This window comes from Streptomyces sp. NPDC042638 (assembly GCF_040647235.1).
In the GTDB taxonomy this organism is placed as follows: Bacteria; Actinomycetota; Actinomycetes; order Streptomycetales; family Streptomycetaceae; genus Streptomyces; species Streptomyces rameus.
Genome location: NZ_JBEZBT010000028.1, coordinates 1 through 97,880 on the forward strand (window position 1 = coordinate 1; position 97,880 = coordinate 97,880).

Sequence of the window (97,880 nt, forward strand, 5' to 3'; positions counted from 1 at the left end):
CGCACATCCAACCGTCATGACCGCCAACCCGGCGAACCTATGTGGTCAGAGCACTAGTGGACGCCCAGCCAGGCCTCGATGGGATGAAGGGCGAAGTAGATGAGGAAGACGACCGTCAGTCCCCACATGAAGGCGCCGATCTCGCGGGCCCTGCCCTGGCCCACCTTGATGGCGACGTAGGAGATGACGCCCGCGGCGACACCGGTGGTGATGGTGTACGTGAACGGCATCAGGACGACGGTCAGGAACACCGGGATGGCGGTCGCGCGGTCGGCCCAGTCCACGTGCCGGGCGTTCATCAGCATCATGGCGCCGATGACGACCAGGGCCGCGGAGGCGACCTCCTGCGGGACGATCGCGGTGACCGGGGTGAAGAACAGACAGGCCGCGAAGAACAGGCCGGTGACCACGGAGGCGAGGCCGGTGCGGGCTCCCTCGCCGACGCCGGTGGCCGACTCGATGAACACGGTCTGGCCGGAGCCGCCCGCCACACCGCCGATCGCCCCGCCGGCGCCGTCGATGAACAGCGCCTTGGACAGGCCCGGCATCCGGCCCTTGTCGTCGGCCAGGTTGGCCTCGGTGCCGACGCCGATGATGGTGGCCATCGCGTCGAAGAAGCCGGCGAGCACGAGCGTGAAGACGATCATGCCGATCGTCATCGCGCCGACCTTCTCCCAGCCGCCGAACTCGACGTTGCCGAAGAGCGAGAAGTCGGGCATCGAGACGGCGCTGCCGTGCAGTTCGGGGGCGCCGTTCGCCCACTGCGCGGGGTCGATGACGCCGAGGCCGTTGAGGACCGCGGCGACGACGGTGCCGGAGATGATGCCGATGAGGATGGCGCCGGGCACGTTCCGGGCCTGCAGCATGAAGATCAGCAGCAGGGTGCCGGCGAAGAGCAGGACGGGCCAGCCGGCGAGTTCACCGGCGGGGCCGAGGGCGAGCGGTGTGGCCTTGCCCTGGTGCACGAAGCCGGACTTGTAGAAACCGATGAGGGCGATGAACAGGCCGATGCCCATCGTGATGCCGTGCTTGAGCGCGAGCGGGATCGCGTTCATGATCATCTCGCGTAGGCCGGTGACGACCAGCAGCATGATGACCACGCCGTACATCACGCACATGCCCATGGCCTGCGGCCAGGTCATCTCCGGGGCGACCTGAGAGGACAGGACGCCGGAGACGGAGAGGCCGGCGGCGAGGGCGAGCGGAACCTTGCCGACGAAACCCATCAGCAGCGTGGTGAAGGCCGCCGCGAACGCCGTCGCGGTGATCAGCGCCTTCTGGCCGAGCGTGTCCCCCGCGTGGTCCTTGCCGGACAGGATGAGGGGGTTGAGCAGGAGGATGTAGGCCATCGCCATGAAGGTGGTGATGCCGCCGCGGACCTCTCGCGAGACCGTGGATCCTCTTCTGGATATGTGGAAGTACCGATCGAGCCAGGACCGCCCGGCCGGGACGCGACTGCCATCGCCCGCGTCGTCGGCTGCGGTCCTGGGCTCCACTGACTGCTGGGTCATGGTGCCATCTCCCAAGGTTCACAGGGGCACCCGTGCAACCGCCTCTGCGGTCACGGGATTTGGGAATGGACGACCCGGGGGACGGCCCGAGACGAACTGGATTCCGGGTACTTCAAGGACCGCGAGCGGTGCGGAACTCAAAGAGGTTCCTCCGGGCGGCGCGGCGGAGTGTGTGACGTTCCCTGCGCCGCCCGGAGAGCTTGAGGTGTTACGCGGTGCCCGTCAGGTGCTCGGGACGCACCGGGGTGCGGTTGAGCTCCAGCCCGGTCGCGTTCCGGATCGCCGCGAGGACGGCCGGGGTGGACGACAGGGTCGGGGCCTCGCCGATGCCACGGAGCCCGTACGGGGCGTGGTCGTCGGCGAGTTCGAGCACGTCGACCGGGATGGTCGGCGTGTCGAGGATGGTGGGGATCAGGTAGTCCGTGAAGGAGGGGTTCCTGACCTTCGCCGTCTTCGGGTCGACGATGATCTCCTCCATCACGGCCACGCCCAGGCCCTGCGTCGTACCGCCCTGGATCTGGCCGATGACGGAGAGCGGGTTGAGCGCCTTGCCGACGTCCTGGGCGCAGGCCAGTTCGATGACCTTGACCAGGCCGAGTTCGGTGTCGACCTCGACGACCGCGCGGTGCGCCGCGAAGGAGTACTGGACGTGTCCGTTGCCCTGGCCGGTGCGCAGGTCGAAGGCCTCGGTCGGCCGGTGCCGCCACTCCGCCTCGATCTCGACGCTCTCGCCCTCCAGGACGTCGGCCAGGTCGCCGAGGACCTCGCCGCCGTCGGTGACGACCTTGCCGCCCTCCAGCAGGAGTTCGGCCGTCGCCCAGGCCGGGTGGTAGGTGCCGAACTTGCGGCGGCCGATCTCCAGGACCTTCTCGCGGACCAGCTCGCAGGTGTGCTTCACGGCGCCGCCGGTGACGTACGTCTGCCGGGAGGCCGAGGTGGAGCCGGCCGAGCCCACCTGGGTGTCGGCCGGGTGGATGGTGACCTGGGCGACGCCGAGTTCGGTGCGGGCGATCTGCGCGTGGACGGTGACACCGCCCTGGCCGACCTCCGCCATCGCGGTGTGCACGGTCGCGACCGGCTCGCCGCCCACGACCTCCATGCGCACCTTGGCGGTGGAGTAGTCGTCGAAGCCCTCGGAGAAGCCGACGTTCTTGATGCCGACCGCGATGCCCACACCGCGTACGACGCCCTCGCCGTGCGTGGTGTTGGACAGACCGCCGGGCAGCTGCCGTACGTCGGCGCCCTCGCTGGACTCCCACTGGCGCTCGGGCGGCATCGGCATCGCCTTGACCCGCCGCAGCAGTTCGGCGACCGGGGCCGGGGAGTCGACCGGCTGTCCCGTCGGCATGATGGTCCCCTGCTCCATCGCGTTCAGCTGCCGGAACTCCACCGGGTCCATGCCCAGCCTCTTCGCCAGCTTGTCCATCTGCGCCTCGTAGGCGAAGCACGCCTGGACCGCGCCGAAGCCGCGCATGGCGCCGCAGGGCGGGTTGTTGGTGTAGAGGGCGATGGCCTCGATGTCGACGTCGTCCACGACGTACGGGCCGACGGAGAGCGAGGAGGCGTTGCCGACGACCGCCGGGGAGGCGGAGGCGTAGGCGCCGCCGTCCAGGACGATCCGGCACTTCATGTGCGTGAGCTTGCCGTCCTTGGTGGCGCCGTGCTCGTAGTAGAGCTTCGCCGGGTGCCGGTGGACGTGCCCGAAGAAGGACTCGAACCGGTTGTAGACGATCTTGACGGGCTTGCCGGTGCGCAGCGCCAGCAGGCAGGCGTGGATCTGCATCGACAGGTCCTCGCGGCCGCCGAACGCGCCGCCGACGCCGGACAGCGTCATGCGCACCTTCTCCTCGGGCAGGCCGAGGACGGGCGCGATCTGGCGCAGGTCGGAGTGGAGCCACTGGGTGGCGATGTAGAGGTGGACGCCGCCGTCCTCCTCCGGCACGGCGAGGCCGGACTCGGGGCCGAGGAAGGCCTGGTCCTGCATGCCGAAGGTGTACTCGCCCTCGACGATCACGTCGGCCCGCCGGCGGGCCTCCTCCACGTTGCCGCGGACGATCGGCTGGCGGTGCACGATGTTCGGGTGCGGCACATGGCCGGCGTGGTGGTCGTCGCGGCCCTCGTGGACGAGGATCGCGTCCGGCGCGGTGGCGGAGGCCTCGTCGGTGATGACGGGCAGCTCCTTGTACTCCACCTTGATCTTGGCGGCGGCGCGTCGGGCCGTCTCCGGGTGGTCGGCGGCGACGATCGCGACCGGCTCGCCGTGGTGGCGTACCTTGCCGTGGGCGAGGACCGGGGTGTCCTGGATCTCCAGGCCGTAGTTCTTCACCTCGGTGGGCAGGTCGTCGTAGGTCAGGACCGCGTAGACACCGGGCGTGGCGAGGGCCTCGCCGGTGTCGATCGAGACGATCTCGGCGTGCGCGACGGGGGAGCGCAGGATCTGGCCCCACAGCATGTCCTCGTGCCACATGTCGGACGAGTACGCGAACTCGCCGGTGACCTTGAGGGTGCCGTCGGGGCGCAGCGTGGACTCGCCGATGCCGCCCTTGGTCTGCGAGCCCTGCGTGATCTTCGTAGGAGCGCCGTTGGCCGGCATGTCAGACCCCCTCGGACTGGCGGGCGGCCGCCAGGCGGACCGCGTCCATGATCTTCTCGTAGCCCGTGCAGCGGCACAGGTTGCCCGACAGCGCCTCGCGGATGTCCGCGTCGGTCGGGTTCGGGTTGTTCTCCAGCATCTCGTCGGCGGCGACGAGCAGACCCGGGGTGCAGAAGCCGCACTGGACGGCGCCGGCGTCGATGAACGCCTGCTGGACCGGGGAGAGTTCGGTGCCCTCGCCGGTCTGCGAGTCGGTGCCCTTGGCCTGCCAGCCCTTGGCCTCGTCGAGCGACGTTCCCCTGGTACCGCAGGCGCCGGTGGCGCAGCCGCCCTCGGCGCGCTGCCTGGCGAAGTCGGCGAGGCCCTCGACGGTCACGACCTCGCGGCCCTCGACCTGGCCGGCCGCGACCAGGCAGGAGCAGACGGGCACGCCGTCGAGCCGCACGGTGCAGGAACCGCACTCGCCCTGCTCACAGGCGTTCTTGGAGCCAGGAAGACCGAGGCGCTCACGCAGCACGTACAGCAGGGACTCGCCCTCCCAGACGTCGTCGGCCTCCTGCGGACGTCCGTTCACGGTGAAGTTGACGCGCATTACGCAGCTCCCTCAGATGCGCGGCGGGTACCGCGGTACGACTCCCAGGTCCAGGTGAGCGTCCTGCGGGCCATGACGCCGACCGCGTGGCGGCGGTAGCTGGCGGTGCCCCGGACGTCGTCGATCGGGTTGCAGGCGCCGGAGCACAGGTCCGCGAACTGCTTGGCGACCGACGGGGTGATGATCTTTCCGTTGTCCCAGAAGCCGCCCTCCTCCAGGGCCGCGTTGAGGAAGTCCTCGGCGGCCTTGGCGCGTACGGGCGTCGGGGCCGCGGAACCGATACCGGTCCGGACGGTGCGGGTCTCGGGGTGCAGGGCGAGACCGAAGGCGCACACGGCGATGACCATGGCGTTGCGGGTGCCGACCTTCGAGTACTGCTGCGGTCCGTCCGCCTTCTTGACGTGCACGGCACGGATCAGCTCGTCGGGCTGGAGCGCGTTGCGCTTGACGCCCGTGTAGAACTCGTCGATCGGGATGAGCCGGGTGCCGCGGGCCGCGGACTCCGCCTCGACCTGCGCGCCGGCGGCGAGGAGGGCGGGGTGGGCGTCACCGGCGGGCGAGGCCGTGCCGAGGTTGCCGCCGACGCCGCCGCGGTTGCGGATCTGCGGGGAGGCGACCGTGTGCGAGGCGAGCGCGAGGCCCGGCAGCTCGGCACGGAGACTGTCCATGATCTTGGTGTACGGGACGGAGGCACCCAGCCGTACGGTGTCCTCGCCGACCTCCCACTCGGTGAGGTCGCCGATGCGGTTGAGGTCGAGGAGGTACTCGGGCCGGCGGTGGTCGAAGTTGATCTCGACCATCACATCGGTGCCACCCGCAATCGGCACAGCTGTGGGGTGCTCGGCCTTAGCGGCGAGCGCCTCCTCCCAGCTGGCGGGGCGAAGGAAGTCCATGACCGGCTCTCTTCTTCTTCGTCTCGTGGGTCGTGCAGATTGAGCCAATCCGTGTGCGGCGGGCCCGGCTCGTTCATGTCCTGTTAACGCGGATTGGACTCAGTACACCGCCCGGTACTCCGGCGGGGTCAGTCACCGAAACCATGAAGGAGTTGGCTGGCCAGGTCAGGCATCTTGTAGATTCGTATGAACGGGGCTCATCGGTAACCTCTCCGATTTCCTGGGGAAACGCGGGAAACAGCACGGAGACCGCGGTTCGCGCACCCGGGCGTCCGGTTCCGGGTGGCTGCCACCCACCCCTCCAAGATCCATCGTAGGTTTCGAGACAAAAGAACGGCGGCGACGAGATGCGGCTGCGCGCACTGCTGGACACCGATGCGCTGGGCCTGCGGCTGCTCGGCGGCGAGGACGAGCTGGACCGCTCGGTACGCGGGGTCATGACCACCGACCTGCGCGACCCGAGCCGCTACCTCTCCGGCGGTGAGCTGGTGCTGACGGGCCTGGCCTGGCGCCGGGACGCCGACGACTCCGAGCCCTTCGTCCGGACCCTGGTGCAGGCGGGCGTGGCGGCCCTCGCGGCGGGCGAGGCCGAGCTGGGCGATGTGCCGGAGGACCTGGTCCTGGCCTGCGTCCGGCACCGGCTGCCGCTGTTCGCGGTGCACGAGTCGGTGGCGTTCGCGACGATCACCGAGCACGTCGTACGGCAGGTCTCCGGCGAGCGCGCCGGCGACCTGGCCGCGGTCGTGGACCGGCACCGGCGGATGATGACCTCCGGTCCGGCGGGCGGCGGCCCGGACGTGGTGCTGGACCTGCTCGGCTCCGACCTGGACCTGCGCGCCTGGGTGCTCTCCCCCACCGGCCGGCTGATCGCCGGCTCCAAGGTGGCGGGCCCGGTACTGCCCGCCGAGACCTGCGCCCGGCTGGCCGCCGAGCACCTTGCGGCCACCCGCACCGGCCGCCGCGGCCCGCACCGGGTCCTGCTGAACGGCTCCACGTACTCCCTGTTCCCGGTCCGCTCCTCCGGCCGGTCCCCGCAGGCCGCCCGCGACGTGCGCGAGACGGTGCTGTCGGACTGGCTGCTGGCGGTGGAGGCGGACGCGGGTGACTGGCCCGGGGAGCGCCTGGACCTGCTCCAGGGCGTCACCCAGCTGATCGCCGTCGAGCGGGACCGCCGGGACGCCGCCCGCACGGTCCGGCGCCGGCTCGCCCAGGAGGTGCTGGAGCTGGTGCAGACGGGCGCCGCGCCCGCCGAGATCGCCGCCCGCCTGCGGGTGGCGGCGCCGGTGCTGCTGCCCGGGCTCGGGGCGGCCCCGCACTGGCAGGTCGTGGTGGCCCGCGTGGAGTGGGAGGGCGAGCCGGTCGAGGGCGGCCCGGTGGCCCAGTCCCTGCTGGAGGAGGTGCTGGTCGACCCGCTGGCGACCGGTCCCGAGCCCTCCGACCGGATAGCCGTGGCGCACACCGGCGACGAGGCCATCGCCCTGGTCCCGCTGCCCGCGGTCTCCTCCGAGCACGACGGCTCGGAGACGGGCCTGCTGGCCGAGTCCCTGCTGCGGTCGGTGCGCGAGCCGCTGTCGGCCGGCCTGGACGACGACGGCCGGCTCACCCTCGGCGTCAGCGCCGCCGTGCACTCGGCGGAGGGCCTGCGCGGCGCCCTGGAGGAGGCCCGGCACGCCCGCCGGGTCGCCGCCGCCCGCACCGGCCGGGTGTGCGCCGCCGGGCACCAGGAGCTGGCCTCGCACGTCCTGCTGCTGCCGTTCGTGCCCGACGACGTCCGGCGGGCCTTCACGGCCCGGCTGCTGGACCCGCTGACGGACTACGACCGCCGGCACCGGGCCGAGCTGATCCCGACCCTGGAGGCGTTCCTCGACTGCGACGGCTCCTGGACCCGCTGCGCCACCCGTCTCCACCTGCACGTCAACACGCTGCGCTACCGGGTCGGCAGGATCGAGCAGTTGACGGGACGGGACCTGTCCCGCCTGGAGGACAAGCTGGACTTCTTCCTGGCCCTGCGCATGAGCTGAGGTCAGCGGGGGCGCGCGGCGGCCGAACCAGGTCACGCCCGCGCCCCACTACTTTGTGAAATCTTTCACCCACCCTCTTGGCCCGGCGCCGCGATTGGTGCTGGAATGCGGCCACCACTCAACAGCTCGATGGCGCGCATGGGGAGGGCAACGTGGCGTATACCGCCATGTCTGGTAACGGAACGACCGGTGACGATCCACTCCAGACCGCGGTATGGCGGTTGCGCAGCCGGGCCTGCTGGTCCGACGCGGCGGCCCTGCTGCCGCCCGACCGCCCCGCCCCGGCGTTGCAGCGGGCCGCCCTGCTGGTCGAACGGTGCCTGTACACCGAGCGGGGCTGGCAGGAGGCGGAGGACGCGCTGCGGACGGCGGAGGCGGTGGCGCACAGCGACGACGAGCGGGGGGCCGCCGCCTGTGAGCGGGGCCAACTGGCCTACACCGCCACGCTGCACGGCGTCCGGGACCGTGCCGACGAGGCGCGGTCCGCGCTCGGCCGGGCGGCGGCGCTGATCGCCCCGGGGGCGCCGGGCAGGGCCCTGCTGGACTTCCGCCGGGGCCTGGTCGCGGAGAACCTGACCCGCTCCCCGCAGGCGGCCCGCGCCGCGTACCGCCGCGCCCACGCGGGCGCCGCCGCGCAGGCCGACCCCCTCCTGCTGTCCTTCACCTGGCGCCATCTCGCCGGACTCTCACTGCGCGACGGCGAGGTGGCCGCCGCACGGCACGGCTTCGCCGAATCCCTGCGGATCCGGGAGGAGTTGGGCTATCTGGTGGGTACGGCCCCGGCGCTGGCGTCGCTGGCCGACACCGAGGAGGAACCGGAGGCGTCCCGGCTCCGGGAGGAGGCGCGGCGGCTGTTCCGGCTGCTGGGGGGCGTACCGACCTGGCTGGCCCGGCAGTTGGCACCGCCCGCGCCGGGGGCGGCGACGGCGTAGGGGCGGCGACGCGCACTCCCCATGCCCCTGAAGGGCGTTGGGCTGACGCGCCCATCAGGGGCGCGGGGAACTGCGCGAGCAACCACGGCGGACCCGCACCCGGAAGACGGCCCGCGCCCCCAACGGCGCGTGCCTCCGGAGCCCAGCCCGCACCCCGCCCGGAACGCACCACCGAAACCCGAGCCACACCCCGACGACACACACTGCCGAAACCCGAGCCGCGCCCCGACGACACGCACCGCCGACACCCGAGCCGCGCCCCGGCGACGCGCACCGGCGGAACTCAGGCCGCGCCCGCGAAGTGGCATTCCACCAGCCCGCGCACCGCGTCCACGTCGCCCGCGGCCAGCGCGTCCAGCAGAGCCAGGTGTTCCGCCGCGTCGGCGACGAGGCCGGGCCGCCCGTGCCGGACCGGGGGCCACTGGGACCGGCGGTGGAGGTCCTCGGCGATCCGGACCAGTTGCCCGTTGCCCGCCAGGGCGAGCAGCGCCCGGTGGAAGGCGCGGTCGGACTCCGCGTACGTCGCCGGGCAGCCGGTGGCCGCCGCGCGTACCGTCTCCTCGGCGAGGGGCCGCAGTGCGGCCCACCGCTCGGCCGGCACCGTGCACGCGAGCCGCAGCAGCACCGGCACCTCGATGAGCGCGCGCACCTCCGCCAGTTCGGCCAGCTCCCGCGCCCCCCGCTCGATCACCCGGAAGCCGCGGTTGGGCACGACCTCGACGGCGCCCTCCAGCGCGAGCTGCTGCATGGCCTCCCGCACGGGTGTGGCCGAGACACCGAACCGTTCGCCGAGCACCGGCGCCGAGTAGACCTCGCCCGGTTTCAGCTCACCGCTGACCAGCGCCGTGCGCAGGGCGTCCAGGATCTGCCCGCGCACCGAGGAGCGCTGCACCGCGACCCGTGGCCCCGCGATCGGGCGCTCGGAGTGCGTGTGCTCGCCGCGCGCCGCGCAGGGCACCGCGGCGTCCCGCTCGCGGCCCGGGGCGGAGTCGGCCGCCGGACGCTGCTGCGCCGGAACACGGGCGGCGACCGGTGTGCCCGGGGGGCCCTGCACGCCCTGCTTCACGGGTCCTCCTGGCGGCTTGTCGGCACTTGGGGTCATTGACGACGGGTTGTCGGTTGTCCGTCAAGCACCTTAGGCGCACCGGGCGGCAGTTCAAACTCCTGCACGAATAGGTAAGGTAAGGCTTGCCTGTGCACCCCAGTCCGCGATCGCGGACGCGTCCGAGGACCGGTGGTTCCGCCATGCCCGCTGCGGCCTCGCCGCTCACCGCCGCCTACGACCGCCTCGGCGCGGCCTTTCCCGCGCTGACCGTGACCGAGCTGGGCCCGGACGACCCGGCACCCCGTGGGGAGGGCTGGACCGGCGCCGCCGGGCTCGCCGCGGGCGGCGCGGAGCTGGACGCCTTTCTGGCCTGGGACGACGCCCAGGTGGTGCGCGACTACGGCCGCCCGGCCCGCCCGGACGTCGTCGCGAGCTTCGGACTGCACCGCTACGCCTGGCCCGCCTGCCTGCTGATCACCGTCCCGTGGTTCCTCTGCCGCCGGGTGCCCCGGCTGCCCGTGACACACGTCTCCTACGACCGCACGGCCGGCCGCATGGCCCTGCGCCGCCCGGTGTCCGTCGCCTGCCTGCCGGGCGACCCGGCCGCCGCGCTGCCCGGCACCGTCGTCGTACCGGACGAGGAGGCGCTGCGGACCGAGGTGCGGGCGGCCGTGGCCGAGCACCTGGAGCCGGTGCTCGCGGCCTTCGGGCCCCGGATGCGGCGGCGCGGGCGCGCGCTGTGGGGCATGGCGACCGACGAGCTGGTGGAGGGGCTGTGGTACGTCGCCCGGCTGCTGGGCGAGCGGGAGGCGGCGCGGGCGGTGCGGGAGCTGGAGCTGCTGCTGCCGGGGGCGACCCGGCCGTACGCCGGCTCCGCCGGGTTCCGGGTGCTGACGGGACCGGACGGCGCGGCGCTGCCCACCCGGGACCGGGCGAGCTGCTGCATGTTCTACACCGTTCGTCCGGCGGACACCTGTGCGACGTGTCCGCGCACCTGCGACAGCGACCGGATCGCCAAGCTCACCGCCACGGCGGCCGTGTGAGGGACCGTCAGGGACGGAGCACGGCCGTCCGTCCGCTAGGATCACCGCCACCGGACCGGCCGTCCGCGGACCGGCTCCCGAACAGGTGATTCACAGCTCCCTCACGCGTCCCGGGAACTTTCCGCGGAACCACTCGTACGGGTAGTCTTATTCGAACTCAACTCCCGCCCCTCACGCGGCAGTTCGAGCAGAACGCCGTCCTCGGGCATCCCCTTGCACCTTCTTGGCGGCCTCTTGCCCCGAAACCCCCTGAGGGCCCTCGGGAGTGGGCCACTATGGCGGGCGTTACGCCCTATCCCAATGCAAGGGACCCCTGATGAGACTGACCGACATATCGCTGAACTGGCTGCTTCCCGGCGCCGTACTGCTCCTGGGCCTGCTGGCGGCGGTGGCGGTGCTCGCGCGCGGAAAGCGCTCCTCCGGGGAGAACGCGAGTGCGGACGACTCGTGGGAGCGCAGCGAGGAGCGCCGCAGGCGCAAGGAGGCCGTCTACGGCACCGCCTCCTACGTCCTGCTGTTCTGCTGCGCGGCGGTGGCGGCAGCCCTGTCCTTCCACGGCCTGGTCGGCTTCGGCGAACAGAACCTCGGGCTGACCGGCGGCTGGCAGTACCTCGTGCCGTTCGGTCTGGACGGTGCCGCGATGTTCTGCTCCGTACTCGCGGTCCGTGAGGCCAGCCACGGAGACGCGGCCCTCGGCTCCCGGATACTGGTTTGGCTGTTCGCCGCGGCGGCGGCCTGGTTCAACTGGGTGCACGCGCCCCGCGGCGTGGGTCACGCCGGTGCCCCGCAGTTCTTCTCCGGCATGTCGCTGTCGGCGGCCGTGCTGTTCGACCGGGCGCTGAAGCAGACCCGCCGGGCCGCGCTGCGCGAGCAGGGCCTGGTGCCGCGCCCGCTGCCGCAGATCCGGATCGTGCGCTGGGTGCGGGCGCCCCGCGAGACCTACCGTGCCTGGTCACTGATGCTCCTGGAGGGTGTGCGCAGCCTCGACGAGGCGGTCGAGGAGGTCCGCGAGGACAAGCGGCAGAAGGAGGAGACCCGCCAGCGGCGGCGCGACCAGCAGCGCGTGGAGCGGGCCCAGCTGAAGGCGATCAGCCGGGGCCACCGCGGCTTCGTCGGCCGGGGCTCCGGGCGCCAGGTCGAGGTGCAGGCGGTGGAGCGCGCGCCCGCCCCCGCGACCGCGGAGCCTGCCATATCCACCGCGGAACAGCTGCCCGTCCGCTCTCGGCCCTCCCTTCAGCCGGTCCGCAAAGCAACTGAACCGGTGACCGTCGACCTCACCGCGGAGGACGACACCATGGCCCTGCCGCGCCTGGACTCCCTGGAGCGCAAGCTCAAGGACCTGGAGCAGCAGTTCGGCTGACCGTCGGCCCACACCGCGGCACGAACGGGGCGGGGCGTGACCACACCGGTCACGCCCCGCCCCGTTCTCCGCTCACGCCGCCTCGGCACCGAGTTCGAACCACACCGACTTGCCCACCCCGTGCGATCGCACGCCCCAGGTGTCGGCGAGGGACTGCACCAGCAGCAGGCCCCGGCCGTGGGTGTCGTCGTCCGTGACCGGGGCGTACGGCTCGGGCCTGCGGGCCACGAAGTCCCGTACTTCCACGCGCAGTCCGCCGGGTTCCACCACGGCCGTGAGCACGGCGTCGTCATCGGTGTGGAGGAGTGCGTTGGTGACGAGCTCGCTGGTGAGCAGTTCGGCGATCTCCGAACGCCCCGGTTTGCCCCAGTGCAGCAGCAGTTCGCGCAGCGCCTGGCGAGCCTCCGGGACCGCCCTGAGATCCGCCCGGCCCAGCCTGCGCCGGAGCCGCCGCGCCTGTTCCGTGATGGTGTCGGCCTCTTCCCCCGTTGTCGCCGAGAAGGCCCCTGCGGTCAAGGGACCGCCTCCTCGCGCCTGCCTCTTCATGACCCCCGCCCGCACGCCGCCGGTCCCTGCCCCTCCTGGTCGAACACGTTCACGGGGGGATGCTTGCCCAGCAGGATCCCGGGCAGTCCTGACCTGTGCCCGATGCCCGGTGGTTCGGCCATATCCGCACCCTGTGCCGGCCGGCCACCGCACGGCGCCCGTGCCGCGCCCCGGGCACCCCGGACGCCGCTGGGCGCCCCGGAGGCCCCGCGACGGCGGCCCGGCCCCCTCCGGCACCGGCGGTCGGCACGCCGTCACGTCCCGTGAAACTGGCCGAAATCCACTCCCCCGACTCCGTCAGGGCCGCGGCACATGGCGCAGGTTGGAACGGGCCATCTGGAGCATCCGGCCGACCCCGCCGTCCAGCACGATCTTCGAGGCGGACAGGGCGAACCCGGTGACCATCTCCGCGCTGATCTTCGGCGGGATGGAGAGGGCGTTGGGGTCGGTGACGATGTCCACCAGGGCCGGTCCCTTGTGCCGGAAGGCGTCCTTGAGCGCCCCGGCGAGCTGTTTGGGCTTCTCCACGCGCATGCCGTAGGCACCGCAGGCGCGGGCGACGGCGGCGAAGTCGGGGTTGGTGTTGGCGGTGCCGTACGACGGCAGACCCGCGACCAGCATCTCCAGCTCCACCATGCTGAGGGAGGAGTTGTTGAACAGCACCACCTTGACGGGCAGGTCGTACTGCACGAGCGTCAGGAAGTCGCCCATGAGCATGCTGAACCCGCCGTCCCCGGACATGGAGACCACCTGCCGGCGCCGGTCGGTGAACTGGGCGCCGATCGCCATCGGCAGCGCGTTCGCCATCGACCCGTGCGAGAAGGAACCGATGATCCGGCGGCGGCCGTTGGGCGAGACGTAGCGGGCGGCCCACACGTTGCACATGCCGGTGTCGACCGTGAAGACGGCGTCGTCGTCGGCGACCTCGTCCAGGACGGCGGCGACGTACTCGGGATGGATCGGGACGTGCTTGTCGACCTTGCGCGTGTACGCCTTGACCGCGCCCTCCAGCGCGTCGGCGTGCTTCTTCAGCATGCGGTCGAGGAAGCGCCGGTCGGTCTTCTCCCGGACGCGCGGGAGAAGGCACCGCAGCGTCTCGCGCACATCCCCCCACACCGCGAGGTCGAGCCGGGAGCGGCGGCCGAGCACCTCGGGCCGTACGTCGACCTGGGCGATCTGCACGTCGTCCGGCAGGAAGGCGTTGTACGGGAAGTCGGTGCCGAGCAGGATCAGCAAGTCGCACTCGTGGGTGGCCTCGTAGGCGGCGCCGTACCCGAGCAGCCCGCTCATCCCCACGTCGTACGGATTGTCGTACTGGATGAACTCCTTGCCGCGCAGCGCGTGCCCCACCGGGGACTTGATCCTCCCGGCGAACTCCATCACCTCGGCGTGCGCGCCGGCCGTGCCGCTGCCGCAGAACAGGGTGACCTTGCCGGCCGCGTCGATCATCTCCACGAGCCTGTCGATCTCGGCGTCGCCGGGCCGCACGGTGGGCCGGGAGGTGACGAGCGCGCTCTGCGGGGCCTTCTCCGGGGCGGGCTCGGCGGCGATGTCCCCGGGCAGCGACACCACGCTCACCCCGCGCTGCCCGACCGCGTGCTGGATGGCGGTCTGCAGCAGCCGGGGCATCTGCTTCGGGCTGGAGATCAGCTCGCTGTAGTGACTGCACTCCTGGAACAGCCGGTCCGGGTGGGTCTCCTGGAAGTAGCCGAGGCCGATCTCACTGGACGGGATCTGCGAGGCGAGCGCGAGCACCGGGGCCATGGAGCGGTGGGCGTCGTAGAGACCGTTGATCAGGTGCAGGTTGCCGGGGCCGCAGGAGCCGGCGCAGGCGGCCAGTTTCCCGGTGACCTGTGCCTCCGCGCCGGCCGCGAAGGCGGCGGTCTCCTCGTGGCGCACGTGGATCCAGTCGATGGCGGATTTGCGCCGCACGGCGTCCACCACCGGGTTGAGGCTGTCGCCGACGACACCGTAGAGGCGGCGCACCCCGGCGCGGACGAGGATGTCGACGAACTGCTCGGCTACGTTCTGTTTGGCCATACACCCATGGAGTCACAGGCGCCCGGGTTACGCCTCCCACACAGCCGCCGCCGTGCGGTCGTCGGCGTAGCCCTTCACCCGTACCTGGGCGTCGGCGAGGAACGCGGCGAGCCCGGGCGGGGTACGGCCGGACCAGCGGCGGGCCAGGTAGGCGCAGAGGGCGGGCTCGCCGCGCAGCGGGTCGGCGAGGCCCGCCGTGCACATCACCAGCGCGTCACCCGGCCGGGCTACCGAGGCGCGGAACCGGAACGGTTCACGGGGCGGTTCCGGCGGTGGTTCCGGGGCCGGCTCGAACGGGCTCGGCGGGGCCGGGATGCCGAGGTCCATCGTCAGCCGGTCGCCCTCCGGCGTCCGCTCGGGCGGAGAGGCGAAGCCGACGGCGTCGGGGCCGGCGGAGCCGTCCGCCGACGGACGCGGCTCGATGTCCTGCCAGGCGCCGTCCCGCAGCCGGAACAGCCCGCCGTCGCCGACGCCGAAGAAGACGCGCGTACGGCAGTCCGGGTCGGCGGGCAGCAGCAGACAGCGCAGGCTCGCCGCGTACTCCTCGGCGGCGACGCCCTGTTCGGCGGCGCTCGCCCGGAGCTTGCCGAGGCTGCGGTCGGTGAGCCGCTGCAGACCCGACTTCAGGTCGCCGCGCCTGGCCGTCCGGATGTCCGCCACGAGCCGCTGATGGCTGCGGCCCACCGCCCGGGCGATCCACCGGCACGCCTCGGCCGCCGCCAGGTGCGCGCCCGGGGTGCCGCGCACGCCGGTCGCCATGGCGACGAGGACCAGCGCCTGCTCCCCCGTCCCGAACCGCGCGGTGAGCAGCGAGTCCCGGCGCGGCTCACCCCGGTAGCGGGCCGAGTCCCCGCGCAGCGACACGGCCCGCAGCGTGCACGCCCCGTACCGGGCGCCGTCCAGCGCGGTGTCGGCGACCAGCTCACCGAGTCCGTCCGGATCGGCGAGCGGGAGGGCGGTGGGCTCGGGATCGTAGGTGGGAGGACCGGAGCCCACGTAGTCGACGGAGGCGGGCGCGGGGGCGCAGGGCCCGGCGATGACGGCGTCCGCTCGTGAAGCGGGCTCGCGGGGGGCGGGGGGCTCGGCACTCCCGGTGGACGCCACGGGAGCGGGGGATGCCGGGTCCGCCGTGGCCTCCGGGGACCGGGCGGGCGGAAGGGAATCGCCGGGCGACGGGGACTCCGCCAGCGACGCGGGCTGCACGGGTACTGCGGGCTCCGTGGCGGGCCACCCGGGCGGGGAGGCCTCGGTGAGCGACGCGGGCTCAGTGAGCGAGGGGGGCTCCGTGGCGGGCGCTGCGGGCCGCCCGGGCGAAGGTGCGTCGATGAACGACTCAGGCTCAGCGGGCGACGGGGACTCCGTCAGCGACGCCGACTCGGCGGGCGACGCGGGCCGCCCCGGCGGAGGAGCGCCGGTGTACGGCGCAGGCTCAGCGGGCGACGGGGACTCCGTCAGCGACGCCGACTCGGCGGGCGACTCGGGCCGCCCCGGCGGAGGAGCGTCGATGAACGACTCAGGCTCAGCGGGCGAGAGGGGCTCAGCGGGCCACGCGGACTCGGCGGGCGACGCAGGCTCCGCGGCGGGCCATGACGCGGGCTCAGTGAGCGACGCGGGCTCGGCGGGCGACGCAGGCTCGGCTGGCGACTCGGGCCGCCCGGGCGGAGATGCCTCGGTGAGCGACTCGGGCTCAGTGAGCGACTCGGGCTCAGCGGGCGACTCGGGCTCAGCGGGCGACGCAGGCTCGGCTGGCGACTCGGGCCGCCCGGGCGGAGAGGCCTCGGTGAGCGACGCGGGCTCAGTGAGCGAATCGGGCTCAGCGGGCGACGGGGGCTCGGTGGGCGACGCGGGCTCGGCTGGCGACTCGGGCCGCCCGGGCGGAGATGCCTCGGTGAGCGACGCGGGTTCCGTGGGCGGCGCGGGCTCGGCGGGTGGAGTCGGCTGTGGCGGAGGGGCTTGCGCGGGCGGTGGAACCTCGGCGGTGCGTTGCGTCGGTACCGTCGCTCCCGCGGGTGCCGGATCCGGGGGCGGCCGTCGGGCGGACGGCCGTTGCGGGGACGGATCCGCGGCCGCCCTCCGCGTGGACGGACCCTTCGCCGCCCCCTCCGGCGGTGCCGGTTCCGCGGACGGCCGCTCCAGGGCCCCCGTCGGCCGTCCCGCCACCGCGTTCCGCGCCGAGGCGAACCGGTCGTCCAGGGAATCGGGCGCCGCCGTGGGACCCGTGTCCTGGGTGGAGTCGTCGTACAACTGCCCCCACCAGTCGTCCTCATGACGGGCGGTGCTTCCCCCCTGCTGGCTCATGCCCCTGATTGTCCACCGCACGGGCCGGATGAAAACGGGGCATCGGGAAATCCGGCCCGTCGACGGCGCCGAACGGGGCGTATCGAGTGAGCGGCCGAACAGCCGTACGGGAAACGGTGGCTGCCGCCGGGCGGCCCCACCCCCCACGGGAGGACCGCCCGGCGACGTTCGAAGTGGCCCGGCCCCGGATCCCCTTCGTGCGCTCACGCACGCCCGGGCCCGGGCCACGGCATTCGGCGACCGTGCCACACCCGGGCGGCACCGGTCGGACGGCCGGATCACGACCGTGTTCCGGCGGGACTCGGCTGTGAATCGTGTAAACGGCCGTGCGTCCCGCGGTGCTGCCACCTTGGCAGACACGCCACCGGTACGGCGATGATGTTCGGCGGCGGGTTTGCGCCGTGGCCGTTTTCCGCCACGCCGTACCGCTTCCGTCGGCTTGTTCGCGAGGAGGGACGCACGGCGATGCTGGCAGCGCTAGGGCTGGACGAGACGCACGAGGCGGCGTACCGGGCGCTGGTGTCCGTGGGCGCGGCCGACGTGGCCGATCTGGCACGGCGCCTGACGCTGGCCGAGCGGGACACCGAGCGGGCCCTGCGCCGGCTGGAGCGGCAGGGGCTGGCGGCCCAGTCCTCGGCCCGCCCGGGGCGGTGGGTGGCGGCGCCGCCCGGGGTGGCGCTGGGCGCCCTGCTCACCCAGCAGCGGCACGAGCTGGAGAAGGCGGAACTGGCGGCGGCGCTGCTCGCGGAGGAGTACCGGGCGGTCGCGGCCGAACCGGCGGTGCACGACCTGGTGGAGGTGGTGACCGGTGCTACGGCGGTCGCCCAGCGCTTCCTCCAGCTCCAGCTGGGCGCGGCCGAGGAGGTGTGCGCGCTGGTGACCGGCAACCCGGTGGTCGTGTCGGGCATGGAGAACGAGGCGGAGGAGCAGGCGGCGGTGCGCGGGGTCCGCTACCGGGTGGTGGTGGAGCGCGCGGTGCTGGACCTCCCGCACGGGCTGACCGAGCTGACGGCGGCCCTCGGCCGTGACGAGCAGGTCAGGGTGGTGGACCGTGTGCCGACGAAGCTGGTGGTGGCCGACCGCTCGCTCGCGATGGTGCCGCTGACGTCGAGGACGGCGGAACCGGCCGCGCTGGTGGTGCACGCCAGCGGGCTGCTGGAGCTGCTCGCCGGCCTGTTCGAGTCGGTGTGGCGGGAGGCCCTCCCGCTGCGGCTGGGGGCCTCGGGGGTGACCGAGGAGCAGCCGGACGGCCCCGACGCCACCGATCTGGAGGTGCTCTCCCTGCTGCTGGCGGGGCTGACCGACGCGAGCGTGGCCAAACAGCTCGACGTGGGCCTGCGGACCGTGCAGCGCAGGGTACGGCGGCTGATGGAACTGGCCGGGGTGAGCACCCGGATGCAGCTGGGCTGGCACGCCTGGGAGCGTGGCTGGGTCACCCGGGAAGACCACCGCTGACCCACGGGGGCGACCGGCACGGTCAGTGTCGTGAGGCGGCTCGCACGGTGATGTGGGACCGGACCGGCGGGGCGGTGCCGGCCGGCCCGCCGGTCAGGGCGCGGTGGACGGTGTCGGCGACGGCGGCCATGCCGGTGTCGTTGAAGTGCAGGTGGTCGCCGGGGTCGTAGGCGGGCAGGAGGCGCGCCGGGTCGGCCGGGTCACGGACGGCGGCGTCCGCGTCGGCGACGGCGTCGAAGGCGCCGCCGCCGCGGATGAAGGCGTTCACCCGCAGCCGGACCGCCTCGCGGGCGGCGCTCCAGGCGGGGTGGCCGCCCCACGGGGTGAGGGTGACGCCGACGACCCGGATGCCGCGGGCGTGGGCGCGGGCCACCAGGGTGCGGTAGGCGTCCGCGTAGGCGGCGGGGTCGCTCGCCTCCGGGCTGCCCTTGATGTCGTTGATGCCCTCGAAGACGACCAGGGCCCGCACCCCCGCCCGGTCCAGTGCGTCGGCGTCCAGGCGGGCGAGGGCACTCGGTCCGGTGCCGTCGCGCAGCAGGCGGTTGCCGGAGACGCCGGCGTTGAGGACGCCGGTCTGGTGGCCGCCGAGCCGCTGGGCGAGCCGGTCGGGCCAGCGGCGGTTGGTGTCGGGGGTGGAGCCGTTGCCGTCGGTGAGCGAGTCCCCGAACGCGACGACACTGCCGGCGGCGGACCCGCGGACGTCCACGCCGGTGACGTAGTACCAGCGGCCGGTGGTCACCGTGTACGCGCCGCCGTCCTCGTCGGCGGCCCGGCCGGCGCCGGCCCGGGCCAGGTAGCTGGTCTGCTGGGCGTCGCGGTGGTAGGTGGCGGGCCCGGAGTCGCCGGGGGTGTAGACGGTGACGAGCAGGTCGGCGGCGGACGGTACGGACAGCGGCACCGGGTCGGTGACCGCGTCCGTACCGGGTGGGACGGTCGTCCCGGGGGCGCCGCGGAAGGTGGCGGTGCGCAGGGTGCCGGGTACGGCGTCGGGGCCGTCCGCCCGGCGCAGCGCGACGGTGACCGCGCCGAGGCGCAGGGGCCTGGTGCCGAGCCGGTTGCTGAGCCGGACGCGGACGGCGACGCCGCCGACGCTGAGGTGGACGACGTTGCGGACGGCGGCGCCGGGCAGTGCGGCTGCGGTGCCGGAGGGCGCGGTCTCCCAGCTGCCGGTCCAGGGCAGCGGCACCGGCTGGGCGACGGCCGGCGCCGCCAGGCCCGGCAGCAGTGCCGCGAGGAGGACCGGGAGACCCCGTACGGCCTTGGTCATGTGTGCCCGCCCTTCCGCGTGGCCGTCGGAGGCGACGGTGCCACACCGTCGGGCCGCATCGCGGCAACGCCGACGGCGGTCCACCCGCTCGGAGCAACGCCGGCGCCGGCGCGGCGGCGCCCGGGCTCCGGTGGGCGGCAGGTTCCCGGCGCCCCGGGCAGGCGGTGCGGCGGGCGGTGCTCAGGGCAGTGCGCCCTCCAGGGTGAGCAGCCGGATCTTGCGCTCGAGTCCTCCCGCGTATCCGGTCATCGTCCCGTTCGCGCCGATCACCCGGTGACAAGGGCGCACGATGAGCAGGGGGTTGGCGCCGATCGCCCCGCCGACGGCGCGCACGGCCGCGCGGGGCGCGCCGATCCGGGCCGCGACCTCCCCGTAGGTGGCGGTGGCGCCGTAGGGCACCTCGTCCAGCGCGGCCCACACCCGCTGCCGGAACTCGGTGCCGCTCGCGCGCAGCGGCAGCCGGAACTCCTTGAGTTCGGCGGCGAAGTAGGCGGCGAGCTGGTCGGCGGCGGCCCGGAACGGCCCCGGGTCGTGCCGCCAGCCGTCCTGGACGGTCCGCCCGCCCTTCTGTCCGGGGACGGACAGCGAGGTGAGCGCGCCGTCCTCGTCCGCGGTGAGCAGCAGCCGTCCGACGGGGGTGTCCAGGTGGGTGCAGTACACGGTGGTCATCGGACCGGCTCCCCCGCCACGCACAGATGCCGGACGGCGTACGACCGCCAGGGGCGCCAGCTGTCGGGGAGGTCGGCGCCGGGCGGGGCGACGTCCGGATCGCCGAGTGCGCGGACGCGGACGGCGGCGACAGCGGCCGGGTCCATGCCGGGCAGGGCGAGCAGCGCCTGTTCGGCGTCGTGCCGGTCGGCGCCGGGGTCCAGCCGGACGGTGCCGTCGGCGAGGGCGGCGGCCAGCGCGCCCAGCGGGCCGCCGGGCTCGGCCTCGGCGAGCACCGCGGGCTCGGGGAAGAGGTGGGTGAGGCCGCCGTGGGGCGCGTCGAGCACCTTGCCGTACCGGTGCACCAGCCGCTCGGCCCCGTCCCGTCCCGCCAGGGCGTGCACGGCGGGCTCCAGCGGGTCTACGGCGCCGGGCGAGCGCAGTCCGGGCCGGGCGGCGACCAGCGGGGCGAGCCGGGGGTCGGCGCCGAGCCGCTCGTCGACGGCGTACGGGTCGGCGTCGAGGTCGAACAGCCGGCGCAGCCGCTGCACGGCGGTGGTGAGGTCCCTGGGGTCGGTCAGGTGCAGCCGGGCGTCGAGCCAGCCGCCCATGTGGGTGCCGGTGCCCGCCCGCGGGGTGCGGGTGCGTTCCTGGACGGCGGCGATTGCGGTGCCGTACGGCAGCCGCAGGGTGCGCCGGTAGGTGCGGGCGCCGGGGGCGCCGGTGACCTCTTCGACGCCGGGTACGGCCTCCCGGGCGAGCTGGTCGAAGACGGCGCCGGCCTGGTAGGGGCCACGGTGGGCGAGCCGCAGTGGGATGGCGGCGCCGGGCGCCGCCCGGCGGGCGGCCCGGTCCCGGGGGGCGGCGGCCCGCACCTCGGTGGGGGTCGCCGCGTACACCTCCCGGACGGTGTCGTTGAACTGCCGCACGCTGGCGAACCCGGACGCGAACGCGATCTCGGTGACCGGCAGCTCCGTCGTCTGGAGCAGCACGCGGGCGGTGTGTGCCCGCTGGGCCCGGGCGAGTGCCACGGGCCCGGCGCCGAGTTCGGCGGTGAGCTGCCGCTGCACCTGCCGGGAGCTGTAGCCGAGCCGAGAGGCGAGTCCGGCGACGCCTTCGCGGTCCACGACGCCGTCGGCGATCAGGCGCATGGCCCGGCCGACGACGTCCGCGCGGACGTTCCACTCCGCCGAGCCCGGCACGGCGTCCGGCCGGCACCGCCGGCAGGCCCGGAAGCCGGAGCCCTGCGCGGCGGCGGCCGTGACGAAGAACCGCACGTTGTGCCGTTTCGGTGTCACGGCCGGGCAGCTCGGGCGGCAGTAGATGCCGGTGGTCTCGACGGCGAAGAAGAACACGCCGTCGAACCGCGCGTCCCGGCTGCGCACCGCCTCGTACCTGCTGTCTTCGTCCTTCACCCGTCCAGTGTGGGACGCCGGGGGGAGGGCGGGCCAGCGGAATTCGGACGTGGACCTGGTCCGTCCCGCCGCGGGGGCGGCGGGACGGAGAGCCGTTACGGCCGGCGCCCCCGCTTCGCCTCCAGGGCGGCCCTGCCCTCCGCACCCTTCCGCTTCCAGTCCTTCTTGATCTCGGACCGGAGCCGGGCGTCGGCCTTGGCCACGATCCACTGGTTCTCCCGCAGGAGCTTGCGGTAGCTCTCCAGCCGCCGGGCCGGCAGCTCGCCGTCGTCGACGGCGGAGCGCACCGCGCAGCCCGGCTCCGCCCGGTGGGCGCAGTCGTGGAACCGGCACCGCTCGGCCAGTTCCTCGATCTCGGAGAACACCTGCCCGACCCCGCTCTCCGCGTCGAAGAGGCCGACGCCCCGCAGCCCGGGGGTGTCGATGAGCACCCCGCCGGAGGGCAGGGCGAGCAGGTTGCGCGTGGTCGTGGTGTGCCGGCCCTTGCCGTCGACGTCCCGGGCGGCCCGTACGTCCATGACGTCCGCGCCGACGAGGGTGTTGGCGAGGGTGGACTTGCCGGCGCCGGACTGGCCGAGCAGCACGCTCGTGCCGGAGCCGACGAGCGCCAGGAGCACGTCGAGTCCGTCGCCGTGCAGGGCGCTGACGGTGAGCACGGGCACGCCGGGCGCGCTGGTCTCCACGTCCTGCACGAGGTGGGCCAGGGTGACCGGGTCCGGCACGAGGTCGGCCTTGGTGAGGACGACGACGGGCTGGGCGCCGGACTCCCAGGCGAGGGCGAGGAAGCGTTCGACGCGGCCGAGGTCGAGTTCCGACGCGAGGGACACGGCGACGACGGCGTGGTCCACGTTGGCGGCGAGGATCTGCGCCTCGGAGCGCTTGGAGGAGGTGGAGCGGACGAACGCGGTGCGGCGCGGCAGGTACGCGCGTACGTACCGCGGGTCGCCGTCGGGGTCGACGGCCACCCAGTCCCCCGTGCACACGACCTTCATCGGGTCGCGGGGCACGACGAACTCGGTGTCGGCACGGACGGTCCCGCCCGCGGTGACGATGTCGCACTGGCCGCGGTCGACCCGGATCACCCGGCCGGGCAGCAGGCCGTCGGCCGCGTACGGGGCGAACGCGTCGGTCCAGGCCTCGTCCCAGCCGTAGGGAGCCAGCGCGGAGAACACAGCAGAGGTGGAAGTCAAGGGAGACCCTTCACAGGGGTGGCCCCGGGCGGGCGCGCACGGTGCGCGGTCGGTTCAGCCGGTGGCCACGGAGGTGGACTTGAGGAGTTCCTGGATGAGGGCAGCGCCCAGCACAGTGACAGCCATCGGTCGACACCTCCTCGTCCTCGCTCGCGCGTCCGCACACCACCTCGGCGTGCCCGCCAACTGTAGCCCGCGGGCATGACCGTGCGTCAAAGCATTTTCCGCGCACCCGTCCTGGCGTCCCGCCCGCTCCGGACGCACTCCTCTCCCGGGCCTCAGCCCGGGGCGCAGGCCGTGCCGTTGAGCGTGAACCCGTACGGCGTGCGGTTCCGGCCCTGCCAGGTGCCGAGGAAGCCGAAGGAGAGGGTGCCGTGCGCGGCGACCGTCCTGTTGTAGTCGGCGGCGGTGGCGGTGACGCGGGGGCCGCTCTGCCGGACCGTGGCGTCCCACATCTGGCCGGCCCGCTGGCCGTCGCGGAAGGTCCAGGCGACCTGCCAGCCGGTGAGGGCCAGGTCGGTGGTGACGGTGACGGTGGCCTGGAAGCCGCCCGGCCACTGGGCGGTGAGGTCGTAGGCGACCCGGCAGCCGGCCTGCGGTGTGGTGGCGGGGGCGCTGGTGGGCGTGGCCCGGTGGGTGGCGGAGGAGGTGCCCTGGGGTTCGGGGGCGGGGGCGTCCCGGCGGGGCGTTCGAGGCGGGCGGCTCGTGGCGGGCCGGGCGGAGGGTGAGCCGGTGGCGGTGGGGCGGGCCGTGGGCCGCGGGAGGTCGGGGCCGGTGACCGGCCGCCGGTCGGCCTGGGTGGCGGCCATGTCCTCGCCGGAGCCGCCGAAGGGCATCATCGACACGCCGAGTGCCAGCGCCGACAGCAGGACCGCGACGCCGGCCAGTCCGCCGCGCAGCGCCCGGCTGCGGCCGGTGCCCTCCTCGGGATCGGCCGTGGCGGGGCCGGGGAGGCCCGCGCCGAAGCGGACCTCGGCGGCGCGGCGGCGCCGCTCCGGATAGGCGAGGCCGCCCCAGCCGATCACGCCGCCGGCCAGTGCGGCCGGCAGTCCGCCGCCGTGCAGGCGCAGGCAGGCGGCGGCCTCGGCGCACTGCGCGCAGGTGGCCAGGTGCCGGGAGAGGTCGCCGGGGGTCTCGGCGGCGGGTGAGCGGGTGACCGCGTCCAGCAGACGGGCGTAGCTGCGGCACTCCGCGTCCATCGGGGAGTCGAGGTGGGCGCGGTGGCAGCGGTTCCGGAACAGCGTGCGGACCTGGTCGAGTTCGTCGGCGACGGTGGCCTGGTCGAGGCCGAACCGGCGGGCCACGGTGGACAGCGGGAGTGCCTCCACCTCGGCCAGCCACAGCAGCGCCGCGTCGGCCTCCCGCATGTCCCTCAGGCCGCGCAGCGCGAGCGGGCGCCGCGTCGGCGGTCCCGCGAACCTGGCGGCGCCGTCGGAGTTGAGCCACAGCCTCAGGTCGGGGTCGAGCCGGTGCCCCTGGCCGCGGGCCTCCCAGCCGGCGGCGGTGTCGCGTACGGCGGTGAGCAGGGCCGGGATCGCCGGCAGCCGTGCGGCGCGCGGGGTCCCCCCTCGGGTGGGCGCGGCGGCCCGGATCCCGCGCATGCCGAGTGTGAACGCCTCCGTGGCCAGCTGATGGGCGGCCAGGGAGCCCGAGGTGCACAGGTCCGCGTACGAGAGCACCGCGTCCCAGCACTCCGAGAACAGCTCGGCCTCGGTGGCGTCCTGGGGGGTCGGCAGGTCGGGCATGGCACTCCTGCATCCACGAGCGAGGTCAACTCACCACAGGCATAAGGGGAGTTACGAGGAACCTCGCGGCAGAGCACAGAGCCTTTCACGTTCTTGACACAACTGACAAGCGCCCTGTTCACATCCGGTTACCGACGGTGGCGACCCGGGCGTGCGTCGCGCCGGGACGCGCTTCGGCGCACGGCCGGGCCGGACCCCGGGGGCGGATCACACCCCCGCCGACGCCTCCGCGGGGAGGCTGTCCATGAACGAGCTGACGGAGAACACCGCCCGGCCGGGTCCGGGCGGGCCGTAGCCGGGCGGGGAGGACAGGCCGAAGTCCTCCATCGTCTGCCGGTAGGCCTGGAGCAGCCGGATGTGGTACTCCAGCGGCGCGCCGTGCGGATTGGCCTTGCCGAGCGGGGTGGTGGGCTCCGGGCACCAGGTGGTGAAGCGGGGCGTGATGCCGTGCGACATGAAGAAGCGCAGGCCCTCGGTGGTGGAGGCGATGGCCTCGTCGACGGTGGTGAAGCCGAACGGCTCGGCCATCTCCACACCGGCCACGAAGTTCGGGATCACGTTGCGCGCGCCGAACACCTCGGCGGAGTCCAGGATCCGGCGGTGCCACTCGTCCCGGCCGACGTACCGCTCCTTGCCGGGGCAGTACAGCTCGAACAGCCGGCGGTCCCACACCTCGAAGTTGGGGTGGTAGATCTGCACGCCGTAGTCCTTGAACCGCTGCACGTCCGCCCTGGGCAGCGCCTGCGCCACGACCTTGCCGATCCAGCGGCCCGGGAAACGCTCCTCGATGGCCTTGGCGTAGTGCCCGTAGAAGTCGGCCTCGTCCCGCCCCGCCACCGTCTTGGTGATGGCGCCGCCGGTGAGGGTGTAGGCGGTGGACGACTTCTGGGTGTCGTACCGGTCGATGATCTCCAGGGCCTCGAGGACCTCCTCGACGTCCTTCACGCCGGTGTAGGGCCGCCCGGCCGCCTTGTGCTGGCGCCAGTTGTGGTTGATGTCGCAGTACTGGCACTCCTCCTTGGCGCCGAAGTACTGGCAGACCCGGAAGACGGTCAGATAGATCAGGTAGCCCCACTGGATGGTGGGGGCGACCTCCATCACGGACTTCCCGTTGGAGAGGGTGTGCCGGTAGTACTCCGGCATGGGCGGCACACCGACGTCGGCGATGCGCTTGCCGTCGAGGTACAGCCCGAGCAGGCCCTCCTCGTCGGCGGCGACGCGGTAGGGCGAGGCGGGGTTCACCCGTACGGAGACGACCGTACGCCTCAGGTCGTACGGTCCGCCGGTCAGGATGATCTCCTCCGGGGGCCGGCGCAGCGCGGCCTCGCCCAGCTCGGGCAGGGTGCCGTGGTCGAAGGAGAAGATGAAGTACGACTTCGGCTTGACCTCGCCGCTCTCGTTGTCGCTGAGGGCGGAGGGGTCGAAGGCGACGCCGCCCCGGAGCAGGTCCTCTTTGAAGACGGCCTCCCGCGGCACATGCGGAAACCGCTCCATCAGATCCTCGACCAGCGCGGTTCGACTGCCCATCCGTCTGTCTCCTCCCGGCTCAGGCGTACGCCTCTCACCGTATGCCCCCCGTACCGGACGAACCGTGCCGGGTCCCCGCGGACCCCCCTGCTGCCTTCAGACGGCCCGGCGGCCCCGGCCCCTCGGTTCGGCGGACAGCGCTTGCGAGAAGGGAACTCAGGCCGTCCGTTCCAGCGCGTCGTGGTCGACCGTGTGCAGCAGGGCGCCCCCGGACGACAGCCGTTCGGCCTCCTCCACCACCACGCGGCCGAGGCGGGCCACCTCGTTGCCCAGCGAGCCGGCCAGATGCGGGGTGACGAAGGCGTTCGGCAGGTCGTACAGCGGGGAGTCGGCGGGCAGCGGCTCCGGGTCGGTCACGTCCAGCACGGCGCTCATGCGCCCGGTGCGCAGTTCCGCGACCAGCGCCTCGTGGTCGACCAGGGCGCCGCGCGCGGTGTTGATCAGCACCGATCCGGCGGGCATCAGGGCGAGTTCGCGGGCCCCGACGAGGTGGTGGGTCTCGTCCGTCTGCGGGGCGTGCAGGCTGACGATGCCGCAGGTGCGCAGCAGTTCGTCCAGCGGCAGCAGCGGTACGCCGAGCCGGGCGGCCTCCGGGGGGTCCACGTAGGGGTCGGCGAGCGTGACCGCGAGGTCGTGGGGGCGGAGCAGTTCGATCAGGCGGCGGCCGATGCGGGAGGCGCCGACGATGCCGACGCGGCGGCCGTAGTTGCCGGTACCGGGGAGGATGCCGTCGTAGGGGAAGGCGCGCCGGTCGCGCAGCCGGTCGCGCAGGGCGAAGACGTCCTTGCCGGCCAGCAGGATCATGGCCAGCGTGTACTCGGCGACGGGCAGGGCGTTCGCGGCGGCGGCCGAGGAGACGGCGATGCCCCGCCGCCACACCTCGGGCGTGGTGAACCCCTTGACCGAGCCGGCCGCGTGCAGCACGGCGCGCAGTGCCGGGGCCGCGTCCAGGGCGGCCGGGTCCAGGCGGGGACAGCCCCAGCCGGTGATGAGGATCTCGGTGCGGGCCAGGGCTTCCCGGATCCCGGGCTCGGAGAAGTCCTGTGCCACCACGGTGGAGTCGATCTCCACACACGCGCGCAGCCGGGCCAGCAGCTCCGGCGGGAAGGCGAGCGGCACGTTCTGCGGGGTCATGGCGAACAACGCCCGGGGACGCTCGGTCAAGGAAGTGCCCCTCCGGCTCGGTGACGCGCGTACGGCAACCGCTCTCCACCGTAGATCGCGCCGGATGAGAGGGTCAACGCACACGCAACCCTCCGGGAAGGACGCACGGATGACCGAGGCCGCGGGCGAGGAGTCCAGGGACAGCGCGGGCGCGTTCACCAACTGGGCGGGGACCGTCACGTACACGGCGCGGGAGTTCCGCCGTCCGCGCACGCCGGAGGAACTGGCGGCGCTGGTGGCGGGCAGCGCGCGGGTACGGGTGCTGGGCAGCGGGCACTCCTTCAACCGGATCGCCGACCCCGGTCCGGACGGCGTCCTGCTGTCCACCGCCGGTCTGCCGCGGCCGATCGAGGTCGACACGGCGGCGCGCACGGTCCGGGTGGGGGGCGGCGTCCGGTACGCCGAGCTGGCCCGCGCCGTCCACGCGCACGGCCTCGCCCTGCCCAACATGGCGTCCCTGCCGCACATTTCGGTGGCCGGTTCGGTGGCGACCGGCACGCACGGCTCGGGGGTCGGCAACGGTTCGCTGGCGTCGTCGGTGCGGGAGGTGGAGCTGATCACCGCGGACGGTACGGCGGTGACGGTCGGCCGGGACGACGCGCGGTTCGCCGGTGCCGTGACCTCGCTCGGCGCGCTGGGAGTGGTCACCGCGCTCACGCTCGACCTGGAGCCGGCGTACGAGGTGGAGCAGCGGGTGTACACCGCGCTGCCGCTGCGTGGACTGGACTTCGACGCCGTCGCGGCCTCCGGGTACAGCGTGAGCCTGTTCACCGACTGGCGGGAGCCGGCCTTCGGGCAGGTCTGGGTGAAGCGGCGCACGGACCGGCCGGCGGTGGACTTCCCGTGGGCGCCGCCGGCGGACCGGCAGCTGCACCCGGTGCCGGGCATGCCCGCGCGGAACTGCACCGGGCAGCTGGGCGTGCCGGGGCCGTGGCACGAGCGGCTGCCGCACTTCCGGGCGCGGTTCACACCGAGCAGCGGCGAGGAGATCCAGTCGGAGTATCTGCTGCCCCGGGCGGCGGCCCTCGACGCGCTGGCCGCGGTCGACGGCGTGCGGGAGACGGTCGCCGGTGTGCTGCAGGTCTGCGAGGTGCGCACGGTCGCCGCCGACGCGCAGTGGCTCAGCCCGGCCCACGGGCGGGATTCGGTCGCGCTGCACTTCACGTGGGTGCGGGACGAGGAGGCGGTGCTGCCGGTGGTGCGGCGGCTGGAGGAGGTGCTCACGCCGTTCGGCCCGCGTCCGCACTGGGGGAAGGTGTACGGCGTCCCGTCGGCGGTACTGCGTGGCCGGTATCCGCGGTTCGCCGACTTCCGGGCCCTGGTGCGCTCCCTGGACCCCACGGGCACGTTCTCCAACGCCTTCGTGCGTGACCTGCTCGACGGCTGAGGGGCCACGGGGCGGCCGGAGGCTGAAGGGCCGTGGGCGGTGGGACCTGGGCCGTGGGCCGTGGACAGCGGCGGACTTTCTCCAGCCCTTTTCACAACCCCTTGCCGGAAGTCCCGCCCAGCCCCTAGCCTGGCGCCCGCGCCGGTGGCGATGCCGCCCCGGCCCGGCCCGGACCGCAGGCCTGTAGGGGGCAGCCGCGTGAAGCGCACATCACGTGACATCCGCACCGCGAACCGCTACGAGGTGCTGCGGCAGATCATCGCCGAGTCTCCCACCTCCCGTCAGGAGCTGGCGGCGGCCACCGGACTGAGCCTGGCCACGGTGGCCACGCTCGTCGGCGAACTGCTGGACCTGCGCATGATCACCGAGGTCGGGTTCGAGGACTCGGCCGGAGGCCGCCCCCGGGGGCTGGTCGCCGTCAACGCGTCGGGAGGCGCGCTGGTCGGGGTGGACATCGCGGAGACGTACATCCATGTCGAGCTGTTCGACCTGGCGCTGAACGTACTGGCCCGGGCCGAGCAGGACGTGCGGCCCGGGGAGAGCCGGCCCGAGCAGGTGGTCGCGCATGTCGCCGCGGGGGTCGGCTCGGTGATCGCCCGGGCCGGTGTCGAGGCGGCCCGGGTGCTCGGCGTCGGGGTGAGCGTGCCGGGCCAGGTGGACCGGGACACCGGTGTCGCCGCGTACGCGCCCAACTGGGACTGGCACGACGTACCGCTGCTCGACCTGCTCGCCGAACACATCGGCCATCCCCTGTACCTGGACAACCCGCTGCGCGCCTGCACGGTGGCGGAGCTGTGGTTCGGGGCGGCGCGGGGCCGCGGGGACGCCGTGGTCGTCAACCTCGGCACCGGGGTCGGCGCCGGTCTGGCGCTCGGCGGCGGCCTGCACCGGGGGGCGAGCAACAGCGCCGGAGAGTGGGGGCACACCACGCTCGTGCTGGACGGCCGGCTGTGCCACTGCGGCAACCACGGCTGCGTGGAGACGTACGTCGGGGCACCCGGCATCATGCAGAACCTGCGCGAGCTCAGCCCGCGGTCCGCCCTGCTGCATTCCGGGGACCAGACCGCCACTGTCGACGCGCTGGCCCGGGCGGTCGCCGAGGACGATCCGGTGGCCCTCAAGGTCGTGCAGGAAACGGCCCGTTACCTCGGCGCCGGCATTGCCGACCTGATCAACCTGCTCAACCCGGAAGTGGTCGTGCTCAGCAGCTGGGTCGCCGCCCGGCTGGGCGAGCCGCTGCTCGGGGAGGTCCGGCGGGCGGTCGCCCGGCACGCGCTGCGGCGGCCGCTGACCGCCACCGAGATCGTCCTCTCCCCGATCCCCACCGACCCGGTGTCCCTGGGCGCGGCCACGTTCGCCCTGGAAGGGGCCCTGCGGTCCGCCGGACAGCGCACGGCGAGACGCACCACCACCGCAAGGAGCCGTGCCGCACAGCCTTCATGACGACGGAAGGGATGCACGTGACCGGTCCGCGCACCGGAAGACCGCTCCTGCTGACCGCCTCGGCCGCACCCGCCGTCACGGGAGCCCCGCCCGGCTCCCCGCCCGGACGGCGGACCGACCCCTCCCCTTCGCGCACGCCGAACTAGGAGACCCATGTCGCTCCGGACCACCACCGAGTACATCGAGGACGTCTCTCCGGGCTCCGGGGCGCTGCCGCCCCGCGCCTGGTACGCCTCCTCCGACGCCGAGTCCTTCTCCCTCAACGGCGACTGGCGCTTCCGGCTGTCGGACACGGCCGACGCGGAGGACGACTCCTTCGCGGCGCCGGGGTACGACGCCGGCGACTGGGCGGAGGTCCCGGTCCCCGGCCACTGGGTGCTCCAGGGTCACGGCTCCCCCGTCTACACCAATCACCTCTATCCCTTCCCGGTGGACCCGCCCCGCGTGCCGACCGAGAACCCGACCGGTGACCACCTGCGCGTGTTCGACCTGCCCGGGGACTGGCCCGCGGACGGTGACGCCGTACTCCGTTTCGACGGCGTGGAGTCCTGTGCCCGCGTCTGGCTGAACGGCACGGAGCTCGGCGAGTTCAAGGGCTCCCGGCTGCCGCACGAATTCGCGGTCGGACAGCTGCTCAGGCCGGCCGGCAACGTCCTGGCCGTCCGGGTGCACCAGTGGTCGGCGGGTTCGTACCTGGAGGACCAGGACCAGTGGTGGCTGCCCGGCATCTTCCGGGACGTCACCGTGCTGCACCGGCCGGCGGGCAGCGTCCTCGACTTCTTCGTGCACGCCTCGTACGACCACACCACCGGTGAGGGCACACTGCGCGTCGACTCCGACGTGGACGGCCGGGTGAGCGTCCCGGACCTCGGCATCGACATCGCGACCGGTGAGCCGGTGACGGTGCCGGTCGAGCCGTGGTCGGCGGAGACGCCGAGGCTGTACGACGGCGTGCTGGCGACCCGGGGCGAACGTGTGCCGCTGCGCGTCGGCTTCCGCACGGTGGCGCTGTCGGACGGTCTGATCAAGGTGAACGGCCGCCCGGTGCTCTTCAAGGGCGTCAACCGGCACGAGTGGCACCCCGAGCGGGGCCGGGCGCTCGACCTCGCGACCATGCGCGAGGACGTGCTGCTGATGAAGCGGCACAACATCAACGCCGTTCGCACCTCCCACTATCCGCCGCACCCGGCCTTCCTCGGTCTGTGCGACGAGCTGGGCCTGTGGGTGATCGACGAGTGCGACCTGGAGACGCACGGCTTCACCGAGCAGGGCTGGCGGGACAACCCCGTCGACGACGACCGCTGGACGCCGGCCCTGCTCGACCGCGCGGCCCGCATGGTCGAACGGGACAAGAACCACCCGTCGGTCGTGATCTGGTCCCTCGGCAACGAGGCCGGCACCGGCCGGGGCCTGACGGCGATGGCCGAGTGGATCCACGGCCGCGACCCCTCGCGGCCGGTGCACTACGAGGGTGACCCGGACTGCCGTGACACGGACGTGTACTCGCGCATGTACGCGGGCCACGCCGAGGTCGAGCGGATCGGCCGCGGCCTGGACGGCGGGCCGCACAGGCGCCGCCGACTCCCCCTCGTCCTGTGCGAGTACGGGCACGCCATGGGCAACGGACCTGGCGGACTGGCCGACTACCAGAAGCTCTTCGACACCCACGACCGGCTCCAGGGCGGCTTCGTCTGGGAGTGGATCGACCACGGCATCGCCCATCCCGGGCTGGGCTACGCCTACGGCGGCGACTTCGGCGAGGAACTGCACGACGGCAACTTCGTCTGCGACGGCCTGCTCTTCCCGGACCGCCGGCCCTCCCCCGGCCTGACCGAGTACAAGAAGGTGATCGAACCGGTCGGGATCACGGGCGACGGCACGGACGGCACGGTCCGCGTCACCAACAAGCACGACTTCGCCGACCTGTCGGCGCTGGCCTTCTCCTGGTCGTACGAGGTCGAGGGCGAGGCGGTGGACTCCGGCACGCTGCCCGTGCCCGCGCTGGCACCCGGCGCGTCCGCCGACGTCAAGCTGCCCGCACCGCCGCCCGCTGCACCGGCCGGCGAGGCCCACTGGACGGTCCGTGCGGTGCTCGCGGCCGGCACCCCGTGGGCGCCGAAGGGCCACCTGGTCGCCTGGGGCCAGCTCCCCGCGGCGGAGCGTCGCACGCCGTACACGGCGGCGACCGCCCGGCCGGTGTCCGGCGACGGGGTGATCAGGCTCGGCCCCGGCGTCTTCGACGCCCGCACGGGAGCCCTGCGGGCCATCGGTGACATCGCCGTCCGTGATCTGCGGCTGGACGTGTGGCGGGCCACCACCGACAACGACGACGGCGCCCCCTGGCAGCCCGACCTCCGCTACGGCCTCCTCTGGCGCAGGCTGGGCCTGCACCGGATGCGGCACCGGCTGGACGCGGTGGAGGCGGGCGAGGACGCGCTGACGGTCCGTACGAGGGTGGCGCCGGCCGCCCGGGACACGGGGCTGTCGACGGTGTACCGCTGGACGTCGGACGGCGACCGGCTGCGGTTGACCGTCGGCACGGTCCCGGAGGGCGACTGGACGGTCCCCCTGCCCCGGCTCGGCATCCGCTTCGGGCTGTCGGCGGTCGACCGCGTGGAGTGGTACGGCGGCGGTCCCGGCGAGGCGTACCCCGACACCAGGACGGCGGCCGTGGTCGGCCGTTGGCGGTCGACCGTGGAGGACCTGCAGACGCCGTACGTCCGCCCGCAGGAGAACGGCGCCCGTATCGACGTCCGCTGGGCGCTGCTGGGCGGCCTGCGCGTCGAGGGCGACCCCGCGTTCCTCCTCACCGCCCGCCGCTGGACCACCGAGCAGCTGGACGCGGCGACCCACCGCAGCGACCTGGTGCCCGGCGAGACGGTCTGGGTCAACCTCGACCACGGCCAGCACGGCATCGGCTCCCAGTCCTGCGGTCCGGGCCCGCTCCCCCGGTACCACCTGCCGGCCGAGCCCGCCGAGTTCTCGTTCGTCTTCTCGGCTGCCGCCGCCCCGACGGCCGGCTGATCCGCGGGGCCCTGACGCCCGGCACCACGTCTTCCTAGATGCACTAGGATTCGTCCTAGACATCCAAGGAGGTGGGCGTGTGGCCCGGGCGGGACTCAGCGTGGAACGGCTGGTGGCAGCCGCCGCCGAGATGGCGGACGAGGTCGGCTTCGACAACGTCAGCGTCTCCGCGCTGGCCCGCCGCTTCGGGGTCAGGGACGCGAGCCTGTACTCACATGTCCGCAATCTCCAGGACCTGCGCACCCGGCTGGCGTTGCACGCGGGCGGCGAGCTGATCGACCGGATCGCGGCGGCCGTGGCCGGGCGGGCCGGCAAGGAGGCGCTGACGGCGTTCGCCGGCGCCTACCGGGAGTACGCCCTGGAGCACCCGGGCCGGTACGCGGCCACCCAGATCCGCGTCGACCAGGCCCTGGTCGCGGACTCACCCGCGCTGCGCCGCACGGCGGAGATCACGTACGGCATGCTGCGCGCGTACGGCCTGGCGGAACCGGACCTCACGGACGCGGTGCGCCTGCTGCGCAGCACGTTCCACGGGTACTGCGTGCTGGAGAGCGCGGGCGGCTTCGGCGCGGACCGGGACGTACGGACCTCCTGGGACAAGGCGGTCGACGCCCTGCACATCACCCTCGAACACTGGCCCCGGGAGCGCGGCGATGACTGAGACACCGCACCACGACGTCACGGGCCGCGGTCCCGTGCTGCTGCTCGTGCCGGGCGGATCCGGGCACCCGATGGGCCTCGGACCGCTGACCGAGCGGCTGGCGACCCGCTTCACCGTGGTGACGTACGACCCGCTGGGCCTCGCGCACGGCCGGCTGGGCGGGCCGGTCGCCGAGCAGCGGGTGGCGGACTGGAGCGAGGGCGCGCGGCGGGTGCTGGACGCGGTGCTGCCGGAGGGCGAGTCGGCGTACGTGTTCGGCACCAGCTCCGGTGGCATCGCCGCGCTGGACCTGCTGGCCCGGCACCCCGGGCGGCTGGCGCACGTGGTCGCGCACGAGCCGCCGTGCGTCACGGTCCTGCCGGACGGGGCGGCGCGGCGCACGGAGCTGATCGCACAGCTGGACGGGCCCGGACGCCCGCCCGCCGAGGGCGGGTCGGCGACCCCGTTCGGCGTCTTCCTGGCCCGCGTCCTGCGCCCGTTCACCGCGTACGCGCCCACCGGCGCCCCGCCCGCGGGCCGGCTCACGATCGGCTTCGGCGGCGACTCGCGCGGCCAGCTCCTGCACCGCACGGCCGAGCTGCTCGCCGAGCGGCTGGCCAGTGCCTGCGTCGCGTTCCCGGGCGGGCATCTCGGCACGCTGGATCACCCGGTGGAGTTCGCCGACCGGCTCGCCGAGACGCTGTGTTCGAGGGCCCGGACGTCGGCGTAGGACGGGGTCGTACCGCCCGGGACGCGTCCGGCCGCGATGTCGGCCACCGCGTCCAGGGCCGCGCCGAGCGCCCGCCGGTACAGCAGCGAGCCCAGGCTGACGCGGCGCACACCGAGGTCGGCGAGGCGGGCGAGCGAGGGTCCGGCGGGCGAGTACAGCACGTTGAGGGGGACACCGGTGTGCCGGACGAGGGCCGCGACGCGTTCCGGGTCGTTCACGCCGGGCACGAAGACCCCGTCGGCACCCGCCTCCTGGTAGGCGTCGAGCCGGCGCAGGGTGTCCTTCTCGTCGCCGTCGCCGGCCCAGTAGGTGTCGGTGCGGGCGTTGACGAACAGGCCGGGTACGGCCGCCTTCACGGCCGCGATCTTCGCCGCGTGCCGGGCGGCCGGCCCCAGGCCGTCCTCCAGGTTGACGCCGACGGCGCCGGCGGCCCACAACTCGCGGGCCAGGGCGGCGACTTCCTCCGGGTCGTCGCTGAAGCCGTCCTCGGCGTCGACCGAGAGGAGGAAGGGCCCGGAGCCGAGGGTCAGGGCGAGACGGACGGTGTGCTCGCGGGTGGCGGCCTCCCCGTCGGGCAGGCCGACGGCCGCCGCCACCGCCAGGCTCGTCGTGGCGATCGCCGGGAAGCCCCGGGCGGCGAGGGCGGCGGCCGAGGCGTGGTCCCAGGCGTTGGGCAGCAGCAGCGGCTCTCCAGGGCGGTGGTGGAGGCCGGCGAAGGAGGCGGGGGCGGACTCTGCGGTCATACCGGCCACGCTAGCCCCGGCTCGGTTCGGCGCCCGCCGAACCGTGCGCGGCGGTCCGCGCCCGCGAGGCCCGGGCCGCCCGTCACCCCCTCCTCCGTCACCCCCTCCTCCGTCAGCCGCTCACCGGGGCGGGCGCCACCGACCACGACGGGCCCGCGGACCGGCCGGCCGACGCCGTGAAGCGGAAGACCTTCTCCGGGCCCGCCGCCCAGCTCACCCGCACCTCGTAGCCCGCCTGGGCGCCTCCGGTCTCCCGCACCGTGACGGTCACCAGTTCCGTCAGGGGCACGGGGTCCCGCTCCCCGGTGAGCCGGGCGAGCGCCACGAAGAGCGTGGACCCCCCCTCCCCGGTCGTCCCGGTCAGCCGCGCCGACAGACCGGCGGCCGGGGCGAGGTCGGCCCGTACGCCGTCCCCGGCCGGCCAGCCCGTCACCCGCACCGGGGTCCCGGCCGCCGCGCCCGCCACCAGATGGGCCCGCACCTCGACGGCGCCCCGGACGGCCACCAGGCTGGTGACGGTGATCCCGGCGCGTACGGTGTGCCGGGAGGCGATCCAGCCCTCGCCCGTGCCGAGCGGCTCGATCTCCGTACGGCCCGGCTCACCCCCGACGACCACACTGTTGTCGTACGACGGCAGGGGCGCTGTGGCGGTCGAGTAGGCGAGCCGGGTGTAGTAGGGGTCGTACCGGACGTCCTCGCTGCCGTGGTTGTGCAGCCGGACCACGCCGTCCGAACGGGTGGACTGCAGCAGCCAGTTGGGAGCGGGCAGCGGGTGTGCCGCATCGGTACGGTCGGCCGGCGCCGGTTCCTCCGGTGCCGTCCACACCTCGTGCCCGGGCGGCAGCAGCAGACCGAGGAAGCCCTTGCTCGCCCAGTACGGCGAGGCGGGGCCCGAGTAGTTCTGCACGAGCGAGGTGTCGGGGCCCAGCCAGCCGAGCGGCAGCAGGCCCCGCTCGTCGACCGCGCCGCCGTCGAGGAAGTACCGCAGGGCTCCGGAGGCCAGGCGCCGCGTCTCACCCGCGGCCAGGGGGGTGTGCCCGGTCAGCGCGCCGAGCCAGAGCGGGGCCGTCGTCGCGAACCGGTAGGTCAGGGAGCGGCCCTGGCGCAGCGGGGCGCCGTCGCCGCCGAAGAGCCGGGCGTGGTCGGCGAGGTGGCGCGACAGCCGTCGGCCGTACACGGCGAGCAGCTCGCCGTCGTCCGCCAGCCAGGCGTGGAGGACGGTGTACAGATGCATGGCCCAGCCGTTGTAGTAGTCGAACTTGCGGCCGTCGCCGTCGGTGTACCAGCCGTCTCCGACGTACCAGCCCTCGACACGCTCCAGCCCGCGGTCGATCGCCTTGCGGGCGGTCTCCTCGCGGTGGCCGATCTCCGCGAGGAACCCGCCGACGGTGACCGGGAACAGCTCCCAGTTGCACGGCCAGGGTTCGGCGGTGAGCGCGTCCGCCAGCCAGGACGCGGTCCGCTGGCGCACCGCGTCGTCCAGGCGGTCCCACAGCAACGGCCGGGTCAGGCGCAGGGCGAGCGCCACCGAGGCGGCCTCGACCAGCGGCTGGCCGCGGTCGGTGATCCGCGGCCAGACACCGCCGGGACCGGCCGCGAGGCCCTCGGCGTACCGGCCGAGCACGGTCTCGTCGCGGCGGAACGCGGCCAGCAGCAGGGTGCGGGCGTACCCTTCCAAGCCGTCGGAGAGACGGCCGGAGTGGCTCACCCGGTCGCCGGGCAGGTGGTACAGGGCACGGTCGGGGGTGGCGTACGGCTCGACGGCGGCGAGCAGGGCGTCGGCCGCGGCCTCCCAGTGGGCTCGGGTGTAGCCGGTGTACGGGCTCGACGCGCGGTCGTCGGCGGGCAGTCGGATCACGGCGGTGGCCGTCCTTCCTCACGGGACCCTGGACGCCCCTGTTCCGGTGGGGGCGCCCCGGGAGTTCATCCCACCCGCACCGTGCCCTCGGGGACCAGAGGCGGGCGGGCGGTTCATCGCGGACCGCTCGACCCGGGCGCGCCCGGGCGGGCCCCTTTTGCGGATCCTCCTGAGCCGGACGCCGTCCGCTTCGACTAGCGTCGTCGCATGACCAGCGACACCTCTCCCCGCCTCGCCGACGCCCTCGCCGCCGGGACGGTGGTGCTCGACGGCGGCATGTCCAACCAGCTGGAGTCGGCCGGGCACGAACTGAGCGACGAGCTGTGGTCGGCGCGGCTGCTCGCCGAGCGGCCGGAGGCGGTCACCGAGGCCCATCGCGCCTATTTCCTCGCGGGCGCGAGCGTGGCGATCACCGCCAGCTACCAGGCCACCTTCGAGGGCTTCGGCAAGCGCGGCATCGGCCGCGCGGAAGCCGCGCGACTGCTCGCCCGCAGCGTGGAGCTGGCCCGCTCGGCGGCCCGGCAGGCGGCTGACCGGGGCGTCGAACGCCCGCTGTGGGTGGCGGCCTCGGTCGGGCCGTACGGGGCGATGCTCGCGGACGGCTCCGAGTACCGGGGCAGGTACGGGCTGAGCGTGGCCGAACTGGAGCGGTTCCACCGGCCCCGGATCGAGGCGCTGGCCGCCGCCGCTCCGGACGTGCTGGCACTGGAGACCGTCCCCGACACGGACGAGGCCGTCGCGCTGCTGCGGGCGGTGCGTGGCCTGGGCGTGCCGGCCTGGCTGTCGTACACGGTCGACGGGCGGCGGACGCGGGCCGGACAGCCCCTGGAGGAGGCGTTCGCCCTCGCCGCCGACGTGGACGAGGTGATAGCCGTCGGCGTGAACTGCTGCGCGCCCGGGGACGTCGAGCCCGCCGTGGAGATCGCGGCGCGGGTCACCGGCCGGCCGGTCGTCGCCTACCCCAACAGCGGCGAGGGCTGGGACGCACAGGCACGTGCCTGGCGGGGTCGTACGACGTTCAGCGCCGCGCAGATCACCGCCTGGCGGCGGGCGGGGGCACGGCTGATCGGGGGATGCTGCCGGGTGGGCCCGGAGGGAATCACGGCGATAGCGGAGCTGGCGGACTAGCGCCGGGCGACAGCGGACCCGGCCGACCGGCGCCGGGACGCCGTGGGCCCCGGCTCCCGCCGCGGCGGTCGCGGCTGCCCCAGGCCCGAGGGAATCACCGCGACAGCGGGGGCGGGCCGACCGGCGCCGGGGCGCCGTAGGCCCCCGGCCCCCGGCCTCCGCTGGGACGGTCGCGGCTGCCATGTGGCGTGGGCGTCCTCGCGCGCCCGTGCCGTTGGCTCAGCGGCGCAGGGCTCCCACCGAGCGGCGCAGCCGGTCGCGGCCTGCTCCGGGCCGGAGGGGGTCGCCGCGGCAGCAGGGGTGGCCGACCGCCGCCGGGCACTGTGGGCCCCGCTGGGGCGGTTGCGGCTGGCGTGGGGCGTCAGCGTGAGCCCGTGCCGTTGGCTCAGCGGCGCAGGGCTCCCACCGAGCGGCGCAGCCGGCGCATCGCGGCGGCGACCTCGGCACCGGGGGCGCGGGGTACGGCGGTGCGCGGGGCTTGCGGGAGGGTGGACGCGGCCGACCACAGGGCCATTTCCGCGTCCCGTGGGCCGTATGCGGTATCCGGCTCACCGTCGTCGAAGATCCGGACCGGGTGGCGGGCGTTCCACGCCGGCCAGCCGGGGTCCCCGTGCGTCACGAACCGCACCCAGGCGGCGTGCATCGCCTCGCCCAGCTCCCGCGGGGCGCCCTCACCGGCCAGCTTCCTCGACTCGGGCGTGTCCCCGGTGCCGAAGACGAACCCCAGTTCCAGGGCGTGGCAGGCGCCGAGGCCGGGCAGGCGGGACGGCCACGCGAACTCGTACAGGTAGGAGCTGCCGGGGCGGGCGTCGGCGAGCCGGTGCAGGGGCGCCCGCAGCAGGTGGTCGGTGACCATCTGGCCGACGATCTCGGCGGTCCCGGCGCCGGGGTGCAGGGCACGGTACCCGCGCGGGACGTCGTGGCTCGCGCGGCAGCGGGCCATGGCCCCGGCCAGGGCGACGGCGCCGAGCCGGTCAATGCGCTCCAGCAGCCCGCCGGGCACCAGCCACAACCGGTACTCGTCCCGGGTCCAGCCCATGAGCAGTTCGACGTCCCGGGCGGCGGTGCCTTCGGTCAGTGCCTTCAGCGGGTCGCAGGGCACGAGGTCGCCGTCGACGACGATGCCGAACGCGGGTCCGCCCAGCACCGGGCTGCTGAGGCGGCCGGCCTCGGCCTGGACGCGCAGCAGCAGGTCACGGTCGACCCCGGCGAACGCCTCGGCGGTGGCGGGGATCCTCAGCCGGGTCGCCATCCGGCGCACCATCCGCCGTACCTTGTCACGGTCGCAGACCTCGGGCGCGCCGCTCTGCAGCACCGCCCGCCGGACCAGGCCCTGCGTGTGGGGCGCGGCGAGCAGGACGCCGGTGCTGATGGCGCCGGCCGACTGGCCGCACAGCGTGATCCGGCCGGGGTCGCCGCCGAAGGCCGTGATGTTCTCGTGCACCCAGCGCAGCGCGGCGAGCTGGTCGCGCAGGCCGGGGTTGGGGGGCGCGTCCGGGAACAGCCCGTAGCCCTCGACCCCGAGCCGGTAGCCGACGGAGACGCAGACGACCCCGTCGCGGGCGAAAGCGCCGCCGTCGTACACCGGCACCGCCGAGGATCCCCTGGTCAGGGCGCCGCCGTGCAGCCATACGAGCACCGGCAGCCGGGCGCCCGGCCCCGGCTCGGGGGTCCATACGTTGAGGTTGAGACAGTCGTCGCCGGGGACGACCGGGTCGGACAGGTACGGGGCGAACGCCTCGGAGTACGGCGGTTTCGGCGCCGTCGGCCCGAAGGCGCCGGCGTCCCGCACCCCGTCCCAGGGCTCGGGCGGCCGGGGCGGCCGGAACCGCAGGGCGCCGAACGGCGGGGCGGCGTACGGGATGCCCCGGAAGACCGCGGTCCCCCGCTCGAAGCGGCCGCGTACGGCTCCGTGCGTCGTGCTCACCACAGGGCCCGTCCGGTCTGCCGTCATCGCCCACCAGCCCTTCGCCACACGCCCGCGGTGTTCATTTCAGAGCACCACATCACCGGAAGGTATTCCGGTGCACAGGCCCCGGCTGTGGGCCGTTCGGTGGACACCGGGGCGCCGATCCCGGTCGGGAAGCCGCGGCCGGGTACGTCGGCCCCGCTTCGGCACCGCCGGGGCGCCGGGCCGGTGGACCGAGCCGTCGGCACGGCCGGTACGACGCGCGGGCGCGGACCCGGCGCCCCCGTCCGGCCCCGTCCCGCCCGCGGCCAACTGCGTGAGGCGGACGGCACGTTCGGGCGGTGGGCGGTGACCACGCGTGCGCAAGATCGTTCGCCGGGCATGAAGCACACCACCCGTACCGCCGCGGCCCTCGCAGCGGCCACAGTCGCCCTGGTCACCGCCTACGGCACGGCGCACGCCGCCTGCCACACCCTCGCTCCCGGACAGCAGCGCGCCACCGTGGCCTCGCCCGCCGACGAGCACGACCCGAAGGAGGACGTCGAGGTCGCCGAGAACGGCCTCCCCGACCTCGACGAGGACTGACCGCGGGAGGCCGTCGGCACGGTGACGGCCGGGCACCACCCGCACGGGGTGCCCGGCCGTCGTCGTCGTGCCCGGTCGTCCCTCAGTCCTCCTCGTCCCGGTGGGCGGCGGACACGAGGGCCTGCACCACGTCCACGGCACTGCCGTCGTGGTCACTGCCGGCGGTGCCGCTGCCGGTCTGCGCGTTGGCCGCGCGGTCGACCTCGAGGAACGAGTCGGTCTCCGAATTGTCCGTGCCCGTACGCGAGTTGTCGATCACGGTGACCAGACCCCCGGAGGCGACCGCGGGGGCGGCGGCGGCGAGGAGCGCGGCGACGACCGCCGTGGCGACGCCCAGCCGGGGTACGGCACCGCTCACACGCCCACACCCTCGGGGGTGAGCCGGTCACGGGCGATGTTGCGCTCCAGCAGGCTGGTGGCCGCCTTGACGCCGATCCCGCTCGCGGGATCCACCTCCGGCAGCCGGCCGTCGGCCGCCTTCAGGCCGGTGAGCGCGGTGTCCATGGCCTCGTGCGCGGCGAACAGACAGGGGGTGCTGTAGATGGCGACGTCCACGCCGAGATCGGACAGTTCACCGAGGGACAGGCGGGGCGACTTGCCGCCGGCGATCTGGTTGAAGAGCAGTGGCTTGTCGCCGACGACCTCCCGGATCCGCTTGATCCACTCGACGCTGCGCACTCCGTCGACCAGCACCACGTCGGCGTCGGTGGCGGCGAGCATCTCGGCGCGGTGCAGGATGTCGTGCTCGTCGGTGGCGTCCGTACGGGCGACGACGACCAGGTCGTTACGGGTCTCCAGGACCTGGTGCAGCTTCTCCAGGTACTCCTCCAGCGGCAGCACCTGCTTGCCGTCGGCGTGGCCGCAGCGGCGGGGCCGCTTCTGGTCCTCCAGGATCACCCCCGAGGCGCCGATGCGCTCCAGTCCCTCGACGACGTGACAGGCGACCTCGGGGTCGACGTATCCGTCGTCGATGTCGACCAGCAGATGGTGGTGCGGGAAGGCGCCCCGCAGTCGCTGGACGAAGGCCACCATGTCCGGCCAGGCGATGAATCCGATGTCCGGCAGCCCGTAGTACGAGGCCGCGAAACCGAAGCCCGATACGAACATCCCGTCGTAGTGGTTGGCCGCGATCGACGCCGAGTACATGTCGTACACGCCGATCAGCGGTGTGGTCCCGGGCCCGGCGATGCGCTCGCGCAGCTTCTTACCGTAAGTCAAGGTCCGGCTCCTCCTGTGGGTGGGTGACGCGGGACGGGGAGGGCCCGTCGCGTCTCGACGCCCTTTGCCAAGACAAGAGCATCTCTAGATACTCACGTGACCTTCCTCCTACGCCAGCTTTACTCACCCCAATGGGGGAACCGGTTCACCGCAGAAACGTCACTTGCCCAGCCGGGACGCCCAGATGAGCCCCCCGTCCAGGTGAGCCAGGAAGGCCGGGTCGCGGTAGGCGGCGGACGCGTGACCGAGTGCGGTGTAGAACACGCGTGCGCCTCCCGGCCCGTGCTCGCGGCACCACGCCAGCGGATGGTCCGCGCCCATCCCGCCGCCGTCGTAGGACGTCTCGTCGGCGCGCAGCAGCACCCGGGTCCGGCCGCCCGGGGCGTGGTCGAAGTCGTACCACTCGTCGGTGAACTCCCACACGGCCGGCAGGTGCCGGGTGGCGGGATGGCCGGGGTCCGCGACGATGGCCCGGCCCGGTTGACAGGCCGGGTGCCGGGTGAAACGGGCGCCGAGGAGTTCGCCGTAGTACGGCCACCCGTACTCGGTGCAGGCCGCCGCGTGCACCCCGGCGAAGCCCCCGCCCGATGCGACGTACCGCTCCAGCCGCTCGCGTCCGGCCGGGGTCAGCACGTCTCCGCTGGTGGAGAGGAAGACCACGGCCGCGAACCCGTCCAGCGGCCGTTCCAGGTCGGCCGGATCCTCGGTGTGCTCGACCGCGAACCGGCCGAGCGCCCCGACGGCGGCGACGGCGTCCGGGATGGAGTCGTGGCGGTAGTCGGCGGTGCGGGTGTAGAGGAGGATGCGGGAGGGCATGCCCCGGCACTCTAGGCGGACGGCCCGGTCGATGGTGGACTGCCCGCTCACCCTCCTGCCAGGCTCGGCCGGGCGCGTCGTGCGGTGCGGGCGTTCCGCGGGAGGGTCCCGATCGCGTAACCTCACGCGCGATGAACGTCATTCCGCCACTGCTGGATCATCTCGTCCTCGCCACACCCGACTTGGGGGCGACGGTCGCCGAGTTCACGCGGCGGACCGGGGTCACGCCGGTGCCGGGCGGGACGCACCCCGGGCTGGGCACGCGGAACCATCTGGTGGGGCTCGGCGGCCGGAGCTATCTGGAGATCGTCGGACCCGATCCGGAGCAGCCCGAGCCCGCCGGGCCGCGGCCGTTCGGCGTCGACCGGCTGACCGGCCCCGCCGTACCGACCTGGGCGATCAGCCCGCCCGACCTGGACGCGGCGATCGCGGCGGCACGGGCGTGGGGCCATGACCCGGGCCCGGTACGGCCGATGAGCCGCCGTACTCCGGACGGCACCCTGCTGCGATGGCGGCTGACCGACGCCGCTTCCGGTCTGGTGCCGTTCCTCATCGACTGGGGCGACTCACGGCACCCGGCCGCCTCGGACCTGCCGGTCACCCCCCTGCTGTCGGTCTCCGCCTCGACACCGGACCCGGAGCAGGTGCACGGCCCGCTGACGGCCCTCGGCACCTCACTGGCCCTCGCCCCGGGGCCGACCGCGCTCTCCTTCACCTTGGACACCCCGAAGGGGCAGGTCCACTTCGGCTGAGCGCGGGCGCGTGGAGCCGCCCGCGGCAGGGCTCGGTGCCTGCCTGGTCCCTACGTTCTCCACCCACAGGCCCAAGCCTCAGGGTGGAGACGGGTAGCCGCCGGCCGAGCACAGCCGTCCTCCGTGCGCCCCGACGGCCGGCCGACCGTCGGTCCCTCAGCCGGTCGGTTCCGCTCGCCCCCGCGGTACTCTCCTCGGCCGAAGGCACCCCGCGCCGCCCGGACCGTCAATGGTCCGGGCGGAACGGGTCCCCGTCGCTCCCCTCGGGGCCGGTGGTCCCGGTGGGACCGGTGGGTCCGCTGTGGCCGGTCCCAGGGGGTCCGCTGTGGCCGGTGGTCCCGCTGCCGCCTCTCCCGCCGTTGGCCTTGTGCGCATGGTGGGGGTTCTTCGCGTGGGTGCGCAGGCGGGCCGTCACGTCCTCCGGCGGCAGGAAGCGGGACCAGCGCTCGGGGAACTCGGAGGGCATGTCGGGGTCGTCGGGATCGGTCTCGCGGGCCGCGGCCGCGGCGCGGGCGACGTACTCGGCGACCTGCGCCTCGCGCACCCTCTCGTTGGCCTCGCGTGCGGCGGCCGTGGCCGCGGCCGGCCAGACCCGGTCGATGGCCGCGTTCACCGCCGCGCCGACGAGCACGGCGAACGCGGACACACCGATCCACAGCAGAACGGCCACGGCGGCGGCGAGGGAGCCGTAGATCGTCGCGCCCTCGATGGTGTTCGTGAGGTAGATGCGGAGCAGGAAGCTGCCCAGGACCCACATGGCGAGGGCGACCAGGGCGCCGGGCACGTCCTCGATCCACGGCGACCGCACCGGCACCGAGACGTGGTACAGCGTCGTCAGGAAGACGATGGACAGGACGATCACGACCGGCCAGTACAGGACCTGCACGACCGTCTCCGACCAGGGCACGATCCGGACCACCGCGTCCGGCCCGGCCACCATCAGCGGCAGCGCCACCGAGCCGATCAGCAGCGCCACGATGAAGAGCAGGAACGCCATGATCCGGGTCTTGACGATGCCCCGGACGCCGTCGAGGCCGTACATGACGGTGATGGTGTCGATGAAGACGTTCACCGCGCGCGAGCCCGACCACAGGGCGAACAGGAAGCCGATGGAGATGACGTCGGGCCGGCCGCCCTGCATCACGTCGTGCAGGATCGGCTCGGCGATCTCCTTGACGCCCTTGTCGGACAGCACCGTGCGGGAGGCCTCCAGGAGGTTGGTCTCCAGGCTGTGGATGGTGTCGGCGCCGGTCCAGTCGTCGACGTACCCGAGCAGTCCGATCAGGCTCAGCAGCAGCGGCGGCACCGACAGCAGCGTGAAGAACGCCGCCTCGGCCGCCAGGCCCAGGATGCGGTACTCCATGCAGGAGTTGACGGTGTCCTTGAGCAACAGCCAGGCGGTCCGGCGCTTGGAGACGTTCCGGTAGAGGGCTCTGGCGCGGTGGAGCCGGCCGGCCGGCCGCTCGGGGGTATCACTTGCTGGCTGCACGACCCAAAGGTATCCGCAGCACGGGACCGCCCTCACCTTCCGGGGCCCGTGGCCTGTCCCGGCGGCCCCGCGAAGCCGGTTCCGGTGCTCTTCGGGGCGGTGCTGTGCCACTCTGGAGGCCATCACCGCCGCCTTCCCGGGTAGGTTCCCCTCATGGCAGGCCCCTCCACCCACACCGTGACGAATCAGCCGCCCCCGTTGATCGGCTACGACGTCTTCACCGCCGACCGGGCCCTCACCGAGGCCGTCGACCGCCACACCGGCCCGGACGTGCTGGACGAGGTGCGCGCGGAACTGTCCGCGCTCGGCCGGGCCGCCGGTTCCGCGCAGCTGCAGGAGTGGGCGGTGCAGGCGAACGAGCACCCGCCCCGGCTGCACACCCACGACCGCTACGGCCACCGCATCGACGAGGTCGAGTTCCATCCGGCCTGGCACCGCCTGCTCGGCAAGGGCGTGTCGGCGGGGCTGACCGGTGCCTGGACACGACCCGCCGGCCATGTGCGCCGGGCGGCCGGGTTCCTGGTCTGGACGCAGGTCGAGGCCGGCACGTGCTGTCCGCTGTCGATGACGCACGCGGCCGTTCCCGCGTTGCGCGCCGACCCGGAGCTGGCCGCCGAGTGGGAGCCCCGGCTGACCTCCACGATCTACGACCGGGAGCTGCGGCCCCCCGGTCAGAAGCCCGGCGCGCTGTTCGGGATGGCCATGACCGAGAAGCAGGGCGGCAGCGACGTCCGCGCCGGCACCACGCGGGCGCTGCCCCTCGCGGAGCCGGGTACGTACCGGCTGACCGGTCACAAGTGGTTCTGTTCGGCGCCCATGTCGGACGCCTTCCTGGTGCTCGCGCAGGCCCCCGGCGGGCTGACCTGCTTCCTGGTCCCGCGGGTCCTGCCCGACGGCGACCGCAACGTCTTCCTCCTGCAGCGGCTGAAGGACAAGCTGGGCAACCGCTCCAACGCCTCCGCCGAGGTCGAGTTCGACGGCACCTGGGCGCGCCGGGTCGGCGAGGAGGGCCGCGGGGTGCGCACGATCATCGGCATGGTCTCCGCGACCCGGCTGGACTGCGCGCTCGGCTCGGCGGGGCTGATGCGGCAGGCGGTGGCCCAGGCGGTGCACCACTGCACCTACCGGGAGGCCTTCGGCGGGAAGCTGGCCGACAAGCCGCTCATGCGCAACGTCCTCGCCGATCTCGCGCTGGAGTCGGAGGCGGCGACCACGCTCGCGCTGCGACTGGCAGCGGCCTGTGACGACGACGGCGAGCAGGAACGCGCCTTCCTGCGACTCGCGGTGCCGGCCGCCAAGTACTGGATCACCAAGCGGTGCGCGCCGGTGGCGGTGGAGGCCGCCGAGTGCCTGGGCGGCAACGGGTACGTCGAGGAGTCCGGCATGCCCCGGCTGGTGCGGGAGTCGCCGCTGAACTCCATCTGGGAGGGCGCCGGGAACGTGCAGGCGCTGGACGTGCTCAGGGCGCTGCAGCGGGAGCCGGGCGCGCTGGACGCCTGTCTCACCGAGATCGGCCGGGCGCACGGCGGCGACCACCGGCTGGACCGGGCGGTGAAGGACCTGTTCACCGAACTCGCCGATCTGGACGGCATCGAGGGGCGGGCGCGGCGGCTGGTGGAGCGGCTCGCGCTGGTGCTTCAGGGCTCGTTGCTGGTGCGGTTCGCGCCGTCGGAGGTCGCCGACGCGTTCTGCGCCTCCCGTCTGGGCGGCGACCACGGCGCGTCCTTCGGCACCCTGCCCACGGGCCTGGACCTGGAGTCGGTGGTGGACCGGGCACGGCCTGCCTGACCTGTCCGGGGGGCGCCGGGCCGCGCTGGTGCCCGGGGGCGCCGGGCCGCGCTGGTGGGCGGGGGTCCGGACCTGCCCGGGGGCGCGAGGCCGCGCTGGTGCGCGGGTCCGGACCTGCCTCGGGGCGGCTGTTCTGCGCGGTGCGCGGATCCGCCGCGCGGGTGCGGCCGGCGTCGTCCGTCACGGACGGACCGCGGGCTTGGGCGCCGCCGGGCCGTGCCCCCGCCGTGAAGTCGGCCGGGGCACCGGACGGTAGGGGGTGGTGCTGCGCCGACACGGCACCACCCCCACAGTCTGGGCCCGTTGAGCCCGCGGACGCGTAACGCGTCACGGGCAAGTCTCAGCCACCTTCCGACCGTTCACCAGGGTTGCAGGGGGTTGCAACTTATGGGGGCACATGCGCGGAGTCTGTGCCTCCGCCATGCCCGGAACGGCACTATGAGAGGGACAGTCGGACCGGAAACCGCCGCCCGGACGGCTTGACAAGTGTGTTCGACACCCTTTCCGGGAGGACCACCGTGGGGAACCCGCCGATGAACGTGGCGCGCCTGGCCACCGTGGACGCGGCGCAGGCGGCGCGGATGCTGAACGAGATGCGCGAGGCCACGCTCGCCGGACAACGTGCGCGGATCGCGCCCCGGCCGGTGATCGAGCAGTCGTGGGGGCGGATGCTGCGCGGCGGCGTCGATCCCGAACGCGACTGCCGGTCGGGGCTTCTGCCCTCCGACGAGGTGCGCCGCCGACGGGAGGAGTCACCGCTGCGGCACGTTCTGCCGGTGCTGCGGGAGGGGCTTCTTTCGGTCGCGGACGTCGCCCAGCACATCATGGTCGTGGCGGACGCCGACGGGCGTGTGCTGTGGCGGGAGGGGGCGCCTCCGGTACTGCGCAGGGCCGACGGTCTTGGCTTCGAACTCGGCGCGGACTGGCGGGAAGACGTCGTCGGCACCAACGGGGTGGGCACCCCGGCGGTGGTGCGGCGGCCCGTGCAGGTGTTCGCCGCGGAGCACTTCGTGCGGTCGCAGACCTCCTGGACCTGTTCGGGCGCCCCGATCACCGATCCGCGGGACGGCCGGCTGCTCGGCGTGGTGGATGTCAGCGGCCCGCTGGAGACCATGCATCCGGCCACACTCGCCTGGGTGGACTCGGTGGCCAAGCTGGCCGAGGCCCGGCTGCGGGAGCTGCACCTGGCCTCCCTGGAGCGGCTACGGGCGGTCGCCGCGCCGGTGCTGGCCCGGCTGTCCGGGCGAGCGGTGGTGGTGGACCGGAACGGCTGGACGGCGGCGATGACCGGGATGCCGTACGTGCGGCGCGTGACGCTGCCCAAGTCGCTCCAGCCGGGCCGCCGGTGGCTGCCCTCGCTCGGCTCGTGCGCGGTGGAGCCGCTGGCCGGGGGCTGGCTGCTGCGGGCCGAGGACGAGCCGCTCGCCGCGCCCGCGCGCCGGATCACGCTGGACCTCTCCCGGCCGGACCGCTGCTCGGTGACGGTCACGGCCTCGACGGGGTCCTGGTCGCGGGAACTGAGCCCGAGACACGCGGAGTTGCTGTTCCTGCTCGCCGAACATCCCGCCGGGCACGGGGCGGCGTGGCTGGCCGAGCACCTGTTCGGCGACCCTTCCCGGACCGTGACCGTGCGCGCGGAGATGTCCAGGATCCGGCGGTATCTCGGGGAACTTCTCCAGCATCGGCCCTATCGTTTCCGGGCCGGCACGGCAGTCGAGGTGGTCCTCCCGGACGAACCCCGCGATCTGCTCCCCCGGTCGACGGCGGTGGCGGTGGCCCGGAAGCGCGACGCCATGCGGGACGGCCCCGTCGGCGCGCCCTGACTGCGGCCGTTCCGCCCCCCGTGTCCCCGGCCGGCCCCGCATCCCCGGCCGGCCCCGCTCGCCCTCCACCCGTTTGCGGCGACCCGCCCCTGTCCGGCCCGTTCCTGCCGTAGCATCCCGTACGGGCCTCCCCACCTGTTCCTCGCGTGAACGTACGGATCGTGAGGCGCAGTTGGCCCGTCGTCTGGAGGAGAGATGAAGCATCGCGGCAGACACCGCCGGCGCAGACGGGGCGCGGCACTGCGCGCCGTGCTGACCGGGACCGCGCTGGCGCTCACCGCCGCCGCCACCCTGATCAGCGCCTCCCAGGCCGAGGTCGCCGAGGATCCCGGCCCGCTCAAGCCGCTGACCTCCCGGGCGGACACCGGCCCGCTGCGGCTGCAGGAGCACCTGGTCCCCGCCCGCACCCTCGACCGGCTCGCCACCGCGATGGGCGTTCCGGTCGGTGTGGACACGGTGCTGCAGAGCGCCGACCGGAACCTGCGCGAGGGTGCCGACTGCTCCGCCGCGGACCGGGCGTCCCTGCCGGTGGACCCGGCCGCCGCCCGCGCCTACTGCTGGGACCCGGCCGACACCGCCGACGGCGCCTGGCGGCCGGCCTCGGTGACCACCTCCGGGGACGCCGCCGACGACGGCGTCTGGGGCACCCACCGGGTCGTCCTGGCCGGCTGGACCCACAGCACCGCCGCCGGCCGCCCCGGCGAGCGGGGTCTCGCCCGGGTCGCCCTCGTCGACGCGGACGACTCCGCGCACCTCAGCTACCGCTGGGTGCTGCTGGTGGTACCGGTCGACGGCGGCCGGGACTACCGGGGCCTGGCCTCCGGAGTCTCCGGCATGGTCTGGTACGACAACAAGCTGCTGGTCACCACGACGGCCGGCAGCGCCGACGCGCTCTACGTCTACGACCTGGACCGCATCCAGCGCACCACGGTCGACGCACCCGCGGTCGGCCGGGTGCCCGGCGGCTGGTCCGCCGACGGCTACGGCTATGTGCTGCCCGCGGTCGGCTCCTACCGCTTCACCGCCGGCCGTTGCGCCCCGTCCGGGCCGCCCTGTCCCGGCGCCCTCGCCCTGGACCGCGGCACGGCACCCGACAGCCTGGTCGCCGCGGAGTGGACCGCGCCGGGCGAGGACCGGCACGCCCGGTTGTGGCGGTACGCGTTCGACACCGATCCGGCGCGCCCCGGGCTGCTCGCCACGGACGCCGCGGGGCGGGCGGACCCGGTGGAGGCGTACCGGACCCGGGCGGACGGGATCCGGGGCGTGCTGTCGTACCGGAGGGCCGGATCGGACCGGCCGTCCTGGTATGTGGGACGGCTGCCCGATGCGCAGGACGGCCACGGCGGGCTGTGGCGGCAGGACACCGCGGGCGCCGGGGCGGCGCGCTGCGGCGCCGACGCCTCGGACCGCTGCTGGGCCCAAGGGGCGGGCTCCCTCTCCTACTGGCAGGAGACGGGCGAGGTGTGGTCCCTGTCGGACCGCATGCTGTTCGCGCTGCCCCTGGCCGCCTTCGACCACGCCCTGGACTGAGACGGGGCGTGACCGGGCCGATCGACAGAGCGGGTGACGGGATGGTTCCCTGGCCCGCATGAGCAGCGTCCCTGTCACCACCTGGTCCCTGGAGCAGACCTCCCCGGCCGACCTCCTGCCCGCCGCCGCCCCCGACGGCGATGTGCGGATCGTCCGCGCCGAGGTGCCCTCCCCCGAGTTCAGCCGGTTCCTGTACACCTCGGTCGGCGGCGACATCCGCTGGACCGACCGGCTGGGCTGGACCTACGCGCGGTGGCGGGAGTATCTGGAAGAGGCCGGGGTGGAGACCTGGGTGGCCTACGTCCGGGGCACCCCGGCCGGCTATGTCGAGCTGGAGCCGCAGGACGAGGGCGTGGTGGAGATCGCCTACTTCGGCCTGGTCCCCGCCTTCCGCGGCCGGCGCATCGGCGGCCACCTGCTGGCGTACGGCACGGCCCGCGCCTGGGACCTGGCCGAGCGCCGGCCCGAGCGGACACCGACCAAGCGGGTGTGGCTGCACACGTGCAGCAAGGACGGCGAGCACGCGATGGCCAACTACCAGCGGCGGGGCTTCAAGCTGTTCGACACCAGGGTGGAGCTGGAGCCCGATGTGACGACGCCGGGACCGTGGCCCGGGGCATACCCCGCCTGACCTGCCGGGACAAGCCTTCCGGCGGCACATGTGAGCGACGACACCCTTGGTCCACATTTCGGGACAAGGGTGTCCGCATGATGGACAAAGCTGGACTGTGTCCAGATCGCCGTGACACGCTTCCGTCATGTCTGGAACTGGAATTGCCTTGGTGAGTCGGCGGCACGTCGACCTCGGCCGCATGTCCAGCGCCATCTGTCCGGCGAGCTGACTGCTTCAGCGCCGCCGCGAACCCCGTACCTCACTCTTCCTGCGCAGGGACGCGCACGCCTGCCCGCGTGCGCGCATCCGTGCAGCTCAGAGCCGACGCCCACCGGTCCCGAAGGACGTAGAACCATGGCCGCCACCCCACCGAACCCCGACGCTTCCGCGCCCCGCCGCAAGGTGAGCCGTCACCGCGGCGAGGGCCAGTGGGCGGTTGGCCACCTCACGCCGCTCAACGGCAACGAGCAGTTCAAGAAGGACGACGACGGTCTCAATGTGCGGACACGCATTGAGACGATCTATTCCAAGCGCGGCTTCGACTCGATCGACCCGAACGACCTGCGCGGCCGGATGCGCTGGTGGGGGCTGTACACCCAGCGCAAGCCCGGGATCGACGGCGGCAAGACCGCGATCCTGGAGCCGGAGGAGCTGGACGACGAGTACTTCATGCTGCGCGTCCGCATCGACGGCGGACGGCTGTCCACGGGCCAGCTGCGGGTGATCGGGGAGATCTCCCAGGAGTTCGCGCGCGGCACCGCGGACATCACCGACCGGCAGAACATCCAGCTGCACTGGATCCGGATCGAGGACGTGCCCGAGATCTGGAACCGCCTGGAGGCCGTCGGCCTGTCCACCACCGAGGCCTGCGGTGACACCCCCCGCGTGATCCTCGGCTCGCCGGTCGCCGGCATCGCGGAGGACGAGATCATCGACGGCACCCCGGCCATCGAGGAGATCCACCGCCGGATCGTGGGCAACAAGGCGTTCTCGAACCTGCCCCGCAAGTTCAAGTCCGCGGTCTCCGGCTCACCGCTGCTGGACGTGGCGCACGAGATCAACGACGTCGCGTTCGTCGGCGTCGACCACCCCGAGCACGGCCCCGGCTTCGATCTGTGGGTCGGCGGCGGCCTCTCCACCAACCCCAAGATCGGTGTGCGGCTCGGCGCCTGGGTCCCCCTGGAGGAGGTCCCGGACGTGCACGAGGGCGTCATCTCGATCTTCCGCGACTACGGCTACCGGCGCCTGCGCACCCGCGCCCGGCTGAAGTTCCTGGTCGCCGACTGGGGTGCGGAGAAGTTCCGGCAGGTCCTGGAGGACGAGTACCTGAAGCGCAAGCTGGTCGACGGGCCCGCGCCCGCTCAGCCGGTGGAGCGCTGGCGCGACCACGTGGGCGTGCACCGGCAGCAGGACGGCCGGTTCTACGTCGGCTTCGCGCCGCGCGTCGGCCGGGTCGACGGCACGCTGCTGGCCAAGATCGCCGATGTCGCCGAGGCGCACGGATCGGGCCGCGTCCGTACCACCGTCGAGCAGAAGATGATCGTGCTCGACGTCGAGGAGGCGCAGGTCGACTCGCTCGTCGCCGGTCTGGAGGCGCTGGACCTCACGGTCAGCCCGTCCCCGTTCCGGCGCGGCACGATGGCCTGCACCGGCATCGAGTTCTGCAAGCTCGCCATCGTCGAGACCAAGGCGCGCGGCATCTCGCTGATCGACGAACTGGAGCGCCGCCTGCCGGACTTCGACGAGCCGATCACCATCAACATCAACGGCTGCCCGAACGCCTGCGCCCGCATCCAGGTCGCGGACATCGGCCTCAAGGGCCAGCTGGTCCTGGACGAGGACGGCAACCAGGTCGAGGGCTTCCAGGTGCACCTGGGCGGCGCACTCGGCCTGGAGGCGGGCTTCGGCCGCAAGGTGCGCGGCCTGAAGGTCACCTCCCAGGAACTGCCCGACTACGTCGAGCGGGTGCTGAAGCGCTTCGAGGCGGAGCGCGAGGACGGCGAGCGGTTCGCCACCTGGGCCGCCCGTGCCTCCGAGGAGGCGCTGTCGTGAGCGAGCGTGCCGCGCCCTTCTACTGCCCCTATTGCGGCGACGAGGACCTGCGTCCGAACGAGCAGGGCCACGGCGCCTGGGAATGCGGGGCGTGCAACCGCGCATTCCAGCTGAAGTTCCTCGGGCTGCTGACCCGGGGGCTGCAGCGAGCCGACCACGGAGGGGACGACCGGATATGACCACGGCTCAGGAACAGCCGCGTACCACCGAGGAGTTGAAGGCACTCGCCGAGCAGGCGGGCCGTGATCTGGAAGACGCCTCCGCGCTGGAGATCCTCCAGTGGGCGGTGGACACCTTCGGCAGCGGGTTCTGCGTCACCTCCTCCATGGAGGACGCCGTGGTCGCCCATCTCGCCTCGCGCGTGCTGAAGGGCGTCGACGTCGTCTTCCTGGACACCGGGTACCACTTCCCGGAGACCATCGGCACCCGGGACGCCGTGGAAGCCGTGATGGACGTCAACGTCATCACCCTCACGCCCAGGCGGACGGTCGCCGAGCAGGACGCCGAGCACGGCCCGAGACTGCACGACCGCGACCCCGACCTGTGCTGCAGGCTGCGCAAGGTGCAGCCGCTGGAAGAGGGTCTGAAGGACTACCGGGCGTGGGCGACGGGCCTGCGCCGCGACGAGTCCCCGACCCGGGCGAACACCCCGGTCGTCGGCTGGGACGAGAAGCGGCAGAAGGTCAAGATCTCGCCGATCGCCCGCTGGACCCAGGACGACGTGGACGCCTACGTCACCGAACACGGCGTGCTGACCAACCCGCTGCTGATGGACGGCTACGCCTCCGTCGGCTGCGCCCCGTGCACCCGCAGGGTCCTGGAGGGCGAGGACGCGCGCGCCGGCCGCTGGGCGGGCCGCGCCAAGACCGAGTGCGGGCTGCACGGATGACGACCGACCAGATTCAGGAGAACCACGTGACGACCGGAGCCACCGTCTGGCTCACGGGTCTGCCGAGCGCCGGCAAGACCACCATCGCGTACGACCTGGCGGCCCGGCTGCGTGCCGAGGGCCACCGCGTCGAGGTGCTCGACGGCGACGAGATCCGCGAGTTCATCTCCGCGGGCCTCGGCTTCTCCCGCGAGGACCGGCACACCAACGTGCAGCGCATCGGCTTCGTCGCCGAGCTGCTGGCCCGCAACGGTGTCAAGGCGCTGGTGCCGGTGATCGCGCCCTACGCGGACAGCCGGGACGCGGTGCGCAAGCGGCACGAGGAGAACGCGACGCCGTACCTGGAGATCCATGTGGCGACCCCGGTCGAGGTGTGCAGCGTGCGTGATGTGAAGGGGCTGTACGCCAGGCAGGCCGCGGGCGAGCTGACCGGGCTCACCGGGGTCGACGACCCGTACGAGGAGCCGGAGACGCCGGATCTGCGCATCGAGTCGCAGCACCAGACGGTCCAGGAGTCCGCGGCGTCGGTGTACGCGCTGCTGAGCGAGAGGGGACTGGCATGACCACGGTCGCCAAGGTCGAGGACGGCACGGAGAGCCCGTACGCCCTGTCGCACCTGGACGCCCTCGAGTCCGAGGCGGTGCACATCTTCCGCGAGGTGGCGGGCGAGTTCGAGAACCCGGTGATCCTGTTCTCCGGGGGCAAGGACTCCATCGTCATGCTGCACCTCGCGCTGAAGGCGTTCGCCCCGGCCGCGATCCCCTTCTCCCTGCTGCATGTGGACACCGGACACAACTTCCCCGAGGTGCTGGAGTACCGGGACCGTGTGGCCGCCGCCCATGGGCTGCGCCTCCATGTGGCGTCCGTCCAGGACTACATCGACCGCGGTGTGCTCAGGGAACGGCCCGACGGCACCCGTAACCCGCTCCAGACCCTCCCGCTGACCGAGAGGATCCAGAGCGAGAAGTTCGACGCGGTCTTCGGCGGCGGGCGCCGGGACGAGGAGAAGGCCCGCGCCAAGGAACGCGTCTTCTCCCTGCGCGACGAGTTCTCCCAGTGGGACCCGCGCCGCCAGCGCCCCGAGCTGTGGAACCTCTACAACGGCCGGCACGCCCCGGGCGAGCACGTCCGCGTCTTCCCGCTGTCCAACTGGACGGAGCTGGACGTCTGGCAGTACATCGCCCGCGAGTCCATCGAGCTGCCCCAGATCTACTACGCGCACGAGCGCGAGGTGTTCCGGCGCAGCGGCATGTGGCTGACCGCCGGAGAGTGGGGCGGCCCGAAGGACGACGAGAGCGTCGAGAAGCGGCAGGTGCGCTACCGCACCGTGGGTGACATGTCCTGCACCGGCGCCGTCGACTCCGACGCCGACACGATCGAGAAGGTCATCGCCGAGATCGCCGCGTCCCGGCTGACCGAGCGCGGCGCCACGCGCGCCGACGACAAGCTCTCCGAGGCCGCGATGGAAGACCGCAAGCGCGAGGGGTACTTCTAAGCATGAGCACGATAACGACCGAGGCGCTCTCGGCCACCACGCTGCTGCGGTTCGCCACCGCCGGCTCCGTCGACGACGGCAAGTCCACGCTCGTCGGACGGCTGCTGCACGACTCCAAGTCGATCCTCACCGACCAGCTGGAGGCCGTGGAGCGGGCCTCCGCGAGCCGCGGCCAGGAGGCTCCGGACCTCGCGCTGCTCACCGACGGTCTGCGCGCCGAGCGCGAGCAGGGCATCACCATCGACGTGGCCTACCGCTACTTCGCCACGCCGCGGCGCCGGTTCATCCTCGCCGACACCCCGGGCCATGTGCAGTACACCCGCAACATGGTCACCGGCGCCTCCACCGCCGAACTGACCGTGATCCTCGTGGACGCGCGCAACGGCGTGGTCGAGCAGACCCGCCGGCACGCGGCCATCGCCGCCCTGCTGCGCGTGCCGCACGTCGTCCTCGCCGTGAACAAGATGGACCTCGTCGAGTACCGGGAACCCGTCTTCGCGGCGATCGCCGAGGAGTTCACGGCGTACGCGACCGACCTGGGCGTCCCCGAGGTCACCGCGATCCCGATCTCGGCGCTGGCCGGCGACAACGTCGTGGAGCCGTCCGGGAACATGGACTGGTACGGCGGTCCGACCGTGCTGGAGCACCTGGAGACCGTGCCGGTCAGCCACGATCTGGCGCACTGCCACGCGCGGCTGCCCGTGCAGTACGTGATCCGGCCGCAGACCGCCGAGCACCCGGACTACCGGGGCTACGCGGGCCAGATCGCGGCCGGCACCTTCCGGGTCGGCGAGGAGGTCACGGTCCTGCCGTCCGGGCGGACCACGAGGATCTCCGGCATCGACCTGCTCGGCGAGCCGGTCGACGTCGCGTGGACCACGCAGTCGGTGACGGTCCTGCTGGAGGACGACATCGACGTCTCGCGCGGCGACCTGATCGTGCCGGCGAAGGACGCCCCCGCCACCACGCAGGACGTGGAGGCGACCGTCTGCCATGTCGCCGACGCCCCGCTCACCGTCGGCCACCGGGTGCTGGTCAAGCACGGCACGCGCACGGTCAAGGGCATCGTGAAGGACATCCCGTCCCGGCTCACGCTGGACGACCTCTCCCTGCACCCGCACCCGGGACAGCTCGTCGCCAACGACATCGGCCGGGTGAAGATCCGTACCGCGGAGCCGCTGCCGGTCGACTCCTACGCCGACTCCCGCCGCACGGGCTCCTTCATCCTGATCGACCCCTCCGACGGCACCACGCTCACCGCGGGCATGGTCGGGGAGTCGTTCGCCTCCCCGGAGCCCGTCGTGGAAACCGCCGACGAAGACGGCTGGGACTTCTGACCATGAACTCCGTCGACGCCTACTCGACGTTCGCGAAGGAGGGCGGCCGCGTCGGCAGCGGCGCCCTCGGCAGCGGGCAGGGCGGGGTCGCGCGATGTGTGCGCTGACGTACGCGCACCGCTTGCGCGCCCTCACCCCCCACCGCTGTAGACGAAGACCTGCCGACCTCCCGGCCACGACCTGAGAGACCGTGACCGCCGGGCCAACGAGAGGAAAGCCTCCCGTGCCTGCCAACACCTCGACGCTCCTCCGCCGCGGGACAGCCGCGATCGCGGTACTCCCCCTGTTCGCCCTCGCCGCGTGCGGTTACGGTTCCACGGCCAAGCACGACGACACCGCCAAGGTCGCCGCCGGCGCCGAGAAGACCGACGGACTCGACTCCGTCAGGATCGGGTACTTCGGAAACCTGACGCACGGCACCGCGCTGGTCGGTGTCCAGAAGGGCTTCTTCCAGAAGGAGCTGGGCGCCACCCGGGTCCGGCCCGCGATCTTCAACGCGGGTCCGTCCGAGATCGAGGCCCTCAACTCCGGTTCCATCGACATCGGCTGGATCGGCCCGTCGCCGGCGATCAACGGCTACACCAAGTCGAACGGCAAGAGCCTGAAGATCATCGGCGGTTCGGCGTCCGGCGGCGTGAAGCTGGTCGTCAACCCCAAGAAGATCACGTCCCTGAAGGACGTCAAGGGCAAGCGGATCGCCACCCCCCAGCTGGGCAACACTCAGGACGTGGCCTTCCTCAACTGGGCCGCCGAGCAGGGCTGGAAGGTCGACCCGCAGAGCGGCAAGGGTGACGTCACGGTCGTCCGCAGCGACAACAAGGTGACGCCGGACGCCTTCAAGGCCGGCTCGGTCGACGGCGCCTGGGTGCCGGAGCCGACCGCGTCCAAGCTGGTCGCCGAGGGCGGCAAGGTGCTGCTGGACGAGTCCACGCTGTGGCCGGACAAGAAGTTCGTGATCACGAACATCATCGTGCGGCAGGCCTTCCTCAAGGAGCACCCGAAGGCCGTCGAGGCGGTGTTGAGGGCCGCGGTGGAGACCAACAAGTGGATCAACGCCGAACCGGACCAGGCGAAGGCGGCGGCGAACAAGCAGCTGGAGACGGACTCCGGCAAGGCGCTGCCCGCGAAGGTCCTGGACCCGGCCTGGAAGTCCATCCAGTTCACCGACGACCCGCTGGCCGCCACCCTCGGCACCGAGGCGGCGCACGCGGTCAAGGCCGGCCTGCTGGACAAGCCGAACCTCAAGGGGATCTACGACCTGACGGTCCTCAACAAGGTCCTCAAGTCGACGGGTGCGAGCCCGGTCGACGCGGCCGGCCTCGGCACCAGCTGAGTCAAGCCCCGACGAGTTCCCAGGAGGTGACGACCATGGCCACGACCCTCACCAAGGCCGCCCCGTCGGTCGAGTACGCAGCACGCCTCGAGCATGTCTCGAAGTCCTATCCGGGCCCGGGCGGGCAGCAGCTCGTGCTGGACGACATCAGCCTCGATGTCGCGCCCGGCGAGTTCGTCACCCTCCTGGGGGCCTCGGGCTGCGGCAAGTCGACACTGCTGAACCTGGTGGCGGGCCTGGACCGGCCCACCGCCGGGTCCATCGACACCGACGGCCGCGCCGCCCTGATGTTCCAGGAACACGCCCTCTTCCCGTGGCTGACCGCGGGCAAGAACATCGAGCTCGCCCTGAAGCTCCGGGGGGTTCCCAAGCCCGAGCGGCGCGGCAGGGCCGAGGAACTGCTCGAACTCGTCCGGCTGAACGGCGCGCACGGCAAGCGCGTCCACGAGCTGTCCGGCGGTATGCGCCAGCGCGTGGCGATGGCCCGCGCGCTGGCCCAGGAGAGCAGCCTGCTGCTGATGGACGAGCCGTTCGCGGCCCTGGACGCCATCACCCGGGACGTGCTGCACGACGAGCTGACCCGTATCTGGGCCGAGACCGGCGTGTCCGTGCTGTTCGTGACGCACAACGTGCGCGAGGCGGTACGGCTGGCACAGCGTGTCGTCCTACTGTCCTCCCGTCCGGGCCGGGTGGCCCGGACGTGGGAGGTCGACATTCCGCAGCCGCGCCGCATCGAGGACGCGCCCGTGGCGGAGTTGTCCCTGGAGATCACCGAAGTACTGCGTGGGGAGATCCGCCGACATGGCCAGCACTGACACGACGACCGCTCCCGCGACGGGGAGCGTGGAGGCGGGCCTGGACGCGCTGGAGACCGCGCAGTCGGGCCGTACGCCGTTCCGCAGGACGTTCGTGGAGAAGATCGTGCCGCCGGTCACGGCGATCGTCGTGGTGCTGGTGGTCTGGCAGGGCCTGATCACCCTGAAGATCGTCGACGATCCGACCAAGCTGCCCTCGCCGGCCGCGGTCTGGGACGCCTTCCGCACCGACTGGCTGCAGGGCAAGCTGCTCGGCTACATCTGGACCAGTGTCTCCCGTGGTCTGCTCGGCTTCTGCTTCGCGCTGGTCATCGGTACCCCGCTGGGTCTGCTGGTGGGGCGGGTGCGGTTCGTGCGCGCGGCCATCGGCCCGATCCTGTCCGGTCTGCAGTCGCTGCCGTCGGTGGCGTGGGTGCCGCCCGCGGTGGTGTGGTTCGGGCTGAACAACTCGATGATGTACACGGTGATCCTGCTCGGCGCCGTGCCGTCCATCGCCAACGGTCTGGTGTCCGGCGTGGACCAGGTGCCTCCGCTGTACCTGCGCGCGGGCCGCACCATGGGTGCGACCGGGCTGAAAGGCACCTGGCACGTCACCCTGCCGGCCGCGCTGCCCGGTTACGTGGCGGGCATGAAGCAGGGCTGGGCCTTCTCCTGGCGTTCGCTGATGGCCGCGGAGATCATCGCCCAGTTCCCCGATCTGGGGGTGGGCCTCGGCCAGTTGCTGGAGAACGGCCGTACCGCCAGCGACATGGCCATGGTGTTCGAGGCCATCCTGCTCATCCTGTTCGTCGGCATCGCCATCGACCTGCTTCTCTTCAGCCCGCTGGAGCGGTGGGTGCTGCGCAGCCGCGGTCTGCTGGTGAAGGGCTGACATGCGCGGCCCGGTGCTCCTCGTCATCGCCCACGGCAGCCGCGATCCGCGGCACGCCCGGTCGGTGCATGCCCTCGTGGAGCGGGTACGGTCGCTGCGGCCGGGCCTGCGGGTGGAGACGGGCTTCCTGGACTTCAACGTTCCGTCGGCGCGCGGGGTCCTGGAGTCGCTGGCGGCGGAGGGCGTGCGGGACGTCGTCGCGCTGCCGCTGCTGCTGACCCGCGCGTTCCACGCCAAGGCGGACGTCCCCGCACTGCTGCGGGACGCCCCGGCGCGGCTGCGGATCCGGCAGGCGGAGGTCCTCGGCCCGTCGCCGCTGCTGCTGGACGCGCTGGAGCAGCGTCTGTACGAGGCGGGGCTGACTCCCGCCGACAAGTCCTCGACCGGGGTCGTGCTGGCCTCGGCGGGGTCCTCCGACCCGGAGGCGATCGCAGTGATCGCAGACATCGCGCGGGAGTGGTGGCGCACCGGTTGGTGCGCCGTGCGGCCTGCGTTCGCCTCCGCATCTCTTCCGCGTACCGAGGACGCGGTGCGCGAACTGCGCCGGCTCGGCTGTGCACGGGTCGCCGTGGCGCCGTATGTACTCGCTCCCGGCTTCCTGCCGGACCGCATCGCGCGCGGCGCGGCCGAGGCGGACGTACTGGCCGAGGTGCTGGGCGCGGCACCGCAGGTCGCGCGGGTACTGCTGGAGCGGTACGACCAGGCGCGGCGGCCGGCGCCGGTAGCGCTGGGCGCGTGACCGGCGGGTGCTCCTCGCCCGCCCGCGACGGGTGCTCCTGGGGCGGGTGCGCCTGGGGCGGCCCCGCCGCAGCGGTCGCCGGCGTGCGCGCGGGGCCAGGCCGGTGCCGCCCAGCGGCTGTCGCCGGCCGCTGCCACGGCTCAGTGGCCGCGGGACTCCGCGGTGGCGGGACTCCGGCCGCTCACAGGCCGAAGGCGGTGGTGAGCTGCCGGGTGTAGGCGAGGCTGCCGGTGCCGGCCGACGCCGCGATGGCGATCGTCTCCAGTGCGGAGCGGATGCGGCCCCGGTTGGGCGGCAGCCCGTCCTCGGCGGACTGCGCCAGCACCCCCTGGATGGTCTCGCCACAGCTCAGGAGTTGCGGGTACTCGGCGCGCAGCGTCTCGGTGAGCCGGTCGGCGACGTCCATGAGCGTTTCCAGGTCCGGGGTGGCGTAGTGGCTCCGCCTGCGGCCGCCGTCGCCGAAGTCGGCGGGGCCGTTGACGTCTCCGAAGGGGTAGGTGCTCATTCCTGTCCTCGCTTCTGGGCCGGCGGCTCGCGTCCGGGCCGGAGGAGCCGTCGGATGGCTGGGGGTCACTGCTCCGGCACGCCGTGCGGACCATCGTCCCGCGGGTGCCGAAGGTGCTGGGAGCGCTGACGTTACCGAGGTTGCGCGGCGGCCTGTCACCGTCCGGTGCGGGCCGGTGGACCTGCCACCGACCACGGACTGCACAGGGCAGACGGCCTCGTCCGCGGAAGCCAGGTGGGCCGAAAATCGCCACCCGTCCGGGTGACTGGTGTCCGTTGACCGCCGGTTCGATTCCGGCGAGGAGGGTGCGGACGGCCGCGCCGACGACGAGGCTCGGTCCTGGCGCGCCGCGTACCGGTCTCCCGTCATCCTCATCCGTCCCCTCCGGCCCTTCCGCACGCTTCACCCTAGGGACGCCGCCGCAGGGTTGTCGCGAGGTTCCGTGAGCCGGCCCAGCCGGGGACGGTTGTGTGGTAACGGCCGCCGCGGTCCGGCGTTCCCCTGTGACGTCGGACCGCGGCGGCTCTCCGTTCTGCGCCGAGGACGGCGCCCATGTCACACATGACGTGAAGTCGGCGCGCGGCAGGGGCGTTTATCGGCCAGTCCCGGCCGGGTCAGTCGAAGCGGAGGGCACCGGTGCGGGTGCGCTTGAGTTCGAAGAAGTCCGGGTGCCGGGCCAACACGCGGAAACTGTCGAAGAGTTCGGCTGCCTCCGCACCCCGGGGAACGGCGCGCAGCACCGGCCCGAACCAGACGGTGCCGTCGATGTGCAGGGTGGGCGTACCGACGTAGCCGCCGGTCTCCGGTTCGGCTCCGGCCGTGTGGCTGCGGTGGACCGCGTCGTCGTACGACGGGTCGTGGGCGGCGGCCGACAGGTCGGCCGGGAGCCCGAGTTCGGCCAGCGACTCGGTGATCACCGTGTCGAAGTCCTTGACGCCCTGTTCGTGGATGCGGGTGCCGAACGCGGTGTACAGGTCGCGCAGCACCTTGTCGCCATGCCGTTCGGCCGCGGCCACGGCGACCCGCACCGGACCGATCGAACGGTCCACCAGGTCCCGGTACCAGTCGGGGAGTTCGTTTCCGGTGTTGTGCAGGTACAGGCTCATCACCCGGAACCGGAGGTCGAGCGGCCGCAGACGCTCGACCTCCAGCAGCCAGCGGGAGGTGATCCAGGCGAACGGGCAGGCCGGGTCGAAGAAGAAGTCCACCCTGGCCGGGCCGGCGGTGCCCACCGGGGCGGTGTCGGTTCTGCTGTGCTCCATGACGACGACGCTAGTGCGCCGTTGGGACGCCGTCACGGCCCAATCCGCGCCTCTTTCCTTGGTCCAATTCACGGTCCCCGCCGGTCAGCGGCCGGTGTCGACCTAGGCCGGTCCGAGTGCCGCACAGAAGGCGGCCGTCCGGGGCCAGGAGGGAGCGTGGGGCCGTCGTGCCCCGTGGGGGCGGGCACGACGGCCGCGCCCGCGCCAGGACGGGCTGCGCGAAACTCTGGCCGATGCCCGGGGCCCGGGGCCCGGAGCAACCTCTTCACATACCTGTGACTTGTTCAACGAAGTTTCCTCATGACAAAGCGGATCTCTGTCGGTCGGAACGGACACCACGCTTCCCCGCCCCGGTCCCCGCCCGCGTCCCCGTCCCTGAGGCGCACCCCCGAGAACCGGCGATAGGTGTAAGGGGCCGCCGTCCTCCCCAGCGGGGAGCCGGGCCGCTCGACTTCACCGGGCAGTACGACGAGATGCCTTTTCCCGGCCCCTACCGTCGAATCCGAGCAAGCGCGGACGTGGCGGCAGGGGGTCGTCACGGCACACGAGGGGGGCAGGCCCGTCATGGGGAACACAGAGGTGCGGGTGCGGGGGCTGGCCGCACGCGCCGGCGGCTGGAGCGCCCGGCACCGCTGGGCGGCTGTCGGCATATGGGTGCTGTTCGTCGTCCTGGCCATGGGGCTGGGCTCCGCGGCGGGCCGGACCGACGTGGCCGAGAGCGACCAGCTCAAGGGTGAGACGCACACCGCCGCGAAGATCATCGACGACGCCGGCATCAAGGAGCCGGCCGGCGAGACCGTCCTGATCCAGTCCGGGGACAGTGCCGTCAAGGCGGCCAGCGGCCCGTTCCGGGCGGCCGTCGCCGACGTGGTGAAGGCCGTCGACGCCACCGGGAAGGTCACCGGCGTGACCTCGCCGTACGACACGCACACCATCTCCCGGGACGGCCGCAGCGCGCTGGTGCAGTTCGATCTGCGCGGCGACGCGGAGACGGCCGCCGACCGGATCCAGCCGGTGCTGGACGCCGTCGCCGCGGTGCAGAAGGACCACGGCGGGCTGCGGATCGAGGAGATCGGCGGCGCCAGCATGCAGAAGCAGTACCAGGACGCCTTCGGGGACGACTTCCAGCAGGCCGAGTACTCGGCGGTGCCGGTGGCCCTCGGCATCCTGCTGATCGCGTTCGGCGCGCTGGTGGCCGCGCTGCTGCCGGTGGCCCTCGCGATCACCGCGATCATGGCGACGATGGGCCTGATGGGCCTGGTCAGCCATCTCCAGCCGATGAGTGACACCGCCAACTCCGTGATGCTGCTGGTCGGTATGGCCGTCGGTGTCGACTACTGCCTGTTCTACCTGCGCCGCGAGCGCGAGGAGCGGATGGCCGGCCGGGACCCGGGCACCGCGCTCAGGATCGCCGCCGCGACCAGCGGACGGGCGGTCATCGTCTCCGGTGTCACGGTGTGCGTGGCGATGGCGGGCATGCTGTTCACCGGCCTCGCCGAGTTCGAGGCGATGGGTCTGGCCTCGCTGATGGTGGTGGCGGTCGCGATGGTCGGATCGGTGACCGTGCTGCCGGCGCTGCTCTCGCTGCTCGGCGAGCGGGTCGAGAAGGGCCGCATCCCGTTCCTGGGCCGCCGGCGCCGCGGAAACGCCCCGGACTCGGGCAGCCGGTTCTGGACGGCCGTGCTGCGGGGCGTGCTGGCCAGGCCGCTGGTCTCGGTCCTCGTCGCGGCCGGCGCGCTGCTGGCGATCGCCGCGCCCGCGCTCGGCATGAAGACCCAGCAGCTCACCCTGGACCAGGAGTTCGGCGACTCGCTGCCCATCGTGCAGACCTACAACCGCCTCAACGACGCCTTCCCCGGCGGCAGCGAGCCGGCGCAGGTCGTCGTCAAGGCCAAGGACATCAACGCTCCCGAGGTCCGCCGGGCGCTGGCCGGCTTCAGGAAGGAGGCGGTCGCCTCGGGTGCCTCGCGCGGCCCGGTCGACATCAAGCTGTACGACGCGCAGAACGTCGCCCTGGTCTCCGTGCCGCTGGTCGGCGGCTCCGATCTGGACCGGGCGACGGAGAGCCTGGGCAAGCTGCGTGACGAGGTACGGCCGGCCACGCTCGGCAGGGTCGAGGGCGTACAGGCGCCGGTCACCGGGCAGGTCGCGGGCAACCACGACTTCAACGACCAGCTGATGGGCTCGGTCCTGCCGGTCCTCGCGTTCGTGGTCGTCTTCGCCTTCCTGCTGATGCTGCTGTCGTTCCGTTCCCTGACGGTCGCCATCACGTCGATCGTGCTCAACCTGCTGTCGGTGGCCGCCGCCTACGGCATCCTCGTCGCCGTCTTCCAGCACGGCTGGGGTGCCTCGCTGGTGGGCGCGGAGGGCGTCGGCGCGATCGTCACCTGGCTGCCGCTGTTCCTCTTCGTGATCCTGTTCGGGCTGTCCATGGACTACCACGTGTTCGTGGTCTCCCGGATCCGGGAGGCCCGGATGCGCGGCCTGACGACGAAGGACGCGGTCCGGCACGGCGTGGTCACCACCGCGGGGGTCGTCACCAGCGCCGCCGTCATCATGGTCGCCGTGTTCGCGATCTTCGGCACGCTGTCCATGCAGTCGATGAAGCAGATGGGTGTGGGCCTGGCCGCGGCGGTCCTGATCGACGCCACGGTCATCCGCGGCGTGCTGCTGCCGGCGGTGATGGCGCTGCTCGGCGAGCGCAACTGGTACCTGCCCAAGTGGCTGCACCGGCTGCCCGACCTCACACACGACGAGGCTCCGCGCGGGCAGGCCGAGCGGCCGGTGCGCGAGGAGGGCGAACGGCTGCCGGCCTGATCCCGCCGTCCCTCCGGGGGCGGCCAGGGACCGCCGGGGGCGGCCAGGGACCGCCAGGGACCGTGTGTGGCTGTGGGGGGCGGCCGGGGACCGTGTGTGGCTGTGGGGGGGCGTGGGGGGCTGGTCGCACAGATCCCCCACGCCCCTTCGGTGCGTGCTCTCCCAGCCGGTGGCGGTGCGCGGCTACCGCCCCGCGCGGCCCGGAAGTTCCGCCTCGATGAGGTCGGCCGCGCGGCGCGTGCCGCCCTCCTGGGCCATCTCCGCCTGGATCTCCTTCAGGCGGCGCGCCACTTCCGGATCGTCCACCAGGGCGAGCGCGGCCGCGCGGAGGCGGTCGGCGGTGGCCTCCTCGGTGGCGAACCGCCGGGCGACACCGAGCGCCTGGAGCATGTCGGCGTTGCCGAACTGGTCGGCGGCCTGCGGCACGGTGATCATCGGCGTCGCGGTGGCGAGCCCCTCCTGGCTGCCGCCGGCGCCCGCGTGTGTGACGAACAGGTCGGCCTGCCGCAGGACCGCCAACTGCGGCACCCAGTCGTGCACCTCGACGTTGTCCGGCACGTCGCCCAGCTCGGCACGGGTCACGTGCCGGCCGACCTGCAGGACGACATGCCAGCCGGGCAGGTCCCCGAAGGCACGCACGCACTCCCGGTAGAACGCGGGCTGCTTGGTGAAGGCCGAGCCGAGCGAGACCAGCACGACCTTGCCGGCACCGGCGGGCCGCTGCCAGTCGCCCTGGTCCGCGCGGTTCCCCTGGCAGGCGCCCACGAAGGTGTGGACGCGTTCGTCCACCCGGTCGGCGTGCGGCTGGAGAGCCTTCGGGATGAGGACCAGGGAACGCGCCGGGCGGCCGGCGAAGGGGTCCGGGTGCTGGGTGATGCCGTTCTCCGTGAGCCATGCCTCGAACCGGGCGTAGTAGGCCCGCCCTCGCTCGGTCTGTTTCGGCTCCCGCCACATCGGCTCGGCGACCTCCTCCTCGTAACCCTCCCAGGCGACGAGGTTCGGGGAGAGGGAGATCGCCGGGACGCCCCAGCGGTGGGCCAGGACGCGGGCCGGGTAGGAGGCGATGTCGTGCAGGACGAGGTCGGGGATGTCGTCGGCGTAGGCCTCGACGAGCTGGGGCAGCGCCTGGACCGCGTCCGCCAGGAACGGCTCCACGTTGTCCAGCAGGGTGGTCCCCCATGCCTCCGGGTCGGCGTCGGGGCCGGGGAGGGTGGAGGTGTAGGGCACGGGCCGGGCCCCGGTGGCGGCCACCTTCTCCGCGAAGACCGGCGGGATGGCGTACGTGACCCGGTGGCCCCGGGCGACGAGTTCACGGATCACCTCCAGGCTGGGGTTCACATGGCCGTGGGCGGCGATGGAGAACATGGCGATATGGGCGGGCGGGGTCACGGGATTCATGCCACCGAGGCTAAGCGAGACGGAACGTCTCGTCTAACGTATTTCCCGTGCCGGTGCTCGCGGGGCCGGGGACCGTTCAGCGCTGGTAGCGGGCCAGGACGAGATTGCCGTCCCGCTCCAGGCGTTCGCGCAGCCCGTCGAGGCCGATCGCGCCGCTGTAGTACGCCTGGTAGGCCGGGGTGGCCACCTTGTCCTTCCATTCCGGGTAGCCGCGCACCGACTGCGCCGGCGCCGGGCGGAGACGGGCGGCGAGGGCGGTGCCGGTGGCCCAGCCGTTCTCGGCGGTGTGCAGGGCGGGGTCCTTCAGCGCCCGTGCTCCGGTGGGCAGCAGCCAGTCGCCGAGGGCGAGGCGGACCATGTTCCGCGGTCGCAAGAGGTAGTCGATGAAGGCGACCGCCTCCTTCTTGTGGGGGCAGTCGGCGGAGACGGACAGCGTCTGCGGACTGACGCCCTGGGTGAGTCCGTCGGCGCCCGCCGGGGCCGGCAGTACCGTCCAGCGGAAGCCCTCGGGGGCCTGCTGCACGATCTGCTGGCGGTAGGAGAAGCCCAGCGGGACCATCGCGTACCGGCCGGCGAAGAAGCCGGGCAGGGTGTCCGAGCCGCCGCTGCCGAGCGTCGAGGCGGGGGCGCTGTGGTCGACGGCGACCTGGTCGTGGACGGTGCGGGGCACGACCGCATCGCCGTCGGTGAAGCGCACGGTGACCTTGCCGTCCGCGCCCCGGTGGAAGAGCTGTCCGCCCGCCGACAGGGACAGGTTGAGCGTGGCGGACACGGGCTCCTTCAGCGGCCAGGCCACGCCGTACTCGCCGGGCCCGCTCAGCCGCTTGGCGACGTCCCGGAACTCCGCCCAGGACCAGGGGTGTCCGGGGGTCGGTATGCGCACCCTCGCCGCACGCAGCCGGTCCGTGTTCGCGATCAGTACCCGGGGTTCCTGAAGGTACGGCACACCGTAGACGCCGGGACCGAAGGTGGCCGTCCGCCAGCTGCTGCGCGGGATGTCGGAGGTGAGCCGGGCGGGCAGCAGGCCGGTCAGGTCGGCGAGGTAGCCGCCGTAGGCGAAGTCGGCGAGGTCGTCGGAGGCGTCGTGGATGACGTCCGGGGCCTCACCGCCCTCGAAGGAGGTGAGCAGCTGGTCGTGCACACTGTCCCAGCTTCCCTGGACGTACTCCACCCTGACGTCCGGGTGGGTGGCGTTCCACTCCCGCACCAGCTCCTTGTTGGCGGCGACGGACTCCTGCTGCCAGGCCAGGGACTGGAACCGCAGGGTGACCGGGCCGCCGTCCCGACGGCCCGGTGAGGAGCAGCCCGCGAGGAGCAGCAGCAGCGCGAGTGCCTTGGCGAGGGTCCGCATCAGCTCTTCACCGCCCCGGCGAGCAGGCCGCCCGTGATCCGCCGTTGGACCAGTGCGAAGACCGCCACGGAAGGCAGGGTGGCGAGGAACGCTGCAGCGGCCAGCGGGCCGAGGTCGGCCACGCCCTCGGCGCCGATGAAGTGGGTGAGGACGACCGGGAGGGTCTGTCTGTCCGGGCTCTTGAGCAGCACCAGCGCGAAGAAGAACTCGTTCCACGCGGTGACGAACGCGAACAGGGCCGTCGCCGCGATGCCGGGGGCGAGCAGCGGCGCCGTCACCGACACGAGGGTTCTCAGGCGTCCGGCCCCGTCCACGGCCGCCGCCTCCTCCAGTTCCGCGGGCACCGCCCTGACGTGCCCGGCGAGCATCCACAGGGCGAACGGCAACGCCCACACGACGTACACCAGCACCAGTCCGGTCAGGGAGTCGATCAGCCGCAGGTTCTTCAGCACCAGGAAGAGCGGGATGATCACCAGTACGAAGGGGAACGCCTGGCTGACCACCACCCAGCCCGTGGCGGCCCGGGCCAGGCGGGTGCGGTGCCGGGCCATGACATAGGCCATCGGGGTGGCGAGCAGCACGGCGGCGACCGCGGTGCCGAGCGCCACCAGCAGGGAGTTGAGGGCGGCCTGCGCCAGGGGCTGCTCGTCGAACGCCTGCCGGACGTTGGCCAGGGTGGGGTGGCGCGGGATCCAGGACGGGTGCAGGCTGCCCAGCTCGCGTGGGGACTTGAGCGCGGTGGACAGCAGCCACAGCAACGGGAAGACCAGGAAGAGGAGATAGGCGAGCAGCGCGGCGTACTGGCCGGCGCGGGCCGTGCGGCGGGTCCTCATGCTCCGTCACCGCCTCTCAGCCGGCCGGCCAGGAAGACCGCGAGCAGGATCGAGACCACCGCGACGAGGACGCAGCCCATCGCCGCCGCGTAGCCGAACTGGCCGTAGCGGAAGGCCTCTTCGTAGGCGAAGAGCATGGGCAGCCGGGTCTTTCCGCCGGGTCCGCCGCTCGTGAGCACGTAGACCAGGGCGAAGGAGTTGAGGTTCCAGATGAGGTTGAGCGCGGTGATGGCGAGGGCCACCGGTCTGAGCGCGGGCCAGGTGACCGTGCGGAAGCGGCGCCAGGCGCCCGCGCCGTCGACCGCCGCCGCCTCGTGGAGTTCGCGCGGGACGTTCTGCAGTCCGGCGAGCAGGGAGATTGTGGTCTGCGGCAGGCCCGCCCAGACGCCGACGACGATCACCGCGGGCAGCGCGGTGGCCAGCCCGCTCAGCCAGTCCCGGCCGTCACCGAGGCCGAGGTCGCGCAGGGTCTCGTTGAGGACGCCCGCGTCCGGGTTGTAGACGAGCCGCCACATGATGCCGACGACGACCTCGGGCATCGCCCACGGCACGATGGCGAGGGCGCGGGCCAGGCCGCGCAGGCGCAGGTCCTGGTTCAGCAGGAGGGCGAGGCCGAGCGCCAGCAGGAACTGGGGGACGCTCACGCCGGCCGCCCAGACCAGTCCGATCCGGAACGACTCCCAGAACAGGGTGTCGTGCAGCAGGTCCTGGAAGTTGAGGGCGCCGGTCCACCGGGTGGCGGCCGTCCGGCCGGACTGGGCGTCGGTGAAGGCCAGGAGGATGCCGTAGAGCAGCGGGCCGACGCTGAGCACGAGGATCGGGACGAGAGCGGGCAGGACGAGGAACCAGGTACCGCGATCGGCCGTCCGGCGGCCGGCCGGGCTCCGTGCGCCGGCCGACGACGACCGCGCTTCGGCCACTGCTGTCACGGAATCAGCCCCTTTGCCTGGTCCGATTGGCGTGTTCATGGTCGTGAAGGCACCGGTGGCCCGTCAAGGGACCGCGCACGGCGCCCACCTGTGGGTGATGCGAGACTGGCCGGACACGGCCCGGGCCCCGCACCGGCGGTGGGCCCACGGACGGCACGGGAAGACGGCACGGAGGCACGACGATGGACGAGGCACGCGCGCGGGACGTACTGACCGCGGCGGGGGTGCTGCCGGGGCCGGCCGGGGACGCGCGGCTGCTGGCGCTCGGCGAGAACGCGGTGTTCGCCGCCGGGGACCTGGTGGTGAAGGTGGGCCGGGACGCCGAGCTGCTGGCGCGGGCCGAACGCGAGCTGGCCGTCGCCGGATGGCTGGCCGAGGCGGACGTGCCGGCGGTCCGGGCGGCCGAGCCGAAGCCGCGGCTGGTGGACGGGCACCCGGTGACGGTGTGGCACCGGCTGCCCGATCCGGTACGGCCGGCCGAGCCGCGGGATCTGGCGCGGTTGCTGCGGACCGTGCACGCGCTTCCCTCTCCTCCCTTCGCGCTGCCGCCCCGCGAGCTGCTGGGCGGGGTGGAGCGCTGGCTGCGGCTCGCGGGGGACGCGATCGACCCGGAGGACGCGGGCTATCTCCGGGAGCGCCGCGACGGCTTCGCCGCCCAGGCCGCCTCGCTGACGCCGCGTCTGACACCGGGCCCGATCCACGGAGACGCGCTGCCCCGCAACGTGCACATCGGTCCGAACGGACCCGTCCTGGTCGATCTGGAGACCTTCTCCGCCGACCTGCGCGAGCACGACCTGGTGGTCATGGCCCTCTCCCGCGACCGGTACGGGCTGCCGGCCGAGGCGTACGCCTCCTTCACCGAGGCGTACGGCTGGGACGTCCGGGAGTGGGAGGGCTGTGCGGTGCTGCGGGGCGCCCGGGAGACGGCCAGCTGCGCGTGGGTGGCCCAGCACGCGCCGAGCAACCCGAAGGCGCTCGCGGAGTTCCGCCGCCGGGTGGCGTCGCTGCGGGACGGGGACGAGACGGTGCGCTGGTATCCGTTCTGAGGCTTCCCGGCGACCTCGGCGCCCCGGGTCCGCCCGGCCGCCCACCGTCACGGCGGCTCGCCTCCGGCGGCTTGCCTCCGGCGGCTTGCCTCCGGCGGCTACGCCGGCTGGCTCTCGGTCAGCTCCCGCAGCGGCCAGGCGCCGTCGACCACCGCCCCCGCGTCTCCCTTGCGCCGCAGGAACGCCTGGAAGTCCGCCGCCCACTCGGCGTACCACCCGATCTGCTGCCGGTGCAGTTCGGCCGGGCCCAGGGAGGCGATCTTCGGGTGGCGGTCGGCTATCGCGGACGCGAGCCGCGCGGCGGCGAGGGCGTCGGCGGTGGCGTTGTGGGCCGCGCCGAGGACTATGCCGTACTCGGCGCAGACCGCTTCCAGGTTCCGCTTGCCGCGGCGGTAGCGGTCGACCCAGCGGTCGATGGTGTACGGGTCGATGACCGGGGCGGGACGGGCGCCGCCCAGCCGGTCGGAGAGGGACGGCAGGCCGTACCGGCGCAGTTCCGCCGCGAGCAGGGTGAGGTCGAAGGCCGCGTTGTAGGCCACGACCGGGACACCCGCCGTCCAGTAGGACACCAGGACGCCGGCGATGGCGTCGGCCACCTGGTCGGCCGGGCGGCCCTCGGCCGCCGCGCGCTCGCTGCTGATGCCGTGCACCGCGACCGCGTCGGCCGGGATCTCCACGCCCGGATCGGCCAGCCATTCCCGGCGCCCCATGGGCTCACCGGCCCTGACCTCGATCACGGCGCCCGTGACGATGCGCGCCTCGCGCGGATCGGTCCCGGTCGTCTCCAGGTCGAAGCCGATCAGCAGCTCCCGGTGCCAGCCCATGGGCGGCCCCCCTTCTTGGTGGTGCTTTCCCCCAGTGGCCTCCACCATCGCATGCGGCACTGACAATCCGAGGAGAGCGTTCCGCTTCCCGGGGCGGACAGGTCAGGACACCGGGCGCGAATCCGCCCAGGCCAGCTCGAACTCCTCACGGTATGTCGGGAAGAGTCCGCCTTCGCCCGTCTCGTCCGATGTGACCAGTCGGCTGCCGTTGCGCAGCACCAGGACCGGCGACTCCATCCCCCGCGCCCCCCGCAGATAGGACTGCACCACGGCGATACCGTCGGCGCCGTCGCCGTCCACCAGATAGGCGGTGAAGCGGGGCGTCTCGTCGTACACCTGGATCTCGAAGGCGCCCGGGTCGCGCAGCCGGGACCGCACCCGGCGCATGTGCAGGATGTTCATCTCGACCGAGCGGCTCAGTTCACCCCGCCGCATCCCGAGTTCGCGCTCACGGCGCTTGACCGAACTGGAGGCCGGGTTGAGGAAGAGCAGCCGTACCCGGCAGCCGGACTCGGCGAGCCGGACCAGGCGGCGCCCGGAGAAGTTCTGCACCAGCAGGTTGAGGCCGATGCCGATGGCGTCGAGCCGGCGCGCGCCGCCGAAGATGTCCTCGGCAGGGAACTGGCGCATGAGGCGCACCCGGTCGGGGTGCACGGCGACGACGTCGGCGTACCGGTCGCCGACCAGGTCCTCGACCGCGTCGACCGGCAGCCGGCGCGCCGAGGGCACGTCACCGCCCGCGCCGAGCATCTCCAGCAGCCGGGCGGAGGCCCGCTCGGCCTGGCTGAGCACCGCCCCGGACAGGGCGCGGTTGCGGGAGACGACGTTGCGGGTGACCTCCAGTTCGTCCAGGGCGAGTTCGAGGTCCCTGCGTTCGTCGAAGTACGGTTCGAAGCAGGGCCAGTGCTGCACCACCAGCTCACGCAGCTGGGGCAGGGTGAGGAAGCTGAGCACGTTGTCGTCGGCCGGGTCGAGCAAGTAGCCCTTGCGGCGGCTGACCTCCCGGACGGCGACCGCGCGCTGCACCCACTCCTGTCCGGCCGGTCCGGCCGCGGCCACCACCCACTCGTCGCCGTGCACGGGTTCGTAGATGGGCCGCAGCACGGCGGCGACGACCGAGCGCAGCCGCTGTTCGACGAGGTTCAGCCAGATGTAGGCCCGGCCGGCCCGCTGGGCGCGGGTGCGCACCTCACGCCAGGCGTCGGCGTCCCAGTCCAGCTCCGGGCCGATGGAACCCGCGTCCATCGGCCGGGCCAGGGACACCGCGCCGGGCGGGACGTCTGTGGAGTTCCCCTCGTGACCCTCGTCACCAGGAGGCAGCTCCAGCCCTCCCGAGCCCACCCGTGCACCGCCTTCCGCCCCCCGGGCCGTTCCCGTCTCAACGATCAAGGAAGGGTACTCCGCAAGCGGTCGGCGGTGCAGCCGGATGGACAGGTCGGTTTCCCGACTGCTTTGCTCAACTACGCCATTCCCAGTGCCCGTTCTGCCATGCCAGATCCTTGGGAGTGAGCGGATTCATAGCCGTGACGTCCCGCGGGGCGATGGAGAAGCCCTGCCAGTGCACGGGCATGGGCTGCTGGTCCTCGTCGCGGGCGATGTGGTGGAAGCCCACGTTCACCCAGACCACGGGGTGGGTGAGGGTCTGTCCGTCGGCCCACTTGTCGACGGAGTCCGGGTGACCGCCTGCGCACGTCGGGTTGTAGCTGGCGAACAGCTCGCACTTGTTGTACTCGGTGACGTACAGGTCGTGCTTGGTGAAACTGCGGCCCGGGTACTTGGTGGTGGGCCCGGGGACCAGCTCGTACGAACGGGCGTGCCCGTCCTTGTTCTTGCCGGCCGCGCTGACCACCCGCCACCAGCGGTAGGTCTTGTAGTCGCCCGCGAACTCCTTGGTGACCTTGGTGCGGGTGGTCTTGGCGGTCGGGCCCTCCTGCCGTCCGGAGGGGGCGCTGACGGTCGAGTCGTACTGCTCGACCCTGGTCCGGGACGAGCCGTCCAGGCCGAAGTCGAGCCGCCAGAAGACGTTGTGACTGTGGCTGGTGGAGTAGTCCTTGGCGCCCTTGCCGATGGGCCAGCCGCGTCCGTCCTGGGCGTTGTAGTCCTCGAAGGAGAGGCTGCCGGTCGCGCCGACGTTCATGTCGACGGTGCCGTCGTCCTGGAAGCGCCACTCGGTGATGTACTCGTACCAGCCGACCTGGTTGACCGTGTAGATCAGCAGGTCCTTGCCCTGCTGCTGGTAGACCTTGTCCGTCGCGAAGTCGTGCATGCGGTAGGCGTGCCCACGCGAACGGGTGGTGGTGCACAGGCCCTTGACGTTCGGGTGGCGCGGGTCGCCGTCCGGCACCCGGACGGTCTTGATGGTGCCGCCGGGGCACTCGCCGGGCGCCAGCTCCTGCAGCTCCTGGGCGAAGTCCTGGCCCGTCAGGTCGTAGTACTCGTGCTGTCCGTCGTCGTACGGGACATGGATCTGGCCGAGTCTGGCGCTGTTGAAGACCTTGATCGGCTTGCTCTCGTCCTTGGGCTGGTAGGAGACGTTCTCCAGGACGAGGCCGGCCTTGCTGTCGTAGCGCCAGCACATCCGCCAGGTGGTGCCGGTGGTGAGCTTCTGTTCGATCCGGTAGGCGGGACTGCAGCCGGGGGCCGGCGCGGCGGCGGTCTGCGGCCGGGCCGCGGCGGGGCCGGCGGCCGTCGTGGCGCCGGCGGCCAGCGCGGCCAGGGACAGTCCGACGGCCGCGCTCTTGCGGACGGCGGCACGGCCCACGGCGCGCGGCCGGGCGCCGCCGGGAAGGTGCTTTTCGGGCATGAAAGGACGACTCCTTGCCGGAGGTTGAGGTGTGAGGGGGGCGGCGGGCGGTCAGCCGCGGTCGAGGGCGGCGGCCTTGCGGGCACTCAGGTCGATCACCAGATCCCGGGTGTCGATCCACGGGCCGTTTCTGACCTTGGAGAACAGCCGCACGCACCGGTGCACGCCGCAGTCGTCGAGCACCGCGGGCTGGGCGCCGGGCGCGGCCTGGTAGATACCGCCGGTCAGCTCCAGCTGGTCCGGCGAGGTGAGTTCCCTGCCGGTGGCGTCCTTGTAGTCCGCCTTGAGGCCCGCGCCCAGCGGGGCGGCGATCAGGATCCGGGCCGCCTCGGCGTTCTCCGCGCGGCTCGGCGGCGGCTGGACGCCGCGCTGGGTGCCCGTCCGCTCGACCTTCCCCGTCTCGAGGTTGACGGTCTTGGTGACGAGTGTGTCGGTCCGGTAGTCGTAGAAGGTGACGTCGGCGCGGCGCGGCGCGCCCGGGTCGTCCGCCTCGGCGGCGTCGGGCTCGGCGAGATCCACGGTCAGCCGCTGTGGTCCGCGGCCTCCGTCGACGTTTTGGCCCGTGGCCGCCAACTGCCCCGCCGCGGCGATCTTCTCGACCCGCTGGAGCTCGTCGCCGGTGAGCGGGTCGCGGCCCGTGCCCTGTTTCCGCTCGGCGGCCGGCTGCTCCACGACGCCGGGCGGTGCGCCGTCCGGCCCCTGTCCGGCCTGCCCCGCGGCCCGTGTCGCGCCGCCGGTCCCGCCGGAGTCGTCCGCGCCCGCCGTGCCCGGCAGGGTGACCGCGACCATGGCCGCGGTCGCCGCCGCCGCCAGGGCCGCACCGGTCAGTACTTTGCCCAGATGGCGGTGGACTGTCTCACGCACATCTTCCCCCTGCTCCCCCTGGTCCCCGGGAGTACGTTCCTGCCCCGCTTGTTCGGCGCATGACGGGTACCAGAACCGTCGTGCGCACTGGTCGGTGGGTAAGAGGGCATGTGAGCGACGGGAGGTTGCGTCACTTTCGGACAAGACTCGGGGCCAACGCGGCCTCAGGCGGACGGCACACCTGGGAGAGTCGTATCCATGCAGGTCTGGCCTGGCGAGGCGTATCCGCTCGGCGCCACCTATGACGGCGCCGGAACCAACTTCGCGGTCTTCACGGAGGCCGCGGACCGAGTAGAGCTGTGTCTGCTGCACGACGACGGCTCGGAGACGGCGGTGGAACTGCGCGAGAGCGACGCTTTCGTGCGGCACGCGTACGTGCCCGGTGTGATGCCCGGACAGCGGTACGGGTTCCGCGTGCACGGCCCGTACGACCCCGGCCGCGGACTGCGCTGCAACTCGGCGAAGCTGCTGCTCGACCCGTACGCGAAGGCGGTCAGCGGGTCGGTCCGGTGGGGCGAGGAGGTGTACGGCTACCACTTCGGCGCGCCCGACGAGCGCAACGACCTGGACTCGGCGCCGCACACCATGACCTCGGTGGTGATCAACCCGTACTTCGACTGGGGCGACGACCGGCCGCCGCGTACCGAGTACCACCACACGGTGATCTACGAGGCCCATGTGAAGGGCCTGACCATGCGTCACCCGGGACTGCCCGACGAGCTGCGCGGCACCTATGCGGGCCTCGCCCACCCGGCCGTCATAGAACACCTGACCAAGCTGGGGGTGACGGCGCTGGAGCTGATGCCCGTGCACCAGTTCGTGAACGACCACCGGCTGGTCGACATGGGCCTGAACAACTACTGGGGCTACAACACCATCGGCTTCTTCGCCCCGCACAACGCGTACGCCTCCTGGGGCGACCGCGGGCAGCAGGTGCTGGAGTTCAAGTCGGCGGTCCGGGCGCTGCACGAGGCGGGGATCGAGGTGATCCTGGACGTGGTCTACAACCACACCGCCGAGGGCAACCACCTGGGCCCGACGCTGTCCTTCAAGGGCATCGACAACCCGTCGTACTACCGGCTCACGGACGACCCCCGCTACTACATGGACACCACGGGCACCGGGAACTCGCTGCTCATGCGGTCCCCGCACGTGCTCCAGCTGATCATGGACTCGTTGCGGTACTGGGTGACCGAGATGCACGTCGACGGCTTCCGCTTCGACCTCGCGGCCACCCTGGCCCGGCAGTTCCACGAGGTGGACCGGCTGTCGTCGTTCTTCGACCTGGTGCAGCAGGACCCGGTGGTCTCCCAGGTGAAGCTGATCGCCGAGCCGTGGGACGTCGGCGAGGGCGGCTACCAGGTGGGCAACTTCCCGCCGCTGTGGACCGAGTGGAACGGCAAGTACCGCGACACGGTACGGGACCTGTGGCGGGGTGAGCCGCGCGCGCTGGCCGAGTTCGGCTCCCGGCTGACCGGCTCCTCCGACCTCTACCAGGACGACGGCAGGCGCCCGCTGGCCTCGATCAACTTCGTCACCTGCCACGACGGTTTCACCCTCCACGACCTGGTGTCGTACAACGACAAGCACAACCAGGCCAACGGCGAGGACAACCGGGACGGCGAGAGCCACAACCGGTCCTGGAACTGCGGTGCGGAGGGCGACACCGACGACCCGGAGGTGCTGCGGCTGCGCGGCCGCCAGATGCGGAACTTCATCGCCACCCTGATGCTGTCCCAGGGCGTACCGATGATCAGCCACGGCGACGAGTTCGCGCGCACCCAGCGCGGCAACAACAATGCCTACTGCCAGGACAACGAACTGTCCTGGATCCAGTGGCCGGAGGAGGGCAGCGACCTCCTGGAGTTCACGCGCGCGATGGTGTGGCTGCGCCGCGACCATCCCGTCCTGCGCCGGCGCCGTTTCTTCCACGGCCGTCTGGTGGAGGGCACCCACGACGAGCTGTCCGACATCGCCTGGTTCACCCCCGAGGGCGGCGAGATGACCCAGCGCGACTGGGACTCCGCGCAGGTGTCCGCGCTGACGGTGTTCCTGAACGGCAACGCCATCTCCGAACCCGGTCCGCGCGGGGAGCGGATCTCCGACGACTCCTTCCTGCTGATGTTCAACGCCTCGCCCGAACCGCTGGACTTCGTGGTGCCGGTCGACCACGGCCGGCAGTGGCAGGTCGTGGTCGACACGGCCCGCCCGGAGGGCGTTCCGCCGGGAACGGGCCCGAAGATCGAGGCCGGTGACCGCGTCACCCTGCCGGACCGCAGCCTGACGGTGCTCCAGCGGCCGGCCTAGGGCCGTGGCAGGCACCGTTCGCCCGGAAGGAGCGGCGTCAGGTGCGTGCTCTCGGCGCGCCGGCCGGAAGTCCTCGTACGGGACGTACTTGGGCTCTCGGCCGGTGCGGCGGGAGTGCGTGCCGGGCGTCGCGACGGGGCGAACGTCGCCTGGTGCGGCACTGGCGAGGCGCGCGGCCCCTGGGGACGCGCGGCCCCCGGGGCCTTTCGTCCGGCCTACTGGGGCTGCGTGTCCCGCTACTGGGGCTGCGTGTCCCGCTGCTGGGGCTGCGTGTCCCGCACGCGCGCGTGGGGGGCGTTCCCGGGGGCCTGGGCGTATGCCGTCGGGCGCACCGCCATGGCGAGGGCGAAGGTCAGTCCGGCCGCCGTGCTCGCCGCCGCGAAGGCCGCCGCGGGGCCGTGGGACTCGGCGAGGCGTCCGGTGACGGCGACCGCCAGGGCCTGGCCGCCGACGAGGGCGCTGGTGGCCACCCCCATCGTCTCCGCCAGCCGGGACGGCGCGACCGCGCGCTCCAGGAGGCCGAAGACGGTGATCAGGTGCGGGGCGTAGGCGATGCCCAGGACGGTGACGACGGCGTACAGGCCGGGCAGCGCGGTCGTGCCGAGCAGCGGCAGGGAGAGCGCGAGGGCGGCGCCGGTCGCCAGCCGCCAGCGCGTCCGGGCACCGATCCGGTCCGGTACGGCGGCCATGGTGAACCCCGCGGCGGCGCTCATCACCCCCATCGCGGCGTACACCAGTCCGGCCTGGTCCTCCTGCCCGAGCCGGGCGGTGAGCGCGGTGATGCCGGCCTGGCAGGCGCCGAACATCGCGCCCTGGAGCGCGAGCGAGGTGAGCAGGGCGGGCACGCACCGGGGCATCGGGGCGCGCGCGGCACGCGCCCGGCCGGAGCGGGGCTCCACGCGCGCGGGGGCGGCGAGACGGGCCGTCGGGTGCAGGGCGAAGGCGCTGCCGCAGACCGCCACCAGCACCGCCGCGCCGCCCATGGCGTAGGCCGGATGGGCGAGTACCGCGGCCACCCCGATGAGCGCCGGGCCGAGGACGAACGACAGTTCGTCCAGGGTGCTCTCGAAGGAGAGCGCGGCGCCGACCGTCCCCTCGGAGGCGCCCGAGCGGCGGGCGAGGGCGACCAGGCGGGTGCGTGCCAGCGGGCCGACGAGCGGCACGGTGGCGCCCGCGGCGGCCCCCAGGAGGGCCAGGACGGGCGCGGGCAGCGCGGCGAGCGCGCCGGTGACGAGAGCGGTCACGGCGAGGGCGTTGGCGAGCGAGAAGGCGAGCACCACCGTGCGCTGGCCGTGCCGGTCGGCGAGCCGCCCCACCAGCGGTCCGCAGGCCACCTGGCCGAGCGCGAGGGCGCCACCGGTCACTCCGGCCGTGCCGAGGGAGCCGCTCGTGCGGGCGACGAGCAGCACGCTGCCGAACTGGATGGTGGCCGTCGGCAGCCGCCCCAGGAACGACACGCACGGCAGCAGCGGCCCGGTCAGCCGGATCACCTGGCGATAGGTGTCGCCCGCGCGGCGCCGTTCCCGCTTTCCGGTTGTTCCCATCGCTCGAACCTAGACACGCGTGCGTGATCCGGGCAAAGGTGGATGACACGAAAGACGGCGAGCGGGGTACGTAGGTTCCCATGACTTCTGCGCGATCCGGACCGGCGATGCCCACGGCCACCTACCGGCTGCAGCTCCAGCCCGCGTTCCCGTTCGCCGCCGCCGAAGCGGCCGTACCCTACCTGGCGTCGCTGGGTGTCTCGCATCTGCACCTGTCCCCGGTCCTGGAGGCCGTGCCGGGCTCCGCGCACGGCTACGACGTGGTGGACCCCTCGCGCGTGCGTGCGGAGCTGGGCGGTGAGGAGGGGCTGCGCGCGCTGTCGCGCACCGCGCGGGACCACGGTCTGGGCCTGGTGGTGGACGTCGTGCCGAACCACATGGCGATGGCCCCCCGGCACAACCCGTTCCTGTGGGAGGTGCTGCGCGAGGGCCCCGGGTCGCCGTACGCGCGCTGGTTCGACATCGACTGGGAGGCGCAGGACGGCCGGATCCTGCTGCCGGTGCTCGGCGGCCCGATCGGTGCCGAGCTGGAGCACCTCAGGGTCGACGGTGAGGTGCTGCGCTACCACGACCACGTCTTCCCGCTCCGCGCCGGCACCGGACACCTGCCGCTGCCCCGGCTGCTGGACGCCCAGTGGTACCGCCCGGTGTGGTGGCGGCTGGCCCGCACCGAGCTGAACTACCGGCGGTTCTTCAGCATCTCCGAGCTGATCGGGGTGCGGGTGGAGGACCCCGAGGTGTTCGACGCCACTCACGGCACGATCCTGCGGCTGCTGGCCGACGGCGTGATCGACGGGCTGCGGATCGACCATCCCGACGGGCTCGCCGACCCCGGCGGCTACCTCGCGCGGCTGCACGAGGCGACCGGCGGACGCTGGACGGTCGTGGAGAAGATCCTGGCCGACGGCGAACGGCTGCCGGCGTCCTGGCCCGTCGCGGGCACCACGGGCTACGACGCCCTGCGGCACGTCGACGGCCTGTTCACAGACCGTACCGGGGCGTACGAACTGCTGGGACGCTACCGGGCCTTCGCGGCGCCGCAGACCGACCGGGGCGGCAACTGGGAGGCCACGGTCCGGCGGGCCGCGTACAAGGTGCTCACCCATGAGCTGGCCACCGAGACCGACCGGCTCACCCGGGTGGCCGCCCGGCTGTGCGCCACCTCGCCCGACCTGGGCCTGCGCGACCGGGCTCCCTGGGCGCTGCGTACGGCCGTGGAGGAGCTGCTGGTGCGGATGCGGGTGTACCGGCCGTACGCGTCCGGCGACGCCGCCGCCGTGATCACCGAGGAGGCGGCCGAGGAGGCCCGGCTGGCCTTCGTGGTGCCGCAGGAGGCCGAGGCCGTCGGCATCGTGCGCCGGCTGCTGGTCGAGCCGGTCGGCGAGGCGTCGGCGCCGGACCACGCCGACCGGGTGGAGTTCCGCACCCGGTTCGCCCAGACCGCCTCGGCGCTGCGCGCCAAGTCGGTGGAGGACACCGCCTTCTACCGCTACGTTCCGCTGCTGTCGGCGGCCGAGGTGGGCGGTGATCCGGGCAGCCCGGGGGTGTTCCCGGAGGACTTCCACGCGTACTGCGCGCGCGTGCAGCACGACTGGCCGCTCACCGGCACGGTCGTCACCACGCACGACACCAAGCGCAGCGCCGATGTGCGGGCCGCGCTGGCCGTGCTCACCGAGTGCCCGGACGGCTGGACGAAGCTGCTCGCCGAGGTGACCCGGGCCGGGGCGGGCGCACCGGACGGACAGCTGGCCTGGGCCGCCTGGCAGACGGTGTTCGGGCTGGGACCGGCGGAGGAGGAACGCGTCCAGGAGGCGCTGCTCAAACATGTGCGCGAGGCGGGCATGTACACCAGCTGGACGGAGCAGGAGCCGCCGTACGAGGAGGCGGTGGCGGCCTTCGTCGCCGCCGGGCCGTGCGGGCCGCCGGGCGAGCGCGTGGCCGCGTTCCGCAAGGCACTGGAGCCGCATGTCCGGGCCAACGTCCTCGGTACCGCGCTGGTCCACCTGACGATGCCGGGGGTGCCGGACGTGTACCAGGGCACGGAGGGCGAGTACCGGGCGCTGGTGGACCCGGACAACCGGCGGCCGGTGGCGTTCCCGCCCGAGGTGCCGGGCGAGAAGGACGCGCTGACGGCGGCGGCGCTGCGGCTGCGCGCCCGGCGCCCGGACGCCTTCGGCGCGGGCGCCTCGTACGATCCGCTGGCCGCCGAGGGTCCGGCGGCCGACCACTGCCTGGCGTTCGCGCGCTCGGGTGAGGTGGTCACGGCGGTGACCCGGCTGTCACTGCGGCTGGCGGAGGCGGGCGGCTGGCGGGAGACGCTGCTGCCGCTGCCGCCCGGGCGGTGGACGGACGTGCTGACCGAGGGGCGGGAGTTCTCCGGGCACGCTCGCGTGGCGGACCTTTTCGGCCGGCTGCCGGTGGCGCTGCTGGAGCGGGTCGCGCAGGACTGAGGGGGCGGGCCCGCCCGCCGGGCGGCCCCCCGCCGGCCGCACGGGGCGGCGGAGCGCGCGGGGTGGTTCCCCGAGGGCTCATGGGACGCCGTGCGCACCAGCAGTGCGCCCCCGGCACACAGTGGCCCCGGCGCCGGCGGCCCTGGCGTCCGGGCGCCCCCGGGAGCCTCCCCGCCCGCTCCTTGACAGTTCACCCGTCCCGTGCGGGACTGGGAGGGCGACGCCGGACGGACAAGTCGGGGGTGAGTCCTCTGCCGGAGCTGCGCTATCCCAGCGTTCCCGAACTGGTCGCCTCCGCACGGGCGTTGGCCGCTCAGGGACCCGGGCTGTGCACGCTGCGCCAGGTGGGCGTCTCGCGCGCGGGAAGACCCCTGCACCTGCTGTCGGTGGGACACGGCCGCCGTGCGGTGCTGGTCGTCGCCGGTGCCCACGCCAACGAACCGACGGGCGGTTCCACGCTGCGGGTGCTCGCCGAACGTGTGCTGGCCGACCGGGAGCTGCGGGCGGGCACTTCCTGGCACTTCCTGCTGTGCGCGGATCCGGACGGCGCGAGTCTGCACGTGACCCCGGCGCCACGCAGCCTGCTGGACTACCACCTCGGTTTCTACCGGCCGACGGGCGCGGAACAACCGGAGTGGTCGCCGTCCGTGCTGCCGCCGGACCGGCTGCCGCCCGAGACCCGGACACTGACCGGGCTGATCGACGAGTTGCGTCCGTACCTCCAGGTGACCTTGCACGGCACCGATCTGGGCGGCAGCTGGGTGCAGTTGACCAAGGACCTGCCGGGCCTCGCCGAGCCGTTCGCCAAGTCGGCGGCGGAGCTGCACATTCCGGTGGAGACGGGGGCCTCGGACGCGGCGGGCTGGCCGGCCTCCGGTCCCGGGGTGCACGTGATGCCCGGCCCGGAGACGGGCGCGGCCTATCCGAGCATGCCGGACGACGCCCGGCACAGCACCTGGTACCACGCGCACCGGTACGGCGGGCTGACGGCCGTGGTGGAGGTGCCGATGTGGGCCAGCGACCTGGTGGACGACCCCGCGCCGCACCCGGCCCCGGCGGCGGCCATGCGGCGCCTGGCCGCGCGGCTGCTGCGGGACGCCCGGGACGTGGAACGGATCCTCGCCGAGGCGCTGCCCCGGCTGGACGGCGTGGACGGGCCGCTGCTGCGGGCCGCCCGGTGGGCGCTGGAGCTGATTCCGGGCCTGGCCGAGGACTGGATCCACACCCCTCCGGCGGGCACCACGATGGCGTACGTCGGCAGCGTGGACGCCTTCGGGCGGCGGCTGCCGCTGCGGGCCGCGGCGATGCTGCTGCGGGTGCTGCGGGAGGCGGACGACCGGGCGGCGCCGCGCCTGGAACAGCTCGTGGCCACCTGGTGCGACGCGTTCGCCCATCGGTTCCGGGCCCGCTGGGTGCCGTTGGAGCACCAGGTGGAGCACCAGTCGCGCACGGTGCTGGTGGCGGCGCAGCAGGCGCGGGCCCGGGCGGCGTGAGCCGGTGCCGGCCCGCGCCGCCCGGGCCGCGGGGCGCCGGTCAGCCGTCCAGGGCGAAGACGTGCCGCGTCCGGGCCTTCATGACGCAGGTGCTGGTGTAGGTCTGCTGGAAGTGCACGGACCGGCCGTTCCAGTGGCCGCGCGCGTAGGTGGTCACCGGGGCGTAGATCATCGGGCAGAAGACGCCCTCGGCCGGGATGCGTCCGATGTCACCGCCCGCGTCGGCCAGTTCGCCGCAGGCCTGGCTGGCGTGCGCGTGTCCCCGGGGCGGGTCGCACAGCAGCAGCGCGCCGTGGGTGTCACCGGACCTGGCCTCGCCCCTGGTGACCGTCAGGTAGAGCCAGTTGCCCTGGTGGATGTCGCGGGAGGCCGCCCGGGCGGGGCCCGCGGTGAGGAGACCGGCGGCGGCCAGCAGGGCACCGGCCGCCGCTGCCGTTCTGGTGATGTAGGTCATGCCCGTTGCATCGGCACACGGGCCCGGCTTCCGCAGGGCGGCTCACCCGATCGGAAGGGCGGGCGGGCGTGGCCGGACGCCCGTCGAAGAGGACCGGACAGGGTGGCGAGCGGCCGGACCGGACCGGACGGGCGCCGTCGCCGTAGCGGCTGGGCTGCGGTGATGCCGCGTGCCGGGGAGAACCGTGGAGAGAGGGCTACTGGGCCGCGGCGAGCCGGAACGCCATGCGGCCGAAGGCCACCTGGTCGCCCTCCCGGACGACGACCGCGCCGATCACCCGGCGGCCGTTGACGGTGGTGCCGTTGGTGGAGCCCAGGTCCCTGAGCACCCACAGGCCACCCTGCCGGCTGAGTTCGGCGTGCACCCGGGAGACGGTCTCGTGGTTCAGGCGCAGCCCGTTCGCCGGGTCGCGGCCGATGCGCAGCGGATGGGTGCGCGCGGGGTGCGGCAGCAGCAGCTTGGGCAGCCGCTCGGCCTGCCAGGCGCGGCGCAGCCGTACCGTGAAGCCGGAGACGGCCTCGACGGTGCCGAGGACCGCGCGGGAGAAGCGGTTCTCCCTGGGCAGGTCGGCGACGAGGGCGGCCAGTTCGTCGGAGCGGCGCGCGGCGAGGGCCAGCTCCATGCGGCGCACGAACGTGTCGTGCGAGAGCCGGCCCATCGCGACGCCGTCGCGCAGCACCTGCAGCGCCTTGTCGCGCTCCGCGTCGGACAGGCGCGCGGGATAGGTGGAGAACTCGAACGACGACGTCACGCTGGTGATTGTCGGGCAGTGAACCCCGGGTGTCCAGAAGACGCGGAACCGGTGCCGGGGTACGGGTACTTCCGCGACACCCGCCCCCAAAGGGCGGATTCGAAAGCGGATCGATCGTCCGGGACGGCACGATGGTGGCGCGGGACATCACGGTGAGCAGACGAAGGGGAACCGTCCGTGCAGTTCGAGGTGTGGGCACCGCAGGCAGACCGAGTGACGCTCCACTGTGAGGGCGCCACGCGCGCGTTGGCGCGTGATCCCGCGCGCGAGGGGTGGTGGACCGGCGAGGCGGAGGCGGGGCACGGCGCACGGTACGGCTTCGCGCTGGACGACGGTCCCGTGCTGCCCGACCCGCGCTCGCGCCGCCAGCCGGACGGCCCGGACGGGCTGAGCGCGGTCGTGGACCACGGGCGCCACGAGTGGCGCGCCCGGTGGACGGGGCGCGGGCTGCCGGGCGCGGTGCTGTACGAGCTGCACGTGGGCACGTACACCCGCGAGGGCACCCTGGACGCCGCGGCGGACCGGCTCGAACACCTGGTGGAACTGGGGGTGACACACGTGGAGTTGATGCCGTTGTGCCCCTTCCCGGGGCGCCACGGCTGGGGTTACGAGGGTGTGTCGCTGTGGGCGGTGCACGAGCCGTACGGCGGCCCCGAGGCCCTCAAGCGCTTCGTCGACCGGGCGCACGGACTGGGGCTGGGGGTCGTCCTGGACGTCGTGCACAACCACTTGGGCCCGTCGGGGAACCATCTGCCCGCGTTCGGCCCGTACTTCACGGACACCCATCAGACCCCGTGGGGCTCGGCGGTGAACCTGGACGCGTCCGGCTCGGACGAGGTGCGCGCGTTCCTCGCCGGCAGCGCGCTGGCCTGGCTGCGGGACTACCGGATCGACGGGCTGCGGCTGGACGCCGTGCACGCGCTGTACGACACGCGTGCGTGCCACTTCCTGGAGGAGCTGTCGGCGGCCGTGGACGGCCTGGCCGGCGAAGTGGACAGGCCGCTGTTCCTGATCGCGGAGTCGGACATGAACAACCCGCGGTTCATCACCGCGCGCGCGGAGCACGGCATCGGACTGCACGCGCAGTGGAACGACGACTTCCACCACGCGCTGCACACCAGCCTGACCGGTGAGTCGCAGGGCTACTACGCCGACTTCGCGCGGGAGCCCTTCGCCGCGCTCGCCAAGACGCTCACCGGCGGCTGGTTCCACGACGGCACGTACTCCAGTTTCCGGGGCCGCCGCCATGGCCGGCCGCTGGACCGGGCGCGCGTGGCCGGGCACCGGCTGGTCGGCTACAGCCAGACCCACGACCAGGTCGGCAACCGCGCCCAGGGCGACCGGCTCGCCGCACACCTCTCCCCCGGCCTGCTGGCCTGCGCGGCCACCCTGACGCTGACGGCGCCGTTCACGCCGATGCTGTTCATGGGCGAGGAGTGGGCGGCGGGCACGCCCTGGCAGTTCTTCACCGACCACACCGATCCCGGGCTGGCCGAGGCGGTACGGCGGGGCAGGCGACGGGAGTTCGCGGCGCACGGCTGGGCCGAGGAGGACGTGCCGGACCCGCAGGACCCGGCGACCCGGGAACGGTCCTGCCTGGACTGGTCGGAGCCGGAGCGTGAGCCGCACGCGCGCGTGCTGGCCTGGTACCGGCAGCTGATCGCGCTGCGCCGGGCACAGCCCGACCTCACCGACCCGGACCTGGCCGACACGAAGGTGGCGTACGACGAGGACGCTCGCTGGCTGGCCTTCCGGCGCGGGGACGTACGGGTGGCGGTGAACCTCGGCAAGGAGCCCGCGAGGATCCCGCTGGGCACCGGCCGTGTGGAGGTCCTCGCGGCCTGGGAGCCGGTGACGGCCCCGGGCCCGGACGGCCTGCTGCAGGTGCCCGGCGAGTCCTGTGTCGTGCTCTTCCAGCCCTGAGCGGCCCTGAGGGCGCGCACGGGGCCTGCGGGGCCCACGGCGGCCCCTCGGCCCGTCACGGCTCCGGATCGTCCTCCTGGAAGTCGGTCACCCGCTCCAGCAGGATCGGCTCCCACACGCGCCGCAGCTGGGCCCGCAGCAGGGGCAGGGGGCCGTCCGCCCGGCCCTCCAGGCGGTCGGTGAGGCGGACGACGGTGTCGCAGCGGGCGAGCCACAGGCCGCGCAGGCAGGGGCGGGCGGAGTAGCCGGCCAGGGTGGCGGCGCGCACGGCGGCCGGGGCGCCGACGGCGACGGCGAGCCCGGCGATGTCCTCGGCGGGGTCGCCGAGGACCGCCGCGGTCCAGTCCAGGACGCCCCGCACCCGGCCGTCGCCGCTGACCACCACGTGCGCGCCGGTCAGCCCGTGGTGGGTGAGGACGGCGGTGCCGGACTGCGCGGCGAGCTGGGCCGCGCCGGGCGGGGTGAGCTGGAGCAGCCGGGCGGCGTCGAACTCGTCGGCGGCGGCGAGCCGTTCGGCCGCGTGCACGGCCATCCGGCGCAGCGCCTCCAGGGAGCGCGGGGCGGTGCGCGGCACGCCGAGCGCCTCGGCCTGGCGGGCGGGAACCGCGCGCAGCCCGCCGAGCAGGCCGGCGAGATCGGCCTCCCCGACGGCGGAGACGTCGTACTCGTCGGCCGTGCCGCCGGGCACCCTGGTGTCGAGGGTGTAGGCGAGGCCGGGCGCCCAGTCGCCGTGCGCGACACTGGTCGGGACGGTGACCGGCACGTGCGGGCGGACCACGTCGCGCAGGCGCAGTTCCCGGCGGCGGCGCACGGACGCCTCGCGGTCGGGCGCGAGGCGCAGCACATGGCCGCTGCCGATCCACCAGGTGTGCGCGCGGTCCTGCGTCACGGGCCGTACATCGGGTCCCCCGGTGCCGTCCGCGCCCTCCTTGAGCAGCGAGCGGACCAGTCTGCGGACGCCGTCCGCGGTGGGTGTCGGTGCCTGGGTCATGGGTCGAGCGTCGCCGTTCGGTGTCGTCTGTCGTCTGTCGTCTGTCGTCTCTCGTCTCTCGTCGAGGACGGGTCTCCCTGGATCTCTCAGTCCACTATGACCATCTCACGGGTGGTGTTGTTGAGTCGGCGGCCACCGTCCTCGGTCACCGAGACGATGTCCTCGATGCGCACCCCGAAGCGGCCCGGCAGATAGACGCCGGGTTCCACGGAGAAGCACATGCCGGGGACGAGCGGCTGCTCCTCGCCCTCGATCATGTACGGCGGCTCGTGCGTGGTGACGCCGATGCCGTGCCCGGTGCGGTGGATGAAGTACTCGCCGTACCCGGCGTCGCTGATCACCGCGCGGGCGGCACGGTCGACCTCCTGGCAGGCCACGCCCGGGCGCACGGCCCGGAAGCCGGCCTCCTGGGCGGCGCGCACGACGTCGTGGACCCGGCGTTCCTCCTCGGTGGGCTCCCCGACGTGGACCGTACGGGTGGTGTCGGAGCCGTAGCCGTCCTTCAGGCCTCCGAAGTCGAGGACGACCATGTCGCCCGGCCGGATGACGCGGTCCCCGACCTCGTGGTGCGGGTTGGCGCCGTTGGGCCCGGAGCCGACGATGGTGAAGTCGACCTGGGAGTGGCCGAAGCGGCGCAGCAGGCCGGCGAGGTCCTGGCCGACGTCGGACTCGCGGCGGCCGGCGAAGGGAACCTGCCGGATCGCCTCGAAGGCCGCGTCGGCGGCCGCGCCCGCGGCCGCCAGGAGTTCCAGCTCGGCGGCGTCCTTGACCGCGCGGAGCATGGGCAGTGCGTCGGTGAGGGCGGCGTAGGAGGTGCCCGGCAGGGCCCGCTGGAGGCCCAGCAGGTGCATCGCCCAGGTGTTGTCGCTGATGCCGAACCGGCCGCGGTCGTCGAGGAGGCCGGCGGTGACCGCATAGGGGTCCTTGCCGTCGGTCCAGTCGCGCAGGGTCAGCGCGGTGGCGCCGGCCGCGTGCTCGGCGTCCGGGGCCTCCAGGGCGGGTACGACGAGCACGGGGTCCCGGCCGGGGGCGAGGACCAGCACGGTCAGCCGTTCGGTCACCGCGGTGGGCGTGTAGCCGGTGAGCCACACCATGTCCGGTCCCGGGGCCACGAGCAGTCCGGCGAGGCCGGCGTCGGCCGCGGAGCGCACGGCGCGCTCCATACGGGCCCTGTAGTCGGCGGCGGTGAAGGGCGCGGGCGTGGTACCGGTCATCGGGCCTCCGGGCGTGGGTCGGCGAACGGGCGATGGCGTCTCGGGCAGCATCCTGCCCGCCTGGCCGCGGCCCTGCGAGCCGGTCCCCGGCACGGGCGCCCCACGGCCCACGGGGCAGGGTCTCGGCACGGGCCCATGATGACCCGTGGTACACGCGGTGACCAGCGGATTTCCCGGCGTGTACGACGTCCCGCGGCGCGCCGGGCCTCGCCGCGCCCCGGCTCAGGTCACCACTCCGGGGGTGGCCGTCAACTGCTGGTAGCCGCCGCCGCTGTGCCGCACGGTGAGGACCACGGCCTTTCCGGGGCGGGCCCGGGTCACGGCCCGTGCGAGGTCGGCGGCGGTGTCGACTCGGGCCGAGCCGAACTGGAGCACGACGTCGCCGCGGATCAGGCCCGCCGCGTAGCCGGAGCCGGGCACGTGCACGCCCACCACGAGCGCGCCGGGCTTCCCGGCGTCGACGACCTCCACGCCGAGGGTGGCGCCGGGCGGGGCGGGAGCGGGGCTGGCGGCGGGCGTGGGAGTGGCCCTGGCCGAGGGGGCGGGCGGCGGGATCCGGTGGTGCAGTTCGGCGAGTCTGCTCATGCCGATCACCGTGGCGCCGACCGTGCCGAGGCCCACGCCCGACAGCACCAGCACGGTGCCGGCGCACAGGCCGAAGAGCAGGGCCCGCAGCCGCCGCCCGCGCCGGCGCGCGGCGTGCGGGCGGCGGGCGGGGCCGGGGCCCTCACCGTCCCCGTCCCGCCGGTCCTGACCTGGCATCGGCTTGGGACGCAACGCAGTCTGTTCCATGGTTCGCTCGCCTCCGGCTGGTGCTCTACCCGGGGCGGCGGGCCGCGACGAGACACGAAAGGGTGAGACTGGCCGGAGCGTGGCGGAGGGTAGCCATGGCTGCGGAGGGTAGCCATGGCTGTCGACACGGCACGGCGGGCGCCGCTGCCTCAGTCGGCGGGCAGCAGTCTCCGCGCGAGGTCCGCCGCCGCTCCCCCGGTGCCGCCGCCGTGGAGGAGTTCCGTGCGGTGGACGAGGCGTGGGGCGGTGAGCGGGACGGCGACCGTGCCGGGGACGCCCGTGGCCGCCGGGCGGGGCAGCAGGGTGAGGCCGTGGCCGGCCGCCGTGAGGGCGGTGACGGTGCGCACGTCGGTGCCCTCGTAACGCAGGGCGGCCCGGAAGGCGCCGCCGCCGGTCGCGGCACGCAGTTGGGCCAGCGGGAGGGCCGCGTCGGGCGCGTCGACCCAGCGGGCGTCGCGCAGGTCACCGAGGCGCAGGCCGGGCCGCCCGGCGAGCGGGTGTCCGGCGGGCAACAGCACGCTCACGGGCTCCTCGGCGATACCGCGCGTGGTCAGCGGTGCCACGTCGGTCAGCCGCAGCGGATCGCTCGGCGCGGCGAGCCCGTCGACGAGACCGAGGTCGGCGGTGCCGGTGGCGACGGCGGCGGGGATCTCCGTGCGGGGCAGGACGCGCAGGGTGACGCCGGCCGGCGGGAGCGCGCCGAGGACGGCGGGGCCGAGCGCGGTGGGGGTGGTGGCGAGGGTCAGGCCGTACCGGGGTGCGGCGGCGATGCGCGCGACGTCGGCACGGGCCGCGTCGAGACGCAGCAGCAGCGGGCCCGTGTGCTCCAGCAGCCGTTCACCGGCCGCGGTGGGGGCGACCGGCCTGCGGGTCAGCAGCGGTGCGCCCAGGTCCTGTTCGAGGGCGGCGATGTGCTGGGAGACCGCGGACTGGGTGTAGCCCAGTTCGCGGGCCGCCTCCGAGAAGGAGGCGAGACGCGCCACGGCGACGTAGGTGCGGAGGAGGTGCGGGTCCATGCCGCACAGCATCCCACTCCATCAGCAGTGCTTATCGACCATGCAGAAACCATCGTTGGACGTGAACGACCGGCCCCGCGGAGGATGGTGGCCATGACGCACACCGCCACGGTCGCCCTGGTCGGCGACCGCTCCCCCCACGTTGTCTCGCACACCCGCATCCCGCTCCTGCTCGACGCCCTGGCCGCCCGTGACCGGCTGGTCCTGGACGCGTACTGGATCTCCTCCGAGGACGCCGAGGCCGAGGGCGCGGTGCGCGGGTTCGACGCCGTGTGGGTGCTGCCGGGCAGCCCGTACCGCAGCGAGGCGGGGGTTCTCGCGGCGGTCCGGACCGCGCGTGAGGAGGGCATCCCCTTCCTGGGCACGTGCGGCGGCTTCCAGCACGCGCTGCTGGAGTACGCCCGCGACGTCTGCGGGCTGACGGGGGCCGCCCACGCCGAGAACGACCCGGACGCCGAGGAGCCGCTCATCGAACCGCTGGCCTGCTCGCTGGTGGGCCACGAAGCCGCCGTGACGGTCGCGCCGGGCTCACTGGCCGCGTCCGTGATCGGCGCGGCGCGCACGGTCGAGCGGTACTTCTGCGCCTACGGCCCCGCCCGCCATCTCGACACGCTGCGCGCCCACGGGCTGCGGTTCTCCGGGCACGACGAGGACGGCCAGGTCCGGATGGCCGAACTGCCCGGCCACCCCTTCTTCCTGGCATCACTGTTCCAGCCGGAGCTGGCCGGCGACGGCTCGCACCCGCACCCGATGGTCCGGGCCCTGGCGCGAGCCGCGGTCGAACACGCGGCGGCCCGGCAGACCCGGCCGGCCTGATCCGGCCCGGTCCCGTACGCGCGGATCCGACCCGTCAGCCGCGCGCCACGGCCGGTACGGCGGGCACCGCAGCCGGCATGACGGGCGGGCGGTCCGGCAGGAAGCCGTGGGCGCGGCGGCCGAGCCACTCGGCCTTGTAGCGATCCACCTCACGGTGCCAGTTGAGGATCCCGGCCAGCCAGTTCTGCAGGTCCAGCACATAGGCGTCCATGATCGCCCGCGCTTCGGCCGACAGCGCGAAGTCGTCGTACAGGACCGGCAGTTCGTGGGCGATCACATGCTCGAACTGCTCCATGCGCTGGGTCATCAGGTCGTGGACGACGCGCAGCGCGGCCGGGTAGTCCACGCCGAAGAAGTTCTGCACGACCAGGACGGCGTTGTGGATCTCGCCCTCGTACTCGATCTCCTTCTGGTAGGAGAAGACGTCGTTGAGGAGGCAGGCGTAGTCGCTGGCGGCGTTCTCCAGGGAGCGCACCGGACCGCTGGCGTACACCTCGGCCGGGATCGCCGGGCCGTGGCCCATCCGGCACAGGCTCAGGGTGAGGTCCGAGCCGAAGGTGGCGCGCCGCATCTCCAGGTAGTCGACCGGGTCGGGGATCCGGTTGTACAGCTGGTTGGCGACTTCCCAGACCCAGCTCTCGGTCATCTCGTCCACAGCCTTCCTGAAGGTGCGGCGCTGGTCGGTCGTCATCCCGTCCGTCGTGCGGGCCCAGAGGTCGATCAGCGCCCGCTCCATGGCGTTGGCGGGGGCCGGAGCCGGCTCGCCCGCCACGGGCATGCACCGGGAGAGCCGGGCGGTGGTCAGCCGGGCGGCGGCCAGGTCCCTGCGGTGGCCGTAGACCAGCGGGTAGTAGTCGTCGCCGTAGGTGCCGAAGGCGAGCCACTGCGCGCTGAGGTCGAGGGCCTCGGCAGTGGCGTCCGGGTCCAGGCCGGCGGAGCACAGCGCGAGGTCGTACGCGGCGAGCTTGTCCTCGTCCCAGATGCCCTCCCGGAGGATGCCCGTCTCGTGGCACCAGTCGACGAGGCGGCGCCGGGCCCGGTCGAGGTGCGGGCTGAGCTGGAGCGCGTACGGCATGTACAGGTCGGGGATGAGGGAGGGCCCGACCTTCTGGTAGGACACGTGGGAGTGGGCGCGCAGCCGGTCCTGGGCGGCCGCGGCGAGGAGCGCGCCGACGTCGGCGGCGGAGGTACCGGGACCGCTCGGGAGCTGCCAGGGCGAGCCGGACCGGGCGCCCTTGTTCATGTAGCGGCTGGAGCGCATGTGCCACTCGTGGCCGCCGGACTGCCAGTCCTGCAGGCCCTTGGTGTAGGCGGCGACCGCGGCCACCTCGTCGGGCCGCAGTCCCTGCTCCAGGGCGACGGCGGGGATCTCGGTGAGCGCGGTGTGCTCGAACTGGTACAGCCGGGAGGTGAGGACGTCGTTGACGGTGTCGGCGGCCTCCTGCGTGGTGCAGCCGAAGAACTTCTCCAGGACCAGCACGCCGTTGCTGTTCTCGCCCTCGTCCTCGACCTCGCGCTGGTAGGAGAACAGGTCGTTGCGCAGGTGGACGGCGTCGGCGAAGGTCTCCATCAGGACGCGCAGCGGCCGGGCGCCGGCGACGGCCGCGGGCACCTCGGCGGTCGCGTACTCCACGAGCCCGGCCGACCAGGGGGCGCCACCCACCTTGCGGCGCATCTCGATGTACTCGACGGGGTTGGCGATCCGCCCCTCGTTGATGTTGGACAGCTCCCACATCGACTCGTTGAGCAGGTGCTCCGTGGCGACGGAGAACCGGCGGCGCCAGTCCACGGACATCGACGGCACCGTGCGCGCCCACAGGTCCTTCAGGCCCGCCTCGACGGGGTTCTCCGGCTCGGGCACCGGGGTGGACAGGTCGAGTGGCATGAACAGCGGCAGGCGGTCCAGGTGCGCCTTTCCGGCGGCGCGGTCCTGGGTGCGCTTGAACATGTCGAGGAAGTGGTCGTCGAAGAAGAACACCCACACGTACCAGTCGGTGATCAGCGAGAGAGCGGGTCCGTCGCAGTCGGGGTGGGTGTAGGCGCACAGGAGCCCGTAGTCGTGCGCCTCCAGGTCGGCCTGCTCCCAGATCCCGGAGCCCTCCAGCATGCCCATCTCGCGGGCCCACCGGTTCGAGTGGGCCCGGGCCTCGTCCAGGTGCGGGTTGAGCCGCGCGGGATACGGCATGTAGAAGTGCGGGAGTTCGAACGGCTGCGTCATGGCCGGGCCCTACCCGTGGCTCCGACCCCCCATCCGCCCGGCGGCACATGATCACACCATCGCGTGAACCGTCCCCGAAACGTGGAACTCCGGTGCGCGGTTGTGGCGTTGGCTCCCTTGCCGGGCCCGCGCGCGCGGGCCACGGTAGACGGCATGACCTCCTTCGTGCTGCCCCATGAGGTGCACGGCGACGGCACCCACAAGGTGTTCGCCGTGCACGGCTGGTTCGCCGACCGGTCCGCCTACGCGGCAGTCCTGCCGTACCTCGACCGCGTCTCCTTCGGCTACGCGCTGGTCGACCTGCGCGGCTACGGCGAGGCCCGGGACGCCGCGGGCCCGTACACCACGGCCGAGGCCGCCGAGGACCTGGTGCGCCTTGCCGACCGGCTCGGCTGGGAGCGGTTCTCGGTGATCGGGCACTCGATGGGCGGCGCGGTGGCCCAGCGGCTGCTCACCGTCGCCCCACACCGGCTGCGCCGGATCGCGGGCGTCTCACCCGTGCCCGCGTCGGGCATGCCGTTCACCGGCGAGCAGGCGGTGCTGTTCGCGGACGCGGCGCACCGGGCGGAGAACCGGCGCGCGATCATCGACGTCACCACCGGAGGCCGCCGGCCCGCCGCCTGGCTGGACCGGATGGTCACCGGCTCGCTGGAGCGCAGCGACGCGAAGGCGTTCCGGGCCTGGCTCGACTCGTGGGCGGGCGAGGACTTCAGCGCCGACGTCGAGGGCAGCGAGGTGCCGGCGCTCGCCGTGGCCGGCGCGCTCGACCCGGCGCTGTCACCGGAGGTCGTGCGGCGGACCTGGATGTCCTGGTATCCGCGCGCACAGCTCGCCGTGCTGCCCGGCGCCGGGCACTACGCGATGGACGAGACACCGCTGGACCTGATCCGTACCGTCGAGGACTTCCTGCGCGCGGACGAGGCGCACGGGGGCGGGCCGGCGTGAGCGTGCACGGGGAACCGCCGGTGCCGGACGTCTTCGATCCGCGCCGGTACGCCACCGGGGTGCCCTACGACGACTACCGCGTGCTGCGTGACCACCATCCGGTGGCCTGGCAGGAGGAGCCGGAGGTGCTGGGCTGGCCGGCCGGACCGGGGTTCTGGGCGGTGACCCGGCACGCGGACGTCGTACGCGTGCTGAAGGACGGGGGGACGTACTCCTCGTACGTCGGCGCGACCCAGATCCGTGACCCCGATCCACAGGACCTGCCGTTCATCCGGCGGATGATGCTCAACCAGGATCCGCCCGGGCACGGACGGCTGCGCCGGCTGGTGAGCCGGGCCTTCACGCCGGGGCGCGTCGAACGGTTCGCGGCCGTCGCCCGCGGGCGGGCGCGCACGCTGCTCGAACGGGCGCTGCGGGAGGCGCGGGAGGGGGACGGGACGGTCGACCTGGTGGCCGCGGTCACCGACGAGTACGCCCTGCTGAACCTGGCGGACCTGCTGGGTGTCCCGCAGCGCGACCGGCGGTTGCTGCTGCACTGGACGCGGCGGGTCATCGGCTACCAGGACCCGGACGAGGCCGGCCCCCCGGTGCTGGACGGCACGGGCAGGCCGGTCGATCCCCGGTCGCCGGCGATGCTGCGGGACATGTTCGCCTACGCCCGGGAGCTGACCGCGTTCAAGCGGCGGTATCCCGCCGACGACATCCTGACGACGCTCGGCCACGACGCGGAACTCGGCGACGGGGAGCTGGAGATGTTCTTCTTCCTGCTCACCGTGGCGGGCAACGACACCGTGCGCGGCGCGGGCCCGGGCGGGCTGCTGGCGCTGGCGGAGCATCCCGGGGCGTACGAGACGCTGCGCGCCGGAAAGGCGGTCCCGGCGTCCGCCGTCGACGAACTGCTGCGCTGGCATCCTCCGGTGCTGACCTTCCGCCGGACGGCCGTGCGGGACACCGAGCTGGCGGGCCGCCGGATCCGGGCGGGCGACAAGGTCGTGGTGTTCCACGCCTCGGCCAACCGGGACGAGCGCGTCTTCGCCGGACCGGACCGGCTCGACCTCACCCGCTCCCCCAACCCGCACGTCTCGTTCGGGGACGGCCCGCACGTCTGTCTGGGCGCGCACTTCGCCCGGCTGCAACTGCGGCTGCTGCACGAGGAGGTGCTGGCGGTGCTGCCCGGGCCGCCGCGCATCGCCGGACCGGCCGGGCGGCTGGTGTCGAACTTCATCAACGGCATCACGTCACTGCGGGTGCGTCTGGCCTGACGGGTCGGTCTGGATCAGCGCGTGCGTGCCGCTGGTCCGCCAGCGCTGCCCCTCGGCCGCCACCAGCGCCGCCTCGGTCGCGGCGGACAGACCGGTGATCACGTCGGACTTGAGGGTGCGCAGCGCGGCGACCGGTCCGGGGAAGTACGCGGTCGCCTCCCGGAACGGCGTGGTGGGCGGCCAGCGCCGGTCGCCCACCAGGCGGCGGTAGTTGAGGTCGCCCTTGACGATGGTCAGGGTGGCCGCCGCGAACTCGGCACGCAGGTCGTCCGGCATGCCGGCGTACGGCAGCGGGGCGCAGGAGAACGGGTGCGCGCGGACGGTGAGCCGGCCGTCGGCCATGGCCGACCAGAGCACGCGCGCGTGATCGGCGGCGGCGCCCCCGGCCGCGCGCAGCCGGCGCAGGGCGTCGGCCATGTCGGCGGTGGTGGCGTCGGAGACGTAGTACGGGTGCGGCTTGACGTGCAGGACCGCCCGTGCGGTGCGGCCCTCGGCGAGGAGGTGGGCGATCAGCAGGAGGTCGGGGACGAGTTCGCGGCCCGCGTTGTCGGCGACGAGCACGAGCGTGCCCGCCCCGTCGGGCGGCAGCAGCGACCACAGGGTGTCGCTGTCGTCGGCGACCAGCGCGGGAGCCGGCTCCTGGGCCTCGGCGCCCGCGGCGGAGAGGCGGAAGCCGAGGTCGGCGCGGTTGCCCCACAGCGAGCCGTGCAGCAGGGCGCGCGCCCGCTCCTGTTCCGGCAGGTCGCGCAGGCCGTCCAGGGCGGCCAGTTCCTCGTCGGTCTCCGGGGCGTCGAGTTCGGCGCGCTTGGCGGGGCGGAAGGGGTCGACGCCCTGCCAGGGGCCCGGCCCGAAGAAGCCGACGGCGTCGAGCAGCCGGCGGTAGAAGTAGCTCTCGGACCACAGCCAGGGCACGTCGTACCAGGACCGCCCGGTGTGGTCGGACAGGCCCCAGTCGAGCCACCGGCCCCGGTCCGGGGCGCCGTCGGGCAGCGGCTCGATCGTCCCCTGGGTGCAGCTCTTCAGCAGCTCGTCCAACGCCCTGTGCTGCCCGGGCCCGTACGGGAAGGCGTCCCGTACCTGCCGGATGATCGCGGGGTGCCGCTCCGCCAGCACGCTGTGCGGGAACGAGCCGGGTTCGTTGCCGAGGATCACGGGTGCGAACGGGGTGTCGGGCATGCCCGTCACCGTATCGCGGGGGTCAGGCCGTTCGGATCTCCCGCTCCAGCTGCGTGGCGAGGGTGACGTAACGGGGTCGCCGGTGCACCGGGACGAGACCGCGGATCACGAGGTGCCACATCTCGGCGACTCTGCGCGGCAGCCGTCCGACCGGTTCGAGCGAGCGGCCGGCGACCCGGGTGCCGATGAAGAAGCAGACAAGGGAGTGGGCGACGACACCGACGTCGACGTCGCCGTGCAGATCGGCTTCCCGGACGGCTCCGGTGAATTTGCGGGTCGCGAAGTCGAGCCACTCGGTGAACGGGTGCCGCAGCGGCGGCCGTACGGCTATGTCCGCGGTGGCGAGGCGGAGCCCGGCGCGCGGCACGGGATCCGCCACGGCGAGCCTGGCGATGCCGAACGTGGTGCGCATCAGGGCCTCCAGCGAGGAGCAGCCCCGGCTCTCGACGTCGGCCACGAGCTGTTGCGCGGCCCTGGCCTGGAGTTCCAGGATGGCGTGCGCCAGATCCTCCTTGGCGGCGAAGTGGAAGTACAGGGCGCCCTTGGTGACCTTCGCGTGTGCCACGATGTCGCTCAGACTGGTGGATTCGTAGCCGCGCCGGTCGAACAGGTCGGCGGCGGCCGTGATGATCGTGGCGCGGGTCTGTTCAGCGCGTAACTGCCTGGCCATCCCGGGACCCCTCCTCCCACCTCAAAAGAACAGGACATGCGGTTTGTTTCTAACCCCCCGCATACGATAACTCACTGAGCGGCTAGGGGAGTCCGGTGCGCCACCCGCATCGGCGCGACACGTGTCAGCGGCAGCCGAGGATCCGCCCGATGCCGGGCGTCACAGGCAACGGGCGAGATCACATCGGCTCCCGCCTCGTCACCGAGCGGAATCCGGCAGCCTCGGGACGACGAGTGCCTCACCCGTGATCGCCACGATACGAGGCGGACGACCGGACTCTCAACGGGGCGTGGGCGGGCGCGAAACAGCTGGACCGGTCGGTGTTTTCGCGCCCCCCGAGGCCGGGTGCGCCGGGGTGCACCGGGGCGCCCCGGTGCCCTGCGCACGGAGCCCCGACGGGCCCGGTCACCAGGGTCCACGTCTGCTCGCCCGGGGTGGCGCCGCCCGGTCGGCCCTCTGCCGGGCCGCGATCGCGGCGAACGGCGCTCCGGTCACCGCCTGAGTCGGTCCTCGCGTGACGGGGGTGGGCGGCCGTGACCGTCAGCTGATTCCGATCATGTGCGTCGGCCACCGCGCACAGGGGCGCGTTCCGGCTGTTCCGGCCGAGCGGAGGGCGGCGCGCACCGGACGGGTGGACGCTGCCGACAGACCAGACGGCTCGTCAGGCGCGTACACGGTATGACGCAACAGCAGTACGCCGGACACGTACTGCTCGTGTTCCGGCGTGGTTCCGGGGTGGCCCCGGGGTCGTCTTTCCCGGAGCACGGCAAGGCCGCCGGCGCGGCGCGGCCCGCGCGGACGGCGAGGTCGTCGGCGAGGAGCCCGGCTCCCGTGCCGGGGCGAGGTGACGGGCGGCCCGAGCGCGCGCCGTCGGCGGGATGGTCAGGCCGCCTGTCCCCCGCACCACGGGAGGCGGTCGGGCACCTGAGCATCC

General features: G+C 73.5%; 79 protein-coding genes. 37 read left to right on the forward strand and 42 right to left on the reverse strand.

Annotated features, from left to right (window positions below):
* Positions 1-53: 53 nt before the first annotated feature.
* The 4 genes from AB0B40_RS22210 to AB0B40_RS22225 all read right to left on the reverse strand — a co-directional run bounded on the left by AB0B40_RS22210 (position 54) and on the right by AB0B40_RS22225 (position 5,589).
* On the reverse strand, positions 54-1,511 hold the full coding sequence (locus tag AB0B40_RS22210; RefSeq protein WP_345052512.1) for an NCS2 family permease: 1,458 nt from the start codon (positions 1,509-1,511) through the stop codon (positions 54-56).
* 208 nt (positions 1,512-1,719) lie between these two features.
* Positions 1,720-4,104: a molybdopterin cofactor-binding domain-containing protein gene (locus AB0B40_RS22215; RefSeq protein ID WP_345052509.1), complete on the reverse strand. Its 2,385-nt coding sequence runs from the start codon at positions 4,102-4,104 to the stop codon at positions 1,720-1,722.
* Between the two features lies 1 nt (position 4,105).
* Entirely contained in the window at positions 4,106-4,696 is a 591-nt protein-coding gene (locus tag AB0B40_RS22220; RefSeq protein WP_345052507.1) for a (2Fe-2S)-binding protein, read from the reverse strand.
* Complete coding sequence (locus tag AB0B40_RS22225) at positions 4,696-5,589, reverse strand: xanthine dehydrogenase family protein subunit M (protein WP_345052505.1); 894 nt, start codon at positions 5,587-5,589, stop codon at positions 4,696-4,698. The genes AB0B40_RS22220 and AB0B40_RS22225 overlap by 1 nt, the downstream gene beginning before the upstream one ends.
* A 347-nt stretch (positions 5,590-5,936) precedes the next feature.
* Between AB0B40_RS22225 and AB0B40_RS22230 the strand changes: the two genes are divergently transcribed.
* Both AB0B40_RS22230 and AB0B40_RS22235 read left to right on the forward strand, forming a co-directional pair.
* Positions 5,937-7,610, forward strand: coding sequence for a PucR family transcriptional regulator ligand-binding domain-containing protein (locus tag AB0B40_RS22230; RefSeq protein WP_362265145.1), 1,674 nt, complete (start codon positions 5,937-5,939; stop codon positions 7,608-7,610).
* A gap of 167 nt (positions 7,611-7,777) precedes the next feature.
* Entirely contained in the window at positions 7,778-8,542 is a 765-nt protein-coding gene (locus tag AB0B40_RS22235) for a hypothetical protein (protein ID WP_345052500.1), read from the forward strand.
* 283 nt (positions 8,543-8,825) lie between these two features.
* On the opposite strand, the gene AB0B40_RS22240 is transcribed toward AB0B40_RS22235, so the two are convergent.
* Entirely contained in the window at positions 8,826-9,608 is a 783-nt protein-coding gene (locus AB0B40_RS22240) for a GntR family transcriptional regulator (protein ID WP_362265147.1), read from the reverse strand.
* A gap of 179 nt (positions 9,609-9,787) precedes the next feature.
* On the opposite strand from AB0B40_RS22240, the gene AB0B40_RS22245 reads away from it, so the two are divergent.
* Positions 9,788-10,630 carry a (2Fe-2S)-binding protein gene (locus AB0B40_RS22245; RefSeq protein ID WP_362265149.1) on the forward strand — a complete coding sequence of 281 codons (843 nt, stop codon included), beginning with the start codon at positions 9,788-9,790 and terminating at the stop codon, positions 10,628-10,630.
* Positions 10,631-10,946: 316 nt separating this feature from the next.
* The gene (locus AB0B40_RS22250) at positions 10,947-11,990 is read left to right on the forward strand and encodes a DUF2637 domain-containing protein (protein WP_345052493.1); all 1,044 of its coding nucleotides are present in this window, start codon (positions 10,947-10,949) and stop codon (positions 11,988-11,990) included.
* 72 nt (positions 11,991-12,062) lie between these two features.
* On the opposite strand, the gene AB0B40_RS22255 is transcribed toward AB0B40_RS22250, so the two are convergent.
* The 3 genes from AB0B40_RS22255 to AB0B40_RS22265 all read right to left on the reverse strand — a co-directional run bounded on the left by AB0B40_RS22255 (position 12,063) and on the right by AB0B40_RS22265 (position 16,082).
* On the reverse strand, positions 12,063-12,506 hold the full coding sequence (locus AB0B40_RS22255; protein ID WP_362265151.1) for an ATP-binding protein: 444 nt from the start codon (positions 12,504-12,506) through the stop codon (positions 12,063-12,065).
* 327 nt (positions 12,507-12,833) lie between these two features.
* Positions 12,834-14,576, reverse strand: coding sequence for a pyruvate dehydrogenase (locus AB0B40_RS22260; protein WP_362265153.1), 1,743 nt, complete (start codon positions 14,574-14,576; stop codon positions 12,834-12,836).
* Positions 14,577-14,603: 27 nt separating this feature from the next.
* Positions 14,604-16,082 (reverse strand): protein phosphatase 2C domain-containing protein, encoded by a 1,479-nt coding sequence (locus AB0B40_RS22265; RefSeq protein WP_345052685.1) that lies wholly within the window; start codon positions 16,080-16,082, stop codon positions 14,604-14,606.
* A gap of 1,257 nt (positions 16,083-17,339) precedes the next feature.
* On the opposite strand from AB0B40_RS22265, the gene AB0B40_RS22270 reads away from it, so the two are divergent.
* Positions 17,340-18,329: a helix-turn-helix transcriptional regulator gene (locus AB0B40_RS22270; RefSeq protein WP_345052486.1), complete on the forward strand. Its 990-nt coding sequence runs from the start codon at positions 17,340-17,342 to the stop codon at positions 18,327-18,329.
* Between the two features lie 22 nt (positions 18,330-18,351).
* Here the strand turns inward: AB0B40_RS22270 and AB0B40_RS22275 are convergent, their stop codons facing one another.
* The 7 genes from AB0B40_RS22275 to AB0B40_RS22305 form a co-directional block, all read right to left on the reverse strand.
* Positions 18,352-19,596, reverse strand: a complete 1,245-nt coding sequence (locus AB0B40_RS22275) for an SGNH/GDSL hydrolase family protein (RefSeq protein WP_362265155.1) — start codon at positions 19,594-19,596, stop codon at positions 18,352-18,354.
* A gap of 180 nt (positions 19,597-19,776) precedes the next feature.
* Positions 19,777-20,265: a methylated-DNA--[protein]-cysteine S-methyltransferase gene (locus AB0B40_RS22280; protein ID WP_345052481.1), complete on the reverse strand. Its 489-nt coding sequence runs from the start codon at positions 20,263-20,265 to the stop codon at positions 19,777-19,779.
* Positions 20,262-21,659, reverse strand: coding sequence for an AlkA N-terminal domain-containing protein (locus AB0B40_RS22285; protein ID WP_362265156.1), 1,398 nt, complete (start codon positions 21,657-21,659; stop codon positions 20,262-20,264). Before AB0B40_RS22285 ends, AB0B40_RS22280 begins: the two co-directional genes overlap by 4 nt.
* Before the next feature lie 95 nt (positions 21,660-21,754).
* Positions 21,755-22,849, reverse strand: a complete 1,095-nt coding sequence (gene rsgA / locus AB0B40_RS22290; protein ID WP_362265158.1) for a ribosome small subunit-dependent GTPase A — start codon at positions 22,847-22,849, stop codon at positions 21,755-21,757.
* Between the two features lie 278 nt (positions 22,850-23,127).
* Entirely contained in the window at positions 23,128-24,594 is a 1,467-nt protein-coding gene (locus tag AB0B40_RS22295; RefSeq protein ID WP_362265160.1) for a cellulose binding domain-containing protein, read from the reverse strand.
* A 207-nt stretch (positions 24,595-24,801) separates the two neighbouring features.
* Positions 24,802-26,121, reverse strand: a complete 1,320-nt coding sequence (locus AB0B40_RS22300; protein WP_362265161.1) for a radical SAM protein — start codon at positions 26,119-26,121, stop codon at positions 24,802-24,804.
* Positions 26,122-26,277: 156 nt separating this feature from the next.
* On the reverse strand, positions 26,278-27,285 hold the full coding sequence (locus AB0B40_RS22305; RefSeq protein WP_362265163.1) for a hydroxyacid dehydrogenase: 1,008 nt from the start codon (positions 27,283-27,285) through the stop codon (positions 26,278-26,280).
* 109 nt (positions 27,286-27,394) lie between these two features.
* Here AB0B40_RS22305 and AB0B40_RS22310 point away from each other — a divergent pair, with 109 nt between their 5' ends.
* From AB0B40_RS22310 to AB0B40_RS22330, 5 genes are all read left to right on the forward strand, one after another.
* The gene (locus AB0B40_RS22310) at positions 27,395-28,672 is read left to right on the forward strand and encodes an FAD-binding protein (protein ID WP_345052467.1); all 1,278 of its coding nucleotides are present in this window, start codon (positions 27,395-27,397) and stop codon (positions 28,670-28,672) included.
* Between the two features lie 198 nt (positions 28,673-28,870).
* Complete coding sequence (locus AB0B40_RS22315) at positions 28,871-30,115, forward strand: ROK family transcriptional regulator (RefSeq protein ID WP_345052464.1); 1,245 nt, start codon at positions 28,871-28,873, stop codon at positions 30,113-30,115.
* 153 nt (positions 30,116-30,268) lie between these two features.
* Positions 30,269-33,139: a glycoside hydrolase family 2 TIM barrel-domain containing protein gene (locus tag AB0B40_RS22320; protein ID WP_362265165.1), complete on the forward strand. Its 2,871-nt coding sequence runs from the start codon at positions 30,269-30,271 to the stop codon at positions 33,137-33,139.
* Between the two features lie 79 nt (positions 33,140-33,218).
* Complete coding sequence (locus AB0B40_RS22325; protein ID WP_362265167.1) at positions 33,219-33,800, forward strand: WHG domain-containing protein; 582 nt, start codon at positions 33,219-33,221, stop codon at positions 33,798-33,800.
* Complete coding sequence (locus AB0B40_RS22330; RefSeq protein WP_362265170.1) at positions 33,793-34,509, forward strand: alpha/beta hydrolase; 717 nt, start codon at positions 33,793-33,795, stop codon at positions 34,507-34,509. The genes AB0B40_RS22325 and AB0B40_RS22330 overlap by 8 nt, the downstream gene beginning before the upstream one ends.
* On the opposite strand, the gene AB0B40_RS22335 is transcribed toward AB0B40_RS22330, so the two are convergent.
* Together AB0B40_RS22335 and AB0B40_RS22340 are read right to left on the reverse strand one after the other, a co-directional pair.
* Positions 34,443-35,252: an isocitrate lyase/phosphoenolpyruvate mutase family protein gene (locus tag AB0B40_RS22335; RefSeq protein WP_362265172.1), complete on the reverse strand. Its 810-nt coding sequence runs from the start codon at positions 35,250-35,252 to the stop codon at positions 34,443-34,445. The genes AB0B40_RS22330 and AB0B40_RS22335 overlap by 67 nt on opposite strands.
* Positions 35,253-35,364: 112 nt before the next feature.
* Complete coding sequence (locus AB0B40_RS22340) at positions 35,365-37,107, reverse strand: DUF2264 domain-containing protein (RefSeq protein WP_362265217.1); 1,743 nt, start codon at positions 37,105-37,107, stop codon at positions 35,365-35,367.
* Between the two features lie 210 nt (positions 37,108-37,317).
* On the opposite strand from AB0B40_RS22340, the gene mmuM reads away from it, so the two are divergent.
* Positions 37,318-38,238: a homocysteine S-methyltransferase gene (gene mmuM / locus AB0B40_RS22345; protein WP_362265174.1), complete on the forward strand. Its 921-nt coding sequence runs from the start codon at positions 37,318-37,320 to the stop codon at positions 38,236-38,238.
* Between the two features lie 385 nt (positions 38,239-38,623).
* Here mmuM and AB0B40_RS22350 read toward each other — a convergent pair whose 3' ends face one another.
* A complete protein-coding gene (locus AB0B40_RS22350; RefSeq protein ID WP_362265176.1) occupies positions 38,624-40,192 on the reverse strand; it encodes a carboxylesterase family protein in 1,569 nt (522 codons plus the stop codon).
* Between the two features lie 336 nt (positions 40,193-40,528).
* Between AB0B40_RS22350 and AB0B40_RS22355 the strand changes: the two genes are divergently transcribed.
* A complete protein-coding gene (locus tag AB0B40_RS22355) occupies positions 40,529-40,732 on the forward strand; it encodes a hypothetical protein (protein ID WP_345052448.1) in 204 nt (67 codons plus the stop codon).
* Between the two features lie 82 nt (positions 40,733-40,814).
* Here the strand turns inward: AB0B40_RS22355 and AB0B40_RS22360 are convergent, their stop codons facing one another.
* The 3 genes from AB0B40_RS22360 to AB0B40_RS22370 all read right to left on the reverse strand — a co-directional run bounded on the left by AB0B40_RS22360 (position 40,815) and on the right by AB0B40_RS22370 (position 42,766).
* On the reverse strand, positions 40,815-41,090 hold the full coding sequence (locus AB0B40_RS22360; protein ID WP_345052445.1) for a hypothetical protein: 276 nt from the start codon (positions 41,088-41,090) through the stop codon (positions 40,815-40,817).
* The gene (locus AB0B40_RS22365; RefSeq protein WP_362265178.1) at positions 41,087-41,950 is read right to left on the reverse strand and encodes an isocitrate lyase/PEP mutase family protein; all 864 of its coding nucleotides are present in this window, start codon (positions 41,948-41,950) and stop codon (positions 41,087-41,089) included. Before AB0B40_RS22365 ends, AB0B40_RS22360 begins: the two co-directional genes overlap by 4 nt.
* A gap of 159 nt (positions 41,951-42,109) precedes the next feature.
* Complete coding sequence (locus tag AB0B40_RS22370; RefSeq protein WP_345052440.1) at positions 42,110-42,766, reverse strand: ThuA domain-containing protein; 657 nt, start codon at positions 42,764-42,766, stop codon at positions 42,110-42,112.
* A 131-nt stretch (positions 42,767-42,897) separates the two neighbouring features.
* Here AB0B40_RS22370 and AB0B40_RS22375 point away from each other — a divergent pair, with 131 nt between their 5' ends.
* Positions 42,898-43,518 carry a VOC family protein gene (locus AB0B40_RS22375; RefSeq protein ID WP_362265180.1) on the forward strand — a complete coding sequence of 207 codons (621 nt, stop codon included), beginning with the start codon at positions 42,898-42,900 and terminating at the stop codon, positions 43,516-43,518.
* Positions 43,519-43,744: 226 nt separating this feature from the next.
* Here the strand turns inward: AB0B40_RS22375 and AB0B40_RS22380 are convergent, their stop codons facing one another.
* Positions 43,745-45,007, reverse strand: coding sequence for a YihY/virulence factor BrkB family protein (locus AB0B40_RS22380; protein ID WP_345052434.1), 1,263 nt, complete (start codon positions 45,005-45,007; stop codon positions 43,745-43,747).
* Positions 45,008-45,160: 153 nt separating this feature from the next.
* Here AB0B40_RS22380 and AB0B40_RS22385 point away from each other — a divergent pair, with 153 nt between their 5' ends.
* The 15 genes from AB0B40_RS22385 (at position 45,161) to AB0B40_RS22455 (ending at position 60,292) form a co-directional block, all read left to right on the forward strand.
* On the forward strand, positions 45,161-46,795 hold the full coding sequence (locus AB0B40_RS22385; protein ID WP_345052431.1) for an acyl-CoA dehydrogenase family protein: 1,635 nt from the start codon (positions 45,161-45,163) through the stop codon (positions 46,793-46,795).
* Positions 46,796-47,328: 533 nt separating this feature from the next.
* Complete coding sequence (locus AB0B40_RS22390) at positions 47,329-48,618, forward strand: GAF domain-containing protein (RefSeq protein ID WP_345052428.1); 1,290 nt, start codon at positions 47,329-47,331, stop codon at positions 48,616-48,618.
* 195 nt (positions 48,619-48,813) lie between these two features.
* Entirely contained in the window at positions 48,814-50,148 is a 1,335-nt protein-coding gene (locus AB0B40_RS22395; protein WP_345052425.1) for a hypothetical protein, read from the forward strand.
* Positions 50,149-50,206: 58 nt separating this feature from the next.
* Positions 50,207-50,779 carry a GNAT family N-acetyltransferase gene (locus AB0B40_RS22400; RefSeq protein ID WP_362265182.1) on the forward strand — a complete coding sequence of 191 codons (573 nt, stop codon included), beginning with the start codon at positions 50,207-50,209 and terminating at the stop codon, positions 50,777-50,779.
* Positions 50,780-50,906: 127 nt separating this feature from the next.
* Positions 50,907-50,990: a putative leader peptide gene (locus tag AB0B40_RS22405; protein ID WP_309486338.1), complete on the forward strand. Its 84-nt coding sequence runs from the start codon at positions 50,907-50,909 to the stop codon at positions 50,988-50,990.
* Between the two features lie 125 nt (positions 50,991-51,115).
* The gene (locus AB0B40_RS22410; RefSeq protein ID WP_345052420.1) at positions 51,116-52,813 is read left to right on the forward strand and encodes a nitrite/sulfite reductase; all 1,698 of its coding nucleotides are present in this window, start codon (positions 51,116-51,118) and stop codon (positions 52,811-52,813) included.
* Positions 52,810-52,992 (forward strand): hypothetical protein, encoded by a 183-nt coding sequence (locus AB0B40_RS22415; protein WP_345052417.1) that lies wholly within the window; start codon positions 52,810-52,812, stop codon positions 52,990-52,992. Before AB0B40_RS22410 ends, AB0B40_RS22415 begins: the two co-directional genes overlap by 4 nt.
* Complete coding sequence (locus AB0B40_RS22420; protein WP_345052414.1) at positions 52,989-53,702, forward strand: phosphoadenylyl-sulfate reductase; 714 nt, start codon at positions 52,989-52,991, stop codon at positions 53,700-53,702. Before AB0B40_RS22415 ends, AB0B40_RS22420 begins: the two co-directional genes overlap by 4 nt.
* 26 nt (positions 53,703-53,728) lie before the next feature.
* Positions 53,729-54,265, forward strand: coding sequence for an adenylyl-sulfate kinase (gene cysC / locus AB0B40_RS22425; RefSeq protein ID WP_345052412.1), 537 nt, complete (start codon positions 53,729-53,731; stop codon positions 54,263-54,265).
* A complete protein-coding gene (gene cysD / locus AB0B40_RS22430; protein ID WP_345052409.1) occupies positions 54,262-55,197 on the forward strand; it encodes a sulfate adenylyltransferase subunit CysD in 936 nt (311 codons plus the stop codon). Before cysC ends, cysD begins: the two co-directional genes overlap by 4 nt.
* 2 nt (positions 55,198-55,199) lie before the next feature.
* Positions 55,200-56,534, forward strand: coding sequence for a GTP-binding protein (locus AB0B40_RS22435; protein ID WP_345052407.1), 1,335 nt, complete (start codon positions 55,200-55,202; stop codon positions 56,532-56,534).
* 223 nt (positions 56,535-56,757) lie between these two features.
* Positions 56,758-57,867, forward strand: a complete 1,110-nt coding sequence (locus tag AB0B40_RS22440; RefSeq protein ID WP_345052405.1) for an aliphatic sulfonate ABC transporter substrate-binding protein — start codon at positions 56,758-56,760, stop codon at positions 57,865-57,867.
* Positions 57,868-57,902: 35 nt separating this feature from the next.
* The gene (locus tag AB0B40_RS22445; RefSeq protein WP_345052402.1) at positions 57,903-58,682 is read left to right on the forward strand and encodes an ABC transporter ATP-binding protein; all 780 of its coding nucleotides are present in this window, start codon (positions 57,903-57,905) and stop codon (positions 58,680-58,682) included.
* Complete coding sequence (locus AB0B40_RS22450) at positions 58,669-59,553, forward strand: ABC transporter permease (RefSeq protein ID WP_345052399.1); 885 nt, start codon at positions 58,669-58,671, stop codon at positions 59,551-59,553. The genes AB0B40_RS22445 and AB0B40_RS22450 overlap by 14 nt, the downstream gene beginning before the upstream one ends.
* A 1-nt stretch (position 59,554) precedes the next feature.
* A complete protein-coding gene (locus AB0B40_RS22455) occupies positions 59,555-60,292 on the forward strand; it encodes a sirohydrochlorin chelatase (protein WP_345052396.1) in 738 nt (245 codons plus the stop codon).
* Positions 60,293-60,473: 181 nt separating this feature from the next.
* Here the strand turns inward: AB0B40_RS22455 and AB0B40_RS22460 are convergent, their stop codons facing one another.
* Positions 60,474-60,797 carry a hypothetical protein gene (locus tag AB0B40_RS22460; RefSeq protein ID WP_345059481.1) on the reverse strand — a complete coding sequence of 108 codons (324 nt, stop codon included), beginning with the start codon at positions 60,795-60,797 and terminating at the stop codon, positions 60,474-60,476.
* A 614-nt stretch (positions 60,798-61,411) separates the two neighbouring features.
* Positions 61,412-62,059, reverse strand: coding sequence for a DsbA family protein (locus AB0B40_RS22465; RefSeq protein ID WP_345059479.1), 648 nt, complete (start codon positions 62,057-62,059; stop codon positions 61,412-61,414).
* Between the two features lie 564 nt (positions 62,060-62,623).
* Between AB0B40_RS22465 and AB0B40_RS22470 the strand changes: the two genes are divergently transcribed.
* Positions 62,624-64,876, forward strand: coding sequence for an MMPL family transporter (locus tag AB0B40_RS22470; protein ID WP_362265187.1), 2,253 nt, complete (start codon positions 62,624-62,626; stop codon positions 64,874-64,876).
* A gap of 183 nt (positions 64,877-65,059) precedes the next feature.
* Here the strand turns inward: AB0B40_RS22470 and mgt are convergent, their stop codons facing one another.
* The 4 genes from mgt to AB0B40_RS22490 form a co-directional block, all read right to left on the reverse strand.
* Positions 65,060-66,274, reverse strand: a complete 1,215-nt coding sequence (mgt, locus tag AB0B40_RS22475) for a macrolide-inactivating glycosyltransferase (RefSeq protein WP_362265189.1) — start codon at positions 66,272-66,274, stop codon at positions 65,060-65,062.
* A 76-nt stretch (positions 66,275-66,350) separates the two neighbouring features.
* The gene (locus AB0B40_RS22480; RefSeq protein WP_362265191.1) at positions 66,351-67,625 is read right to left on the reverse strand and encodes a sugar ABC transporter substrate-binding protein; all 1,275 of its coding nucleotides are present in this window, start codon (positions 67,623-67,625) and stop codon (positions 66,351-66,353) included.
* The gene (locus tag AB0B40_RS22485) at positions 67,625-68,458 is read right to left on the reverse strand and encodes a carbohydrate ABC transporter permease (protein WP_362265193.1); all 834 of its coding nucleotides are present in this window, start codon (positions 68,456-68,458) and stop codon (positions 67,625-67,627) included. The genes AB0B40_RS22480 and AB0B40_RS22485 overlap by 1 nt, the downstream gene beginning before the upstream one ends.
* The gene (locus AB0B40_RS22490) at positions 68,455-69,378 is read right to left on the reverse strand and encodes a sugar ABC transporter permease (RefSeq protein WP_362265219.1); all 924 of its coding nucleotides are present in this window, start codon (positions 69,376-69,378) and stop codon (positions 68,455-68,457) included. The genes AB0B40_RS22485 and AB0B40_RS22490 overlap by 4 nt, the downstream gene beginning before the upstream one ends.
* A gap of 191 nt (positions 69,379-69,569) precedes the next feature.
* On the opposite strand from AB0B40_RS22490, the gene AB0B40_RS22495 reads away from it, so the two are divergent.
* Positions 69,570-70,433, forward strand: a complete 864-nt coding sequence (locus AB0B40_RS22495) for an aminoglycoside phosphotransferase family protein (protein WP_362265195.1) — start codon at positions 69,570-69,572, stop codon at positions 70,431-70,433.
* A gap of 98 nt (positions 70,434-70,531) precedes the next feature.
* On the opposite strand, the gene AB0B40_RS22500 is transcribed toward AB0B40_RS22495, so the two are convergent.
* From AB0B40_RS22500 to AB0B40_RS22515, 4 genes are all read right to left on the reverse strand, one after another.
* A complete protein-coding gene (locus tag AB0B40_RS22500) occupies positions 70,532-71,257 on the reverse strand; it encodes a 3'-5' exonuclease (RefSeq protein ID WP_362265197.1) in 726 nt (241 codons plus the stop codon).
* Between the two features lie 102 nt (positions 71,258-71,359).
* Positions 71,360-72,598: an SAV2148 family HEPN domain-containing protein gene (locus AB0B40_RS22505; RefSeq protein ID WP_362265199.1), complete on the reverse strand. Its 1,239-nt coding sequence runs from the start codon at positions 72,596-72,598 to the stop codon at positions 71,360-71,362.
* A 115-nt stretch (positions 72,599-72,713) separates the two neighbouring features.
* Complete coding sequence (locus AB0B40_RS22510) at positions 72,714-74,060, reverse strand: copper amine oxidase (protein WP_362265201.1); 1,347 nt, start codon at positions 74,058-74,060, stop codon at positions 72,714-72,716.
* A 51-nt stretch (positions 74,061-74,111) separates the two neighbouring features.
* Positions 74,112-74,924: a Tat pathway signal sequence domain protein gene (locus tag AB0B40_RS22515; protein WP_362265203.1), complete on the reverse strand. Its 813-nt coding sequence runs from the start codon at positions 74,922-74,924 to the stop codon at positions 74,112-74,114.
* A 198-nt stretch (positions 74,925-75,122) separates the two neighbouring features.
* Between AB0B40_RS22515 and glgX the strand changes: the two genes are divergently transcribed.
* Positions 75,123-77,231 (forward strand): glycogen debranching protein GlgX, encoded by a 2,109-nt coding sequence (gene glgX / locus AB0B40_RS22520; RefSeq protein ID WP_345051707.1) that lies wholly within the window; start codon positions 75,123-75,125, stop codon positions 77,229-77,231.
* 236 nt (positions 77,232-77,467) lie between these two features.
* On the opposite strand, the gene AB0B40_RS22525 is transcribed toward glgX, so the two are convergent.
* The gene (locus tag AB0B40_RS22525) at positions 77,468-78,775 is read right to left on the reverse strand and encodes an MFS transporter (RefSeq protein WP_362265204.1); all 1,308 of its coding nucleotides are present in this window, start codon (positions 78,773-78,775) and stop codon (positions 77,468-77,470) included.
* 107 nt (positions 78,776-78,882) lie between these two features.
* On the opposite strand from AB0B40_RS22525, the gene treY reads away from it, so the two are divergent.
* Together treY and AB0B40_RS22535 are read left to right on the forward strand one after the other, a co-directional pair.
* Complete coding sequence (gene treY / locus AB0B40_RS22530) at positions 78,883-81,225, forward strand: malto-oligosyltrehalose synthase (protein ID WP_362265221.1); 2,343 nt, start codon at positions 78,883-78,885, stop codon at positions 81,223-81,225.
* Between the two features lie 242 nt (positions 81,226-81,467).
* Positions 81,468-82,718 carry a M14 family zinc carboxypeptidase gene (locus AB0B40_RS22535; RefSeq protein ID WP_362265206.1) on the forward strand — a complete coding sequence of 417 codons (1,251 nt, stop codon included), beginning with the start codon at positions 81,468-81,470 and terminating at the stop codon, positions 82,716-82,718.
* 40 nt (positions 82,719-82,758) lie between these two features.
* On the opposite strand, the gene AB0B40_RS22540 is transcribed toward AB0B40_RS22535, so the two are convergent.
* Positions 82,759-83,172, reverse strand: a complete 414-nt coding sequence (locus AB0B40_RS22540; protein ID WP_345051719.1) for an SSI family serine proteinase inhibitor — start codon at positions 83,170-83,172, stop codon at positions 82,759-82,761.
* A gap of 196 nt (positions 83,173-83,368) precedes the next feature.
* A complete protein-coding gene (locus AB0B40_RS22545; protein WP_345051722.1) occupies positions 83,369-83,923 on the reverse strand; it encodes a DUF1707 and FHA domain-containing protein in 555 nt (184 codons plus the stop codon).
* Positions 83,924-84,100: 177 nt separating this feature from the next.
* Here AB0B40_RS22545 and treZ point away from each other — a divergent pair, with 177 nt between their 5' ends.
* Positions 84,101-85,846 (forward strand): malto-oligosyltrehalose trehalohydrolase, encoded by a 1,746-nt coding sequence (gene treZ, locus AB0B40_RS22550; protein ID WP_362265208.1) that lies wholly within the window; start codon positions 84,101-84,103, stop codon positions 85,844-85,846.
* A 55-nt stretch (positions 85,847-85,901) separates the two neighbouring features.
* Here treZ and AB0B40_RS22555 read toward each other — a convergent pair whose 3' ends face one another.
* The 4 genes from AB0B40_RS22555 to AB0B40_RS22570 all read right to left on the reverse strand — a co-directional run bounded on the left by AB0B40_RS22555 (position 85,902) and on the right by AB0B40_RS22570 (position 89,859).
* Complete coding sequence (locus AB0B40_RS22555) at positions 85,902-86,837, reverse strand: aminoglycoside phosphotransferase family protein (protein ID WP_345051728.1); 936 nt, start codon at positions 86,835-86,837, stop codon at positions 85,902-85,904.
* 86 nt (positions 86,838-86,923) lie between these two features.
* Positions 86,924-88,051, reverse strand: a complete 1,128-nt coding sequence (locus AB0B40_RS22560; protein ID WP_345051731.1) for an aminopeptidase P family protein — start codon at positions 88,049-88,051, stop codon at positions 86,924-86,926.
* Between the two features lie 222 nt (positions 88,052-88,273).
* Complete coding sequence (locus AB0B40_RS22565) at positions 88,274-88,843, reverse strand: PDZ domain-containing protein (protein ID WP_345051734.1); 570 nt, start codon at positions 88,841-88,843, stop codon at positions 88,274-88,276.
* A 149-nt stretch (positions 88,844-88,992) separates the two neighbouring features.
* Positions 88,993-89,859: a LysR family transcriptional regulator gene (locus AB0B40_RS22570; protein WP_345051736.1), complete on the reverse strand. Its 867-nt coding sequence runs from the start codon at positions 89,857-89,859 to the stop codon at positions 88,993-88,995.
* A 93-nt stretch (positions 89,860-89,952) separates the two neighbouring features.
* Between AB0B40_RS22570 and AB0B40_RS22575 the strand changes: the two genes are divergently transcribed.
* The gene (locus AB0B40_RS22575) at positions 89,953-90,675 is read left to right on the forward strand and encodes a hypothetical protein (RefSeq protein WP_345051739.1); all 723 of its coding nucleotides are present in this window, start codon (positions 89,953-89,955) and stop codon (positions 90,673-90,675) included.
* Between the two features lie 34 nt (positions 90,676-90,709).
* Here the strand turns inward: AB0B40_RS22575 and cyc2 are convergent, their stop codons facing one another.
* Entirely contained in the window at positions 90,710-92,893 is a 2,184-nt protein-coding gene (gene cyc2, locus AB0B40_RS22580; RefSeq protein WP_362265211.1) for a germacradienol/geosmin synthase Cyc2, read from the reverse strand.
* A gap of 153 nt (positions 92,894-93,046) precedes the next feature.
* Here cyc2 and AB0B40_RS22585 point away from each other — a divergent pair, with 153 nt between their 5' ends.
* Complete coding sequence (locus tag AB0B40_RS22585) at positions 93,047-93,838, forward strand: alpha/beta hydrolase (RefSeq protein WP_362265213.1); 792 nt, start codon at positions 93,047-93,049, stop codon at positions 93,836-93,838.
* Complete coding sequence (locus AB0B40_RS22590) at positions 93,835-95,100, forward strand: cytochrome P450 (RefSeq protein WP_345051748.1); 1,266 nt, start codon at positions 93,835-93,837, stop codon at positions 95,098-95,100. The genes AB0B40_RS22585 and AB0B40_RS22590 overlap by 4 nt, the downstream gene beginning before the upstream one ends.
* Here the strand turns inward: AB0B40_RS22590 and AB0B40_RS22595 are convergent.
* A complete protein-coding gene (locus AB0B40_RS22595) occupies positions 95,077-96,276 on the reverse strand; it encodes a damage-control phosphatase ARMT1 family protein (RefSeq protein WP_362265215.1) in 1,200 nt (399 codons plus the stop codon). The genes AB0B40_RS22590 and AB0B40_RS22595 overlap by 24 nt on opposite strands.
* Before the next feature lie 22 nt (positions 96,277-96,298).
* Positions 96,299-96,946, reverse strand: a complete 648-nt coding sequence (locus tag AB0B40_RS22600; RefSeq protein ID WP_345051753.1) for a ScbR family autoregulator-binding transcription factor — start codon at positions 96,944-96,946, stop codon at positions 96,299-96,301.
* Positions 96,947-97,880: the final 934 nt, after the last annotated feature.

What these genes read in the sequence shown, in the direction of transcription:
- AB0B40_RS22575 (WP_345051739.1), top strand. Translation starts at nt 89,953, where the DNA reads ATGACGCACACCGCCACGGTCGCCCTGGTCGGCGACCGCTCCCCCCAC.
- AB0B40_RS22420 (WP_345052414.1), top strand. Translation starts at nt 52,989, where the DNA reads ATGACCACGGCTCAGGAACAGCCGCGTACCACCGAGGAGTTGAAGGCA.
- AB0B40_RS22275 (WP_362265155.1), bottom strand. Translation starts at nt 19,596, where the DNA reads ATGACCAAGGCCGTACGGGGTCTCCCGGTCCTCCTCGCGGCACTGCTG.
- AB0B40_RS22585 (WP_362265213.1), top strand. Translation starts at nt 93,047, where the DNA reads ATGACCTCCTTCGTGCTGCCCCATGAGGTGCACGGCGACGGCACCCAC.
- AB0B40_RS22470 (WP_362265187.1), top strand. Translation starts at nt 62,624, where the DNA reads ATGGGGAACACAGAGGTGCGGGTGCGGGGGCTGGCCGCACGCGCCGGC.
- AB0B40_RS22525 (WP_362265204.1), bottom strand. Translation starts at nt 78,775, where the DNA reads ATGGGAACAACCGGAAAGCGGGAACGGCGCCGCGCGGGCGACACCTAT.
- AB0B40_RS22595 (WP_362265215.1), bottom strand. Translation starts at nt 96,276, where the DNA reads ATGCCCGACACCCCGTTCGCACCCGTGATCCTCGGCAACGAACCCGGC.
- AB0B40_RS22560 (WP_345051731.1), bottom strand. Translation starts at nt 88,051, where the DNA reads ATGACCGGTACCACGCCCGCGCCCTTCACCGCCGCCGACTACAGGGCC.
- mmuM (WP_362265174.1), top strand. Translation starts at nt 37,318, where the DNA reads ATGACCAGCGACACCTCTCCCCGCCTCGCCGACGCCCTCGCCGCCGGG.
- AB0B40_RS22480 (WP_362265191.1), bottom strand. Translation starts at nt 67,625, where the DNA reads ATGCGGACCCTCGCCAAGGCACTCGCGCTGCTGCTGCTCCTCGCGGGC.
- AB0B40_RS22400 (WP_362265182.1), top strand. Translation starts at nt 50,207, where the DNA reads ATGAGCAGCGTCCCTGTCACCACCTGGTCCCTGGAGCAGACCTCCCCG.
- AB0B40_RS22270 (WP_345052486.1), top strand. Translation starts at nt 17,340, where the DNA reads ATGCTGGCAGCGCTAGGGCTGGACGAGACGCACGAGGCGGCGTACCGG.
- AB0B40_RS22335 (WP_362265172.1), bottom strand. Translation starts at nt 35,252, where the DNA reads ATGACCGCAGAGTCCGCCCCCGCCTCCTTCGCCGGCCTCCACCACCGC.
- AB0B40_RS22410 (WP_345052420.1), top strand. Translation starts at nt 51,116, where the DNA reads ATGGCCGCCACCCCACCGAACCCCGACGCTTCCGCGCCCCGCCGCAAG.
- AB0B40_RS22235 (WP_345052500.1), top strand. Translation starts at nt 7,778, where the DNA reads ATGTCTGGTAACGGAACGACCGGTGACGATCCACTCCAGACCGCGGTA.
- AB0B40_RS22225 (WP_345052505.1), bottom strand. Translation starts at nt 5,589, where the DNA reads ATGGACTTCCTTCGCCCCGCCAGCTGGGAGGAGGCGCTCGCCGCTAAG.
- AB0B40_RS22395 (WP_345052425.1), top strand. Translation starts at nt 48,814, where the DNA reads ATGAAGCATCGCGGCAGACACCGCCGGCGCAGACGGGGCGCGGCACTG.
- AB0B40_RS22220 (WP_345052507.1), bottom strand. Translation starts at nt 4,696, where the DNA reads ATGCGCGTCAACTTCACCGTGAACGGACGTCCGCAGGAGGCCGACGAC.
- AB0B40_RS22555 (WP_345051728.1), bottom strand. Translation starts at nt 86,837, where the DNA reads ATGACCCAGGCACCGACACCCACCGCGGACGGCGTCCGCAGACTGGTC.
- AB0B40_RS22445 (WP_345052402.1), top strand. Translation starts at nt 57,903, where the DNA reads ATGGCCACGACCCTCACCAAGGCCGCCCCGTCGGTCGAGTACGCAGCA.
- AB0B40_RS22435 (WP_345052407.1), top strand. Translation starts at nt 55,200, where the DNA reads ATGAGCACGATAACGACCGAGGCGCTCTCGGCCACCACGCTGCTGCGG.
- AB0B40_RS22230 (WP_362265145.1), top strand. Translation starts at nt 5,937, where the DNA reads ATGCGGCTGCGCGCACTGCTGGACACCGATGCGCTGGGCCTGCGGCTG.
- AB0B40_RS22245 (WP_362265149.1), top strand. Translation starts at nt 9,788, where the DNA reads ATGCCCGCTGCGGCCTCGCCGCTCACCGCCGCCTACGACCGCCTCGGC.
- AB0B40_RS22485 (WP_362265193.1), bottom strand. Translation starts at nt 68,458, where the DNA reads ATGAGGACCCGCCGCACGGCCCGCGCCGGCCAGTACGCCGCGCTGCTC.
- AB0B40_RS22310 (WP_345052467.1), top strand. Translation starts at nt 27,395, where the DNA reads ATGACCGAGGCCGCGGGCGAGGAGTCCAGGGACAGCGCGGGCGCGTTC.
- AB0B40_RS22455 (WP_345052396.1), top strand. Translation starts at nt 59,555, where the DNA reads ATGCGCGGCCCGGTGCTCCTCGTCATCGCCCACGGCAGCCGCGATCCG.
- mgt (WP_362265189.1), bottom strand. Translation starts at nt 66,274, where the DNA reads ATGAATCCCGTGACCCCGCCCGCCCATATCGCCATGTTCTCCATCGCC.
- AB0B40_RS22330 (WP_362265170.1), top strand. Translation starts at nt 33,793, where the DNA reads ATGACTGAGACACCGCACCACGACGTCACGGGCCGCGGTCCCGTGCTG.
- AB0B40_RS22510 (WP_362265201.1), bottom strand. Translation starts at nt 74,060, where the DNA reads ATGCCCGAAAAGCACCTTCCCGGCGGCGCCCGGCCGCGCGCCGTGGGC.
- AB0B40_RS22600 (WP_345051753.1), bottom strand. Translation starts at nt 96,946, where the DNA reads ATGGCCAGGCAGTTACGCGCTGAACAGACCCGCGCCACGATCATCACG.
- AB0B40_RS22300 (WP_362265161.1), bottom strand. Translation starts at nt 26,121, where the DNA reads ATGGGCAGTCGAACCGCGCTGGTCGAGGATCTGATGGAGCGGTTTCCG.
- AB0B40_RS22280 (WP_345052481.1), bottom strand. Translation starts at nt 20,265, where the DNA reads ATGACCACCGTGTACTGCACCCACCTGGACACCCCCGTCGGACGGCTG.
- AB0B40_RS22210 (WP_345052512.1), bottom strand. Translation starts at nt 1,511, where the DNA reads ATGACCCAGCAGTCAGTGGAGCCCAGGACCGCAGCCGACGACGCGGGC.
- AB0B40_RS22500 (WP_362265197.1), bottom strand. Translation starts at nt 71,257, where the DNA reads ATGGGCTGGCACCGGGAGCTGCTGATCGGCTTCGACCTGGAGACGACC.
- AB0B40_RS22385 (WP_345052431.1), top strand. Translation starts at nt 45,161, where the DNA reads ATGGCAGGCCCCTCCACCCACACCGTGACGAATCAGCCGCCCCCGTTG.
- AB0B40_RS22260 (WP_362265153.1), bottom strand. Translation starts at nt 14,576, where the DNA reads ATGGCCAAACAGAACGTAGCCGAGCAGTTCGTCGACATCCTCGTCCGC.
- AB0B40_RS22320 (WP_362265165.1), top strand. Translation starts at nt 30,269, where the DNA reads ATGTCGCTCCGGACCACCACCGAGTACATCGAGGACGTCTCTCCGGGC.
- cysD (WP_345052409.1), top strand. Translation starts at nt 54,262, where the DNA reads ATGACCACGGTCGCCAAGGTCGAGGACGGCACGGAGAGCCCGTACGCC.
- AB0B40_RS22450 (WP_345052399.1), top strand. Translation starts at nt 58,669, where the DNA reads ATGGCCAGCACTGACACGACGACCGCTCCCGCGACGGGGAGCGTGGAG.
- AB0B40_RS22250 (WP_345052493.1), top strand. Translation starts at nt 10,947, where the DNA reads ATGAGACTGACCGACATATCGCTGAACTGGCTGCTTCCCGGCGCCGTA.
- AB0B40_RS22390 (WP_345052428.1), top strand. Translation starts at nt 47,329, where the DNA reads ATGAACGTGGCGCGCCTGGCCACCGTGGACGCGGCGCAGGCGGCGCGG.
- AB0B40_RS22495 (WP_362265195.1), top strand. Translation starts at nt 69,570, where the DNA reads ATGGACGAGGCACGCGCGCGGGACGTACTGACCGCGGCGGGGGTGCTG.
- AB0B40_RS22375 (WP_362265180.1), top strand. Translation starts at nt 42,898, where the DNA reads ATGAACGTCATTCCGCCACTGCTGGATCATCTCGTCCTCGCCACACCC.
- AB0B40_RS22565 (WP_345051734.1), bottom strand. Translation starts at nt 88,843, where the DNA reads ATGGAACAGACTGCGTTGCGTCCCAAGCCGATGCCAGGTCAGGACCGG.
- AB0B40_RS22350 (WP_362265176.1), bottom strand. Translation starts at nt 40,192, where the DNA reads ATGACGGCAGACCGGACGGGCCCTGTGGTGAGCACGACGCACGGAGCC.
- AB0B40_RS22370 (WP_345052440.1), bottom strand. Translation starts at nt 42,766, where the DNA reads ATGCCCTCCCGCATCCTCCTCTACACCCGCACCGCCGACTACCGCCAC.
- treY (WP_362265221.1), top strand. Translation starts at nt 78,883, where the DNA reads ATGCCCACGGCCACCTACCGGCTGCAGCTCCAGCCCGCGTTCCCGTTC.
- cyc2 (WP_362265211.1), bottom strand. Translation starts at nt 92,893, where the DNA reads ATGACGCAGCCGTTCGAACTCCCGCACTTCTACATGCCGTATCCCGCG.
- glgX (WP_345051707.1), top strand. Translation starts at nt 75,123, where the DNA reads ATGCAGGTCTGGCCTGGCGAGGCGTATCCGCTCGGCGCCACCTATGAC.
- AB0B40_RS22570 (WP_345051736.1), bottom strand. Translation starts at nt 89,859, where the DNA reads ATGGACCCGCACCTCCTCCGCACCTACGTCGCCGTGGCGCGTCTCGCC.
- AB0B40_RS22215 (WP_345052509.1), bottom strand. Translation starts at nt 4,104, where the DNA reads ATGCCGGCCAACGGCGCTCCTACGAAGATCACGCAGGGCTCGCAGACC.
- AB0B40_RS22405 (WP_309486338.1), top strand. Translation starts at nt 50,907, where the DNA reads ATGTCTGGAACTGGAATTGCCTTGGTGAGTCGGCGGCACGTCGACCTC.
- AB0B40_RS22295 (WP_362265160.1), bottom strand. Translation starts at nt 24,594, where the DNA reads ATGCCCGACCTGCCGACCCCCCAGGACGCCACCGAGGCCGAGCTGTTC.
- AB0B40_RS22465 (WP_345059479.1), bottom strand. Translation starts at nt 62,059, where the DNA reads ATGGAGCACAGCAGAACCGACACCGCCCCGGTGGGCACCGCCGGCCCG.
- AB0B40_RS22460 (WP_345059481.1), bottom strand. Translation starts at nt 60,797, where the DNA reads ATGAGCACCTACCCCTTCGGAGACGTCAACGGCCCCGCCGACTTCGGC.
- AB0B40_RS22355 (WP_345052448.1), top strand. Translation starts at nt 40,529, where the DNA reads ATGAAGCACACCACCCGTACCGCCGCGGCCCTCGCAGCGGCCACAGTC.
- AB0B40_RS22540 (WP_345051719.1), bottom strand. Translation starts at nt 83,172, where the DNA reads ATGACCTACATCACCAGAACGGCAGCGGCGGCCGGTGCCCTGCTGGCC.